Source organism: Pinisolibacter sp. DMC100, assembly GCF_056313705.1.
The window spans coordinates 1-109,176 of record NZ_JBQUZT010000002.1 but is presented as its reverse complement, the minus strand read 5'-3'; the positions used below and the strand labels follow the sequence as shown (position 1 = coordinate 109,176).

General features: G+C 65.3%; 113 protein-coding genes, 1 tRNA gene and 3 pseudogenes (1 of these 117 only partly in view). 50 read left to right on the top strand and 67 right to left on the bottom strand.

Features of this window, described 5'->3' with window-relative positions; genetic code table 11:
- Positions 1-447, bottom strand: the 5' portion of a protein-coding gene (gene thrS / locus ACT541_RS09475) for a threonine--tRNA ligase (protein ID WP_476136264.1). Its footprint begins 1,560 nt before the window's first position; 447 of the gene's 2,007 nt are visible here — the first part of the coding sequence; the start codon lies at positions 445-447; its stop codon lies beyond the left edge, outside the window.
- A gap of 76 nt (positions 448-523) precedes the next feature.
- Positions 524-847 carry a membrane protein insertion efficiency factor YidD gene (gene yidD / locus ACT541_RS09470; RefSeq protein WP_476136262.1) on the bottom strand — a complete coding sequence of 108 codons (324 nt, stop codon included), beginning with the start codon at positions 845-847 and terminating at the stop codon, positions 524-526.
- A 211-nt stretch (positions 848-1,058) separates the two neighbouring features.
- Between yidD and ACT541_RS09465 the strand changes: the two genes are divergently transcribed.
- From ACT541_RS09465 to ACT541_RS09450, 4 genes are all read left to right on the top strand, one after another.
- Positions 1,059-1,676 carry an HD domain-containing protein gene (locus tag ACT541_RS09465; protein ID WP_476136260.1) on the top strand — a complete coding sequence of 206 codons (618 nt, stop codon included), beginning with the start codon at positions 1,059-1,061 and terminating at the stop codon, positions 1,674-1,676.
- 187 nt (positions 1,677-1,863) lie between these two features.
- Positions 1,864-3,921 (top strand): DNA topoisomerase IV subunit B, encoded by a 2,058-nt coding sequence (parE, locus tag ACT541_RS09460; protein ID WP_476136258.1) that lies wholly within the window; start codon positions 1,864-1,866, stop codon positions 3,919-3,921.
- 73 nt (positions 3,922-3,994) lie between these two features.
- Positions 3,995-4,516 carry a phosphoribosyl-AMP cyclohydrolase gene (gene hisI, locus ACT541_RS09455; protein WP_476136257.1) on the top strand — a complete coding sequence of 174 codons (522 nt, stop codon included), beginning with the start codon at positions 3,995-3,997 and terminating at the stop codon, positions 4,514-4,516.
- Positions 4,517-4,814: 298 nt separating this feature from the next.
- Entirely contained in the window at positions 4,815-5,783 is a 969-nt protein-coding gene (locus tag ACT541_RS09450) for a patatin-like phospholipase family protein (RefSeq protein ID WP_476136255.1), read from the top strand.
- A gap of 7 nt (positions 5,784-5,790) precedes the next feature.
- Here the strand turns inward: ACT541_RS09450 and ACT541_RS09445 are convergent, their stop codons facing one another.
- The 3 genes from ACT541_RS09445 to ACT541_RS09435 form a co-directional block, all read right to left on the bottom strand.
- On the bottom strand, positions 5,791-6,357 hold the full coding sequence (locus ACT541_RS09445) for a hypothetical protein (RefSeq protein WP_476136253.1): 567 nt from the start codon (positions 6,355-6,357) through the stop codon (positions 5,791-5,793).
- Positions 6,358-6,502: 145 nt separating this feature from the next.
- Entirely contained in the window at positions 6,503-6,934 is a 432-nt protein-coding gene (locus tag ACT541_RS09440; RefSeq protein WP_476136252.1) for a CBS domain-containing protein, read from the bottom strand.
- A 184-nt stretch (positions 6,935-7,118) separates the two neighbouring features.
- Positions 7,119-7,829 carry a rhomboid family intramembrane serine protease gene (locus ACT541_RS09435; protein ID WP_476136250.1) on the bottom strand — a complete coding sequence of 237 codons (711 nt, stop codon included), beginning with the start codon at positions 7,827-7,829 and terminating at the stop codon, positions 7,119-7,121.
- Positions 7,830-8,165: 336 nt separating this feature from the next.
- Between ACT541_RS09435 and ACT541_RS09430 the strand changes: the two genes are divergently transcribed.
- Together ACT541_RS09430 and ACT541_RS09425 are read left to right on the top strand one after the other, a co-directional pair.
- On the top strand, positions 8,166-8,861 hold the full coding sequence (locus ACT541_RS09430) for a PAS domain-containing protein (RefSeq protein WP_476136248.1): 696 nt from the start codon (positions 8,166-8,168) through the stop codon (positions 8,859-8,861).
- Positions 8,862-8,953: 92 nt separating this feature from the next.
- Complete coding sequence (locus ACT541_RS09425) at positions 8,954-9,568, top strand: PilZ domain-containing protein (protein ID WP_476136247.1); 615 nt, start codon at positions 8,954-8,956, stop codon at positions 9,566-9,568.
- A 390-nt stretch (positions 9,569-9,958) separates the two neighbouring features.
- Here ACT541_RS09425 and ACT541_RS09420 read toward each other — a convergent pair whose 3' ends face one another.
- The 3 genes from ACT541_RS09420 to ACT541_RS09410 all read right to left on the bottom strand — a co-directional run bounded on the left by ACT541_RS09420 (position 9,959) and on the right by ACT541_RS09410 (position 12,483).
- Positions 9,959-10,486, bottom strand: a complete 528-nt coding sequence (locus ACT541_RS09420) for a gamma carbonic anhydrase family protein (RefSeq protein ID WP_476136245.1) — start codon at positions 10,484-10,486, stop codon at positions 9,959-9,961.
- An 83-nt stretch (positions 10,487-10,569) separates the two neighbouring features.
- The gene (locus ACT541_RS09415; protein WP_476136243.1) at positions 10,570-11,955 is read right to left on the bottom strand and encodes a methyl-accepting chemotaxis protein; all 1,386 of its coding nucleotides are present in this window, start codon (positions 11,953-11,955) and stop codon (positions 10,570-10,572) included.
- Between the two features lie 198 nt (positions 11,956-12,153).
- Positions 12,154-12,483: a DUF6949 family protein gene (locus tag ACT541_RS09410; RefSeq protein ID WP_476136240.1), complete on the bottom strand. Its 330-nt coding sequence runs from the start codon at positions 12,481-12,483 to the stop codon at positions 12,154-12,156.
- Between the two features lie 139 nt (positions 12,484-12,622).
- Between ACT541_RS09410 and ACT541_RS09405 the strand changes: the two genes are divergently transcribed.
- Positions 12,623-13,288: a hypothetical protein gene (locus tag ACT541_RS09405; RefSeq protein ID WP_476136238.1), complete on the top strand. Its 666-nt coding sequence runs from the start codon at positions 12,623-12,625 to the stop codon at positions 13,286-13,288.
- Between the two features lie 20 nt (positions 13,289-13,308).
- Here ACT541_RS09405 and ACT541_RS09400 read toward each other — a convergent pair whose 3' ends face one another.
- Positions 13,309-13,521 (bottom strand): DUF3126 family protein, encoded by a 213-nt coding sequence (locus tag ACT541_RS09400; RefSeq protein ID WP_476136237.1) that lies wholly within the window; start codon positions 13,519-13,521, stop codon positions 13,309-13,311.
- A 149-nt stretch (positions 13,522-13,670) separates the two neighbouring features.
- Positions 13,671-14,489 (bottom strand): serine O-acetyltransferase, encoded by an 819-nt coding sequence (gene cysE / locus ACT541_RS09395; RefSeq protein ID WP_476136235.1) that lies wholly within the window; start codon positions 14,487-14,489, stop codon positions 13,671-13,673.
- Positions 14,490-14,614: 125 nt separating this feature from the next.
- On the opposite strand from cysE, the gene ACT541_RS09390 reads away from it, so the two are divergent.
- Together ACT541_RS09390 and ACT541_RS09385 are read left to right on the top strand one after the other, a co-directional pair.
- Positions 14,615-15,436 carry an enoyl-CoA hydratase gene (locus tag ACT541_RS09390; RefSeq protein WP_476136233.1) on the top strand — a complete coding sequence of 274 codons (822 nt, stop codon included), beginning with the start codon at positions 14,615-14,617 and terminating at the stop codon, positions 15,434-15,436.
- A gap of 188 nt (positions 15,437-15,624) precedes the next feature.
- Positions 15,625-17,388: an ABC transporter ATP-binding protein gene (locus ACT541_RS09385; protein WP_476136231.1), complete on the top strand. Its 1,764-nt coding sequence runs from the start codon at positions 15,625-15,627 to the stop codon at positions 17,386-17,388.
- Between the two features lie 169 nt (positions 17,389-17,557).
- Here ACT541_RS09385 and ACT541_RS09380 read toward each other — a convergent pair whose 3' ends face one another.
- Positions 17,558-18,325, bottom strand: coding sequence for an alpha/beta fold hydrolase (locus ACT541_RS09380; protein WP_476136229.1), 768 nt, complete (start codon positions 18,323-18,325; stop codon positions 17,558-17,560).
- 209 nt (positions 18,326-18,534) lie between these two features.
- Here ACT541_RS09380 and ACT541_RS09375 point away from each other — a divergent pair, with 209 nt between their 5' ends.
- The 5 genes from ACT541_RS09375 (at position 18,535) to ACT541_RS09355 (ending at position 21,898) form a co-directional block, all read left to right on the top strand.
- Positions 18,535-18,786: a zinc-finger domain-containing protein gene (locus ACT541_RS09375; RefSeq protein ID WP_476136227.1), complete on the top strand. Its 252-nt coding sequence runs from the start codon at positions 18,535-18,537 to the stop codon at positions 18,784-18,786.
- 84 nt (positions 18,787-18,870) lie between these two features.
- Positions 18,871-20,061, top strand: coding sequence for an FAD-dependent monooxygenase (locus ACT541_RS09370; protein ID WP_476136226.1), 1,191 nt, complete (start codon positions 18,871-18,873; stop codon positions 20,059-20,061).
- 181 nt (positions 20,062-20,242) lie between these two features.
- Positions 20,243-20,965 carry a competence/damage-inducible protein A gene (locus ACT541_RS09365; RefSeq protein WP_476137511.1) on the top strand — a complete coding sequence of 241 codons (723 nt, stop codon included), beginning with the start codon at positions 20,243-20,245 and terminating at the stop codon, positions 20,963-20,965.
- Positions 20,966-20,969: 4 nt separating this feature from the next.
- Complete coding sequence (gene gpt / locus ACT541_RS09360) at positions 20,970-21,473, top strand: xanthine phosphoribosyltransferase (RefSeq protein WP_476136224.1); 504 nt, start codon at positions 20,970-20,972, stop codon at positions 21,471-21,473.
- Positions 21,474-21,544: 71 nt separating this feature from the next.
- Positions 21,545-21,898 carry a hypothetical protein gene (locus ACT541_RS09355; RefSeq protein WP_476136222.1) on the top strand — a complete coding sequence of 118 codons (354 nt, stop codon included), beginning with the start codon at positions 21,545-21,547 and terminating at the stop codon, positions 21,896-21,898.
- A gap of 92 nt (positions 21,899-21,990) precedes the next feature.
- Here ACT541_RS09355 and ACT541_RS09350 read toward each other — a convergent pair whose 3' ends face one another.
- The gene (locus ACT541_RS09350; protein ID WP_476136221.1) at positions 21,991-22,713 is read right to left on the bottom strand and encodes a nucleotide-binding protein; all 723 of its coding nucleotides are present in this window, start codon (positions 22,711-22,713) and stop codon (positions 21,991-21,993) included.
- 266 nt (positions 22,714-22,979) lie between these two features.
- Entirely contained in the window at positions 22,980-24,161 is a 1,182-nt protein-coding gene (locus ACT541_RS09345; protein WP_476136219.1) for a vWA domain-containing protein, read from the bottom strand.
- 234 nt (positions 24,162-24,395) lie between these two features.
- On the opposite strand from ACT541_RS09345, the gene ACT541_RS09340 reads away from it, so the two are divergent.
- Positions 24,396-24,480 (top strand) — tRNA-Leu (locus tag ACT541_RS09340).
- A 7-nt stretch (positions 24,481-24,487) separates the two neighbouring features.
- On the opposite strand, the gene ACT541_RS09335 is transcribed toward ACT541_RS09340, so the two are convergent.
- The 3 genes from ACT541_RS09335 to ACT541_RS09325 all read right to left on the bottom strand — a co-directional run bounded on the left by ACT541_RS09335 (position 24,488) and on the right by ACT541_RS09325 (position 26,293).
- Positions 24,488-25,096: a hypothetical protein gene (locus ACT541_RS09335; RefSeq protein WP_476136218.1), complete on the bottom strand. Its 609-nt coding sequence runs from the start codon at positions 25,094-25,096 to the stop codon at positions 24,488-24,490.
- A 97-nt stretch (positions 25,097-25,193) separates the two neighbouring features.
- Positions 25,194-25,907 carry an LrgB family protein gene (locus ACT541_RS09330; RefSeq protein WP_476136216.1) on the bottom strand — a complete coding sequence of 238 codons (714 nt, stop codon included), beginning with the start codon at positions 25,905-25,907 and terminating at the stop codon, positions 25,194-25,196.
- Positions 25,904-26,293, bottom strand: a complete 390-nt coding sequence (locus tag ACT541_RS09325; RefSeq protein ID WP_476136214.1) for a CidA/LrgA family protein — start codon at positions 26,291-26,293, stop codon at positions 25,904-25,906. The genes ACT541_RS09330 and ACT541_RS09325 overlap by 4 nt, the downstream gene beginning before the upstream one ends.
- 179 nt (positions 26,294-26,472) lie before the next feature.
- On the opposite strand from ACT541_RS09325, the gene ACT541_RS09320 reads away from it, so the two are divergent.
- From ACT541_RS09320 to ACT541_RS09285, 8 genes and pseudogenes are all read left to right on the top strand, one after another.
- A complete protein-coding gene (locus ACT541_RS09320) occupies positions 26,473-26,778 on the top strand; it encodes a monooxygenase (RefSeq protein WP_476136213.1) in 306 nt (101 codons plus the stop codon).
- Between the two features lie 10 nt (positions 26,779-26,788).
- Positions 26,789-27,673 (top strand): aldose 1-epimerase family protein, encoded by an 885-nt coding sequence (locus tag ACT541_RS09315; RefSeq protein WP_476136212.1) that lies wholly within the window; start codon positions 26,789-26,791, stop codon positions 27,671-27,673.
- Positions 27,674-27,806: 133 nt separating this feature from the next.
- The gene (locus tag ACT541_RS09310) at positions 27,807-28,142 is read left to right on the top strand and encodes a rhodanese-like domain-containing protein (RefSeq protein ID WP_476136210.1); all 336 of its coding nucleotides are present in this window, start codon (positions 27,807-27,809) and stop codon (positions 28,140-28,142) included.
- Between the two features lie 128 nt (positions 28,143-28,270).
- Positions 28,271-29,863 carry an ArnT family glycosyltransferase gene (locus ACT541_RS09305; RefSeq protein WP_476136209.1) on the top strand — a complete coding sequence of 531 codons (1,593 nt, stop codon included), beginning with the start codon at positions 28,271-28,273 and terminating at the stop codon, positions 29,861-29,863.
- A 21-nt stretch (positions 29,864-29,884) separates the two neighbouring features.
- Positions 29,885-30,592 carry a DNA/RNA nuclease SfsA gene (sfsA, locus tag ACT541_RS09300; protein WP_476136207.1) on the top strand — a complete coding sequence of 236 codons (708 nt, stop codon included), beginning with the start codon at positions 29,885-29,887 and terminating at the stop codon, positions 30,590-30,592.
- A gap of 105 nt (positions 30,593-30,697) precedes the next feature.
- Positions 30,698-31,525 carry a type I methionyl aminopeptidase gene (gene map / locus ACT541_RS09295; RefSeq protein ID WP_476136205.1) on the top strand — a complete coding sequence of 276 codons (828 nt, stop codon included), beginning with the start codon at positions 30,698-30,700 and terminating at the stop codon, positions 31,523-31,525.
- Positions 31,526-31,571: 46 nt separating this feature from the next.
- Positions 31,572-32,153: pseudogene (locus ACT541_RS09290) on the top strand (JAB domain-containing protein); the annotation flags it as partial.
- A gap of 188 nt (positions 32,154-32,341) precedes the next feature.
- The gene (locus ACT541_RS09285; RefSeq protein ID WP_217929363.1) at positions 32,342-33,580 is read left to right on the top strand and encodes a tyrosine-type recombinase/integrase; all 1,239 of its coding nucleotides are present in this window, start codon (positions 32,342-32,344) and stop codon (positions 33,578-33,580) included.
- A 152-nt stretch (positions 33,581-33,732) separates the two neighbouring features.
- On the opposite strand, the gene ACT541_RS09280 is transcribed toward ACT541_RS09285, so the two are convergent.
- Both ACT541_RS09280 and ACT541_RS09275 read right to left on the bottom strand, forming a co-directional pair.
- Entirely contained in the window at positions 33,733-34,479 is a 747-nt protein-coding gene (locus tag ACT541_RS09280) for a hypothetical protein (protein ID WP_476136203.1), read from the bottom strand.
- Positions 34,480-34,510: 31 nt separating this feature from the next.
- The gene (locus ACT541_RS09275; RefSeq protein WP_476136201.1) at positions 34,511-35,137 is read right to left on the bottom strand and encodes an NADPH-dependent F420 reductase; all 627 of its coding nucleotides are present in this window, start codon (positions 35,135-35,137) and stop codon (positions 34,511-34,513) included.
- Positions 35,138-35,240: 103 nt separating this feature from the next.
- Here ACT541_RS09275 and ACT541_RS09270 point away from each other — a divergent pair, with 103 nt between their 5' ends.
- Complete coding sequence (locus ACT541_RS09270) at positions 35,241-36,137, top strand: LysR family transcriptional regulator (protein ID WP_476136199.1); 897 nt, start codon at positions 35,241-35,243, stop codon at positions 36,135-36,137.
- Positions 36,138-36,195: 58 nt separating this feature from the next.
- Here ACT541_RS09270 and ACT541_RS09265 read toward each other — a convergent pair whose 3' ends face one another.
- The 4 genes from ACT541_RS09265 to ACT541_RS09250 all read right to left on the bottom strand — a co-directional run bounded on the left by ACT541_RS09265 (position 36,196) and on the right by ACT541_RS09250 (position 40,435).
- Entirely contained in the window at positions 36,196-37,209 is a 1,014-nt protein-coding gene (locus ACT541_RS09265; RefSeq protein WP_476136198.1) for a LysR family transcriptional regulator, read from the bottom strand.
- A gap of 73 nt (positions 37,210-37,282) precedes the next feature.
- Positions 37,283-38,113, bottom strand: coding sequence for a DUF3313 domain-containing protein (locus ACT541_RS09260; protein ID WP_476136196.1), 831 nt, complete (start codon positions 38,111-38,113; stop codon positions 37,283-37,285).
- 313 nt (positions 38,114-38,426) lie between these two features.
- The gene (locus tag ACT541_RS09255) at positions 38,427-39,764 is read right to left on the bottom strand and encodes a sensor histidine kinase (protein ID WP_476136194.1); all 1,338 of its coding nucleotides are present in this window, start codon (positions 39,762-39,764) and stop codon (positions 38,427-38,429) included.
- On the bottom strand, positions 39,764-40,435 hold the full coding sequence (locus ACT541_RS09250; protein ID WP_476136193.1) for a response regulator transcription factor: 672 nt from the start codon (positions 40,433-40,435) through the stop codon (positions 39,764-39,766). Before ACT541_RS09250 ends, ACT541_RS09255 begins: the two co-directional genes overlap by 1 nt.
- A gap of 225 nt (positions 40,436-40,660) precedes the next feature.
- Between ACT541_RS09250 and ACT541_RS09245 the strand changes: the two genes are divergently transcribed.
- The 3 genes from ACT541_RS09245 (at position 40,661) to ACT541_RS09235 (ending at position 46,055) form a co-directional block, all read left to right on the top strand.
- Positions 40,661-41,818: an efflux RND transporter periplasmic adaptor subunit gene (locus ACT541_RS09245; RefSeq protein WP_476136191.1), complete on the top strand. Its 1,158-nt coding sequence runs from the start codon at positions 40,661-40,663 to the stop codon at positions 41,816-41,818.
- Position 41,819: 1 nt separating this feature from the next.
- Positions 41,820-44,990, top strand: a complete 3,171-nt coding sequence (locus ACT541_RS09240) for an efflux RND transporter permease subunit (RefSeq protein ID WP_476136190.1) — start codon at positions 41,820-41,822, stop codon at positions 44,988-44,990.
- 234 nt (positions 44,991-45,224) lie between these two features.
- Positions 45,225-46,055: a MipA/OmpV family protein gene (locus tag ACT541_RS09235; protein WP_476136188.1), complete on the top strand. Its 831-nt coding sequence runs from the start codon at positions 45,225-45,227 to the stop codon at positions 46,053-46,055.
- Between the two features lie 554 nt (positions 46,056-46,609).
- On the opposite strand, the gene ACT541_RS09230 is transcribed toward ACT541_RS09235, so the two are convergent.
- The 14 genes from ACT541_RS09230 to ACT541_RS09165 all read right to left on the bottom strand — a co-directional run bounded on the left by ACT541_RS09230 (position 46,610) and on the right by ACT541_RS09165 (position 59,572).
- On the bottom strand, positions 46,610-47,917 hold the full coding sequence (locus ACT541_RS09230) for a type II toxin-antitoxin system HipA family toxin (RefSeq protein WP_476136187.1): 1,308 nt from the start codon (positions 47,915-47,917) through the stop codon (positions 46,610-46,612).
- A complete protein-coding gene (locus ACT541_RS09225; RefSeq protein ID WP_476136186.1) occupies positions 47,914-48,276 on the bottom strand; it encodes a helix-turn-helix domain-containing protein in 363 nt (120 codons plus the stop codon). Before ACT541_RS09225 ends, ACT541_RS09230 begins: the two co-directional genes overlap by 4 nt.
- A 446-nt stretch (positions 48,277-48,722) precedes the next feature.
- Entirely contained in the window at positions 48,723-48,941 is a 219-nt protein-coding gene (locus ACT541_RS09220) for a DUF2274 domain-containing protein (protein ID WP_476136184.1), read from the bottom strand.
- Entirely contained in the window at positions 48,938-50,155 is a 1,218-nt protein-coding gene (locus tag ACT541_RS09215) for a TraB/TrbI/VirB10 family type IV secretion system protein (protein ID WP_476136182.1), read from the bottom strand. Before ACT541_RS09215 ends, ACT541_RS09220 begins: the two co-directional genes overlap by 4 nt.
- Positions 50,152-51,228: a P-type conjugative transfer protein TrbG gene (gene trbG, locus ACT541_RS09210; protein ID WP_476136180.1), complete on the bottom strand. Its 1,077-nt coding sequence runs from the start codon at positions 51,226-51,228 to the stop codon at positions 50,152-50,154. The genes ACT541_RS09215 and trbG overlap by 4 nt, the downstream gene beginning before the upstream one ends.
- Positions 51,225-51,914: a conjugal transfer protein TrbF gene (gene trbF / locus ACT541_RS09205; protein ID WP_476136179.1), complete on the bottom strand. Its 690-nt coding sequence runs from the start codon at positions 51,912-51,914 to the stop codon at positions 51,225-51,227. Before trbF ends, trbG begins: the two co-directional genes overlap by 4 nt.
- Positions 51,914-53,203 carry a P-type conjugative transfer protein TrbL gene (trbL, locus tag ACT541_RS09200; RefSeq protein WP_476136177.1) on the bottom strand — a complete coding sequence of 430 codons (1,290 nt, stop codon included), beginning with the start codon at positions 53,201-53,203 and terminating at the stop codon, positions 51,914-51,916. The genes trbF and trbL overlap by 1 nt, the downstream gene beginning before the upstream one ends.
- Positions 53,204-53,212: 9 nt before the next feature.
- Positions 53,213-53,470 (bottom strand): putative entry exclusion protein TrbK-alt, encoded by a 258-nt coding sequence (gene trbK-alt, locus ACT541_RS09195; protein WP_217928149.1) that lies wholly within the window; start codon positions 53,468-53,470, stop codon positions 53,213-53,215.
- 10 nt (positions 53,471-53,480) lie between these two features.
- On the bottom strand, positions 53,481-54,239 hold the full coding sequence (gene trbJ / locus ACT541_RS09190) for a P-type conjugative transfer protein TrbJ (RefSeq protein ID WP_476136175.1): 759 nt from the start codon (positions 54,237-54,239) through the stop codon (positions 53,481-53,483).
- Positions 54,236-56,695, bottom strand: coding sequence for a conjugal transfer protein TrbE (gene trbE, locus ACT541_RS09185; protein WP_476136173.1), 2,460 nt, complete (start codon positions 56,693-56,695; stop codon positions 54,236-54,238). The genes trbJ and trbE overlap by 4 nt, the downstream gene beginning before the upstream one ends.
- 13 nt (positions 56,696-56,708) lie before the next feature.
- On the bottom strand, positions 56,709-56,984 hold the full coding sequence (locus tag ACT541_RS09180; RefSeq protein ID WP_476136171.1) for a VirB3 family type IV secretion system protein: 276 nt from the start codon (positions 56,982-56,984) through the stop codon (positions 56,709-56,711).
- Positions 56,984-57,316, bottom strand: coding sequence for a TrbC/VirB2 family type IV secretion system protein (locus ACT541_RS09175; RefSeq protein WP_476136169.1), 333 nt, complete (start codon positions 57,314-57,316; stop codon positions 56,984-56,986). The genes ACT541_RS09180 and ACT541_RS09175 overlap by 1 nt, the downstream gene beginning before the upstream one ends.
- Positions 57,313-58,326 carry a P-type conjugative transfer ATPase TrbB gene (gene trbB, locus ACT541_RS09170; RefSeq protein ID WP_476136168.1) on the bottom strand — a complete coding sequence of 338 codons (1,014 nt, stop codon included), beginning with the start codon at positions 58,324-58,326 and terminating at the stop codon, positions 57,313-57,315. The genes ACT541_RS09175 and trbB overlap by 4 nt, the downstream gene beginning before the upstream one ends.
- Before the next feature lie 628 nt (positions 58,327-58,954).
- Complete coding sequence (locus ACT541_RS09165) at positions 58,955-59,572, bottom strand: phospholipase D-like domain-containing protein (protein WP_476136166.1); 618 nt, start codon at positions 59,570-59,572, stop codon at positions 58,955-58,957.
- Between ACT541_RS09165 and ACT541_RS09160 the strand changes: the two genes are divergently transcribed.
- The 6 genes from ACT541_RS09160 (at position 59,565) to ACT541_RS09135 (ending at position 68,298) form a co-directional block, all read left to right on the top strand.
- Positions 59,565-59,723, top strand: coding sequence for a hypothetical protein (locus ACT541_RS09160; RefSeq protein ID WP_476136165.1), 159 nt, complete (start codon positions 59,565-59,567; stop codon positions 59,721-59,723). The genes ACT541_RS09165 and ACT541_RS09160 overlap by 8 nt on opposite strands.
- A 175-nt stretch (positions 59,724-59,898) precedes the next feature.
- Positions 59,899-60,552 (top strand): SH3 domain-containing protein, encoded by a 654-nt coding sequence (locus ACT541_RS09155; protein ID WP_476136164.1) that lies wholly within the window; start codon positions 59,899-59,901, stop codon positions 60,550-60,552.
- Positions 60,553-61,106: 554 nt separating this feature from the next.
- Positions 61,107-62,378 (top strand): phosphoribosyltransferase-like protein, encoded by a 1,272-nt coding sequence (locus tag ACT541_RS09150; RefSeq protein ID WP_476136162.1) that lies wholly within the window; start codon positions 61,107-61,109, stop codon positions 62,376-62,378.
- Between the two features lie 187 nt (positions 62,379-62,565).
- A complete protein-coding gene (locus tag ACT541_RS09145) occupies positions 62,566-63,723 on the top strand; it encodes a reverse transcriptase family protein (protein WP_476136160.1) in 1,158 nt (385 codons plus the stop codon).
- Between the two features lie 632 nt (positions 63,724-64,355).
- Entirely contained in the window at positions 64,356-66,314 is a 1,959-nt protein-coding gene (locus ACT541_RS09140) for an ATP-dependent nuclease (protein ID WP_476136158.1), read from the top strand.
- Between the two features lie 4 nt (positions 66,315-66,318).
- The gene (locus tag ACT541_RS09135) at positions 66,319-68,298 is read left to right on the top strand and encodes a UvrD-helicase domain-containing protein (RefSeq protein ID WP_476136157.1); all 1,980 of its coding nucleotides are present in this window, start codon (positions 66,319-66,321) and stop codon (positions 68,296-68,298) included.
- Positions 68,299-68,608: 310 nt separating this feature from the next.
- Here the strand turns inward: ACT541_RS09135 and ACT541_RS09130 are convergent, their stop codons facing one another.
- A complete protein-coding gene (locus tag ACT541_RS09130) occupies positions 68,609-69,508 on the bottom strand; it encodes a LysR substrate-binding domain-containing protein (protein ID WP_476136155.1) in 900 nt (299 codons plus the stop codon).
- A 165-nt stretch (positions 69,509-69,673) separates the two neighbouring features.
- Between ACT541_RS09130 and ACT541_RS09125 the strand changes: the two genes are divergently transcribed.
- From ACT541_RS09125 to ACT541_RS09115, 3 genes are read left to right on the top strand one after another with little or no spacing between them, the layout of a single operon-like run.
- Entirely contained in the window at positions 69,674-70,213 is a 540-nt protein-coding gene (locus ACT541_RS09125; RefSeq protein ID WP_476136153.1) for a sugar ABC transporter, read from the top strand.
- A 6-nt stretch (positions 70,214-70,219) separates the two neighbouring features.
- Positions 70,220-70,546: a hypothetical protein gene (locus ACT541_RS09120; protein WP_476136152.1), complete on the top strand. Its 327-nt coding sequence runs from the start codon at positions 70,220-70,222 to the stop codon at positions 70,544-70,546.
- Between the two features lie 22 nt (positions 70,547-70,568).
- Positions 70,569-71,408, top strand: a complete 840-nt coding sequence (locus ACT541_RS09115; protein WP_476136151.1) for an MBL fold metallo-hydrolase — start codon at positions 70,569-70,571, stop codon at positions 71,406-71,408.
- Positions 71,409-71,742: 334 nt separating this feature from the next.
- Here the strand turns inward: ACT541_RS09115 and ACT541_RS09110 are convergent, their stop codons facing one another.
- Positions 71,743-72,306, bottom strand: a complete 564-nt coding sequence (locus ACT541_RS09110) for a hypothetical protein (RefSeq protein WP_476136149.1) — start codon at positions 72,304-72,306, stop codon at positions 71,743-71,745.
- Positions 72,307-72,447: 141 nt separating this feature from the next.
- Between ACT541_RS09110 and ACT541_RS09105 the strand changes: the two genes are divergently transcribed.
- A complete protein-coding gene (locus tag ACT541_RS09105; protein WP_476136147.1) occupies positions 72,448-73,107 on the top strand; it encodes a hypothetical protein in 660 nt (219 codons plus the stop codon).
- Between the two features lie 212 nt (positions 73,108-73,319).
- Entirely contained in the window at positions 73,320-74,585 is a 1,266-nt protein-coding gene (locus ACT541_RS09100; protein ID WP_476136145.1) for a HEPN/Toprim-associated domain-containing protein, read from the top strand.
- A 406-nt stretch (positions 74,586-74,991) separates the two neighbouring features.
- On the opposite strand, the gene ACT541_RS09095 is transcribed toward ACT541_RS09100, so the two are convergent.
- From ACT541_RS09095 to ACT541_RS09085, 3 genes are all read right to left on the bottom strand, one after another.
- Entirely contained in the window at positions 74,992-75,471 is a 480-nt protein-coding gene (locus tag ACT541_RS09095; protein ID WP_476136144.1) for a ribbon-helix-helix domain-containing protein, read from the bottom strand.
- Positions 75,472-75,481: 10 nt separating this feature from the next.
- A complete protein-coding gene (locus tag ACT541_RS09090; protein ID WP_476136142.1) occupies positions 75,482-77,467 on the bottom strand; it encodes a conjugal transfer protein TraG in 1,986 nt (661 codons plus the stop codon).
- A 128-nt stretch (positions 77,468-77,595) separates the two neighbouring features.
- Complete coding sequence (locus ACT541_RS09085; protein ID WP_476136141.1) at positions 77,596-77,889, bottom strand: DNA -binding domain-containing protein; 294 nt, start codon at positions 77,887-77,889, stop codon at positions 77,596-77,598.
- A gap of 107 nt (positions 77,890-77,996) precedes the next feature.
- On the opposite strand from ACT541_RS09085, the gene ACT541_RS09080 reads away from it, so the two are divergent.
- Positions 77,997-78,239, top strand: coding sequence for a helix-turn-helix domain-containing protein (locus tag ACT541_RS09080; RefSeq protein ID WP_476136139.1), 243 nt, complete (start codon positions 77,997-77,999; stop codon positions 78,237-78,239).
- A gap of 139 nt (positions 78,240-78,378) precedes the next feature.
- Here ACT541_RS09080 and ACT541_RS09075 read toward each other — a convergent pair whose 3' ends face one another.
- The 8 genes from ACT541_RS09075 to ACT541_RS09040 all read right to left on the bottom strand — a co-directional run bounded on the left by ACT541_RS09075 (position 78,379) and on the right by ACT541_RS09040 (position 84,831).
- The gene (locus ACT541_RS09075) at positions 78,379-80,421 is read right to left on the bottom strand and encodes a DUF3363 domain-containing protein (protein WP_476136137.1); all 2,043 of its coding nucleotides are present in this window, start codon (positions 80,419-80,421) and stop codon (positions 78,379-78,381) included.
- A 292-nt stretch (positions 80,422-80,713) separates the two neighbouring features.
- Positions 80,714-81,553, bottom strand: a complete 840-nt coding sequence (locus tag ACT541_RS09070) for a lytic transglycosylase domain-containing protein (RefSeq protein ID WP_476136136.1) — start codon at positions 81,551-81,553, stop codon at positions 80,714-80,716.
- Positions 81,550-82,077, bottom strand: coding sequence for a S26 family signal peptidase (locus ACT541_RS09065; RefSeq protein WP_476136134.1), 528 nt, complete (start codon positions 82,075-82,077; stop codon positions 81,550-81,552). The genes ACT541_RS09070 and ACT541_RS09065 overlap by 4 nt, the downstream gene beginning before the upstream one ends.
- Complete coding sequence (locus ACT541_RS09060; protein WP_476136132.1) at positions 82,074-82,595, bottom strand: DUF2840 domain-containing protein; 522 nt, start codon at positions 82,593-82,595, stop codon at positions 82,074-82,076. Before ACT541_RS09060 ends, ACT541_RS09065 begins: the two co-directional genes overlap by 4 nt.
- Entirely contained in the window at positions 82,592-82,849 is a 258-nt protein-coding gene (locus tag ACT541_RS09055) for a hypothetical protein (RefSeq protein ID WP_476136130.1), read from the bottom strand. Before ACT541_RS09055 ends, ACT541_RS09060 begins: the two co-directional genes overlap by 4 nt.
- Entirely contained in the window at positions 82,846-83,484 is a 639-nt protein-coding gene (gene parA / locus ACT541_RS09050; RefSeq protein ID WP_476136128.1) for a ParA family partition ATPase, read from the bottom strand. The genes ACT541_RS09055 and parA overlap by 4 nt, the downstream gene beginning before the upstream one ends.
- The gene (locus ACT541_RS09045; RefSeq protein ID WP_476136126.1) at positions 83,481-84,560 is read right to left on the bottom strand and encodes a replication initiator protein A; all 1,080 of its coding nucleotides are present in this window, start codon (positions 84,558-84,560) and stop codon (positions 83,481-83,483) included. Before ACT541_RS09045 ends, parA begins: the two co-directional genes overlap by 4 nt.
- A gap of 1 nt (position 84,561) precedes the next feature.
- On the bottom strand, positions 84,562-84,831 hold the full coding sequence (locus ACT541_RS09040; RefSeq protein WP_217931003.1) for a helix-turn-helix transcriptional regulator: 270 nt from the start codon (positions 84,829-84,831) through the stop codon (positions 84,562-84,564).
- Positions 84,832-85,408: 577 nt separating this feature from the next.
- Between ACT541_RS09040 and ACT541_RS09035 the strand changes: the two genes are divergently transcribed.
- Together ACT541_RS09035 and ACT541_RS09030 are read left to right on the top strand one after the other, a co-directional pair.
- Positions 85,409-85,645, top strand: coding sequence for a hypothetical protein (locus tag ACT541_RS09035; protein ID WP_476136124.1), 237 nt, complete (start codon positions 85,409-85,411; stop codon positions 85,643-85,645).
- Between the two features lie 61 nt (positions 85,646-85,706).
- Positions 85,707-86,126: a Ros/MucR family transcriptional regulator gene (locus ACT541_RS09030; RefSeq protein ID WP_476136122.1), complete on the top strand. Its 420-nt coding sequence runs from the start codon at positions 85,707-85,709 to the stop codon at positions 86,124-86,126.
- Between the two features lie 70 nt (positions 86,127-86,196).
- Here ACT541_RS09030 and ACT541_RS09025 read toward each other — a convergent pair whose 3' ends face one another.
- The 3 genes from ACT541_RS09025 to ACT541_RS09015 all read right to left on the bottom strand — a co-directional run bounded on the left by ACT541_RS09025 (position 86,197) and on the right by ACT541_RS09015 (position 88,142).
- On the bottom strand, positions 86,197-86,841 hold the full coding sequence (locus tag ACT541_RS09025; RefSeq protein ID WP_476136120.1) for a DUF2285 domain-containing protein: 645 nt from the start codon (positions 86,839-86,841) through the stop codon (positions 86,197-86,199).
- Positions 86,771-86,992, bottom strand: coding sequence for a transcriptional regulator domain-containing protein (locus tag ACT541_RS09020; RefSeq protein ID WP_476136118.1), 222 nt, complete (start codon positions 86,990-86,992; stop codon positions 86,771-86,773). The genes ACT541_RS09025 and ACT541_RS09020 overlap by 71 nt, the downstream gene beginning before the upstream one ends.
- Before the next feature lie 229 nt (positions 86,993-87,221).
- A complete protein-coding gene (locus ACT541_RS09015; RefSeq protein ID WP_476136116.1) occupies positions 87,222-88,142 on the bottom strand; it encodes an ArdC family protein in 921 nt (306 codons plus the stop codon).
- A gap of 495 nt (positions 88,143-88,637) precedes the next feature.
- Here ACT541_RS09015 and ACT541_RS09010 point away from each other — a divergent pair, with 495 nt between their 5' ends.
- Positions 88,638-89,852, top strand: coding sequence for an MFS transporter (locus ACT541_RS09010; RefSeq protein WP_476136115.1), 1,215 nt, complete (start codon positions 88,638-88,640; stop codon positions 89,850-89,852).
- Between the two features lie 17 nt (positions 89,853-89,869).
- On the opposite strand, the gene ACT541_RS09005 is transcribed toward ACT541_RS09010, so the two are convergent.
- The 8 genes from ACT541_RS09005 to ACT541_RS08970 form a co-directional block, all read right to left on the bottom strand.
- Positions 89,870-90,169, bottom strand: coding sequence for a type II toxin-antitoxin system RelE/ParE family toxin (locus tag ACT541_RS09005; RefSeq protein ID WP_217930987.1), 300 nt, complete (start codon positions 90,167-90,169; stop codon positions 89,870-89,872).
- Positions 90,166-90,426 carry a type II toxin-antitoxin system ParD family antitoxin gene (locus ACT541_RS09000; protein WP_217930984.1) on the bottom strand — a complete coding sequence of 87 codons (261 nt, stop codon included), beginning with the start codon at positions 90,424-90,426 and terminating at the stop codon, positions 90,166-90,168. The genes ACT541_RS09005 and ACT541_RS09000 overlap by 4 nt, the downstream gene beginning before the upstream one ends.
- An 88-nt stretch (positions 90,427-90,514) precedes the next feature.
- Positions 90,515-90,859 carry a DUF2958 domain-containing protein gene (locus tag ACT541_RS08995; RefSeq protein ID WP_476136113.1) on the bottom strand — a complete coding sequence of 115 codons (345 nt, stop codon included), beginning with the start codon at positions 90,857-90,859 and terminating at the stop codon, positions 90,515-90,517.
- 62 nt (positions 90,860-90,921) lie between these two features.
- Complete coding sequence (locus ACT541_RS08990) at positions 90,922-91,230, bottom strand: DUF736 domain-containing protein (protein WP_217930972.1); 309 nt, start codon at positions 91,228-91,230, stop codon at positions 90,922-90,924.
- Positions 91,231-91,758: 528 nt separating this feature from the next.
- Complete coding sequence (locus ACT541_RS08985) at positions 91,759-93,765, bottom strand: ParB/RepB/Spo0J family partition protein (RefSeq protein WP_476136110.1); 2,007 nt, start codon at positions 93,763-93,765, stop codon at positions 91,759-91,761.
- A gap of 659 nt (positions 93,766-94,424) precedes the next feature.
- Entirely contained in the window at positions 94,425-95,342 is a 918-nt protein-coding gene (locus tag ACT541_RS08980; protein ID WP_476136108.1) for a plasmid partitioning protein RepB C-terminal domain-containing protein, read from the bottom strand.
- Complete coding sequence (locus ACT541_RS08975) at positions 95,339-96,238, bottom strand: plasmid partitioning protein RepB C-terminal domain-containing protein (protein WP_230488996.1); 900 nt, start codon at positions 96,236-96,238, stop codon at positions 95,339-95,341. The genes ACT541_RS08980 and ACT541_RS08975 overlap by 4 nt, the downstream gene beginning before the upstream one ends.
- Positions 96,235-97,728 carry a recombinase family protein gene (locus tag ACT541_RS08970; RefSeq protein WP_217931088.1) on the bottom strand — a complete coding sequence of 498 codons (1,494 nt, stop codon included), beginning with the start codon at positions 97,726-97,728 and terminating at the stop codon, positions 96,235-96,237. Before ACT541_RS08970 ends, ACT541_RS08975 begins: the two co-directional genes overlap by 4 nt.
- A gap of 337 nt (positions 97,729-98,065) precedes the next feature.
- Here ACT541_RS08970 and ACT541_RS08965 point away from each other — a divergent pair, with 337 nt between their 5' ends.
- Positions 98,066-98,623: a hypothetical protein gene (locus ACT541_RS08965; protein WP_217930959.1), complete on the top strand. Its 558-nt coding sequence runs from the start codon at positions 98,066-98,068 to the stop codon at positions 98,621-98,623.
- Positions 98,624-98,720: 97 nt separating this feature from the next.
- On the opposite strand, the gene ACT541_RS08960 is transcribed toward ACT541_RS08965, so the two are convergent.
- The 4 genes and pseudogenes from ACT541_RS08960 to ACT541_RS08945 form a co-directional block, all read right to left on the bottom strand.
- On the bottom strand, positions 98,721-98,936 hold the full coding sequence (locus ACT541_RS08960; RefSeq protein WP_476136106.1) for a hypothetical protein: 216 nt from the start codon (positions 98,934-98,936) through the stop codon (positions 98,721-98,723).
- A gap of 175 nt (positions 98,937-99,111) precedes the next feature.
- Positions 99,112-99,780: an HNH endonuclease gene (locus ACT541_RS08955; protein WP_476136104.1), complete on the bottom strand. Its 669-nt coding sequence runs from the start codon at positions 99,778-99,780 to the stop codon at positions 99,112-99,114.
- Positions 99,781-100,101: 321 nt separating this feature from the next.
- On the bottom strand, positions 100,102-101,310 hold the full coding sequence (locus tag ACT541_RS08950) for an AlbA family DNA-binding domain-containing protein (protein ID WP_217930939.1): 1,209 nt from the start codon (positions 101,308-101,310) through the stop codon (positions 100,102-100,104).
- 47 nt (positions 101,311-101,357) lie between these two features.
- Positions 101,358-101,579, bottom strand: a pseudogene (locus ACT541_RS08945) (DUF3363 domain-containing protein); the annotation flags it as partial.
- A gap of 16 nt (positions 101,580-101,595) precedes the next feature.
- Between ACT541_RS08945 and ACT541_RS08940 the strand changes: the two are divergent.
- The 3 genes and pseudogenes from ACT541_RS08940 to ACT541_RS08930 form a co-directional block, all read left to right on the top strand.
- Positions 101,596-101,778, top strand: a complete 183-nt coding sequence (locus tag ACT541_RS08940) for a hypothetical protein (RefSeq protein WP_217930937.1) — start codon at positions 101,596-101,598, stop codon at positions 101,776-101,778.
- Between the two features lie 390 nt (positions 101,779-102,168).
- The gene (locus tag ACT541_RS08935) at positions 102,169-102,399 is read left to right on the top strand and encodes a helix-turn-helix transcriptional regulator (RefSeq protein WP_476136101.1); all 231 of its coding nucleotides are present in this window, start codon (positions 102,169-102,171) and stop codon (positions 102,397-102,399) included.
- A 430-nt stretch (positions 102,400-102,829) separates the two neighbouring features.
- A pseudogene (locus tag ACT541_RS08930) lies at positions 102,830-103,000 on the top strand (JAB domain-containing protein); the annotation flags it as partial.
- Between the two features lie 62 nt (positions 103,001-103,062).
- On the opposite strand, the gene ACT541_RS08925 reads toward ACT541_RS08930, so the two are convergent.
- From ACT541_RS08925 to ACT541_RS08915, 3 genes are all read right to left on the bottom strand, one after another.
- On the bottom strand, positions 103,063-103,338 hold the full coding sequence (locus tag ACT541_RS08925) for a hypothetical protein (protein WP_476136100.1): 276 nt from the start codon (positions 103,336-103,338) through the stop codon (positions 103,063-103,065).
- A 120-nt stretch (positions 103,339-103,458) separates the two neighbouring features.
- On the bottom strand, positions 103,459-103,770 hold the full coding sequence (locus tag ACT541_RS08920; protein ID WP_476136098.1) for a hypothetical protein: 312 nt from the start codon (positions 103,768-103,770) through the stop codon (positions 103,459-103,461).
- A gap of 11 nt (positions 103,771-103,781) precedes the next feature.
- Positions 103,782-104,471, bottom strand: a complete 690-nt coding sequence (locus tag ACT541_RS08915) for an RNase A-like domain-containing protein (protein WP_476136096.1) — start codon at positions 104,469-104,471, stop codon at positions 103,782-103,784.
- A 323-nt stretch (positions 104,472-104,794) separates the two neighbouring features.
- Between ACT541_RS08915 and ACT541_RS08910 the strand changes: the two genes are divergently transcribed.
- The 4 genes from ACT541_RS08910 (at position 104,795) to ACT541_RS08895 (ending at position 109,017) form a co-directional block, all read left to right on the top strand.
- Entirely contained in the window at positions 104,795-106,273 is a 1,479-nt protein-coding gene (locus tag ACT541_RS08910; RefSeq protein WP_476136094.1) for a circularly permuted type 2 ATP-grasp protein, read from the top strand.
- Between the two features lie 72 nt (positions 106,274-106,345).
- Positions 106,346-107,290 (top strand): alpha-E domain-containing protein, encoded by a 945-nt coding sequence (locus tag ACT541_RS08905; RefSeq protein WP_476136093.1) that lies wholly within the window; start codon positions 106,346-106,348, stop codon positions 107,288-107,290.
- 44 nt (positions 107,291-107,334) lie between these two features.
- Positions 107,335-108,147, top strand: a complete 813-nt coding sequence (locus ACT541_RS08900) for a transglutaminase family protein (RefSeq protein ID WP_476136091.1) — start codon at positions 107,335-107,337, stop codon at positions 108,145-108,147.
- 126 nt (positions 108,148-108,273) lie between these two features.
- Complete coding sequence (locus tag ACT541_RS08895) at positions 108,274-109,017, top strand: proteasome-type protease (protein ID WP_476136089.1); 744 nt, start codon at positions 108,274-108,276, stop codon at positions 109,015-109,017.
- Positions 109,018-109,176: the final 159 nt, after the last annotated feature.

Here is a 109,176-nt window from a genome sequence, read left to right as displayed (position 1 = left end):
CTCGCGCGGCAGCACCTCCTTGGTGAAGGGGGCGTTGCGGGCGATGATCTCGCGCATCTTGGTTTCGATCGCCGGCAGATCGTCGACGGTGAAGGGCTTCGGCGCCCCCTGATCGTCGACCCGGTAGAAGTCGTAATAGAAGCCGTTCTCGATCGACGGGCCGATGGTCACCTGCGTGCCGGGGAAGAGCTCCTGCACCGCTTCGGCCATGACGTGCGCGGCATCGTGGCGGATCAGCTCGAGCGCCTCGGCGCGATCGTCCTTGGTGACGAAGCGCAGCGTCGCATCGCGGGAAATCGGGTCGGCGAGGTCGGTCTCGACGCCGTCGACGACCATCGCCAGGCACTTCTTGGCCAGCGACTTGGCGATCGATTCGGCGATCTGGAGGCCGGTGACGCCCGGCTCGAACTGGCGCGACGCGCCGTCGGGGAAGGTGATCGAGATCATGCTTCTTCTCTCCTCGAGGCTCACTCCCGGATACGAGCCCGGGTAAGCGAGGGGGTGGTACGATGGGACGCGGGCCTCAGAGCCGCGTCGTGATGTGACGGCCGGTCCAGCGGCCGTAGCGCCACGGTCTATACCAGCGGGATTCGGGCGGCAACACGGTCGGAACCGGGTCCCAGCCGTTCGGCCCCCAGGGGTGACATCTCAGGATCCGCGACAGCCCGATCCAGAACCCGGCCCACAGGCCGAAACGGGCGATCGCCTCCTCCGTGTATTCCGAACAGGTCGGAAAATAGCGGCAGGTGCGGCCCATGAAGGCCGAGAAGGTCAGCCGATAGGCCCGGACCATCAACCGCGCGATGAGCACGTGCGGCCGCCGCCACGACGCCGCGAGCGGCGGCAACGGCTCGGCCCTCGGCGACGCCCCCTCGCCCGCACCGGAGCCCTCCGCGGCGGCGGAGCGCTCGTCGGGGGCGGCGTATCGAAGTGGGATCCGGCAGAGGTGGCACATGCGACGTTCTGGCCTACGGGAAACGACGGTTGCGGAAAACGGCGGAACGGTTCATCATGTTGCACTGCACCATAACAAATTGTCGTTCGTCGAGACTTATCCCATGACGCCGTCGCCGACGAGCCCGGATCGCGCCGGGCGCCCTCTCACGCCGCTCGCGCGGCTGGCCCATGCCGCCCATTGGGCGGCGGCGGCCCACAAGGACCAGCAGCGCAAGGGCATCGACGCCGAGCCCTACGTCAACCACCTGCTCGAGGTGGCGGAGCTCGTCCTCCATGCCGACGAGCCCGGCGACGTCGAGGTGGCGATCGCCGCCCTCCTCCACGACACGGTCGAGGACGTCGGCGTCACCGAGGCCGATATCACCGCCGAGTTCGGCGCCCGCGTCGCGACGCTGGTGATGCACGTCACCGACGACAAGACGCAGTCCAAGGACGTGCGCAAGTGGCGGCAGATCCAGCACGCCCCCGGCCTGCCGCGCGACGCCAAGCTGATCAAGCTCGCCGACAAGACCTCCAACCTGCGCGCCCTCGTCCGCACGCCACCGAAGGGCTGGGACCTCGCCCGGCTCGCCGACTACGTCGCCTGGGCGGCGGCGGTCGTCGAGGCCTGCGGCCCGGTCGACGCCGGGCTGGAGAGCGTGTTCTGGCAGGCCCATGCGGTCGCCGCCGAGGCCTATCGCACCGAGCCGATCGCAGCGCCGGCCAGCCGCACGGCGTGACCGCGCCGCCGCCACGGCCGCGAAATCGCCGCGCGCCCGTGCTTTTCCGTGGACGGCATGTGGACGACCGCGTGAACGGGGCGTGAACAGAGTTTCCGGTGCGGCCCCCGCCGTGCCATGATGCCCGGTGATTCGGGGGGCGATCCGCCCCAAACCGACCGACACGACCCGACCGACAAGAGTGGACATGGCGAGCGACGATCTCTTCGGTGGTGCGGCCGCGCCCGCGGCGAAGCGCGAGACGGCGAGCGCGAAGGCGGTGGCCGTGAAGGCGGCGCTGTCGACCGCGGTCAAGCGCACGACGCCCGGCGAGAGCGACTACGACGCCTCCCACATCGAGGTACTCGAGGGTCTCGAGCCGGTCCGCCGTCGCCCCGGCATGTACATCGGCGGCACCGACGAGAAGGCGCTGCACCACCTCTTCGCGGAAGTCATCGACAACTCGATGGACGAGGCGGTGGCCGGCCACGCCACCTTCATCGAGGTCCGCCTCGACGCCGACGGCACGCTGACCATCGTCGACAACGGCCGCGGCATCCCGGTCGATCCGCACCCGAAGTTTCCGGGGAAATCCGCCCTCGAAGTCATCATGACCATGCTGCACTCGGGCGGCAAGTTCGACGGCAAGGCCTACGAGACCTCCGGCGGCCTGCACGGCGTCGGCGTCTCGGTGGTCAACGCGCTGTCGGAGCTGCTCGAGGTCGAGGTCGCCAAGAACCGCCACCTGTGGCGCCAGCGCTTCTCGCGCGGCCTGCCGCAGGGCGGTCTCGAGGACCTCGGCGAGGTGATGAACCGCCGCGGCACCACCGTGCGCTTCCGCCCCGATCCCCAGATCTTCGGCGAGGACGCCCGCTTCAAGGCCGAGCGGATCTTCCGCATGGCCCGCTCCAAGGCCTATCTCTTCGGCGGCGTCGAGATCCGCTGGTCCTGCGCGGCCGAATGTGTCTCGGCCGCCGATCCGGTGCCGGACAAGGCGGTCTTCCACTTCCCCGGCGGCCTCAAGGACTTCCTGCGCGAGCGCCTCGAGGGCGAGCGACTGGTGGTCGAGGACGTCTTCGCCGGCAAGACGGCGCAGACGAGCGGCCACGGCGCGGTCGAGTGGGCGGTCGCCTGGTTCGCCGGCGACGGCTTCGTCTCGTCCTACTGCAACACGGTTCCGACCCCCGAGGGCGGCACCCACGAGGCGGGCCTCCGCCTCGCCCTGCTGCGCGGGCTCAAGTCCTACGCCGATCTCGTCGGCAACAAGCGCGCGGCGCAGCTGACCACCGACGACGTGATGACGTCGGCCGGCGCCATGCTCTCGGTCTTCATCCGCGAACCCGAGTTCGTCGGCCAGACCAAGGACAAGCTGGCGACGGCGGAAGCCACCCGCATCGTCGACGGCGCCATCAAGGACGCCTTCGACCACTTCATCGCCGCCTCGCCGGCCAATGCCGCGAAACTGCTCGAATGGACCATCGAGCGCGCCGACGAGCGGCTGCGCCGGCGCCAGGAGAAGGAAGTCCAGCGCAAGACGGCGGTGCGGAAGCTGCGCCTGCCCGGCAAGCTCGCCGACTGTTCCAATTCGGCGGCGCAAGGCTCGGAACTCTTCATCGTCGAGGGCGACTCGGCCGGTGGCTCCGCCAAACAGGCGCGCAACCGCTCCAATCAGGCGGTGCTGCCGCTGCGCGGCAAGATCCTCAACGTCGCCTCGGCGACGCGCGACAAGCTCGCCGCCAACCAGCTCCTCTCCGATCTCGTCCAGGCGCTCGGCTGCGGCATGCGCGGGCACTATCGCGACGAGGACCTGCGCTACGACAAGATCATCGTCATGACCGATGCCGACGTCGACGGCGCCCACATCGCCTCGCTGCTCGTCACCTTCTTCTGGCGCGAGATGCCGAACCTCGTCAGGAACGGCCATCTCTATCTCGCGGTGCCGCCGCTCTATCGCATCACCCACGGCGCCAAGACCGCCTATGCCCGCGACGAGGCCCATCGCGACGAGCTGATGCGGACGATGTTCAAGGGCAAGAAGCCCGACATCGGCCGCTTCAAGGGTCTCGGCGAGATGATGCCCGGCCAGCTCAAGGAGACGACCATGGACCCGCGCTCGCGGACGCTCCTCAAGGTCGCCATCCTCGACGAGACCGAGGAGCCGACGGCGGATTCGGTCGAACGCCTGATGGGCAACAAGCCCGAGGCCCGCTTCGCCTTCATCCAGGAACGCGCGGCCTTCGCCGACGAGGCGGTGCTCGACATCTGATCGCGCGCCGCGGGCGACGCGGCGGCAGGAACGGCCGCTTGACCGCCCGCCCGCGCGCGCCTATCGACGATCCATGACCGAGAATGCCCCCTTCCCCGCGCCCTCCTCCGACGCCGATGCGCTCGAGATGGGCACGACGCTCTCCCCGCGCTTCGACGCCGCCGGCCTTGTCACCGCCGTGGTGGTCGACGCGATCGGCCGCGACGTGGTGATGCTCGCGCACATGAACGCCGAGGCACTGGCCAGGACGATCGAGACCGGTGTCGCCACCTACTGGAGCCGCTCGCGCCGGGCGCTCTGGGTCAAGGGCGAGACCTCCGGCAACCGTCAGCTGGTGAAGCGCCTGCGGGTCGACTGCGATCAGGACGCCGTCGTGCTCGAGGTCGAGGTCGAGGGCCACGGCGCCTCCTGCCACCGCGGCTTCCATTCCTGCTTCTACCGCGAGGTGCCGATCGGCCCGGCGGGCGGCCCCCTCGCCTTCGTCGAGGCGGCGCCGGCCTTCGACCCGACCGCGGTCTACGGCACCGCGTCCGGCCACGCTCCCCACCCGCCCGGCTGCGACTGCGGCGAGGACCACGGGACGAAGAAGGGCTGAACGGACGGAAAGCCGCCGGAAGGCACGGCGCCCCTTCCCTTCTCCCCATTGCACAACGCGGCCGAGCCGATTTCGACGCCGTGCGCGATGCATCGAGACGGCGTTCTTCGAACGCCTCCTCGGCATGAGGCGTTTGTTTTCGCAGAGACAATCTCCGACGCCTCATCCCGAGGAGCGCCGCAGGCGCGTCTCGAAGGATCACGCACGGCCTCGCCCCCAAGACCAAGGTCCGTCTTCATCATTCATTGATTCAAATCGATTAATCTCCATATCGAGAAGAGATCCGAAGGAGGATCACATGCTCGAAGGTGTGACGAGGCGTCTTTTCGGCACCAACGGCAACGACGGCGGCCCCGAGCCCCTGCCGCCGCCCCGGCGGCCGAAGATCGGTCTGGCGATCGGCGGCGGGGCGGCCCGCGGATGGGCGGCGATCGGCGTCGTCCGACGCTTGAGGGAGGCCGGCATCGTCCCCGACGTCGTCGCCGGCACCTCGATGGGCGCCGTGGTCGGGGCCTGCGACCTCGCCGGCCGCCTCGACACGCTGGAGGACTTCGCCACCCGTCTGACGCCGCGCCGCGTCTTCTCGCTGCTCGACGTCCATCTCGGCGGTTCGGGTCTGGTCGGCGGCGGACGGCTCGCCGATCTCCTGATCTCCCACATCGACGACATCCGCATCGAGGCACTGCCGCGCCCCTTCACCGCGGTGGCGACGGAACTGGCGACCGGTCACGAGATCTGGCTGTCGTCCGGCCGGCTGATCGACGCGCTGCGCGCCTCCTATGCCCTGCCCGGCATCTTCGAGCCGGTGCGCATCGGCAAACGCGTGCTGGTCGACGGCGCGCTGGTGAACCCGGTGCCGGTCTCGGTCTGCCGGGCGCTCGGCGCCGACGTGGTGATCGCCGCCAACCTGTCGACCGACACCTTCGCCCGCGGCACCGTCGTCCAGTCGCTGCCCGCCGACATGGCGACGCCGCTGCCCGAGCCGAACGAGAGCCTCGGCCAGAACCTCTTCCGCCGCATGTTCGGCGCCGGCGACGACAAGCCCGGCCTCACCGGCGTGATGATGCAGAGCTTCAACATCATCCAGGACCGCATCACCCGCTCGCGGCTGGCCGGCGATCCGCCCGACGTGATGATCGCGCCGCGGCTCGGCCACATCGGCCTGTTCGACTTCCACCGCGCCCGCGAGGCGATCGCCATCGGCGCCGCCGCCGCCGATCGCGCCCTCTCCGACATCGCCGCGATGACGGCCGAAGCGGCCCGCTGACCAGCGATCAAATTCCGAAATAGCAACGAAATAGATCACCCAACGAAATAATGGAAATAATGAACCATATAACAAAAAACACTATGCCAAACGGCGAGAACGCCCTCCTCGTCCCCTTCTCGTTTTGTCGAAACGTATTATCTATATAATCTAGGCCAATTTCATTAACGGAATTCAAAACACCAGCACGAAAGTCATCTTTCTTATCAATTCTAAATCTTAGCAAACCAATTTCCTGACCGGCTTCATGCTCCTTTCGCATGATTTTCATCTGCCACCAATCAACAGCTTTCGCCCTATGGTTGATAACCGATAAAAGCTTATTCATCCAAAAAACGCCGCCCAGAAGAAGCGCGAAGAACAAAGAGAATAATTCCAGCTTCTGGAAGATGGATGAAACAGATATTTGTACAGAAATGGTCGTCACGCCAGATGCGATGAACAATGCCTCAGACACAACAAGGAAATTTCGATAGTTTTGAAGCAAGGACTCTTGCCACTGAAGACCTGCCATCAGATAGCCTAGCAAGAACCGATCACCATCCACGGCGGATGGCTTTGCAGAGTCAACCATTGACGCCTCCATCATGAACCGAGGCGAAGTCTACGATGCACCGAACAACACCAAAAGGTGCAATCCGTCACATCATACTAAATGGTTGATTTGCCGCCGCCAGTCTCCTAGCGGCGGCAGAGTAGCCTTCAATTTGGCTTCCGCCTCACGCCGTGGCGATGTAGGCCCGCATCTCGGCCGCCTCGCGCTCGGCGAGCTCGATGCGCCGGGCCACCACGTCGCCGATCGAGACGACGCCGATGAGCCGGTCCTCGCGCACCACCGGCATGTGGCGGAAACGGCCGGTGGTCATCCGCGCCATCACCTGATCGGTGGTCTCGCTCTCCGAGCAGGTGACGACCTTGGTCGACATGTAGGCGTCCGCCGGCCGGTCGAGCGCCGCGGCGCCCTCGGTGGCCAGCGCCCGCACGATGTCGCGCTCCGACATGATGCCGGCGATCCGCCCGTGCGCGTCGATCAGCACCACGGCGCCGATCTTGTGCTCGGCGAGCGTCTCGCAGACCTCGCGCAGCGGCTGCTTCGGACCCATGGTGACGACCTGGCGCCCCTTGCGCGCCAGAATGGCTTGAACCGTCATGAATGTTCCTCCCGTGAACGGGTTCGCGATCGAACCGATTAGATCGATCTCCGGCGCCGCCCTCTGACGGGGCATGTGATCGGTTCGTCCGGAGGCATGCGGTCATGATGCTTCCACCCGCCCCCCCGTGCAAGGGGCAAGACCGCCGCCGCCCTACAATTCCCGGTAACGAAGTCGCGCGGCGTCATGACACGTCGACGGGGAGTCGCCGACGTCGCTCGAACAGCGAAAAACCGAGGAAACCCGCCAGAAAGCCGCCGAGATGGGCGCCCCAGGCGATGCCGCCGTCTGCGCCGATGATGCTCGCGCCGCCGAAGACCAGGACCAGATTGGCGATCACCAGTGCCGCGATGGAGCCGCGCACGCGCGGGTTGGCGAGCGATTCCACGATCCCCGGCGTCGGCATCCATGCCGGCCGGAAGACGAAGCGCAGCAGCGCGCCGAGGAGGCCCGTCGCCAGCCCCGACGCCCCCAGCATCGGTGCCTCCGAACCCCATTCGACGGCGAGATGGCCGAGCGCGCCCGCCACCGTCACCACCGCCGACAGGGCGAGGAAGCGCGCCGAACCGAGGCGTGCCAGCACCGCCCGCCCCAGCGCCGCGATCATCGCCACGTTGAGCAGGACATGCGCCCAGCCGTCGTGCAGCAGCGCATGGGTGAGGAGAGTCCACAGAACGGCCCCCTCGCCGCCCGGCCAGCCCGCGGGTTCGATCTCGCGCAGCGGCACGAAGGCGAAGGCATAGACCAGCCACTCGTCGAGCCGCGGATCGAGGAACGGCCGGATCGCCGTGATCGCGATCGGCACCAGCGCCATCACCACCAGCAGCCGCGGCAACAGGAAGACCGGTTCGCCCGCCGCTCCGCGCTCGAAACCTTCGCCGCCGTCGCTCGCCATGTCGTCTCCTCGCCGGATGCGGCCCGCCGATGCCCGGTTTCGCCCTTCGTCTCCGCCGATATGGGCCGCGCGCGCCCGCGCGGCAAGCGGCGTTTCGTTTCGGACCGGGCAAACCGGCACGACCTTCGCAAGTGTTGACGAGAAGTGAATGCGCAAGGCGCGTTTTCGTCCCGTTTCGGCACATCCGTCGTGCCGTATCGGGCACGGCGACGCGAGGAGCGCCGGGAAATCGGCCGTCGTCGGTCGGCGAACCGACGAGGGCCCCTTCGAGGCCACCCGTCCCGTCCTGGGGCAGGCGTCTCGATCGGGGACCGACGTGCCGACAGGGGGATTGCAATGAAGCATGCCGCCACGCGGGAACTCTACGACTATTGGCAGCGGTTGCGGGGCAGCCGGCCGGCACCCGACCGTACCGAGATCGAGCCCTCGGACATGCGTCGCATCCTCGGCGACACCTTCATCCTCGAGGCCGACCGCCGCGACGGCTACACCTTCCGCCTCGCCGGCACCCGCGTCTGCGCCCTCTTCGGCCGTGAGCTGAAGGGCCGCGACTTCCTCGACTTCTTCCAGGGCAAGGACCGCGAGGCGATCGCCACGCTGCTCGCCGCCGTGTCGCAGGACGCCGCCGCCGCCGTCTTCGGTTTCGAGGGACGCTCGGCCCACGACCGCACTCTGCCCTGCGAGGCCCTGCTCCTGCCGATCCGGCAGAAGGGCGAGGGCTTCACCCGCGTGCTCGGCTCGTTGGCGCCGATGAGCGATCCCTATTGGATCGGCATCCACCCGTTGATCGCGCAGAAACTGTCGAGCCTGCGCCTGATCTGGCCGGACGAGCGCCCGACCTTCCTGCTGCGCGGCGACCAGGTCGACCACGGCTCGGTCCGTCACGACGCCGTCGACTTCGTCGCACCCGCCCGAGGCGATCGTCCGCCGACCGTCTTCCGCCCGATGGTCCCTCCGCCGGTCTCGCTCGCCGGTGAACGCCGCGTCGGCCATCTCGTCGTCCTCGACGGCGGAAAGTCGATGAACGATTGACCCGAGGGCAGATATTGCTGCCCGAAGGCAACCCCCGGTTAACCACCCGAGCCTAAGGTCGTTGGCGAAACACGCTGTCGCCGAGGCCGCCCATGCGCTCCGTCAACCCTTCGATCCGTAGAGAGCCGGCTGCGGTCACCGACCGCCGCCGCCATCAGCGGGTCAAGGTGAACGTCCTCGGCCGCTGCATGCTCGAGGACCGCCGCGAATTCCCCTGCCAGGTGGTCGACATGTCGCCCGGCGGTGCCGCCGTGATGATCCCGGCGGTGGCGCGTCTGGGCGAGCGCGTCGTCGCCTATCTCGACCACATCGGTCGGGTCGAGGGCCGCGTCGCCCGCCTCATCGACGGCGGCTTCGCCATGACGCTGTCGATGACCGACCGCAAGCGCGACAAGCTCGCCAACCAGCTGACCTGGCTCGCCAACCGCCACATCCTCAACCTGCCCGAGGATCGTCGCCACGAGCGCTTCAGCCCGCGCAATCCCTTCTCCAAGCTGGTGCTGGCCGACGGCACCGAGCTGCGCTGCCGCATCATCGACGTCTCGCCGTCGGGCGCCGCCGTCCATCTCGACCAACGCGTCGAGGTCGGCACGCCGGTCATCCTCGGCGTCATGCGCGGCCGCGTCGTGCGCTCCTTCGACGAGGGCGTCGCGATCGAGTTCTCGATCGTCCACGAGGTCGAGACGCTCAGGACCTTCTTCTCCTGACGATTGCGCCGCCCGCGGCAGCACTTCGTTCACGAAGACCGCCGGAGACCTCGCGTCACCGGCGGTCTTCTCGTTTGTCACATGTCGACACAAGTCATTGAAGAACATGGAGAAGATCGGAGCGAACCGGCGTTGTCCGGCGATCCGTCGCATTTGAGGCGAATTCGTCGAAAAACCTCCGCCCGATCTTCAACCGGGCGCAAGACGGCCCTGTCATTCTCCCCCATGTCGAAGGAGACGAGCGGCCAAGAGCCCCGGCCCCGGAGACACGAGGAGAGGAAGAGTTTCCTAGCGCGGGTCCGGTCGCGTCCCCACCCTCCCCGTCCCCAGTCGATCGGGTCCGCAACGAACGGGCCGGCATCTCCCCGATGCCGGCCCGATTCGTATGTCTCACGCCTTCTCGAGCCCCGCGGCGAAACGGGCGGCGTTGCGCACGTAGCCCTCGGCCGACTTGCCGATCCGCGCCACCGCCTCGGCGTCGAGTGTACGGATCGCCTTGGCCGGCGCGCCGACGATCAGCGAATTGTCGGGATATTCCTTGCCCTCGGTGATCAGCGCCCCGGCGCCGACCAGCGAGTTGGCGCCGATCCTGGCGCCGTTGAGGATGGTCGCGCCCATGCCGATCAGCGTGTTGTCGCCGATGGTGCAGCCGTGCAGCGTCACCCGGTGGCCGATGGTGCAGTTCGCGCCGATGACCAGCGGATAGCCCATGTCGGTGTGCAGCACCGACTGGTCCTGGACGTTGGAGCCCTCGCCGATCTCGATCCACTCGTTGTCGCCGCGCAGCACCGCGCCGAACCAGACGCTCGCCCGCGACTTCAGCCGCACCCGACCGATCAGCTCGGACGACGGCGCCACCCAGGCCGTGCCGTCCGGCGCCAGTTCCGGGGTGATGCCGTCGAGCTTCCAAATCGTCATCTCACTCGCTCCTCGTCCGATCGCGACGGAGCGAGAGTGAGGCGCACGCGCGCCCCCCGCAAGCGGGAAAGACGGCGAAGCCGTCAGCGTCGGCGGGCGATCAGCCGGTCGAGTTCGGCGACGACGGCGCCCGAGGCCGCGTCCATCGCCGCATAGGCGGCGGCGGCTCCCTCGCGATCGCCGCGCAGCATCGCGTCGGCGACCCTGCGGCCGTTCTCGTGGACCGCCGCATGCGGTTTCTCCAGCGCGGCGAAGGCGGGGTGACGGCGGATGCTCTCGTCGACGACGGAGGCATACCACTTGCCGAGCCGGCACTCGCGGTGATCGCCGAGTTCGGTCGGCTTCAGCGTCTTGATGCCGACCATCACTTCCGCCAGCCGCTTCTTCCACAGGAAGTGGTCGGCCTTGGCGCGGTAGAGCACCATGTCGGGGATGTTGAAGCCGTCGGTCAGCTCGAACTGCTCGATCACCGTGCCCTCGCAATGGCCGATCGAGCGGTTGACGCCGTCGGCGTGGCCGCTCGCCTCGCGGGCGTGACGCTCGATGGCGTGGACGCCACCGGAGATCTCCTCGACCGCCGCCGACTGCTCGCCGAGCACCCCGGCGATGGCGTCCATCCGCCCGGCGCTCTCCGAGACCGAGCTGCGCAGCGCCTCGATGCGCTCGCGCGCCATGTCGGAGCGGCCGACGCTCTCGTCGACGAGACCGGCGACCTGCTCGATCGAGGCGGCGAGTTCGTGGACGTGCTCGTCGAGCCGGGCGATGCGCTGGCGGATGTCGTCGGTCGCCTTCTGGGTCTGGCCGGAGAGGTTCTTGACCTCCGAAGCGACGACTGCGAAGCCGCGCCCGGCTTCACCGGCGCGCGCCGCCTCGATGGTGGCGTTGAGGGCGAGGAGATTGGTCTGCTGCGCCAGCGCCTCGATCGTCGCCACGAAGGTCGAGATCTGGCCGGCGGCGGCGACCAGCTGTTCGGAGGCCGCGTTCATCCGGCCGAAACTGTCGCCGATCGAGCGCGAGGCGTCGGCCGCGGCCAGGCTCGCCGCGACGCCTTCCGACGAGGCGGCCGAGGCCTCGTGCATCGCCTGCGACACGGCGCCGGCATTGGCGGTGATCTGGCGGATCGACGCGGTCAGTTCCTCGACGCCGGCGGCCATCACGCTCGCCCGTTCGGCGGTGTCGCGCACCGATCCGGTGATCATGGCGGCGGCGGCCATCGCCTCGGAGGCGTTCATCGAATAGGCGACGGTGTTGGTCAGCATCGCGCCGTCGCGGGTGGCGACCGCCGCGTCGAGCATCCGCATCGCCTCGACCACCATCGGCGGCAACGTCACGGCGTCCGGCAGGGGCCGACGGGCGGCGACGGCGGCGAGCGCGGCCACGACCTCGGTCGGATCGATGCCGCGCGGGGTGTCCTCCCACGCCGGCTCGTTGCGAACGGGAGACTTGGTCATACGCGACAAGAGCGACATCTTATTCTGGTTTCCTTCCCCGGTGACGCGCGCCTTGATGGGCGAGACTGGTTGACGAATCGTTTCCAAATCGCCCGGAGATTTTAGTCGACTTTGTTTTTTGTCGCTCCGTCCCCGACGACGACGCGTCAGGCAAACGAAGAGAGCGGCCCGAGGGCCGCTCCGCATCGCATTCGAGATCGGAAATATTTGCAGGTCTCAGAGAAGACCGTTTCTCATGGCGAGCGCCAGCTGCACCACGACGATGCCCGAGCACAGGCTCCAGCCCGCCGCGATGGCCGTCGAGGCGACCAGCCAGCCGACCGGACGCTGCTCGATCATGCGGCCGCGAATGGCGTTGCGCATGATGATGAAGGGCCCGGTGAAGGCACACAGCACGATGTTGACCACGCCGCGCCAGAGGTTGCTCAACTCCACCGCGAAGCTGACCGGTCGATCGGTCACCAGGGTGTAGAACGAAGACAGGAGGCCGGCGGCGACGAAGCCGCAGGTGGTCGCATAGGCCGCGATCGCCAACTCGAACAACATGGTGCCTCGATACGCAGAGTTAACGCTTTATTAACGTCTACCACGCCCCTCTCGTTTCGTCGCCCCTCGTCTCGGGCTCGAGGCTCGCGACTTCGCATCAGGGTTAACTTGCGCACCGCCCGCCGGGACCGCTGCCGCGATGACGAGGACCACCTGGATCTCCGCCGCCGTCGCCGCCCTCCTCGCCGTGGGCCTCGCCCTGTGGCGCGCCGATCTCGGCCGCGAGACGACCGAGACCTCGCCCGAACCGATCGCCGTCACCGTCGCCGGCGTCACGCTGCACGTGCCGAAGAACGCCGTCCGCTTCCCCGCCCAGCGCCGCGCCGGCGTGCAGGAACGCCTCGACCTCGCGCTGCTGCCGCCGACCTGGACCGGCCGCACGGCCGCCGACGCCGAACGCTTCGACGCGCCCGCGGAGAGCTCCGACGTGGTCTGGGTGACGATCCGCCCGGCGGGCGAGACGCAGGATTCGGCCGAACGGCTGGCGACGGTCCATGCGCGCCTCTTCGTCGACGAGCCGCTCGCCGCCGATCCCGATCTCGGGCTCGTCGGACGCAAGTTGTCGCCGAAGGCCGGCTATGCGGGGGAGGAAGTGTGGTTCGAACCGGGCGCGGTGCGCCCCTTCGCGGTGCGCTGCTATCCGCTGGCGCCCGACGCGCCGCCGGTGACCTGCATCGGCGACGAGAAGCTCGGGCCGCTCCTGGTGGAGAAGCGGTTTGCGCGCGCGTCGCTGGGCCGCTGGCGCGAGATCCGCGACGGCCTCGCCGCCCGCCTCGCCGACTGGGGGCTCTCCCCCGATCGATGAGGCGCGACGGCGCCGTCGGATCAGCCTTCCAGGTCCATCTCGAGGATGGCCATCTGGAGGTTCCAGGAGATCTCGCCGTCTTCCTCGTCGCGATAGATCACCGCCACGAACTCGTCGCCGATGAAGACCTCGGCCGAGTCCTTCTTCTTCGGACGGGCGACGACCTTGATCGTGTCGAGTTCGAACTTGCCCCGAAGGTAGGTCTGCAGCTTGGCGAGTTCGGTCTTGTCCACGGTAGGGCTCCGATCGTGTTGGTGGGCCGCGCCCGACGCGGGCGGCGGCTCCGGGGGGCAGCTTTTGGCACGCGCCGCCGCCCCAGTCAAAGGGCTCCGCTGCCCGAAAGACGGGCGTCCGATCGCGAACGACGCGAGAGGCCGCCCGCTCAGTCGTCGGCGAGCATCTGATCCATCGCCCGCGCCGGCTCGGAGCAGGCGACCTCGCCGACCACGCGGGCCGGCACGCCGGCGACCGTGGTGCGCGGCGGCACCGGATGCAGCACCACCGAACCCGACGCGACCCGCGCGCAATGACCGACCACGATGTTGCCGAGCACCTTGGCGCCGGCGCCGAGCAGCACGCCGCGGCCGATCTTGGGGTGACGGTCGCCGGTCTCCTTGCCGGTGCCGCCGAGCGTCACGCCCTGGAGGATCGACACGTCGTCGTCGATCGTCGCCGTGGCGCCGATGACGATGCCGGTGGCGTGGTCGAAGAACAGGCCGCGGCCGAGCGGCACCTGCGGATGGATGTCGACCTGGAACACTTCCGACGACCGGCTCTGCAGATAGAGCGCGAACTCCTGCCGCCCCTTCGTCCACAGCCAGTGGGCGAGACGATGGGTCTGGATGGCGTGGAAGCCCTTGAAGTAGAGGATCGGCTCGATCAGCCGTTCGCAGGCCGGATCGCGGTCGAAGACCGCCTGCAGGTCGACACGGAAGATCTCGCCGATCTCGGGAGCATCGGCGAGCGCCTCCTCCCAGGTCTGGCGGATCAGCGCCTCCTTGACGGTCGGATGGCCGAGCCGTTCGGCGACGCGGTGGACGATCGCGTCCTCGAGCCGGGAATGGTTGAGCACCGTCTCCCAGGCGAAGCTCGCCAGAGCCGGTTCGCACGCCGCCATCGCTTCCGCCTCGGCGCGCACGCGCGTCCAGATCGGGTCGACGGAGGCGGCGCCCTGCGCCGGGATCATCTGGGTCTTGGCCATCACTTCGTCCTTCGGCGGGGGTCCGCGCGGGTCCCCGAACATAGTACTTCTCCCGTGAATATCCAATTGACGACGACGCGAGGCGGGCCGATAGCGGTCGTGCCCCTTTCCCGAGGAGACCCGCCATGACCGAGACCGCCCCCCTCCGCCAGCTGCCGTCGAGCGATGCCCGCATCCGCGTCGAGGTCGAGGGACCGATCGGCCGCATCGTCGTGGCCAACCCGGCGCGCCGCAACGCCGTCTCGCTCGACATGTGGAAGGCGATCCCCGGCGCGGTCGCGGCCCTGGTCGCCGACGAGGCGGTCCGGGTGATCGTGGTGCGCGGCGACGGCGACCTCGCCTTCGTCTCCGGCGCCGACATCTCCGAATTCGCCACCGTGCGGAAGGACGCGGCGTCGGCCCGCGCCTACGAGGCCTCGAACGCCGAGGCCTTCGCCGCGCTGCGCCATGCCGCGAAGCCGACCATCGCGATGATTCGCGGCTTCTGCCTCGGCGGCGGCATGGGGCTGGCGGTCGCCTGCGACCTCCGGATCGCCTCCGACGACGCCGTCTTCGGCATTCCCGCCGCCCGCCTCGGCGTCGGCTATCCGCCGGACTGTATCGCCGACGTCGTCGCCGCGGTCGGCCCGCAGCGCGCCAAGGAACTCTATTTCACCGCCCGCCGGCTGACCGCCGCCGAGGCACTGGCGATCGGCCTGGTCTCGGCGGTCCACCCGGTCGAGGCGTTGGAGAACGAGGCGACCGACCTCGCGACGACCATCGCCCGCAACGCGCCGCTGACCATCCGCGCCGCCAAGGCGGCGATCGACGCCGTGGTCGACGGCGCGCTCGCCGAACGCCGCGACAAGCTCGTCGCCCTGACCGACGCCTGCTTCGCCTCCGCCGACTTCGCCGAGGGCCGCACCGCCTTCCTCGACAAGCGCGAGGCGAAGTTCGAGGGCCGCTGAGCGGCGGACCGCCGCGCGGGCGCACCTTGACGCGACGTCGCCGCGCTTGCGTGATCTGTCGATTTTGTCCATTGAAGGCGCCTCGTCGTGTCGTTTCCTCACGACGCGACGAGGCGTGACACACGACACTGTGTCGATCGGAAACGACGACTGACGTCGCATCCACGATGCGTATCCCGGAGTTCAAGGTGTCCAAACCCACGATCGGCAGCGTCCTCAACGGCGAGACCGTCGAATTGATCCGGCGCCTCGCCGCCGATCAGGGCACGCGCCACCGCTGGTCCTACGCCTTCGCCTTCGTCTGCCTCGGCCTGATCGCCGTGACCACGGCGGCCTCGGCCTGGCTGATGCGCGACGTCGTCGACAAGATCTTCATGGAGAAGCAGGTCTGGGCGATCTGGATCCTGTCGGGCGCCGTCGTCGGCCTCTATCTGGTCAAGGGTTTCGCCACCTACGGCCAGATCGTGACGCTGTCGCGCATCGCCAATGCCGTCGTCGCCACCGTGCAGACGCGTCTGTTCGATCACCTGCTGCGCCAGTCGATGGCCGACTTCTCGAGCCAGCGCTCGGCCGAGGTCATCACCCGCCAGGGCTTCATCGCCAACTCCGCCGGCTCGGCGCTGAACCTCATCGTCACCTCCCTCGGGCGCGACCTGCTGTCGGTGATCGGTCTGGCGGTCGTCATGCTGATCCAGAACCCGCTGATGTCGCTCTCCGCCGTGGTGGTGATGCCCGGCGCGATCTGGGGCGTGCAGAAGCTCGTCCGCCGCGCCCGCACCATCATGCGCACGAGCTACAGCCAGTCCGTGGTGGTCACCGGCCTCAACCAGGAGACCGTCCACGGCATGAAGGTCGTCAAGGCCTTCGCCCTGGAAGACCACCAGCGCGCCCGCATGGGCGCCGCCGTCTCCGAGGTCCGCGCCCAGGCCGACAAGCTCGCCCGCGTCGCCGCCCGCACCGCGCCGCTGATGGACACGCTCGCCGGCTTCGCCGTCGCCGGCGTCATCCTCTACGGCGGCTGGCGCGTCATCGAGGCCGGCGAGACGCCCGGCACCTTCATGTCCTTCATCACCGCGCTGCTGCTCGCCTACGAGCCCGCCAAGCGGCTGGCGCGCATCCACGTCGACCTGTCGTCGCATCTGGTCGGCGTGAAGATGATGTACGACCTGCTCGCCGAGCCGACGCCCGAGGGCGAGGACGCCGATCGTCCGGCCCTGACCGTCACCGGCGGCCGCGTCGCCTTCGAGGACGTCTCCTTCGCCTATCGCCCCGACGAACCCGTGCTCCGCGGCCTGACGCTCGTCGCCGAAGCCGGCAGGACCACCGCGCTGGTCGGCCGTTCCGGCGGTGGCAAGTCGACCACCCTGTCGCTGCTGCTGCGCTTCTGGGACCCGACCGCCGGCCGCATCATCGTCGACGGCACCGACATCGCCACCGTCTCGCGCCGGTCGCTGCGCGGCGCCATCGCCTACGTCGGCCAGGACGTCTTCCTGTTCGAGGGCACGATCGGCGAGAACATCGCCCTCGGCCGCCCCGGCGCCACCACCGCCGACGTCGAGGCGGCGGCACGCGCCGCCTATGCCCACGATTTCGTCATGGCCTTCCCCGACGGCTACGCGACGCAGGTCGGCGAGAACGGCACCCAGCTCTCCGGCGGCCAGCGCCAGCGCATCGCCATCGCCCGCGCCATCCTCAAGGACGCGCCGATCCTGCTGCTCGACGAAGCCACCGCCGCGCTCGACACCGAGAGCGAACGCGCCATCCAGAAGGCGCTCGAGGACCTGTCGAAGGGCCGCACCACGCTGGTCATCGCCCATCGCCTGCAGACCATCGAGAAAGCCGACGCGATCTGTGTCGTCGAGGGCGGCCGGGTGGTCGAACGCGGCACCCACGACGAGCTGATCGCCGCCGCCGGCCGCTACGCCGCGCTCCACCGCGCCCACTTCGTCTGAGCCCTCGTCGGCTTCATGTCGAGGTGCTCGCGCCGGCGAGCCTCGAAACACGAAGCCTCGACGGGCCGTGCCACTCGGCCCTTCGCCCTTCGAGGCCCGACTGCGTCGGGCACCTCAGGATGAAGGGCCTCCGCATCGGGGATGCGCGACGTCGACGTTCGGACGCTTCTCAGCCCCGGTCGACCGCGGCGAGGAAGGCGAGGACGCCCTGCTTGTAGACCTTGTCGCCGACCGCCAGCATGTGGTCGCGATCCGGGATCGGCAGGTACTCCGCCCCCGGGATCAGCTCCGCCAGCGCCTCGGGCGAGCCGGCGACGTCGTCGCGCGTACCGACCGCGATCAGCACCGGCAGATCGAGCGCCATCAGCCCCGTCTTCTCGACCGGCTGGCGCGAGCCGCGCATGCAGGCGGCGAGCGCCAGGAGATCCGACCCGGTCTGCTTGGCGAAGGCGCGATAGGCGCGCGCCTTCGGGCTCGTCACGTCGGCGTCGTTCTCCGCCTCCAGCGCCTCGGCGATCGAGGTCTGGCCCTTCAGGCCCTCGACCATGGCGTAGGCGAGGCCGCCGAAGATCGCCGAGCGCAGCCGCTCGGGATGACGCACGGCGAGATGGCCGGTGATCCACGCCCCCATCGAGTAGCCCATGACATGGGCCCTTTCGATGCCGAGATGGTCCATCAGCCGGCGGACGTCCTCCGCCATGTGGGTGCCGGTGCCGTAGACCTCCGGGTCGTGCGGCCCTTCCGAGGCGCCGTGGGCGCGGTTGTCGATCGAGACGACGCGGTAGCCCGCCCCGGTCAGCGTGTCGACCCAGCCGGTCGACACCCAGTTGACCCGGGTGTTGGAGGCGAAACCGTGGACCAGCACGATCGGCGTCGCCTCGGCCGGACCGGTATCGAGATAGGCGATGCGGACGCCGTCGGACGAGAAGGACTGCATGGGCGGCACCGATCGGGCGGGGGAACGGGAGAGAGGCACGAGCTTCATGGGGTGCGAAGCTAACCGCCCCGGCCGGCGGCGAAAAGCCCCGATCGCCCGCGACGACGTGTGCCGCCCTCGAGGGCGCATATGCTCCTCATTTCCCACTACCCACGGCGCCGCGCGGTGGGTATGGTGCCGGCCTTCGGAAGAGAGCACGAGGATATTCCATGGCGGACGCCGCGGTTCCCCATTTCGCCAACGACGGTGGCATCGACAAGATCCGAATCGGTGCGCGCGAGTTCATGTGCGTCGGCGCCGAGCCGCCGTTCGACCACCCGCACGTCTATCTCGACATGGGTGGCGACGCCGAGAAACTCTGCCCGTGGTGCGGCACGCTCTACGTCTGGGACGAGAGCCTGAAGCCGACCCAGGCAGTGCCCGCCGAAGCCGAGTGGCACCCCGCCGCCGCCGCCGAATGACGCGGACGGGACGCCGCTTCGCGGCCCCCGCCACCGATCCGCAGGCCTCGCGCCCGCGGGATCGGAAGGAGAATCGGTGACACCATGTCTCGCCATGCGCTCATCGTGGCCGGAGGCGGCATCGGCGGTTTGACCGCCGCGCTCGCGTTGGCACGCGACGGTCATCGCGTGACCGTGCTCGAGCAGGCCACCGAACTCGCCGAGGTCGGGGCCGGCATCCAGCTCTCGCCCAACGCCTCGCGCATCCTGATCGATCTCGGCCTCGGCGACGCCCTCGGCCGATACGCGGTGACGCCCGACGACATCCGCATCTTCTCGACCCGCGCCGGCGGCGAGGTCGGCCGCACGCCGCTGGGCGACATTCCCTTCGAGCGCTGGGGCGCGCCCTTCTGGGTGATCCATCGCGCCGACCTGCTCGGCGTCCTCGCCGATGCCACGCGCCGCACGCCCGGCATCGAACTGGTGCTCGGCGCCCGCCTGCGCGACGTCTCCGCCGAGCCCGGCGAGATCTCGGTCCACGCCACCGTCGACGGCGAGGCCCGCGACTTCCGCGCCGACGGCCTGATCGGCGCCGACGGCGTGCGTTCGCGCGTCCGCGTCGGCGTGCGCGGCGGCCCGCCCGCCCGCTACACCGGCCGCACCGCCTATCGCGCCACCCTGCCGATCGACGCCGTGCCGGAAGAGGTCCGCCGCTCGACCGGCCTGTGGTTCTCGACCCGCGCCCACATCGTCCACTACCCGATCCGCGCCGGCCGCGAATGGAACATCGTGGCGATCGTCGAGGACGCCTGGCACGACGAGAGCTGGTCGGTGCCCGCCGACCGCCAGGAGGTCGCCCGCGTCTTCGGCCTCGCCAAGGACCGCTGGCCGCCGCTCGCCCGCAAGCTGCTGGCGACCCCCGCCAACTGGACCAAGTGGGCGCTCTGCGGCTTCGACGGCAATTTCGAATGGACGTCCGGCGCCGTGACGCTGCTCGGCGATGCGGCGCATGCCACCCTGCCCTTCGCCGCCCAGGGCGGCGGCATGGCGATCGAGGATGCCGAGGTGCTCGCCCGTGCGCTCGCCGGCGCGCCCAACGTCGCCGCCGCCTTCCGCGCCTACGAGTCGATCCGCAAGCCGCGCACCCGCGCCATCGTCGACCGGGCGGTGAAGAACGGCCGCATCTACCACATGCCCGACGGCCTCGCCTTCTTCCGCGACACCGCGCTGCGCCTCGGCCTCGGCGCCCGGCTGATCGATCGGATGGCCTGGATCTACGGCTGGCGACCCTCCTGAGGCCCGTCGCGGGCGCATCTGCGGTGGGCATCTCGGCGCCGCGCCTTGAGAGGGCGGCGGCTTCGCGCTATCGAAGCGGAAAGCGGCGAGCCCGAGACGGGAGAAGCGCGACACCGTGAGCGACATCGACACCTCCCCCGCCCCCACCTCCGGCGCCTCCGATCGCATCGTCACCGCCGCCATGCTGGTGATCGGCGACGAGATCCTGTCCGGCCGCACCAAGGACCGCAACGTCGGCTTTCTCGCCGACCGGCTGACCGAGATCGGCATCGATCTGCGCGAGGTCCGCATCGTCCCCGACGAGGAGGCGATGATCGTCGAGGCGGTGCGCGCGCTGTCGGCGCGCTGGAACCTCGTCTTCACCTCCGGCGGCATCGGCCCGACCCACGACGACATCACCGCGGATGCCGTCGCCGCCGCCTTCGAGGTCGCCATCGACCACGACCCGCGCGCCGTCGCCATCCTCGAGCAGCGTTCGCGCGAACGCGGCTTCGTCGTCAACGAGGCACGCCTGCGCATGGCGCGCATGCCGGCGGGCTCGACCCTGATCGAGGTCGACAACGGCATGCCGGGCTTCGTCATCGGCAACGTCCACGTCATGGCGGGCGTGCCGTCCGTCTTCGAGGCGATGGTCGGCGCCGTCGTCTCGCGCCTTTCCGGCGGCCGCCCGATGCTGTCGGAGAGCGTCGACGCCGGTGTCGGCGAAGGCCTCATCGCCACTCCGCTCGGCGCCATCCAGAAGGCGCACCCCTCGACGGTCATCGGCTCGTACCCCTACGAGCGCGACGGCCGCTTCGCCACCAACGTCGTCGTCCGTTCGCGTGACCCGGAGGCGCTCGCCGCCGCCGTCGCCGCCGTCGAGGCGATGCTCGCCGACGTCCGTTCCACCTCACCTCGGAGATGAACCCATGTCGGGTCCGCAGCCGAAAGTCTTCCCCGTTTCCTGGGACCAGTTCCACCGCGACGCCCGCGCCCTGACGTGGCGCCTCAGCGGATCGGGTCCGTTCTCGGCGATCGTCGCCATCACCCGCGGCGGCCTCGTGCCGGCGGCGATCGTCGCGCGCGAGCTCGACATCCGCCTGATCGAGACGATCTGCGTGGCGAGCTACCACGACTACACGACGCAGGGCGAGCTCAAGGTGATGAAGGGCGTCGCCGAGGACCTGACCGCCAAGGCCGGCGGCAACGGCAAGGGCATCCTGATCGTCGACGACCTCGTCGACACCGGCAAGACCGCCCGCGTGGTGCGCGAGATGCTGCCGGAGGCGCATTTCGCCACCGTCTACGCCAAACCGCAGGGCCGCCCTCTGGTCGACACTTTCATCACGGAAGTGTCGCAGGACACTTGGATCTATTTCCCCTGGGACATGGGCCTCACCTTCCAGCCCCCGATTCGCGAGGGCGGTGCCTGAGGCTCCGCTCTCCTCGATCGCAGCGGCGCACCCGAAAGCGCCCCTACCCCGACAACGAAAGGCGACAGCCCGTGAACGATCACACCAACGACAACGACAACGCCGACATGGAAAGCTGGGACGACGAGCAGGAAGCCCATGCCGAGGCCATCCGCGAGATGGTCCTCGACTATCTCGACGAGAACGACGTCGACGAGGGCACCGCCGTCTTCGGCCTGATCGAGATCGCGCTGTCGATCGCCATGTCGGGCTACGTCATGTCGACCGAGAAGCCCTCGGCCGGCGGCCTGCAGATGGAACTCGACCGTCTCGCCAAGGACATTTCCGACCTCGTCCGCGAGGCCAAGAAGTCGGCCAAGACCTTCGTCGAGGAGACGCTGGCCGCCCTCGAGGAAGCCGACGAGACCCCGCGCGGCGACGCCTGAGCGCCACCGCTCGCGTCGCCACCGGCGATGAAAAACAAGACCCCGGCGGATGTTCCGCCGGGGTCTTCATGTTTCGGTCGAGATCGTGGGTCTCAGAGGCCGAGGCGATCGAGCTGCGTCATGGCGAGCAGCAGCCAGCGGCGCACGTAGGCGCGCAGCGTGTAGGAGTTGGCGGCGTCGGAGCCGTCGGCGTTCTTGTTCTCGACGTAGTCGCGGAAGGTCGCCGAGGTGTCGTCGACGGCCTGATAGGCCATCGGGTCGAGCGGCGGGATCTCGATCTCGACACCGCCGCCGGCGAGGAACTCCTCGCGGGTGCGGCTGGCGTCCCAGCGCGCCATCGAGGCGCCCGAGGCGACGTTGCGCACCGCCACGTGGGTGGCGCCGGAGAAGCGCTTCAGCGTCTCGTCGATCTCGGCGACCGACTCGACCGACGAGCCGATCACGTGCAGGAAGACCAGCCGATAGGCACCCTCGCGCGCGTCGCGGAAGATGTGGAGATCTTCCATCAGCGTCAGCACGTCGAAGAAGGTGCCGGCGCGCAGGTCGAGCACCAGAACGGTGCCCTCGCGGGCCTCGGCGAGCGTGTCGAAGATGCGGGCCTGATCGGCGACCTTGGCGGTGTCCACCACCTCGGTGACCTTGGGATAGAAGCGGGCGAGCGAACCGGCCGGGAACTCGGCGTCGAAGGCGGCATGCTGGCGCTTGGTGTCGGCGAGCCAGTGGCAGAGCAACCGCGCCGTGGTGGTCTTGCCGACACCGCCCTTCTGCGCGGCGACGATCACCAGGGTCGGTTTGATCACGGGTTGCTTCGCCATGGCTTCATGTCCCTTCAGGCCGGTTGCCGGCTCCGCCCCCGCGAAGCCCCGTCGCGTCGCGGCCGAGGCCGCGAATCCCCCAATATGCATTTCGTCCGCATCATAATGCGGCGCGACGATAAGGCACGAAGGTTCTCGCCGAGGTCAAGGCTCCAATTGCCGCGTTTTTCACGCGTGGTGAACGTCGAAGACGAACGAGCGCCGGACAGATCTTCGGTCCGACGCTCGCCGATGACGCAGAGGAAGGCGCGACGCAACTCGCCGCGTCAGCGGGTCTGTTCGCGCAGGAGATTCTCGACCACCCGATCGAACCCGTCCTTGCCGGCCGGCATCTTCATCTTCTCGGCGGCGATGGCGGCGTCGCGCTTGGCGACGAGGGCGCCGAGATCGCTCTGCAGGCGCTTGCGTTCGGCGACCTTGGCCTCGACCGCCACCTTCAGCTCGGCCGCCGAGAGCTTCTGCAGCTCCTCCGGCAGATCCTTGCGATCGACCTTCTCCGGCTCGGCGCGGGCGGCCAGCACGTCGGCGACGAGATCACCCTCGCCGGTCACGACCTTGGCCCGTTCGGCCTCCGACTTGGCGCGGATGTTGTAGCTCGCCATGTCCGAGGCTGCGGGCGCCGGCGCGGCGGCGGCGCGCATCGCCTTTTCCTTGACGTCGGCCTGCCGACGCTGCGAGCCGTAGGGCACGATCGTCCTGTTGAGGCGGATCTGGATCTGGAGGATCTCGTCGTCCCAGGGCGTGTGGATCTGCACCACGCCGCCCGACTGCGGGATCTGCACGTAGTGCCCCTTGCCGAGCTGGGCGATGGTCTTCCAGGCGAGTTCGGTGTCGGACGCGTTGCCGCACTGGAGCGCGTCGACGACGATCTCCTTGTCGGCGGCGATCTTCAGCGTGTCGGTGAAGGGCACGTCCTGCGGATAGTCCATGTGGGGCGGCGCGTCGCCGACCAGGAAGATCAGCCGGCGGGTGTCCTTGCCCTCGGTCCAGGCGAGCTTGTTCACCGCCACGGCGAGCGCCTCGTTGACCGATTCCGGCCAGTCGCCGCCGCCCTGGGCGCGATACTCGAGGAGCTTGCCGTAGACGGCGGAAATGTCGGTGGAGAGGTCCCACTTGTCGGTGACGTAGACGTCGCCGCGGTCGCGGTAGCCGACGAGGCCGAGGCGGATCTCGGCGTTCGGATGCTGCTTGCGCACCTCGTCGGCGATCGCCCAGACCTTGCGCTTGGCGCCGTCGATCAGCTCGCCCATCGAGCCCGTCGTGTCGAGCACGAAGGCGATCTCGATGCGCTTGGGCGCGGCGATGTCGGCCGCCGAGGTGCCGGCGACGCGGCCCGGCTCGGTGGTGACGGCGGCGCCCTGCGGCACGGTCTCCTGTCCGACGGAGGCATTGGTGATGGCGATGACGAGCGCGGTCGCGAGGCCGGACGCCAGGATGAGCCTGTTCATGGTGATCTCCCCACCCGCACCGTCGCCCGCACCGCGATCCCCACGATCACGGCCGCTCCGGAAGGGCCGAGACGAAGGCTCGTCCCCGATCGTGCCCGCCCCTCGGCGGGACCGTGGCGGAATTTCGTCCTTTGCGGACCCTTGTCGTGGCGGAGGGATCGATCGTCGCGGGGCGTGGAGAACACGATGAGGCGCTTGATCGGCCGCCCGCGTGTCGCTACCGGTGAAGGCGGAGCGGGCGTGGCGAAACCGGTAGACGCACGAGACTTAAAATCTTGCGCCGCAAGGCGTGCGGGTTCGAGTCCCGCCGCCCGCACCATGTCGCCTCACGGCACCAGCTTCGCGCAGGTCTTGCCGCCGACCGTCGGGGCGCCGGAGAGCGACAGCGACACCGGCGCGACCAGCGCGTAACCCGCCGCGCAGCTCGCCCCGCCCGAGCCCGGACGGTGGGTGCGGTACTGGCTGTTCACCCCGGCATAGGGTTTGACCCAGCCACCGACCTCCCAGTTGAGACCCGCGTTGACGAACGGCCCCTGCGCGCCGACCGCCAGCACCGGCCGCCAGTCGACCGCCTTGAAGCCGACGCCCGCCTCGCCCTGGACGTATTCGCCGCCGGCGATGCCCATGACGCGGACGGTCGGCTTGTAGAAGTTGAGCAGGCTCACCGGCACCGCGACGTCGGCCTTGGCACCGACCACCGTGCCGGCCGGATTGGTGCGGGTGCGCCGCACGCCGACGACCAGTTCCGGGTTGAAGTCGGCGAAGTTCCACTGCACCCCGACCGTCACCGCCGTCTCGACGTTGGCCGGCCCCGACGTCGCGATCGCCGGCGCGGCACACAGATAGTCGAGGCCGCAGGTGCCCGCCGCCTCGGCCGCCGTCGCCGCGAGCCCGGCCGACACGACCGCGGTCGCCACGAAAAGTCGATGACGCATCCGATCCATCCCTCGCGCCCATCCTTCGCCGTGCCGGCCGGACGAGCATTCCCCGAGGGGAGCGTAGCGAAAGATGGTTTCCCGTTTCTCTCCGCCGTCAGCGCAGCAGCGTCATCAGCAGCGGCACCAGGATCGCCGTCACCACCGCGTTGAGCCCCATGGCGATGCCGGCGAAGACGCCGGCGATCGGGTGGACGGTGAAGGCCCGTGCCGTGCCGATGCCGTGCGAGGCCAGCCCGACCGAGAAGCCGCGCGCCGCCCAGTCGCGGATGCGGAGCGCATTCATCGTCGGCGTCACCATGATCGCCCCGAGGATGCCGGTGATGATGACGAGACCGGCGGTCAACGACGGCAGACCGCCGACCGTCTCCGAGATCGCCATGGCGACCGGCGCCGTCACCGACTTCGGCGCCAGCGACGCCACCACCTGCCCCGGCGCGCCGAGCACCCGTGCCACACCGACCGCGGAGAGGATCGCCACGATCGACCCGACCACCAACGCCGCCGCCATCGGCACGATCTCGCGCACCACGACCGCCCGGTTGCGCCACAAGGGCACGCCGAGTGCCACCGTCGCCGGACCCAGCAGGAAGTGGACGAACTGCGCGCCGTCGAAATAGGTGCGGTAGGGCGTGCCCGTCAGCTTCAGCAGCGCGCCGATGGCGACGAGCGACACCAGCACCGGATTGACCAGCGGATGACGGCCGCACGCCAGCGCGACGTGGTCGGCGGCGAGGAAGACGACGACCGTCACCGACAGCCAGAACAGCGGCGAAGCCGACAGATAGACCCAGAGCGCCACGCCGTTCATGCCTCGGTCTCCTCTTCGGCGCGCCCCTGCAGACGCTTCACCAGCCGGAAGGTCGCCACCGTCGCCAGCATCGCCAGCGCGGTGGAGACGACGATCGAGGCGACGATCGGCAGCCCCTCCGCCTCGATCAGATCGAGATACTGCACCACGCCGACGCCGGCCGGCACGAAGAGGATGGAGAGCGAGGCGAGCAGCCCGTCGGCGGCACGCTCCAGCGGCCGGCCGTGTTCCAGCGGATCGGGCCGATCGGTCTTCGACCACAGCGCCAGCGCGGCGACCAGCAGCGCCATGCCGAGCACCGGTCCCGGCACCGGCAGGCCGAGCGCACGCGACACCACCTCGCCTACGAGCTGGAGCGACAACAGGACGGCGAAACCTTGGATCACGGCGACCTCCGCACGGGCCGTTGAAGAGCGGCGCGGAGATTGCCCGAGGCGCTTCGCCCGGTCGAGTGCCCCGAAACGGGAAGCGGCGTCCCGGAAATGGCGGATCTCGGCCCTCGCGACGCGGGCTTTTCAGGCTCCCCCGACGGCGTCACAATGCCCCCCTCGCCCCGGAGTGCCCCATGATCCTGACGATCGTCCGTTTCCGCCTGCCCCATCCCGTGACGCTCGAGGAGGCGGCCCGCCGCTTCGCCCTGTCGGCGCCGAAGTACCTCGGCCTGCACGGGCTGATCCGCAAGCACTACGTCCGCTCCGACGACGGCTGCACCGTCGGCGGCGTCTACGTCTGGAAGGACCGCGCCGCCGCCGAGGACTGCTATGCCGGCGACTGGGGCGACCGCGTCCGCGTGCTCTACGGCGTCGAGCCGGAGATCGAGTGGTACGAGAGCCCGGTCGGCGTCGACAACGTCACCCACACGCTGATCTGAGGGCCGATCCTTGTCCGAGAACGCCGCCGACACCGTCACCATCGCCTCGGCCGATCTCGAGGCCGAAATCGCCCTCCTCGGCGCCGAACTCGTCCGCCTCGACACCGCGGCCGGCGAGAGCCTGCTGTGGAACGGCGATCCAGCCTTCTGGGCGGGTCGCGCGCCGCTGCTCTTTCCCATCGTCGGCACACTCGCGGGCGGACACTTCCGCCACGGCGGCCGCGACTACACCCTCCCCCGCCACGGCTTCGCCCGCCGCGCGCGCTTCGGCGTCGTCGATCGCTACGCCGGCGCGGTGACCCTGCGGCTCGAGGCGAGCGACGAGACCCGCGCCGTCTGGCCCTTCGCCTTCCGCCTCGACGTCACCCATGCGCTCGACGGCGCACGGCTGACCACCACCGCGGCGGTGACCAACCTCTCCGACGAGGCGATGCCGACGAGCTTCGGCTTCCATCCCGCCTTCCGCCGGCCGCTGCCCGGCGCCGGCCCGGCGGCCGACCACGTCGTCCGCTTCGAGCGCCCCGAGCCCGCCCCCGTCCGCCGCCTCGACGGCGACGGCCTCGTCGACCCCGTCCCGCGCCCGACCCCGGTGTTGGGCGATCGGCTCGCCATCGACGATGCGCTCTTCGTCGAGGACGCGCTGATCTTCGATCTGCTCGAGAGCCGAAGCCTGACCTTCGGCACCGACGCCGCCCGCCTCGCCGTCGCCTTCGACGGCATGCCGCATCTCGGCCTGTGGTCGAAACCCGGGGCGCCCTTCCTCTGCATCGAACCGTGGCAGGGCCATTCCGACCCGGCGGGCTTCGCCGGCACGCTCGCCGAGAAGCCCGGCACGGTGGCGATCCTCCCCGGCGAGACCCGCCGCTTCGCCATGTCGGTCGCGCTCGAACGCTGAGCGGTCGGCGTCTTGCCGGACGATCCGAATGCCCCATCTCCGTCTCGCAGTTGCGAAGCAGCGTCGGCCGGTATATGTGAACACCCTCATATATTCGGCTGCGCGACCGGCGCGTCCCAAGGAGTGAGAGCCCATGTTCGGCCTGTTCGGCAGTTCTTCCATCAAGACCGTGACCCCGCAGGAAGCCCACGAGCTGGCGTCGGCCGGCAAGGCCCTGCTCGTCGACGTGCGCGAGCCCAACGAATGGGCCGCCGGCCACGTGCCCGGCGCCCATCACGCGCCGCTGTCGCGCTTCGCCGAGGCGGCCCCGGCGATCCCGACCGACAAGCCGGTGATCTTCTACTGCGCCATGGGTGGCCGTTCGGCCCAGGCGGTGCAGCTCGCCAAGCGTCTCGGACTGCCGCACGACACCCACATGGGCGGCGGCATCGGCGCCTGGCGCATGCACGGACTGCCCGTCGGCCACTGATCGCCCGCCCCTCTGGTCCCCGGCCGCGCCGGCTTCGACGATCGACCGCTTCGCCTTTCCCGAAAACCGGTTCCCACTTTTCGGGGCGAAGCGGTATGAAAGGCGCGACCCGAGATCGAGGAAGGCCGATGTCCGACCAGCGCCCAACGAGTTCCGACGCCGCGACGGCGAACCTCGTCGCGGCGCTTCTCGTCGGCGGCACGCTGGCGCGGCTCATTCTGGCGATCGTCGTCGAGCCCGGGCTCGACGAGGCCTATGCGCTGGCGGTCGCCAATCTCCGGCAGCTGTCGTGGTTCGACCACCCGCCGATGACCTTCTGGTGGGTCGCGGCGATGCGTTGGGCGGCTGCGCCGCTCTTCGGCCCCGACGTGCCGGCCGTCGTCACGCGCCTCCCCTTCGTCGCCGCCTTCACCGTCACCAGCTGGGCGCTCTTCGACCTGACGCGACGGCTCTACGGTGCCCGCGCCGGGCTCTGGGCGCTCGTCGCGCTGACCCTCGCGCCCTTCTTCATGGTCTCGGCCGGCTCGTGGATGGTGCCCGACGGGCCGCTCGTCCTCGGCCTGGCGCTGGCCGCCCGGCAACTGGCGATCCTGCTCTTCGACCCCCCCGAGCCCGCCCGCGCCCGCCGCCTGTGGCTCGGCCTCGGCCTGGCGCTCGGCTTCGCCGGCCTCGCGAAATACCACGCCGTCCTTTTCGCGCTGGCCGCCTTCGCCTTCGCCGTGGCGACGCCGCATCGCCGGCTGCTCGCGAGCCCCTGGCCCTGGCTCGCCGTCCTCGTGGCACTCGTGACCGTCTCGCCGGTGGTGATCTGGAACGCCGCCAACGACTGGGTCTCCTTCGCCTTCCAGGCCGGGCGACGCGGCGGCGGCGGTCCCTCGTGGATCGGCTTCGGCCGCGCGCTCGCCGGCCAGATCGGCTATCTCGCACCCTGGACGGCCGTCGCCGCCCTCGTCGCCGCCGGATCGGCGCTGCGGTCGGAGGCCCGCCGCGACGGACCTGCCGCCTTCCTCGTCGCCCTCGCCGTCCTGCCGATCGCGATCTTCACCGCCGTGCCGCTCTTCGGCGGCGACAGCCTGCCCCATTGGCAGATGCCGGGCTGGCTCTTCCTCCTGCCGCTCCTCGGCCGCTGGATCGCCCGCGCGGAAGGTGCCGGCCCCGCCGCCGTGCCGCTGTGGGCCGGCCGGTTCGCGACGCTCGCCGCCGTGCTTCTGGCCCTCGCGGCCGTCGTGGTCGGCGCCCTGCGCCTCCTGCCGCCGAGCCCGGAGACCGTCGCTCGCTTCCGCCTCGAGAAGCCGCTCGCGGAAGCCACCTCCTGGACCGGGCTGGCGCAGGCGCTCGAGGCACGCGGCCTGCTTTCCCCCGATGCCGCCGGCCGCAAGCCGATCGTCGTCGCCTTCCGCTGGATCGAGGCCGCCCGCCTCGGCGAGGCACTCGGACCCCGCGCCGTCGTCTCGGTCTTCGACGACGACCCGCGCGGCTTCGCCTTCCTCGCCGACCCGGCCACCTTCGTCGGCCGCGACGTCGTGCTGATCGGCCGCCCCGACACCTTCGCCCGCGGCCTCGCCGAGAATGCCCCCCGCTTCGCCCGGATCGATGCCGAGCCGCCGATCCGCGTCGGCCTCGGCGGTCGCCCGCTGGTCGAGATCGACGTCGCCGTCGGCCGCAGCCTCGCGACGCCGCCCGTCCTGCCCTATCCGAAGCGCGGCGCGCCCGCCCGCTGACGCGACAGAAGAGATCCGCCCATGCGCTTCGCCGAGCCCCTCGCCGCCGCCCGTCTGGTGAAGCGCTACAAGCGCTTCCTCGCCGATTGCGTGATCGAGGCGACCGGCGAGACGGTGACGGCGCATTGCGCCAACTCCGGTTCGATGCTGTCGCTCGCCCGCCCCGGCGCCCGCGTCTGGCTGCGTCATTCCGACGACCCGAAGCGCAAGCTCGCCTGGAGCTTCGTGCTGGAGGAGACGGAGGCCGGCGGCTGCGTCTGCGTCGACACCTCGCTTCCCAACGCCCTCGTCGCCGAGGCGATCGCCGCGGGCGCCGTCCCCGGCCTCGAAGGCTTCGCGACGCTCCGCCGCGAGGTGAAATACGGCAGGAATTCCCGCATCGACATCCTGCTCGAGGACCCGGCGAAGGGCCGCGTCTGGGTCGAGGTGAAGAACACCACGCTGATGCGCACTCCGGGATTGGCGGCGTTCCCCGACGCGGTGACGACGCGCGGCGCCAAGCACCTCGACGAACTCGCCGCCCAGGTCGCTCTCGGCGATCGCGCCGTGATGGTCTATCTGGTGAACCGCCCCGACTGCACGCGCATGAGCCTCGCCGCCGACATCGACCCGGCCTATGCGGCGGGCTTCGAAGCCGCCCGCGCCGCCGGCGTCGAGGCGATCGCCCTCGCCGCGACGCCGACGCCGGAGGGCATTTCCGTCGGCGCGATCGTGCCTTTCGCCGTCTGACGCGCGCCCGCGATGCGAATTCCTTCTGGAAAGCGACGCGGAAGGCTATAAATAGGGGTAACGACGCGCGACCGCCGGCCGCGCCACTCTGTTTCCGGACGGTCCATGGTCTCCTACGTCGACGACGCCACCGCGCCCCTCAAGAACACGGGCGCCATCCGCCTCTATGGCCGCGAGAGCTTCCCGGCCCTGCGCAAGGCCGGCCAGTTCGCCGCCGAATGCCTCGACGCGGTCGCCGACCTCGCCCGCCCCGGCGTGACGACGCAGGAGATCGACGACTTCGTCTTCAAGTTCGCGGTCGATCGCGGCGCCTATCCGGCGACGCTGAACTATCGCGGCTACAACAAGTCGGTCTGCACCTCGATCAACCACGTGGTCTGCCACGGCATCCCCAACGACAAGCCGCTGCGCGACGGCGACATCGTCAACATCGACGTCACCTTCGTCGTCGACGGCTGGTATGGGGACTCGTCACGCATGTACCCGGTCGGCAAGGTCAATCGCGCCGCCGAACGCCTGATCGACGTCACCTACGAGAGCCTGCTGCGCGGCATCGCCGCGGTGAAGCCGGGCAAGACCACCGGCGACATCGGCCACGCCATCCAGACCTATGTGGAATCCGAGCGCTGCTCGGTGGTGCGCGACTTCTGCGGCCACGGCATCGGCCGGCTGTTCCACGACACGCCGAACATCCTGCACTACGGCGAGCCCGGCGAGGGCGTCGAGCTGAAGCCCGGCATGGTCTTCACCATCGAGCCGATGGTGAACCTCGGCCGCCCGCACGTGAAGGTGCTCGCCGACGGCTGGACCGCGGTGACGCGCGACCGCTCGCTCTCCGCCCAGTTCGAGCACATGCTCGGCGTCACCGACACCGGCTGCGAAGTCTTCACCTTCTCGCCGAAGGGACTTCACAAGCCCCCCTACCTCGTCTGAGGATACGCGCAGGACGGGAATCGCCCGTCCGACGCACGAGGGCGAGATGAGCGGTTTCGACGAGGTGTCGCGCGGCACGCCGGAGCCCGACGAGGGCGAGGCCGACCATCGCCACGGCCATCGCGAACGGCTGAAGGCACGTTTCCGCGACGCCGGCCCCGACGCCGTCGCCGACTACGAGTTGCTGGAGCTGCTGCTCTTCCGCTCGATCCCGCGCCGCGACGTCAAGGGGCTCGCCAAGGACCTGATCCGCCGTTTCGGCTCCTTCGCCGAAGTGCTCGGCGCGCCGGTCGAGCGCCTGCGCGAGGTGCCCGGCGTCGGCGAGGCGGTGGCGACCGACCTGAAACTGGTGCGCGCCGCAGGCCTCCGCATGATGAAGGGCGAGGTACGCAAGAAGACGGTGCTCGGCTCGTGGAGCCAGGTGATCGACTACTGCCGCTCCGCCATGGCCTTCGAGACGCGCGAGCAGTTCCGCATCCTCTTCCTCGACAAGAAGAACGGCCTCCTCGCCGACGAGGTGCAGCAGACCGGCACGGTCGACCACACCCCGGTCTACCCGCGCGAGATCGTCAAGCGGGCGCTGGAACTCTCGGCCTCGGCCATCATCCTGGTGCACAACCACCCCACTTGGGCTTTTTGATCACTCTCAATCACGCACCATCATACTGAAACACAACGCCTTTTAGACTTGTCGTAGAGTCGGTCATTGTGGCATATTGGGGGCGGTTTTAAGGGGATCAAGCTCCTTTTGGACCCCAGTCGCCGACCCCACGAACCCATCGCGCGACCCCACTTGGAAGCCGACGGAGAACCCCAATGCCGAGCCTTTCAGATGGAGAAATTCGCAAGGCACTAAAGCAGGTGGAAGCGACCGGTAGGCAGATCAGCCTCGTTGACGGCGAGGGCCACGGAACCGGACGCCTCGTCCTCGTGCTGAAGCCCATGCCCACCCGCGTGACCGCTGACTGGATGGCGCAGCAGTGGCGCGATGATAGGCGCCTCAAGAAAAAGCTCGGCTCATATCCGTCGATGACACTCAGCAAGGCGCGCGAGGTGTTCAACCGCGACTTCGCAGAGAGAATCCAGAAGGGCCGCAGCATCAAGATTGCTGGCGATACCCGACCAGGAACGGTTGCCGACCTCTTCGACGCGTATGTCGCCTACCTCAAGGACGGGGGAAAGCCGTCCTGGAAAGAGGCTGAAAAGGGCCTCAACAAAATCGCCGACACGCTCGGGCGCAACCGCCCGGCCCGCGACATCGAACCGGATGAGATCACGGAGATCATCCGCCCCATCTATGAGCGCGGCAAACGCTCAATGGCGGATCATGTACGCAGCTATATTCGATCTGCCTTTAGCTGGGGCCTGAAATCCGAACACGACTATCGCTCCACCGCCGCGCGTCGCTTCCGGCTGACCCTCAACCCTGCCGCAAGTATACCGACGGAACCTAAGACGATAGGAACACGCTGGCTGAGCGAAGAAGAGTTCGTTCGGCTCTACCGCTGGCTGGAGTGCCCCGACACTCCGGTTCATCCTTCCTACGCCCGCGCTGTCCAGATCATCATGCTGACCGGCCAGCGCGTCGAGGAGATCGCCCGCCTCCATGTCGATCAGTGGGACGCCAGGGAGCGGATCATTGACTGGACCAAGACCAAGAACCTTCAGCCGCACGCCGTACCGGTGCCGCCTCTTGCCGCGGAACTAATCGAGTCGATCATCCCGAACGAATACGGCTGGTTCTTCCCCTCCGCCAAAGATCCATCGAAGCCCGTCAGCCACGGCACACTCTATAGCTTCATCTGGCGTCAGCGAGATCGCGGGGTGATCCCCCACGCGACCAACCGCGATCTCCGTCGCACCTTCAAGACCTTGGCCGGTAAGGCCGGAGTTCCGAAGGATATCCGCGATCGTCTCCAAAACCACGCCTTGCAGGATGTCAGCTCGAAACATTACGACCGCTGGAACTACATGGTTGAGAAGCGCGGCGGCATGGCGAAATGGGATAAGTTCGTCCGCGCCATGCTCGCCAAAAAGCGACTGAAGGCAGCGTGAGCCTCCAGCGTCTCATGTCCGCTCCGCGCGCCCAATGCCAGTGAAGTTTGCCCATGATCTCGAGGCCTTCCATGGGCGAGACTGATCACCGTGCGTCCGGCACTGGCCCCCTACTCTCGAGCCGAACCAAGGGCGGAAGCCGCGGCAGCCGATCATGTCTCGGCCCGCGACACGCGAAGGTTCGAGAAGAACGCCTCCGTGCCGATGTCGACGAACAGCCCGATGGCCCCCTCGATCGGATCTGCCTTCGCCTCCGGGATCGACAGCACGACCCGTCCATCGGCCGACGCCGTGACGGATCGCCCGGCGATGTCCAGTCTCAGCGTCGCCCAGTTGTCCGGCCCGATGTCGGCGGCCGCCTCGTAGCGTCCGTCGGGATACTCCGCGCGCAACCGCTCGTAACGCCAGTCGGGATAGGCGAAATACTGCACCGCCCGCTGGCGGCGTGGTGCCGGCGGATTGGTCCTCAGGCCGTTCAGCGGCCGTAGATAGACCGCCTCAAACCGCGTGTCGCCCTCGCCGATACGATAGGCGAGCCCGGCGAAGCCGCGGGCGTAGTCCGGCGCGTGGGCGTTCAGACGGGCGAGAATATCGACGCAGACGGTGCCGTCCGTCAGAGCCACCGGCAACCGCACGAAGGTCGGCATGTCGATGTAGTGGATGCCGGGCCGCCCCTCGAGCGACACCTCGTCGGTCAACGACACCCGCAAGGCTCGTCGCCCTGCGACCACGGCAGGCGTCGCTCGCACGGACCTGAGCGTCGCTCCGGTGGGCAGATCGGCGAGATCGAAGCTCCAATGTTGTTGTTCAGTCCGCATTAACGCCCTTCCTTTGCAGTTCATTGCCAGACTTCGACCGCCCGAACAGTGGTTCGAGCAGCCGAAATCCGCATGGATCACGTCGGACGGCCCGTTCGGCGCGTTCGACCGATCAGAAGCTCACCCAAGCCGGAGCGACCGTCGGACCGCGGCCGAGGAAATAGCCGAAGGCGATGTTCATCATGCCGATCGGCTCGAGATAACGGGCATTGCCGAGCGGCCCGGCATCGACCGGCTCGAACCCGGCCGAGGCCGCCAGTTCCGTGACCTTCGCCTTGGCTGCCGCATCGTCGGCCGCAACGAAGACCTGAAGCGGCCGAGCGGCACGCGCCTCGCGCGGCAGCAACTGGGCGAAGACGGTGTTGAACGCCTTGACCACGACCGCCTTGCCGACGAGCGCCTGGATCTCTTCCGCCGCCGAGGTGGTGTGGCCGATGACGAGACCCGAGAAGTCGGGCTTCAGCGGATTACTGATGTCGACGACGACTTTGCCCGACAGGTCGCCCGCCTCCTTCAACGCCTCGGCCGCCGCACCATAAGGCAAGGCGAGGACGACGATGTCGGCGAGCTTGACGGCGGCGGCAATGCCGCCACCCTGCACCTGCGAACCGATCTCGGCCGCGAGCGCCGCCGCCTTTTCCGGCTGCCGAGCGCCGATGACGACCTGATGACCGGACGAGGCGAAGAGGCGAGCGAGGCCGGCGCCCATGTTCCCGGCTCCGATGACGGCGATGTTCATGACGAATGCTCCAATGTGTTCGTGTCGATAGCGCAACCGTAATTGCATGTGATTCATTCAAAAATGGGCGATAAATAGGATCACTAGAAACGGAGTGTTTCAAATGGATCGCCTCACCAGCATGGCCATCTTCGTCAAGACGGTGGACCTCGGCTCGTTTTCGGCCGCCGCCGATGCACTCGACATGTCGTCGCAACTGGTGGGCAAACACGTGCAGGTGCTGGAGAGCCATCTCGGTGTTCGCCTCCTCAACCGAACCACGCGGCGGCAGAGCCTGACGGAGATCGGCCGGGTCTTCTGCGAGCGCGCGCGCAACATCCTCGCCGAGGTCGAGGCCGCCGAGGCGCTCGCCGCCGAGACCCGCGTCACGCCGCGCGGCAAATTGCGCGTCAACGTACCGGTGACCTTCGGCGTCCATGCCTTGGCGCCGAACCTCACGGACTATCTCGACCGCTACCCCGAAGTTTCCGTCGACCTGGTCCTGTCCAACCGCTATGTCGACGTGATCGAGGAAGGCTACGATGTCGTCTTCCGTGTCGGAAAGCTGGTCGACAGCAGTCTCATCGCGCGACGCCTGCAGCCCTATCGCCTCGTACTCTGTGCCGCCCCCGCCTACCTCGCCCGCCGGTCGCCCCCGGCGACACCGATGGATCTGAGACACCACGTTTGCCTCGGCTTCAGTTTCGGCACGCTGAGCACGCATTGGGAACTCGATGGCCCGGACGGCCGCATCACGGTGCTGATCGATGGTCGCATCACGATGGACGACGGCGAGGCGCTGCTGTCCGCCGCTCTCGCCGGCCTCGGCGTGCTTCTGCAATCCTCGGAGATGGTCGAACCGTTGATCGCGGCGGGCAAACTCGTCCGCTTGTTGCCAGACTACGAGGCGCCCGCAAGACCGTTCCACCTGCTCTACGCCCCGGACCGCCGCCCGACGCCGAAGCTGCGCAGTTTCGTCGATTGGGTGATCGAACGGTTCGCCGATCCGCCGAAAAAGTGAATGTGCGACCGGGGATGTCGAAGCACTCGGAATGGAGCCGGGTCGGCTTCCGAAGGGGTCAAGCCGATCGTGCGGATCGGCTCATTGCGATGGCCATGTCGAGCAGATTCTTCAGTGCGGGATTACGATTGTGTGGTGACCAGACGGCGCTGAATCGAGCCTGTTCGACCTCGTCGGTGATCGGGCGAAATGCGATGCCGGAAACCGACATATGCTTGGCCGTCTCGCTGGCGGGAGCCACGCCTTCGCCGGCCGCGATCATGTGCATCAACGTATCTCGCTCCACGTCGCAGCGACGGATGTGGGGAGATTTTCCGCACTCGACGATTCGGCATACGACATGTTCGAAAAGCTGCGGGCCTGCTCCTCCGGTGCGGATCAGAAACGTATTCGGTGCGAGGTCCAGCCAAGAGACGCTTTCGTTGACCACCAACGGATGATCGGCCGGCAATGCGACCAGGAACGGTTCCGACCACAAGCGTTTCGAATGGCAATCGGGCGCATCGACGGGTTCGAGAACGAAGGCCACATCGAGCTTACCCTCCCGCACCAGAGAGATCGTTTGCGCCGAGGGACCTTCCACCACGATCTGCTCGACATCCGGATAGGTCTCTCTGAACCGGGCTCGCAGGTTTGCGAGGAAGCCGCCCGAGATGGACGAAATCAGACCGATGGCGAGATGGCCGACCACACCGGACGACGCCGCACCTGCGGTCTTGATGGCGAGGTCCAAATGCGCGATGCCGGCCGAAACCTCGACCACGAATTGCCGTCCGACTTCGGTGAGGCGAACACCCCGATGACGTCGTTCGAACAAGAGGATGCCGAGGGTCTCCTCCAGCGCCTTGATCCGGGCGCTCACGCTCGACTGCGTGACGCCGAGTGCATGGGCCGCATGGCGGAAGTTCAGATATTCGGCGACGACCAAGACCTGCATCAGAGAGACAAGGGAGATGCGCCCGCTCGAAGGAGCCGCTTTTCCAACCCGAACCTCCCGGCCAGATTTTTGAGCATACCGCCGCATCGCAACCGCCGCCAAGAAACACCAAGCGTCCAATCCGAAATTCAACATATGCCATACGATTCAATTCATTATATCGATCTCCGAATGTCGATTCCATCTCGTGAATGCCGATCGCCGTGCGCTACTGCGCGGGCGTTGCCGAGCGTTTGTCTGCCCATTCCGGCGGCGCGCCGACCTTGTCGGCGACGGCGCCCACGAGTCCGGGCGCGCGGCCGAACGCGTCGCAGGCCTCGTACTTGGGCTTTCCGCCGAACCACGATTGCAGACGCTGCCCCGATGGCAGCGACAGGTCCAAGCCCTCCGGCTCCTTGCCGATCTCAAGCATTCGTGAAAACTCGTCCCCGAACTTGACTGCGAGACCATAGGCGTCGCCGACCTCGGAAACCCGAGGGTTGTTCTGAAGCGAGTTGGCGCCGCGCGCCCAGACCATCGCCGCCCGTTGGACCCCGGCAACGTCCACGGCTTCCGCCTCGACGGCAAGCCCGCCCAATCCCACCGGGAGGCGCGGCACCCCGACGGGGAGGACCGCGCTGCTTCCGAGCGACACCGCCGTCGAGACGCCGGCCATGGTCTTGCTGGTGGGGACGATTTCGGTGACGACTGCCCGAACGGTCAAATCGGCGGTCCGGCCGGCGGGCAGCATCTGATACTTGTCGCTGAGGGCGATGCAGAGCGCGCGATCGATGGCATTGGCGACGAGAACCCGGTCCGCCTCCGTTTCGACGTGCGACGACGCACCGGATGAGAAAGCCGTCGGCACGATGCGGGCGGTCTTCATCGACGCCAAACCGGCACCATCGACGTAGGTGCGGGTTTTCGACAAGTTTCCTTTAGGCTCACCGAGCCTGTCGTATGACGACAGTGTGCCGCCTTCTGTCAAAGGCACCGAGGCACAGCCGGCGATCGCCAGTATCAAGGGCAGCACGGAGCCCAGAACTCTCAGCTGAATCATCGGCGGTTCACCCGACGACCAGCAGGAATGGGTCAATCGAAGGATTGCGGCTCATGTCTCTGGTCTCCATCGCGGGCGTTCTCGCGTTGGAGACTGCGGGGGAAGAATTGCCTCAACATTACGTCCTGCTCCGGACGGTCACTCAATCGGGATAGGAAGTCAACCGACAGCAGGAAGGATGGACTTCCCATCCGAAAATCACGATCAACGGCACCGTTTCACTCCACGGAAACAGGCCGGCGGCATTCGTGTCGACATAGATCCCCCCTGCCACGGCCGAGATGAAACTCGCCCAAAACCGCCTCTGCATGAGTTAGAGCCGAATCCTGACGGTTGTTCCGCTCGAGCCGCTTTCCATCGTGACCTCTCCACCGTGATTGGCGACGACCTGTCTCACCAGGCTCAAGCCGAGCCCTGCCCCCTCGCTTCGTGGAGCGACGCGATAGAACGGTTCGAACACCAGTTCGAGATGTTCGGCCGGAATGCCCGGCCCTTCATCGGCGACGGCGATCTCGCCGTCCGCCGCGACCGATACAGAGATCATTCCGGCGTTGCTGCCGTGATCGATCGCATTGCGGACCAGATTTCCGATGGCGCCGGAAAGGGCGAACCGGTTGCCCGGGCGCTCGAGCCTGTCCGGCTCGTTCGTGAACGCGATCTCGTATCCCGCCGCTATCGCGAGCGGTGCCAGGTCTGCGACCACGTTGCGCGCGACATCGACGAGATCGACTGTATCCTGACGGTCGGTTGCCTGATCGTTGCGTTCGAAGTCGAGAAGTTGCTCGGCGGTCGCACCCAGCCGAGCCACGTCACGCAACAGCCGTTCGCGGTCCGGTCCATCGGCCATGCCTTCGATGCGTGTCTGCATGATCGCAATCGGCGTGCGGAGTTCGTGGGCCGCATCGATCAGGAAGCGCTGGCGTTTCCGGAATTCGCGCTCGAGCCGATCGAGAACGCCGTTGAACGCCACCACGAGTGGAGCGATCTCCTTCGGGATGCCCTTGGTGCGGAGCCGCGTGTCCTGACGGCGCGGCTCGATCTCGGAGGCCTCTCGGGCGACTTCTCTCACGCCGGCGAGCCCACGACGCACGACCCGAGGAATGGTGAAGAACACCGACGGCAGCGAAATCGCCAGCAGGGGAACATAGATCGGGTAGAGCTTCCTGAGCATCGTCAGCATGTTGTCGGTGGTGTCGGTGTTTCCTCCGTACATCACCCGAACCTCGCCGAGAGACGTCTTGAAACCGTCGATGGACGCGGTCTCCTGCGTGTCCTTGGCCCCGCGTATGTCCGCATCCTTCATCAGCCGCACATATGGTGCCAAACCGGCATACTGCGTCGGTACTGCACCGTAGGTGACCACCTCGCCATCGGACGTCGCAGCGACGAACCAGAGCCGGTCGTTTTCCGTTTTGAACGCCTGGAGGCGTGGCATGTCGCCGACGACGATCCGGCCCCCGGGATCCCGCGTGAGGGCCTCGTCGAGCGCGGTGGCCAGTTTGTCTTCCAACGCCACGTTCGGCGACAGAATGACGGCTCCGTAAGCGGAGAGGCCGACGATCACCACGGTGACGACGGCGACGAAGACGAGGCTGAGTTGCCAGCTCAGTTTCCACCAGAGCGACGGGTTCGGGGTGTTCGTATCCGCCATCAGTTTTCCTTCAGGAGATAGCCGACGCCGCGGATGTTGTGAATCGTGACCCCGGCCCCGGCATCGAGCAGACGCTTGCGCAGCCTGGAGATGTGCGCATCGAGCGCATTCGACTGGATCTCTTCTTCGTAATTGTAGACCGCCGCTTCGAGGACCGAACGAAGAACGGTCCGACCTCGGCGCTTGGCCAGCGTCACCAGAACCAGTAGCTCGCGGCGCGGTAGCTCAAGAGGGGTCGCCCCGACGGCCACGCTCAGATGCAACGGGTCGATGACCATCCGCCCGGTGACGATCTGCGGTTCGATGAGTCCGGCGGGGCGTCGCAGGACGGCACGCAACCGGGCCAACAGTTCCTCGACCAGGAACGGTTTGCCGAGATAGTCGTCCGCGCCCGTGTCGAGGCCCGTGACCCGCTCGCTCGGTTCGTTGTGCGCCGTGAGGACGATGATCGGCGTCTCGATGCCGCTCCGCCTCAACTTCGGAATGAAATCCAGCCCCTCGCCGTCCGGCAGACGCCGATCGAGCAGGATGGCGTCATAGGTGTTCTGGCGCGTCAGTTCCGCCGCATCGGCGAGACACATCGTGTGATCGATCACGACGCCCTGCTTACCCAGCGCGGCAGACAGGGCTTCCGCCATCTCTTTTTCGTCCTCGACCAGTAGTATTCTCATGTCTCTCGCGCCCGTCCCTTGTTCTTCTTGTCGACCATAAGGGTTGCGGCAACATTGCGCGCCCCTGAAAACCTTCGGGTAATGCTGCTGCAACGGTCGAGCGCTACCGGTAGCGACAAATCGGTGCGCCGAGATGGCATTTCCTGCGCGAATGTCGCGGTTCGAGGAAAATCGTCTGCAGGCGCCCGGGCTTCCTGTCGATCGCGTGAAGAAGGACCGAGCCGCATGGCGCGCAAATGGGTGAAAGGGTTGATAGTCGGCACCTTTCTCGTCGGCGGACTCTCTACCGGCCTCGTTCATTTCGACCGGCGCGGCGGGACACTCGATGCGATTGCCGCAGGCCGTGTCCCCGGAGAAACCTCCGTGTCGGCAAACCGTGAGATCAAACCGCTCGAGCTGGCAACCGTCGAGGTCGTCACGGTGAAGCCGACTTCGATGACGGAACGGGTGCGTGCGAGCGGCGAATTGAAGCCGATCGACCGCGTCGTCCTCAGATCGAAGGCCGCCGGGACCGTCACGGAAGTGAACGCGCGCGCGGGCCAGCGGATCTCGGCCGGAGAGGTGCTGGTGAGATTCGCCGTCGAGGAATTGACGGCGAGTCTCGCACTACAGGACAGCAACCTCGACGGCGCCCAGGCAGAACTCCTCCGAGCCGAGCAGACACTCGATCGCGTCGAACTGCTCGTGCGCAAGAGCATCTTGCCGAGAGATCAGCTCGAGAAGGCTCGCAGTGATGCCACGAGTGCCCGGGCCAGAGTGCAGGGGCTCTCCGCACAGATCGACATCGCGAGAACCGCCTTGCGCAATGCCAAGATCACGGCGCCTTTCGACGGGATCGTCGCGAGCCGCGCCGTCGACCCCGGTACCGCGACCGCTTCCAACGCCGAGCTCATGACCGTCGTCGACACATCGGCACTGGAGGCCGAAGTGCTCGTCTCGACGCGGGACATATCCCGCCTCGAGACCGGCCAGACAGCAGAACTTCAAATCGACGGACGGGAAGACGGGCCGGTGATCGGAACCGTCGATCGGATCAATCCCGCCGCCAACGAGGGGTCGCGTTCCGTGGCCGTCCATGTGCGCCTGGACAATGCCGAGAGGCACCTGTGGGGTGGGATGTTCGCGACCGGCTCGATACTGGTCCGCGAACGCAAGGACATGTTCGTCCTTCCCGCGACGTCGCTGCGCGAGGATGACCGAGGGGCCTTCGTGCTCACGCTCCATGACGGCAGGCTCGTCCGCAAGGCGGTCACGATCAGGTCGCGCTGGCGCGGCGGCACCGAGGTCGAAGTCGGTGGCGTCAACGCCGGTGACGTCGTCGTCGCCTCCCCCCTTCCCGAAATGAAGCCCGGCGTGGCAGCCGTCGTTGCACAGGCGGACTGACATGTTCCTGACCCGCATCTCCGTCGGCTACCCGGTCTTCACCACCATGATGATGGTGACCCTGCTCGTGCTCGGCGTCTTTGCGTTCCAGCGGCTGGGCCTCGACCAATATCCCAATGTCGACGTTCCCATCGTCCTGGTGACGACGACCTATCCGGGAGCGACGCCGGAAACCGTCGAGACCGACGTCACCCGCCCGATCGAGAACGCACTCAACGCCATCAGTGGGCTCGATGAGGTCACCTCGACGTCCTATGAAGGCCGCTCCGTCGTCAGGGCGAGCTTCAAGCTGGAGGTGCATGGCCCGATTGCGGCGCAGGACGTGCGCGACAAGGTAGCGGCGCTCGAGGCGAGCTTTCCCGATGGCATCGACAAGCCGATCATCTCGCGCGTCAACCCCTCGGATCAGCCCATCCTCTCGATCGCCGTCGTGTCCGATTCTCTCGGCATCGCAGCCCTCACGACCATTGCCGACCAGCGTGTCGTCCGTCAGCTCACGACGGTATCCGGCGTCGGGCAGGCAACGCTGATCGGGGGACGGAAACGCCAGATCGACGTCGGAATCGACGAGATGCGGATGCGCGCGCTCGGTGTCGGAATCGACGAAGTCGCCAAGACCCTGCGCAACGGCAACGAGAACGTGCCGGTCGGCAGCGTCATCCGTCGCTTTTCGGAGAGCGTGATCCAGGTGCAGGGCGGGATCGACCGGCCCGAGGATCTTCTCGACGTCGTCGTCGCGCGGCGTGGCGGCGCTCCGGTCTACCTGCGTGATATCGCGATCGTTGCCGACGGCGCGGCGGACGCCGAAAGTCTCGCCATCTACAATGGCCGGGCGGCGCTCGCGATCGATATCGTCAAGGTGCAGGACGCGAACGTCGTGCAGGTGGTCGCCGACGTGCGGCAGCACCTGGATCGGCTCAATGCGGAACTCGCTTCCCAGAATATCCAGCTCCGCGTGATCTCCGATACATCCACCTCGATCCGAGAATCCGCCAACCAGGTCCAGGCGACACTGATCGAAGGGGCGGGACTGGCCATCGCCATCGTCTTCCTGTTTCTCAATTCGTGGCGTAGCACCGTCATTACCGGTCTGACGCTGCCCATCGCCATGCTCGGCACGCTCGCCGTCATCGGTTTCCTCGGCTTCACGCTCAACACGCTGAGCCTGCTCGCGCTGACGCTCTCCATCGGCATCCTGGTGGACGACGCGATCGTGGTGCGCGAGAACATCACGCGTCACCTTCACATGGGCAAATCCCATCTGCAGGCCGCTCTCGACGGCACGAACGAGATCGGGCTCGCGGTCATGGCGACGACGGCGACGATCGTCGCCGTCTTCCTGCCCGTCGCCTTCATGGACGGCATCGTCGGCCGCTTCTTCTACGAATTCGGCGTGACGGTCTCGGCTGCGGTCCTGATCTCGCTCTTCGTTGCCTTCACGCTCGATCCGATGTTGTCGAGCGTCTGGTATGACCCCGACGCCCATCCGGACGCCGAGCGCGGACCGATCGGTCGCCTCGTTGCGCGCGTCGATCACGGCTTCGATGCGCTCGCCGAGCGATACCGCCAGGTGATCGTCTGGTCCCTGCGCCACCGCCTCGTCACCCTGTCGGCGACGATCGCCGTGTTCCTGGCTAGCATCTTAATGATTCCCCTCGTCGGAACCGAGTTCGTCCCCAATGCCGACGAAGGCCGTCTTCAGATCAGAGTGACGACGCCGGTCGGCTCCTCACTCGACTACACCGCCGCGAAAGTCCGGCAGGTCGAAAACGCATTGCACGCCTTTCCTGAAGTCTCCACGCTCTATTCGACGATCAACACCGGCAATGCCATCGGCAAACACCGGGCCTCCGTTCTCATCACGCTCGTGCCGCTCGAGGCGCGTGTGCGCACGCCCATCGTCCTCGCCGATCCGATCCGCGAACGCCTCTCCGTCATACCGGGCATCGACATCGCCATCATCCAGATGGGCCTCGGCGCCGGCAGTAGCCCGATCCAGCTGAGCGTGCTCGGCGACGACATGGCGGTGTTGGAGAAGACCGCGACCGAACTCATCGCCGCCATGGGCCGAATCCCCGGTCTGGTCGACATCGCCTCCAGCTCCAAGGAGCCGACGTCCGTCCTGTCGGTGCGCCTGAAGCGTGAAGCGGCGAATGATCTGGGCATCGGCGTCTCGGACCTCACCGGCCTGCTCGCCCCGCTGGTCGGTGGCAAGAAGATCACCCGTTGGACCGACCCGCGCGGAGAAACCTACGACGTGGTCGTCCGTCTGCCGCACGAGCAGCGCTCCGACACGAGCGCGATCAGCGATCTCATGCTGACGACCGGACGCACGGATGCGAACGGCGGCCCCGTCATGGTTCGGCTCGACCAGGTCGCAAGTATGAGCGCGGTCCCGGCCGCTTCGGAAATCCGCCGCTTCGACACGCGCCGGGAGATCCTGGTTTCGGCGAACATATCCGGTCGGGCTCTCGGTGCGGTGACACGCGAACTGGAAGGGCTCGTCGCTCGACAGGGCCTGCCCGAGGGCTATCGAATTCGTTTCGGTGGCCAATCAGAGAACATGCAGAAGACCATGGGCCACATGGTCACGGCCCTCGCCATGGCAGTCGTCTTCATCTACATCGTGCTCGCCTCGCAATTCGGCAGCTTCGCGCAACCGCTGGCCATCATGATGGCCTTGCCGCTTTCTCTGGTCGGCGTCTTGCTCGGGTTGATCGTCAGTGGCAGCACGATCAACATCTTCTCGCTGATCGGCCTCATCATGCTGATGGGGCTCGTCACCAAGAACGGTATTCTGCTGGTCGACTTCACCAACAAGGAGCGCCAACGGGGTCTTCCTCTCGACGAGGCATTGATCAGCGCCGGCGTCATCCGCTTCCGCCCCATCGTCATGACGACGCTCGCGATGATCTTCGGCATGATTCCGCTCGGAATGGCGATCGGGGGTGGCGGGGCACAACGTGCACCCATGGCCCATGCCGTCATCGGCGGGCTCATCAGTTCGACGATTCTGACACTGGTCATCGTGCCCGTCATGCTGTCCTACATCGACAGTGTGACACGGCGTCTCGGTCGCTTCCTGCCGAAGGCGCCGATCGATGGCGGCGAGATCGCCAGTTCTCCGACGTTGCCGACGACCCGACCCGACCCCGACGGAGCCCAGGTCTGATTTTCACCCGAACGAAGAGGCGAGACGCCCGATCTGGTCGGCAAAGAGACGGCAAACGACAGTCAATCGAGGTCGGCTCGACGCGTAATGCTGTCGCAATCCTGGCCCCGCACAGTCCCCCGCAGTTGATGACTCCGGCGTCATCCCGGTCAGAACGAATTTGGGGATTTGCGAATGCAACCGTATCGACATCGTCAAGAAGGCGGCAGACTCCCGCACAGGGGAACGGTGCGGGTGAAGATCGTCGCCCTTGCAGCAGCGGCGCTGTTCGCCCCCGCCGCCGCCCGCGGCGCCGATATCGGCCTTGGTTTCGACAATGCTTCGACGCCTGCCGCCACGTCTGATCAAGCGCAACCCAGCCGCATAGACCGCGCATTCTCGGTTCTCCACGAGTGGAAGGTCGTCATCGGGGCGGCAGCCGTCGTCCTTCCGGAATACGAGGGATCGGACAAGTTCAGAGTTCTGCCGTTCCCCATCGTTTCCGCATCCTATGGCGACTGGGCTCACCTCGACACCAAGGGTCTCACGGTGGACCTGTACCGGCACAATGGATTTCGTATCGGCGTGAAAGCCGGATATGAATTCGGCCGCAAGGAGAGCGATTCCGACTACCTCAGAGGAATGGGTGATATCGGCGCCGGCGGTGTCGTCGGTGGGATCGTGAGTTACGAAACCGGGCCGCTCAAAGTCTATGCCGAAATCGACAAAACACTCGGCGGCAGCGATGGTCTCACCGGCACGCTGGGAGCATCCGCGTCGCACAGGTACGACCGCTTCGTCTTCTCGGCCGATGCATCCGCCACCTTCGCGGACGACAAATACATGGAAGCGTATTTCGGCGTGAATGCCGGCCAGTCGGCGCGTTCGGGTCTTCCCGAATACAAGGCGAAGGCGGGATTGAAGCGTGCCGATCTGAAGGCCTCCGTCACCTATCTGGTCACCGAGAATTGGTCGGTGACGGCGGCGGCGGGTGCGGGCCTTCTCATGGGAGATGCGAGGAACAGCCCGGTCGTCAGGGACAAGATCCAGCCCGTCGCAAGACTCGGTGTGGCATATCGGTTCTAGTGGAGCGCAAGAAGCCGCGGGGCAGCTTGCCTCGCGCTGCTGCGACACCCCCACGCTGCCTGCACGATCGCTCTCATCCTCTTCTCTGATCTCGTCCATTCTCTCTCGACGTCGTGACCCTCGGGACAGATACCCGCCGGACTGGACGCGGCCGGTAGTCTTCGGTGTAGCCCTTCGCGCACAGGTCTCGAAGATTGCACTCCAGATTGTGCTTGGAATGCTCGACCATGATTCTGTCGACTCCCGCACTCGCCCGCCGCCTCTGACGCAGGAACGCCCGCTCCAGAGCTTCGACGTCCACGCTGTCGATTGGTTCGGTTCTGTATCCCCGATGCAGATCAAGGCGAGGCATCGAAGTCACAACGGACTTCGACAATAGGGTGGGGCACGATCGGCGTCGATCGCGCCCCTTGTACGTCTCGAATTCTGTTGCCCTGTCAATGCACCATCCCGACGTCACGGCGAGATCCGGGCTTTGTGCCGACAACACTCGGCTGGTAAGTGCACCTCTCATGTCAGGGCAAGTCCGTAGGACGGCACTTTCCGACGTCACGTCAGTGGATCAAGATCTCCCGCCGCATCGCCCGATGAATGGTATTGGCGACGCTTTCGGGAATGCTCGCCTTCTCTGCGTAAGTCGGCCAGTCCTCCACCTGTTCGTGCATGTCCCGAATGATACCTTCCGCCCTCTTGGGCTTCATCCCGCAGAAAATGCCGAACTGAACGAGGTCGGAAAATTCGAAATTGTCGCGCTTCCCAGCGAGACTCATCTGGTGCTGGCTGGTCCAACCGCCATTCGGATTATAGGCGTAGCTGACGTCGAAAGCCGGCGACAGGCGCCACTCGCCCTTGCGATTCATGAGGAAGGCAATGTTCTTGACGTGATCGTCCTGATTGCGGACCAACACATTGAACACGGCGCGGCGGAATTGCTGCTCGACATCATAGGCGGGCAGCCCCAGCAGCCGGATCGTCTCCACGGCCTGTTCATAGGAATAGGCACCCGCCGCATTGAAATCGTAGTGGCGCAACGCCGCGAGCGACTGCATGTGCAGCTTCTGGCCGCTCGAGCTGCGATCGAAACGGCGGGTCATGAAATGCGCCCGCCCACCTTCCCGGTGAATGCGGCATTCGCTCATGTCGATGCCGGCCGCGACCGCCAGCAGATGGAAGCCGTATTCGATCAGCCCGAACCCTCGAGGGTCCGCCAGCTCTTTGTCGCGGTTGTTCGAGATGCCGTCGAATTTCATGAGCCAGTAGGTGAAACCTTCGCCGGCCTTGATCTGCCCGGAACGGAACTCTCCCGTTTGCGCGTTCCAGGCGAGAATGGCCTTCGCCCGTGCGCCGCCGGCCGAAGTTCCGACGCGCAGGATGTCCTCCAGTGTTTCGTGATCATCCTCGCCCTTCAGCACACCGGCGATCTGCGCCCGGCTGCTGAGGACATCATTGGCGAGCCTGGTCAGGGCATCGATCTCGAGGCGCCGCGATTTCCGTGCCCCCGCGAGAATAGTCGGATGGAACTCGAGCGCACCCATGCCGCGCGTACCGACGTAGCAGAGACGTTCGACCGGGTTGAAGCCGGAGGCCGATCGGCCCTGCGCCGCGAGCCAGACATCGATCAGCGCGTTGCCGAACTTGTCCGGCAGCGAGTCGGCGAGCATCCCGGGAAGACCCTTGAACGCGTCCCGGGGCAAACCGGGAAACACGTAGGGATCGCGGCTCAATGGCATCATGATCGGCGCCAGTTGAATGGCGCTGTCGGCGAAGTCCGGCATGTACTGAAAGACGGCGAGCTCCCGATCGGCCAACCAGCTCACGGCACCGATGTCTTTGCCCCACAGTCGGACGGTGGCGTCCGTCATTTCTCGTCCTCCTCGCCCCATGCCCAGTCCGTCGCCTTGGTCACGGCGCTGCGTCCGCGCGCGCGCTGGCGCTCATGGCCTTCTCGCCTTATGCGCTCGACCGGCCGAACGTCGGGATCTGGCAGGATGGTGCGCAAGTGATCCTCCATATCGAGCGCCATGAGCACGCGGATGAACGTATCGAGCGAGATGTTCTCCCCTGCCTCGAGACGTTTTATGCTCCGGACGGAAGCACCTGCCTCCTGGGCCAGATTGGCCTGCGTCAGATTTCGACTGAGGCGTATCCTTGCGATACGCGCACCGAGATCGCGCCGATGACCCTCGACGGTCACAAAAGCAGCATCATCATTAAGGGTCATATTTGTCACCATATCGGTACTCATCCATTTAAAGGGTATGATATGACCCTTTAAATGGCGTTTTCAATACCCTTCAGCAGAGGGCTACATATGGCCCCATAAATAGGAAATTTGAAGTTTACGTGCCAAATATGGCCCTATAAATCACTTTTTTCTTTCCATCGCGAAATCGGCAGCATTCGTCCGGAGAGGGTCCGGCACCGGAGCCGGCAGGATGCCCCCGATGGTCAGCCGATCCCCCGTGCAGGGCAACATGAAACGCTCCCACATCGACACGATCGGTCAGACTGGACCGACGGACGGGTGCCCCGTTTCGCGACCGTGGATTTTCACGAGAGCGGATCTGGTCACGATGGAGAGAGGGGTGTCAGGATCCCGACGATCAGACGCCCCGGGGGATGGAATTCGGTCACGACTTTCCGATGTTCATTCCGAACGCCCAGCGCTCACCGCCCCGCCTTCGATCTCCTGAACCCCCGATCCGTCGCCATGAACCGCTCGATCATCGGTGCGATCAACTTCGCCGGCTCGGGCGCCACCTGCCCGGTCTCTCGTGCGAGCGCCTCGGCATAGGCGACGAGATCACGGTGCACCGCAGCCGGCAGCTCGACCGTGAGCTTGACCGGTCTATCGTCGGAAAGTGCTCCGAGCTTCAACTTGGTCATGGCATCTGCCCTCCGTAAGGCGCCAACACGAGATCACGATTGACGATGACCCGGACCGGGAACCCCGGCCGGATCGTCAGGGTCGGCTGGATGTTGAGTTGACGCTGCACGACCTGCTGGCCGGTGTTGTTGATGCTGTCGGCGGCCCCGTTACGCACGGCCCGCACCAGATCGCTCTCGGTGCCCGACGAGCCGAGCTGGGTTCCGACCCCCAGCAGGGTCGAGAGCGCCGCAGCCTTGGCGAGATCCCACCAGTGATAGTCGACCTCGTCCTGGAGCCCGGAGAAGCCGGTTGCATCCGCTCCCTGCTGGCGCTCCAACACGATCGACTGACCGTCTGGGAGAAGCAGCCGGTTCCAGACCAGGAGGACACGGCTCTGCCCAAAGGCGACCTGGCTATCGTATTGACCGACGAGACGAGAGCCCTGCGGGATGAGCAGGAACCGGCCCGTCGGCGTGTCGTAGACGTTCTCGCTCACTTGGGCGGTGATCTGGCCGGGGAGGTCGGAGCGGATGCCGGTGATCAGCGCCGCCGGGATCACCGTCCCGGCCTGGACGACGTAGGGCGAGGCGACCGGAGCGAGTCTGTCGGCCGAGACGGTGCGACGATCGACGGTGCCGTTGACGAAGGCGAGCTGCCGCTCGGCCGCACTCGGCGTCGACGGCTGCGGCGCGAGACCGAGGGCCGCAAGATCCGGCGTCACCGGCTTCGCCGTTACGCTCTGGCTGGTGGAAGCCGAACCGGCAACCGGCTCCCGCATGACGTTGCGGGTCTCGGTCTGGGTGAAGAGCCGGCTGATGCGGGCCGCCTCGCTCTCCTGCGTGCGGCGTTGTTCCTCCTGGCTGACGCCGGGCACCGGCATCGGGTTGGGCAGCGGCTGTCCCCTGCCCTGAGCCTCGAGGATCGGCCGCCCGAGATCCCCCGGCAGCGCCGGGCCGAGCTTCGGAATGCCGGCATAGTCCTTCGGCAAGGTCGCGAGCCCGTCGGCCGGGGCGTGGTTGCCGGTGGCATAGAGCTCGTCGCCGCCCGAACGACCGCTGCGGCTCTGAAGCGCATAGACCAGCACGCCGGCGATCACCAAGGCCGAGACGCCGCCGAGCCCGATCAACACCTTGCGCGACAGACGCGTCACCCGCGACCGTTCCCCGCGTAGCCGCAGGTCCGGCGTGACGATACCGGCGCCGCCCCTGCCCTTGTCGTTGCTCCCCGTCATGACCGCGGTCTCCCATCGGTGCGGACGATGCGGACGCGCCGTTCGCTGTCCTTGTCGCCGAGGCGGAGTTCGGCGGCGGCGAAGAGGCGATCGACGACATAGTAGTTCTGGCGGGCACGGTAGTTGACGAGTTCCGAGCCGCCGCCGGCGCCGATCACGAAGAGCGGCGGCATCTCGCCCTGGCCGATGCCCGAGGGGAACTCGATGAAGACCTTGGAGCCGTCGTCGAAGGCGCGCAGCGGCCGCCACGGCGGCGTATCGCCCTCGATCTGGTAGCGGAAGTTCAGCTTCGAGACGTCGATCCCGGCCGCGACCGGCTGGACCGCCTGCGCCTCGGTGTTCTGACGGCGCAGAGCGACGAGCTGATCCTGTGGATAGGACCAGGAGACCGAGGCCATGTAGGCCTTCTCGGTCGAGCGGAGTTCGAGGTGATAGGTGCGGCGGTCGGTGTTGACGACGAGGTTGGTGGTGAGATCCGGCCGTGTCGGCTTCACCAGGATGTGGATCTGCTTCGACGTCCCCGTCCCGCTCTCGGTATCGCCGATGATCCAGCGCACCGTGTCGCCGGCGGCGACCGGTCCCGAGCCGACCAACTGCTCGCCCGCCTGAAGCGCGATGTCGGTGATCTGGCCGGTGGCGGCATAGACCTGATAGAGGGCGCCGGCGGTGAAGGGATAGACCTGGATCGCGTTGATGAAGCCGTTGCGGACCGGCTCGACCCGCGCCGCCGCATTGGCCTCGCTGACCCGGCTGGTCGGATCGGCCGCCTCCGGCGGGCTCTTGCCGCCTTTGACCGGCTTCATCTGACCGGGGAGCGGCAGCGGTTTGGGGAGCACCACCACCTCGACCGGCAGCGGCGGGTCGGCGGCGACGACCGCGGGTGCGGCATCGTCGTAGTCGATGTCGGGCGGAATGAACTTGTCGGAGGCACACCCGGCGAGCACGGATACGGACAGCAAGAGAACCGGCAATACGGCTCTGTGTCGATCCGTGGAACCGGATCTCCGGTTCTGCGGATCGGCGGCGATCAGGCGAGCCGGAAGGCCGGCTCCGTGGGATTGCGGCCGGGTCATTGTCCGAGCTCCTTCGACCAGTCGATGGCATTGACGTAGATGCCGAGGGGGTTCTTGCGCAGCCGATCGGCGTCGCGCGGCGGTTGGATCACGATCGACAGGATGGCGGTCCAGCGAGAGGTCTCAGCCAGCGCCCCATCGGCGTAGCGCCGCTCGACCCACGCGACCCGGAAACTCTCCGGCGAGGCACGAATGACGCTGGAGATGTCGACGGCGATCTGCGCCTTGCCGACCTTGGCGAAGGGATCACCGGCACGGGCCTGATCGTTGAGGGCGAGGGCACCGCGATCGGTGGTGAAGTCGTAGGCACGCAGCCAGTTCTGGCGCAGGATCACCGGGTCGGCGGGGATCGAGCGGACCTCTTCGACGAAGTGGGCGAGGTGCCAGGCAATTTGAGGATCGCTCGGGCGGAAGTCGGCGGTGGCGGCGGCGACACCACGAGCCTCACCGAGCCGATCGACCTCGACCACCCAGGGGACGACGGTGCCGCGCGCCGACTGCCAGACGAGGGCGCTTGCAAAGCCGGCAGCGAGCGCCAGACAGCCGAAGGCCATCAGTCGCCAGTTCTTCGCCTGGACGCGGGCCGAGCCGATGCGCTCGTCCCAGACCTGAGCGGCCTTCTGATAGGGAGTCTCCGGCACCGGTGTGGTGGCGTAGCGGACGGAGGGGCGTCGGAAGACGGACATCACGGCTCCTTCTGGGAGAGATCGACGGAGGCACCGCCGCCATGGGCGTCACCGGAGCGAACGGCATGGGTGACGGTGGCGGCGCCATGGTTCAGCGTCTGGGCGCGCTTCATACGCTTCGCCCAATCCGGTGTGCCGACGGCCCCGGACGAAGAGGGTGACGAGGCCACGCCGCCGTCGGCGCCCGCCCCCTCCCCACTCACCGCGTGGTGACCGGCCGCGAAGCTCGAGTGCAGACTGGCGGCGGCATGCCGCAGCGGCGCGGAGACTGCCGCAGCCCCCTGAGCGGCGGCGGTGGCGAGCACCCCGGCGGTGCCACCCGAGCGATAGGCGGCGGTCGCACCGCCGGCGAGCGTCGCACCGGTTTGCGCCGCTGCCGCAGTGCCGGCGCCGAGACCACGTACCGCCATGCCGGTGGCGGCACCTCCGGCGAGCGCCATGCCGCCGGCAGCGAGACCGGTGCCGACGGCGGCTCCCGCCCCGAGCTGCGGGCCACCGGAGATCAGCCCGTTGGCGATGCCGGGTCCGAAGATGCCGAGGCCGAGGAGGGACAGGGCGGCGAGGACGATCGCCATGGCGTCTTCGATGGTCGGCTGGCTACCGCCGAAGCCGGCGGTGAACTCGGAGAACAGGGTCGAGCCGATGCCGACGACGACGGCGAGCACCAGCACCTTGACGCCGGAGGCGACGACGTTGCCCAGCACCCGTTCGGCGAGGAAGGCGGTCTTACCGAAGAGGCCGAAGGGGATGAGGACGAAGCCGGCGAGCGTCGTCAGCTTGAACTCGATCAGGGTGACGAAGAGCTGGATGGCGAGAATGAAGAAGGCGAGGAGGACGAGCGCCCAGGCGAAGAGCAGCACGGTGATCTGCAGGAAGTTCTCGAAGAAGGCGACGTAGCCCATGAGGCCGGAGATCGCCTCGAGGATCGGCCGACCGGCATCGAGCCCGACCTGCGCCACCTTGCCCGGCCGCAGCAGATCGGCGGTCGAAAACCCGGTGCCCGACGCCTTCAGGCCGAGGCCGGCGAAGCTCTCGAAGACAATGCGGGCGAGACTGTTCCAGTTGCCGATCAACCAGGCGAAGACTCCGACGAAGAGGGTCTTGCGGACGAGGCGAGCGACGATGTCCTCGCCCTCGCCCCACGACCAGAACAGGGCGGCGAGCGTCACGTCGATGACCACCAGGGTCGAGGCGAGGAAGGCGACCTCACTTCCGAGGAGACCGAAGCCACTGTCGATGTAACGGGTGAAGACCTCGAGGAAACGATCGATGACGCCGGTGCCGCCCATGGTCCGCCCTCACTTCGATCCGAGGAAGTGACGACGGCTCTCGCCCCAGACGTCGAGGCAGGCGGCATCACGCGCGCCGGCCTCACCGAGATCGCGGCAGCGGGCGAGTTCGGCCTCGAACCGGTCGGAGGAGAGGCGCGCCGCGGGCGATCCCCTGCCCTCGCCGACCACTCGATCGGACCGGCCGCCGAACTCGATCGCCGCGACCGCGAGCGCCGAGACGACGAAGGCGAGAGCCGCAGCGCGGACGACGATCTTCGGATTCATCGCCGACGCCTCACTGATGGAACATCTGGGCGCTGCCGGCCTGGTAGCCGGCACCGGGGGCGAGGAAGCGGCTGCGCTGCTCGCGCGCCTGATCGGCGGCGGCGGCGCGCTCGGCCGCCTCGAGGCTCTGGGCTCGGGCCTGCGCCGTGACGACCGCTGTCAGATCGGTCAACTGCTGGGTCTGGAGCGCCAGGATCTGGTTGCCGGCCTGTGCCGCCTGGAGCGCGCCGGTCGCCCCCTGGCTCGCGGTCACCAGCGACGACATCTGCGTCTTATAGCTGTCGAGATTGCCGACGACGCCGACCTGCACCCGCATGGTGTCCTGGAGGCCGGCGACCGTCGTCTGCCAGCGCGCCTTGGCCGCATCGATCAAGGCCTGGTCGGAGGCCGAGGTCGACGCCGGGCCGTAAGTGGTGGAGAACGCCTTGTCGACGTCCTGGACGCTGTAGGCGATATTCTGCGCCTGGGTCAGAAGCTGCTGGGTGCGCTGCACCGACTGCTGGATCTGAGCGAGCGACGATGCCGGCAGGCTCGCTAGATTGCGGGCCTGGTTGATCAGCATCTGCGCCTCGTTCTGCAGCGAGGTGATCTGATTGTTGACCTCCTCGAGAGACCGGGCGGCGGTCAGGATGTTCTGGCTGTAGTTCCAGGGGTCGAACACCGTGATGGCCCGGACCGGCACCGACATCGACACCGACACCGCGATCGGAGCGGCGAGTGCGGTGGCGGCGAGGAGCGCGATGCGCGCGCGGGAGCGAATGCGGGTCATGACCGGACCTCCGTCGTGACGATGGGTTCGAGATTGGTGAGATCGGGGATGAGGTCGGCCGCCCAGGCGACGTCCTTCGCCCGGAGCCAGGCGTCGACGAAGCCGTCACGGCCGTGCTCGGCGAGAATGTCGGCGATCGCCGCCTGATCGGTCTTCGACGAGGCGGCGGCGAAGGCGAGCGCCACCTCGCCCAGTCCGAGTTCGAACAGGCGGTTGCCGCGCCGCGACTGGCAGTAGTAGTCACGCTTCGGCGTCGCCCGCGCGAGGATCTCGATCTGACGGTCGTTGAGGCCGAAGCGGCGATAGATCGCGGTGATCTGCGGCTCGATCGCCCGCTCATTCGGCAGCAGCAGCCGGGTCGAGCAGCTCTCGATGATGGCGGGAGCGATGGCGCTGGCGTCGATGTCGGAGAGCGACTGGGTGGCGAAGACGACGGAGGCGTTCTTCTTGCGCAGCGTCTTCAGCCATTCGCGGATCTGGCCGGCGAAGCCCTCGTTGTCGAGGGCGAGCCAACCCTCGTCGATGATGAGCAGTGTCGGCCGCCCGTCGAGGAGGCCTTCGATGCGGTGGAAGAGATAGGCGAGCACCGCCGGCGCCGCCCCGGTGCCGATCAGACCTTCGGTCTCGAAAGCCTGGACCGAGGCGCCTCCCAACCGTTCGGCTTCGGCGTCGAGCAGTCGGCCATAGGGCCCGCCGAGACAATAGGGTTGCAGGGCTCGCTTCAGCGCCGTCGACTGCAGCAGCACCGACAGGCCGGTGAGCGTGCGCTCGGCGATCGGCGCAGAGGCAAGCGAGGTCAACGCCGACCACAGGTGATCCTTCACCTCCGGAGTGATGGTCGTGCTCTCGCGCGCCAGGATCGCCCCGACCCATTCGGCCGCCCAGCCGCGCTCGGCGACGTCGTCGATGTGGGCGAGCGGCTGCAGCGCGACCGGCTCGTCGCCGGCCTCCGACAGAGCGCCGCCGAGATCGTGCCAGTCGCCGCCACAGGCGAGCGCCGTCGCCCGGATCGATCCACCGAAGTCGAAGGCGAAGATCTGGTTGCGGCGATAGCGCCGGAACTGTAGCGCCATCAGCGCGAGGAGCACCGATTTGCCGGCGCCGGTCGGTCCGACCACCAGGGTGTGACCGACGTCGCCGACATGGAGCGAGAAGCGGAACGGCGTCGCTCCCTCGGTGCGGCCGAAGAACAACGGCGGGGCGGAGAAGTGCGTGTCGCTCTCGGGTCCGGCCCAGACCGCCGAGAGCGGGATCATATGGGCGAGGTTGAGGGTCGAGACCGGCGGCTGGCGGACGTTGGCGTAAGGATGACCCGGGAGCGACCCGAGCCAGGCCTCGACCGCATTGACCGTCTCGACCATGCAGGTGAAGTCGCGGCCCTGGATCACCTTCTCGACGAGCCGAAGCTTCTCGTCGGCAACGCGCGGGTCGTCGTCGAAGACCGTTACCGTGGCGGTGACATAGGCCGCGCCGACCTGATCGGCGCCGAGCTCCTGCAGCGCCGCATCGGCGTCCGACGCCTTGTTGGCGGCGTCGGTGTCGACGAGAACCGAAGCCTCGTTGGTCATCACCTCCTTGAGGATCGCCGCGATCGACTTGCGCTTGGCGAACCACTGGCGGCGGATGCGGGTCATCAAGCGCACCGCATCGGTCTTGTCGAGCATGATCGCCCGCGTCGACCAGCGATAGGAAAAGGCGAGGCGATTGAGTTCGTCGAGGATGCCGGGCGTGGTCGCGGTCGGGAAGCCGACGATGGTGAGGACGCGCAGATGCGTCGATCCGAGCCGTGGTTCGAGCCCGCCGGTCAGCGGCTCGTCGGCGAGCAGCACATCGAGATGCATCGGGATCTCGGGAACGCGGACACTCTGACGCGTGGTCGAGACGCAGGCGTGCAGATAGGTGAGTGTCTCGCCGTCGTCGAGCCAGCCGACCTCGGGCATGAAGCCTTCGACCAGTTGCAGGACCCGTGTGGTGCGGTCGACGAAGCCGTGCAGCACCGCCTGCGCGTCGGCACCGGTCGAGCGGTCGCGCCCCTCGTAGAGGAAGCGTTCGGCCCGTGCCGCTTCTTCCGCCGGCGGCAGGAACAGGAAGGTCAGGTAGTAGCTCGACTCGTAATGTGCCCCCTCCTCCTCGAACTCGGCCTTGCGCTCGGCCTCGACCAGCGCCGAGGCGACATCGGGAAAGCGGCTCGCCGGATAGCTACCGGCGGGATGACGTTCGGCTTCGACGAAGATCGCCCAGCCGGAGCCGAGGCGACGCAGGGCGTTGTTGAGACGGCCGGCGACGCCGACCAGTTCGGCGGGAACCGCACTGTTGAGATCGGGTCCGCGGAACCGGGCGGTGCGCTGGAACGAACCGTCCTTGTTCAGCACCACGCCGGGGGCGACCAGCGCCGCCCAGGGCAGGAAGTCGGCGAGCGCGGTGCTGCGCCGGCGATACTCGGCGAGGTTCATCATGATGGTCGTCCCCTCAGATGCCGAGGTGGGTGGGGATGCGCAGATGGCGGCGCACCACGTCGACGAAGGCCGGGTCACGCTTCGCCGCCCAGACTGCGGCGGCGTGACCGACCGCCCACAGGACGAGGCCGACCAGCCACAGCCGCAGGCCGAGGGAGACGGCGGCGGCGAGAGTCCCGAGCAGGATCGCGACCGAGCGCGGCGCTCCACCAAGCAGGATCGGTTCGGTCAGCGAGCGGTGGACCGGCACGGTGAAGCCCGTGACAGCCATGTCGTTGGGATCGGCCATCAGACCAGCGCTCCACCGGCGAAGGAGAAAAACGACAGGAAGAAACTTGAGGCGGCGAAGGCGATCGACAGGCCGAAGACGATCTGGATCAGCCGGCGGAAGCCGCCGGAGGTGTCGCCGAAGGCGAGCGTCAGACCAGTCACCACGATGATGATCACGGCCATGATCTTGGCGACCGGTCCTTCGACCGACTGCAGGATCTTCTCCAGCGGCTGCTCCCACGGCATGCTCGAGCCGGAAGCCCAAGCCGAAGGCGCGAGAACGATGTTGAAGGCGACGAGGGCAGTACCGACGGCGAGGTGGCGGCGCAGAGCGGTGACACGACGGATCATGCGGGGTCTCCGTTGACGGGCATGGAGGGACGCGAGGAGGACGGCTCGACAGCGCCCGCGACGACGCGGTAGTCGCCGGTCACCGGATCGAGACCGGTGACCACGCCGAGTTCGACGAGGCGGCGCGCGGCACCACGGCCGGCGAGCACCGCGACGAGATCGATGGTCTCCGCGATGAGGGCGCGGGGGACGGTGACGACGGCTTCCTGGATCAGTTGCTCCAACCGCCGGAGCGCCCCGAGGGCCGATCCGGCATGGATGGTGCCGATGCCGCCGGCATGACCCGTCCCCCATGCCTTCAAGAGATCGAGAGCCTCGGCGCCGCGCACTTCGCCGATCGGGATACGGTCGGGGCGTAGGCGCAGCGATGAACGGACGAGATCGGAGAGTGAGGCGACGCCGTCCTTGGTCCGCAGCGCCACCAGATTGGGCGCCCGGCACTGGAGCTCGCGGGTGTCCTCGATCAGCACGACGCGATCGGAGGTGCCGGCGATCTCGGCGAGGAGCGCGTTGGTCAGCGTCGTCTTGCCGGTCGAGGTGCCACCGGCGACCAGAATGTTCTTCCTCGATACGACCGCCGCGCGGAGCACCTCGGCCTGAGGTGCGGTCACGATGCCGGCGGCGATGTAGTCGTCGAGGGTGAAGACGGCAACGGCCGGCTTGCGGATGGCGAAGGTCGGTGCCGCGACCACCGGCGGCAGCAGTCCCTCGAAGCGCTCGCCGGTCCCCGGCAGTTCCGCCGACACCCGCGGCGCCCCGGCGTGAACCTCGGCACCGACGTGATGGGCGACCAGCCGAACGATGCGTTCGCCATCGGCAGCCGAGAGCCGCTCACCGGTATCGGCGAGACCGGTCGACAGCCGGTCGATCCAGAGCCGCCCGTCGGGGTTGAGCATCACCTCGACGATCGACGGGTCGTCCAGGAACCCGGAGATGGCGGCCCCCAACGCCGTGCGCAACATGCGCACGCCGCGTTCCGCCGTCTCGGATCGTCGCTGGATGAGTGCCATGTCGTCCCCGTTCTCTGCGGGCCACAACCGGCGGCCCTGGATCGGGGATGATTAGAAGAGGCAGGAATTGGGGCAGAGCAACAACCGAAATGAGACCGGGGGCCACAGAGTAGAAATGGCGAGGATCGGCGGCTCTACTCTGGAGAAATCAGATCGGCAAAAGGAGCAAACGCCGGACGGCTACGCTCTCATCCGCTATGGAGTTCTTCATCGGAATCGACCCGAAGCGGAGATTCGAATCGACGGGCCTCCAATAGATCCGGCGCGGCGCGGCCGGCCTATCCGATCGGCAGGAGGGGCGCTGTTCTCGAGGACAACAAATCGAGCTCCGGAGCCGAGCGCTTTCACGACGCCTCTTTGCCGTCAACGCGAAAGTCCTGGTCTCGGCCGGTCCGAGACGACAAAGGTGTTCAGCGGGTTACATGCTCGGATCTCCGATCCGAGCGCCACAGTTTTGGTTGCTTCGCCCTGGCCGTGCTCGCCGCATGCAGCACATGTTTGTCGCCGAGGCCATCTCACGTGCGGCAGGTCCTTGGGGGCGTCACCCGAATGCCGATCGGGGTATCGGCTTTCCCGAACCAACAGCCTCGCGTCATTCCGGCGGAGTTCACGAGAATCTGCGCCGCTTTCACTCTGCCGCTGAAGCGGGTTTGGCTTCCGAGATCGGAACGGCCTTCTCCCACATGCGATCGAACGATGCTCGAAACCCCTCGACCAGTCGCGGGGCTCGCGTCACCACGAGATCGTTGTCCTGCTGCTTCAAGCCGCTCGCCGTGAGGTTCGCCGATCCCGATCGCAACAGTCGGCCGTCGACTGTGTAGGACTTCAGATGCATCAGTGGTCCCCGACGCTTCACGCGGATGTCGTCGGTCAACGGCCGCAGTCTCTCGAAATCCGACCTCTGCGATGGATCGAGTAGAATGCGCAGCGCCACACCACGCTCCTTCGCGTCGATCAGCGCCTCGATGATCGGGCGATCGGTCAGAATGAAGGCGGCGAGATCCACCGTGTCGCCGGCTTCGGCGATCAGATCGACATCGACGTGCTCGAGGTTTTCGACCGGCGCGTAATGGATCTCGAGCGCCTCCGCAGCGATGCCGACGCTCGGCATCAGCAGGGCAACGGCCACCCCGCCGGCGCGCAGGAAAGTTATCCCCGCATCCAGAAGGCGTGGCATCATCGATGACGAGGTAATGGAGAGCAAAGGCATGACGGAAAGATCCGAGTCGGCGGCGCGAATGATCACGGTGACATTGAAGGAACTCGTCCGCATCGCCGACGAGGGCGAGTTGCCGATGCTTTCCTACATGCTCGGCATGGCATTGATCGAAGCGCGAGCGCAAGGAGGAGGAGACGAGAGCCTTCCAGACAACGTCGTGCCCTTCGTCAAGAACTGACAAGCCCGGGCTCTCCCGTCTCCGAGCCGACCGACAACCACCGTAGCAGTGCATCCTGGGACGTTCACTGATGTAGTGCACAACATCTCGTCATACTATTTTGGTTGCGTTCGATGCTTGTGGGGTAGCCGGTCATGGCCAGACGTCGTGGAAGCGGAGGTGCCTCCTTCTCGGCTTGGCCGTTCTCGGTGGGCTGTTCGGTCTGGGAAAGGGCAGCGATCCGCCGAAGACATCTTTGCCAACGACGCCGGTGCAGACAGCTTACTCGCTGCAGCCGGTTTCGACCGAAGTCACTCCGACAGCGCCGCTCTACACCCCGGCGAGCACCGCCGCGACGAGTCCCGCCGAGCCGGCGCGCCTCGTCGTCTCGGGGCATGACGTTTCGTTGAGGAGTGGTCCAGGCCCGAAGACCAAGATCTTGGATCGCCTTCGTCAAGGAAGCGAGGTTTTGGAGTTGGAGCGCGAAACCGGCTGGGTCAAGGTTCGCCATCCCGTCACGGGCACCGACGGATGGGTGAAGGCGAGCCTCGTCCACTCGAAAGACCGCACAGCAGCGGAGGTGCCGCACGAAGCCCGCGAAGAGATCCGCCCACCCAAAGCCCCCATGGTGGCGACGTCGGTCATCGTCGCCCGTCTTCTCGCGGAGAGCCGCGCGAGCTATCCCGGAAATTGTGCCTGCCCCGACGACGTCGACAAACGTGGTCACCGGTGCGGAGCCAGAAGCGCCTATTCGCGCCCCGGCGAATATGCGCCTCTCTGCTATCCGCGCGACGTGACGGCGAAAATGATCGCCGAATACCGCAAGACACAAACGGCATCGGCTCAATAGGAGAAAGTACTCCTCCTGAGGTTGAGGCTGGGCTCGATTCACGGCCGCATCTCCAAGCTAGGAAACGTCGGCGTCCGGAAAATGCTGATTGAGCAGCCAGGTCGGCGAAGAACGCCCGCAGCGCCCCTGGGCGGTCTCCGAACGGGTCAGCGCGACCAGAGCCGCCACCGCTACGATCATTGCAACAGACCGGAAACTCGCAACATTGATAGAGGATCGTTTTGTGTCTAGGTGACGGCCTGCGACCCAAAGGGGACACTCGCTCACCGGCAGCGAGTAGGCAATCAGGGAGCCGAGCGCATGGCTCCTGCATTCCCGCCCGCGATCGGAGTGCAGCCTCACGATACTGTCGTCTTGTTGAGCGCGCTTCGATCGCTGGACGGAATTCAGGGGGTCTCTCGCGACTACCCCGTGAGGCTTCGGCCCAAAGATCGCGACCACCGGCCCTGCAAAAGGGTTGAACGCAAAAAAATGCCAGCCTGCAGCGCGCCCCGTTCCAGTGGAACGTTTCCCTTATCGCTTGAGCCAACAGGAAATTTCTGCTTCGATATATTATGCAGACGAGGGCGACTTTCATATCGGGTGAAGCAGTCAGGGGGTGGATCGGCCAGTTCGATCCGGCGGACCAAGCTGTCGCGGTCGAACTTCTTGAAGAGATCCGCTTCGTAAGCCAGGTCGAATTCGTCGAGCGCCTGCGCACGCTGATTCTGAGGCGTGGGCGCGCGGTTGAAGGAGCCATCGGGCTCTATGCAGAGCGCGAGCTGAACCACAGGGGCGGCAGCCCCCACCGGCTCTTCAAAGAAACTGAAGGCAAGGTTAAAAGGGCGTATGGTGCCGGGCCTGAAGCGGTCCGCCCTCTCAGGGCCTATGATCAGAATGTTGGCAGCGAAGGTATTGTCGCGCAGCTAATCTCGGAAGTCTGCCGCCAGTACCCGTCGAAATTTTTCTCTCACCCCGGTCCAGACCAGATACGCAAAAAAAGTATCCGGAGATTCGTCATCGTGACGGATTTTATCGGTAGCGGTAATCGCGTGCGTAGGTACTTGGGGGCTGCCTGGAAGGTACGATCTGTCAGAAGCTGGGTTTCTTCCAAGCAGGAGACCGGGCTGCGGATGGAGGTGGTTGCCTACTCCTCGACCCGTTCCGGACGCTGGTCGGTTGAGTCACACCGCTCCCAGCCAGAAGTTTATGTTGTTCGAATCTGCTCAACAATACACGACACGTACAACTGGCAAAAACGGCAACGTCTGACTAAACTTTGCCAGAAGTATGATCCAGCGGGTAAAGGTGGATTGGAGGCATTGGGATATGAAGGTGCCGGAGCGCTGGTCGCGTTTGCGCACGGAGTGCCCAACAACGCCCCCCGAATTCTCCATACCTCAGGGAAAAGCTGGATTCCCCTCTTTCCGGCACGGATCACCGCAGAGGTACGGCAGAATTTTCCAAACGACGAAAACGACCCATCTGTGATTGCGAACAAGCTGGTGGCGATGCGTCAGTTACGTCTGGCCAGAGTGACGTGGCTGAAGGGAATACGACCGCATTTGCGTGCAACGTTGTTGGTTTTGGCTGCACTGGCGCGCGCGCCTCGTGACTGTGAAACTTTGTCTTGCCGTACGGGACTTGCGATCGCTGATGTTGAAGATGCCGTTTGGCAGGCTTTTCGGATTGGCTGGATCGACGGCCACCGACGTCTAACTGATCGAGGGCACGCGGAATTGAGAAGCGCCCGTCAATTTGCCGCTCCTGAGAAAGCACTTCCGGAACCTCCTGAAATACCTTACTATCCAAAATCGCTGAGGGAACCAGTGCGAGTGTCTAGATGATGCCGGTAGCACCGGCGCCAACGGGTGACCTGCGGGTCATCTGTTTGTGGAGCGCAGATTCTGCGTCTTCGTGGACTAGCGTCCGCTCGAAGCTAAGGCATGCCGCGCGATGCCCGCCGCAAGCGGCGGTTCGGGGCGGTGTCTTGCTCATCGCGCGGCATGTCTCACCCCTTGGGTGTCAAAGTAGATGACTCACTGGAGCCCTCAGCAATATCGTGCAGAAGCACGGAGACAAGGTATTGATGCGGATGTGATCGCTCACGCTCTTGCGACGGCAGACGTCATTCAGGGCGTTCACCCGAATTTGCCACCAGTCTTCTCTTTAAGGCATCTCGCGCATCTTGCTGATGCTGATTATGGACTTCTCCGCAGCATTGCTTCACGTGTTCACGATGAGCCCTATCGCCTGTTCCGTATACGGAAGCGGCCTTCTTACGACGGTGAAGTGCGCTACCGTGTCATCGCTGTGCCCGATCCAGGATTAAAAAAGACGCAGCGGTGGATTGCCCAGAGCATCCTCTCCCACATTCGGCCACATCCTGCGAGCGTAGCCTTTTCCAAGGGCAATCGACTGGTAGATGCTGTTAAGCCCCATTGCGGAGCGCGCTGGATCGTAAAAATGGACGTCCGCAATTTCTTTGAATCGGTGACGGAGATATCCGTCTATAGGGTCTTCCATTCCTTAGGGTATCAGCCACTCGTCGCTCTGGAGATGGCGCGCATCTGTACGCGGCTTGGCTCGCAAACCCTTACTCGCAGGAAACCGCGCTGGCTCAGTCACCACCACTACGATAGCATCATCAGCTACAATGAAGCTCGACTTGGTCATCTGCCGCAGGGGGCTCCCACCAGTCCGATGCTGGCCAATCTTGCGGTGCAGGCATTCGATCAATCTATTGAGGAAGTGGCCCGGCATTTCGGCGTCATTTATACCCGGTATGCTGACGACCTCACATTTTCTACGGATGACAGGGGTTTTGACAGGGGCCGGTGCCGGTCGCTCATCGGTCAGACGAGCTATGTCATGGGGCGACACGGCTTCTCACCCAACGTCACGAAGACGTCGATACAGACGCCGGGCTCGCGCAAACTTGTGCTTGGTCTTCTGGTGGATGGCCAAGCCCCCCGGTTAACGCGTGAATTCAGGGAGAAGATGCGTCAGCATCTCTACTACCTCTCAGCCGAGGGCGCAGGTCCTTCCGCCCACGCTCGGCATCTGGGCTTTGCCGCCATCCGAGGGCTGAAAAATCATGTTTATGGTCTCGCCATGTTCGCTAGACAGATCGAACGCGCCTACGGCGAAGAATGTCTCGCAAGACTCAATGCGGTTGAATGGCCGGTTTAGGATGGGTTATGGAACAAATTGACGAATATTATTCGCCACGCCACTTTCTTAATTGATGAAAATACTTTCACCTGGCAATAGCCGAGAACGCTCCTGTGACCCGCGAACGGGTCTATTGCTACGAACCATATCACCAAATGCTATCCATCTGGCCATCAAATACACAACTCGCACTGAGCGGAGAGGTAGACAAGGCTGGCCATGGAATCCTACGCCAACTCGGCCTCCGGGCAGCAATCCCCGATCTGCTTGTCCACCTACCAGGTTACATGGAGCGCAACCATGCCATCATTGATGGTCAAGCCCGTCAGCGCAAGAACAGAAGGCATCAAGAAGGATATTGCTACCCTCTCGGAGCTTCGCATACGTGTCGGCTATCAAAGGGCAATCTATCTCTTTTGTGGCGGCATCGACATAGACGCGGTCGAGGCGATCGCTGATGATTACGAAAGATTGGCACCAATCGAGCTGTGGGATCATAAGGCGCCGGGGGAGAAAGCGGAACATATTTGTGATATTTTACGACAGTATCGACTGCTCTGTATTGGTAGATACTTCCAGAATCGATATAATCGCGCTCATCTCCGCTCGCTATCTGCGAGCAGAACTAGAAAACGGACAAGGAGGAGACGGTGTATATTTCCGAGATCTATGCGAACGGCTTTCGGTGTTTTGCGCCAGCCGCTCCGTTGCAACTTAAGCTCTCGCCGGGTCTCAATGTTCTCGTGGGTCCAAATGACTCTGGGAAGAGTGCAATTATAGACACCGCTCGTTACGTCCTTTGGACACGTGGTGATGACTACATCCGCCCGGATGAACATGACTTCCACGTCGGTGCCGATGGCGAGAGGGGTTGCGACTTCGTTGTACGATGTACTTTCGATGATCTGAGCGCGGACGAGGAAGCCCGCTTTCTGGAATGGTGCACCAACGAAAAGGGGAAGCTTCGTCTGCACGTCTGTATGCGGGGCGCTCGGCGTGTTTCTCCTGGCGGTGGCAGTATCATCTCAAGCCAGCATCGCGCCGGCGCCGAAGGCGAAGGCCTGCCGCTCGACGGTGAATTGCGCGAGTACCTGAAGGCCACCTATCTCAAGCCGTTGCGGGACGCCGAACGCGAGTTGCGAGCAGGGCGGCGGTCTCGGCTGTCGCGCATTCTGGGTGCGATGCCCACGATGGGAACTCAGAGCAAGCCAGCCACACCGGGCGCCAACGATACGCTTCACGATACGCTCGCCGCTGCAGACGCGGCGGTCCGGGGCAACTCTGCAGTCGGCAGCGTCGCCAGCAGCGTCAACACGGATTTCCTGGACAAGCTGTCTTTCGCGGACGACCGCCTCGTTGCGACGCTCGACCTTGGCGCAGGCGGGTCGTTCGACCAAATCCTCGAACGATTTGAACTCTACCTCAATGCTAAGGCAGGCGCCGAGCGCGTACAGCGCGGGCTCGGCTACAACAACCTTCTATTCATGGCGGCGGAGCTGCTGTTGCTCCAGTCGCATCCCGATCAGGTGCCGTTTCTGCTGATTGAGGAGCCGGAAGCGCATCTGCATCCCCAGCACCAAACGCTCTTCATGGAAGTGCTTGCGGCCCGTGTCGTCAAGCAACCTCCCGACAAGGGCGAGACCCGCCAGTTGGTTCAGGTCCTGCTCACCACCCATAGCCCGCAACTCGCGGCCGGTGCCGAGCTTGAGACCATGACGATGATCGTCGGTCACCGCGCCTTTCCGCTGGGCGCTGCCCATACCCGGCTCGAAACCGACGACTATGAATTCCTTCGTCGGTTTCTCGACGCGACCAAGGCCAACCTGTTCTTCGCCCGCGGTTTGATTGTGGTCGAGGGTGACGGCGAACACTTGTTGCTGCCGGCAATCGCTGAGAAGCTCAACCGTCCACTCAGCCGCCACGGCGTGTCGATCGTCAATGTCGGCCACCGTGGCCTGTTTCGCTACAGCCGGATTCTGCAGCGTAAGGCCGGGAACGCGATCCCGGTACCCGTGGCGCTGATCCCCGACAGGGACATCCCGCCACCCGAAGCGAAAGGCCTAGTCGGCGACCGCAAGACCGAGAACGAGCTGACCCAGGAAGAGATCGCTGCGCGGCTGAAGACACTGCGGCGCGACGTCGGAGATCCCGTCGACGCATTCATCGCCGATAGCTGGACACTTGAGTTCGATCTCGCGCTCAGGCCCGAGATTGCCGAGAGCGTACACCAGGCCGTCCAACTCGCTAAGACGAGCAGTCGTAAGCCTGAGTGGCTGGAGAAGATCGTGAAGAAGGCCAGCGAAACCTACGCAGGCTGGAAGGAGGCTGGACTCTCCACGACCGCGATCGCCGTCAAGATCTACCAGCCAGTCCATGACAAAGAGGTCTCCAAGGCCGAGGTCGCTGAGCAACTCGCCACCATATTGCGCAAGCGCACCGATACGCCGGAGCAGATGCGTGATCGGCTCCCGCCCTACCTGGTGCGCGCGATCGACTACGTGACGGGTGGCTATGTCCCGGGGACGCCGGCGGTTACCCCGGAGCCGGAAATCGAGGATGAAGAGAGCGGGGGCGCCGGGATGGAAGGCGCAGCAGCAGTGGAGGCGTAGCACCATGTTCGAGATCTTGCCGCTCACCCCCGAGCTGCTTGCCGAACTCGGCGACGAGCTGGGCGGCTGCGATTTCACTGATCCGAGTCAGACCGATTTCCTAGCGAAGGCCACGCCGTGCGACGTTCAGGCGGCGCCCGGCAATGGCAAAACGACGCTGCTCGCGGCCAAGCTCGCGCTGCTTTCGCGTAACTGGGCGGCCCGCAGACGAGGCGTCTGCGTCATCTCGCACACCAATGCGGCGCGGACCGAGGTCGAAGATTTGATCGCCCGTCACCCAACCGCGGCGCGGCTCATGGCCTATCCTCATTTCATTGGCACGGTCACTGCTTTCATCAATCAGTACCTCGCCTTACCCTACCTTCGGGGATTGGGCTGGACCATGCGCCAAATAGACGACGATGCCTTCGAGGCTGAGGCATTGCGGCGGTATCAGTCCTTCTGGGCACTAAAGAACCAAGCCAAACGTGCTGAAGCGACCGTAGAAAAGTGGGTAAGAAAGCTAAGCCTCGATCCGTCATTTGAATATAGAGAGATTGATCCCGATAGCCTTCCTGTATCGAAACAAAAGGGACAGCATGGGGCAGACACAAATTGCGGAAAAGCTTTGGCCAAACTGAAGGCCTCGATGGTCAAAGACGGTCTATATCGCTTTTCCGATATGACCGCACTCGCATGGCGCGCGCTCGCCGAAACCCCGGCTCTTGCTGAGCGGCTTCGCGATCGTTTCCCTCTTGTCATTCTGGACGAGGCGCAAGACACCCATGGCGGCCAGCTCCAACTGCTTGAACACGTCTTCAAGCAGGACGGGACAGCGTTCCAACGCCTTGGGGACAGCAATCAAACGCTCTATGAGGACGAAGGAACACCGCCAGCCTATTGGACACCGGGTCCCAGTTGTATCCCTCTCGATACGAGCCGCAGGTTCGGTGGCGAGATTGCAGGTTTTGCAAGCCGACTGACCATGCGCCAGGCTCAGACGATTGTGGGTCTGGGCACGCGGCCCGCATCGCGGGTGATGTTCCTGTTTGACGAGGTTTCGATCGGCGGGGTTCTCGGAGCCTTCGCAGAAGAAGCGCGAGCGCTGTGGGGCGACGATTGCAGCACGCGCGACATCTGGGCGGTCGCATCACGTCACAATCTGCCCGGCAAGAAAGGAGCTTGGCAGCCGAAGAGCCTTGTCAATTACCACCCCGCATATCGCAGTGAAGGTGGGTCGCACGGGAAGGCCAACCTTCTTTGCCGGCAGCTTCAGAAGGCTGCGGTTCATCATTCTGCATCACGCCCTCCCGCCGAGGTCAGCGAGATGCTCGCGATCGGCATTTCCGGCTTGGCGCGCGCCCATGGTTGGAGAGCAGCGAATGATCGTCCTATTGTCGCACACAACGTTTGGGCGGCACTATCGCACCGCGACCTCGCATTGCCCCGCACCGTACGTCGATTGCTGCGGGACCATGTGCTTGATGGTGCTGCGGTTTGGCAAGAGGCGGCGTGGTTAGCGTTCAGGGACGCTTTGCTACCCTTGTTCAGTCCGGTTCCCCTAGGTTCCGAGGGTGATATCGCGAATTTTTGCGCTTTCGTTTCTGAACAAGAGGTCGATCTTGTCGATCCCGATCGCCGCTCCACGAAGCAGGTGCAATTCGACGATCTCACGCTACGATTGGGATCAATTCATTCCGTTAAAGGCAAGAGCGTTGACGGGATTCTCATCGTCGAAAGTGAGGTGTGGAAAGGAAACAGCGCAGATGAAAAATGTTTCGATCTGCCAACTGTCCTTCCTCGCGCATTTGGCGTCACAAACGAACCCTTTAATGGTGTGAAGCTCACCGCCGCGACAAATGTCTTCGTGGGGGCAACCAGGCCGCGGGAATTGCTGGGTTTGGCGCTGCGCAAATCTGAAGCAATTCCCCTGATTGGACCCGCCACGAACCAGGGGTGGAAGCTTGTCGACCTGGTCGCTCAAGCAGCGGACCCAACGAAGTGAGTGCGGCAATGGCGCGGCTGATTCCGAAAAGTCCGTTCTCCAATCCAATTTCAATTGTCGCGGAGAGACACGCGACTAAGGAATCCGCTGGCCAACTTTGCTCGACAAGTTGGCTTCGACTAGTCTCCGTGGAAGAGAAGGTGACTTAGGCTGTCCACCTACAAACGGTTGCTCTTATACTCTAACTGCCGTCTTCCTTCAGCCCCGATCACGCCAGCAGTTGCCCGTCCCGAGACGGCGGCTTTCGGCGCGTTGCAGTCAATGACGGCTTGCGACCCGAAACGGAATGTGAAATCTCCGGCGACCGTCTTCAGCGCTTTGTATCGGGTAATCGGGCTTCATTGAGGAGCCACTCGGCAAACGCCTGAAGCGGCCCTTCGCTCGACCGCATCGCCTCCGGCATGACGAGGCAAAAGGTCTTGGAGATCGACGTTCCCTCCGGCCAGGGCGCGATCAACCGGCCATCGGCAATGTCCGCTTCGACATAGAGACGCGGCACCAGCGCGATCCCGAGGCCGGCGAGCGCGGCCTCGATCAGCATGGCGTGAAGATCGTAACGCGCGCCAATCGCCGGGTTGGTCAAGGTGACCCCGGTCTCTTCGGCATAGAGCCGCCAGGCGTCCGGGTTCTGGCGGCGATGGAGGCGCGGCAGTGCATCGAGGGCCGTCGCCGGGTCTCGCCCCGCGATCAGCGTGGGATGACAGACCGGCACCAGCACCTCGTGCAGCAGGCGGTGCGTCCGCATTCCCGTCCAGGCCGGATGCTCGAAATGGATGGCGGCGTCGAAGCCGCTGCCGGCGAGAACGAACGGTTCCATCCGCTCGGTGAGATGCACGGTGATGTTCGGATGCCGTTCCTGGAACCGCTTCAGGCGCGGGATGAGCCAGCGGGTGGCAAAGGTCGGCAGGGTGGCGATGTCGAGGCTCGCGCCGTCCTCCGGCTGGCCCATCAGATAGTGGCTGTCGCGTTCGAGCCGGTCGAGCGTTTCGCGAACCTGCGCCGCATAACGCTCGCCGTTCGGCCGGAGCCGCACGCGATTGCCGATCCGCTCGAACAGGGTGACACCGAGAAAGGCTTCGAGCCGGCCGATCTGGCGGCTGATCGCCCCTTCGGTCAGCGCCAGTTCGTCCGCCGCCCGCGCGAAGCTGCCGTGACGGGCCGCCGCCTCGAACGCCATGAGTGCGGAATGACTGGGAATCTTGCGGCGCATGGGCGTCTCCATGGTCGTCGCCGGGACGCAGTCCCTTCACCATGATGTTTGATCACTGAAGGATGACCATACATCGATATGTGACCGAAGATCGCACGGCTACCATGATCAAACATCAACGAAAGGCAAGCCGGTCACATCACGCGACCGGCCGAGGGCGATCCGATGATCTACACGGTGGAATGCAGCTTCGCCGATCCCGAGAGCGAAGCGGAGTGGAACGACTTCTACAGCCTGGACAAGCTGCCGGCGCTCGTCTCGGTGAGCGGCTTTCACACGTCGCAGCGGTTCAAGGCTCTGCGCGGTGGTTGCCCCGTCTATCTCGCCCTACACTCGATCGACGGCCTCGATGTCCTGACCGGCGAGGAATACCGCCGGAAGGGCGGCGGCAACTTCGCGCGCTGGCAACAGCACATCACCGACTGGCACCGAAACCTCTATGGCGGCGTCGAGCGTGCGCCGGCCATCGGAGAGGGCGAATATCTGGCGTCGAGCGCAAGAGGCCCCGAGGCTCTGATCCGGCTGGGCCTCACCCCCTACGCCATGCAGGCCGTCGCCATGGAGAAGGTCCCGGAATTCCGCTGGCTCGCCAAGGTGGAGCGCACCGGGATGCCCGACCTCGCGCATTCGCCGGAAGGTGTTCATTTCTATGCACCGATGACGGCGCAATTGACGAAGGACACTGCCTTCGACGAGGCACGGTAACGCCCGATGCCGAATGTCACGATCTACATCCCGGCAGGCGAGATGCCGTCGGACGAAACCCTCGCGGACCTCACGGTGCAATGCACCGAACTCTGCACGGGTATTCTCCGGGCCGCATTGGTGAACGTGCATGTCGTCTATGTCGCGGTTCGGCTCGGTCGCGGGCACCCGGCCTTCGCGGAGATCCAATATCGCCTCGAGCCCTTTCGGACGCCGCCGGTCATGGAGCGGTTCATGGAGGGGCTGGACGACGCCCTGAAACGCACAATCGGCCTCACCGCGCGCATCCGTTGCTTCGGCCATGCGGCGTCGAGCCTTCACGCGCGAAACTGAGCCGATGCCCGGAGAAAAAGCGATGTCCGATCTTGCATTCCCCAATCGACAGATCGGTGACCTGACCATCACTGCGATCAGTGACGGCTATCTGACCGCCAGCCTCGACTTCCTCTCGAATATCGACCCGGCCGATGCCTCGCGGATGCAGGAGAATGCGGGGATGAGGGATCCCGGTTCGATCCACATCAACTGCTACCTGGTGCGGGGCCGCGGTCGAACGGTCCTGATCGATGCGGGCGCGGGTGGGTTCAAGCAATGGGGCGGCCGGCTCAAGACCAATTTGCTCCTGGCCGGCGTCCGCCCTTCCGAGATCGACGCGATCCTGTTGACCCATGCCCATCCCGATCATGTCGGAGGACTGGTGAGCGCTTCGGGTGAAACCGTCTTCCCGAACGCCGAGCTCGTCGTCCACCGTCGGGAAGTCGCGTTCTGGCGCGACGACGGCAATCTGAGCCGCGCGCCCGAGCGTGCTCGCGGCAATTTCCACGTGGCGCGTCAGGCGTTCGACGGCTATCGCGACCGGCTGCGCACCTTCGAGGCCGGCGAAGTGCTTCCCGGCATGACGGCGGTGCCGCTTCCCGGCCACACCGATGGGCACACCGGCTACCGTCTCGAATCCGACGGTCGGAACCTGCTGGTCTGGGGAGACATCGTCCATTTCCCCCGAATTCAGATTCCGCGCCCGGATGTGACGATCGCCTTCGATCAGGATTCCCGGCTCGCCGCCGAAACACGAATGAGGCTACTCGACCTCGTCAGCTCGGATCGGCTGTTGATCGCCGGTATGCACCTGGGCGAACTCGGCTTTGCACACATCGAGCAAACGGGAGGAAGCTACGGCATCGCTTATGAGGAGTGAGTGTATCGCGCCCGCCATCTGGCCGGCGGGGCGAACTGTTCCTTTCGGCACGATGTGGGCGACGCCCCTCGACCCGAAGCGGACGCTCGAACCATCCGATTGGAACGGCAACTTTGCGCCCCATCCCAGTCATTCCTCCGTCCCTATGTCGCCCCCTATTGCGGCCGTTCGCGGAGACAATGTGCCGGCCGTGATCGTTCGCAACCGCGCTGCCGCCAAGCGCCTGAGCGAACAGCTCTCCAACATCCAGATGAGTTCAAATGCGTGCCGGACGCGACCCTGCCGGCCAGTATGATCTGCCAGGGTCTCCTCAAATGAGAGCGGCTGTCGCTGGCTAGAGCTGGCGCGGTCCGCTCGGCGTCATTGTCCAGATCGGTTGCCCCGGAAAGGCCGCGCGGACCGCATCCAGCAAAATCGGTGCAACTGCGATGGTTTCCTCCGGGCCATATGGTCCAGACACGACGAATTTCTGGCGGACCAAGATATTAGCCGGGTTGAGCACGAAAATGCCGATCGGCTTGGCGCCACGCACCCGCCATTCATTGTATGTACCCGGTGCGACCTTGTCGATCGACATATCGAAGGACGCACACGACAGCGCCTCGCCTAACGATTGATTGGTGCCTTCATCATCGTAGGCCCCGGCATCGCCGTGATAAACCCGCAGCACATCTGCGATGCTCCTAGGCTCCAGCATCACGCCGACCGACCCCGTCACATCCATCAGGTGGCCAGGCGTCAGGACCGAGCAGGACAAGGCCCATGGCTTCTGTTCCGCCAACACTTGCTGAAGGTCGGTCGGAAAGTCCAGGCCTTCGCGCATCACGGCATGGGCGGAGAAATGCACGATCAGCGCTTGCCGTGCGTCGAGTTTGGCCTGCAGCTCTGCGTAAGTCATGTCGCCCAGTCTCTATGATTGTCGCCGCACAAATCGTCCAGTCCCGTCGGGAATGCGGCCACCACGTTCATTGCCACTTCGTCGATTAGCATCCAACTTCATTTTTGATAATGTTCCTTCATCAAACGATAGGAGGGGTGCATGGCAGAAGACCCGATTGTCCCACCGGTAGCTTTCCCTCGACGGGCGATAGGCCGCGCGGTTGCGGAGGGCGTGGTAGAACTGATCCCGGGCGCGAGTCTTCTGACGAACATCTACGCGGTTACCCATCCCCGGATCCAAGACGTAGATCGGACGCGATGGGAGCGGGATATCAGCGCTCGCTCGAACGAGCACAACGAGACTCTGAAGCGGGTCGTTAGTGCATTCTTGAGAATGCAGGCCAATCACCAACAGGCGAATGCCGCCCAAAAATTGTCCTTCATTCGAGGAGGCATGATTACCACCCTCGAGGCCATTGCCCGTGATGGGCTCACTCCCGAGCTAGAAACCGAACTGCGACGTAAGTTCGAAAGCACTTCAGCGAATGTCGAGCAGCTTCTGGATGGGTTGGACGCAGCACTTTTTGCCATGAGCTCAGCTGGCGACAATAGTCAGTTCAGGGATATACTGTGGGAGGCGGTCTTCGGTTCATTCGGGAAGTCGACCATCCGCGACAGCATACAGCATCTGTTGGGGGCACGCAGTGATCCGATCGAGCATCAGAAGCTCATAGCGGGGGACATCTGCAACAACATCGATCATTTCAATGCAAGCTTGATGATGTTGAGTAACTACGCGACAAGCTCGGTTTCGTTGTGAAAAACATCGTCAAAGTTAGTAATGCGACCAATATGGGCAACCACAATCTTCAAGGTGCCTGCATCACAGCGTACTTAAAGAACGATTGCACGCTTCAGCGCGCTGCGACTACAGAAAAATACAGTTCAACGCGGACCGCGCAACTTAATGAACGTAGGTCGGACGATGTTACGGCGGATCAAGTCGAACTGTTCCAAATCTAGGTAATAGCCATGGGCACAATCATCTCCCTCGAAATCGCAGGCATCTCCTTGGGTGCCGCGAAAAACCACATGGGGATCGATCATGGCCACCTGTTTCAGGCCGGGGATCTCGCCAGGCGACGTTCCGATCAAATAGACTACACCTACTATGAAGACAACCCAGATGAGGTTCCTGACGACAGCGAAGAGGCCTTCTGTAGGCCGTTGTCCCGCGTCCTGCCGCGGCTCGATCTCCTAGGGTCAAGCATCGAAGTGGCGCGGGCGGAATACGACGCTTTAGTGGAGGAAGAACGCGGTTTTCGCGAAAATACTGGTGAGGGGGAAATCCATTTCCTCACCTTCGATCAATTTTGCGACTTTGCATGCCGGCGTCCACTAAGCGAGCTTAGGCATGATACGAACTTCAACGCTACGCAAGAGACCTTCCGTGATCGGTTTCCCGACGATCCGGCGCTGATAGCCAGACTCCCCAACCCCAAATGCGATGATCTGTTTTGGTCGGAGGGAAGCTATTTCGGCGCCACGACCTGTATCCTGAGCGCATATTCGATGATGCAGGTTTTCGCGAAGCTCGAAGCCAATCTTGATGCTGAAGTGGTGTGGCAGTTCGGGCCTATCGTCACATCGGGCTGGGTCGAACGAATCGCGTTTAAGGCAGGACCGAGCCGACGCGAAACCACGTTGATCGCCACCGAAGGGTCGTCGGACGCTTATCTGTTGAAGCATGCGTTGAAACTCAGGCGCCCTGATGTTGCGGATTTCTTTCGCTTCATTGACGTTACCGAGAGCCACCCATTCTCCGGCACGGGCAGCCTCAGAAAGTTCGCAGAGGGTCTGGTTCGGATCGATATACAGAACCGGGTTATCATCCTGTTGGACAACGACGCTGAAGGGGTGGACGCATATCGGAAGCTACAGACTATTCGTATGCCGTCCAATATGACGGCCGCCTTGCTTCCTGACCATGAGAGCCTCAAATCTGTCCTTGCGCGGGGGCCTGAGGGAACGGCGTTCAGCGACCTAAATGGTCGCGCGGCGGCCATCGAATGTTATCTAGATCTCAACCTACCAGATAGGCCACCGGCCATCGTCCTCTGGAGCAATTACAAGGCTGATATCGACGCTTGGCAAGGGGCGCTTGAATACAAGTCGACATACGCGGAGCGGTTCTTGGCGCTGACGCCGGAAACAGCGGCAGGCTACGACTTCCGCCGCATCGATGCCGTGCTCGACCATTTGGTGAGAGTGGCGATCGATTTGGTGCACGCCGATTGAAATTTGACATAGCCGGAAAAATGCCAGATTTCGGGTGGCTACGGCGGCAGGCCGAACGACGCCGGTGAGGTCGGCTGCGGAGCGGCAGCTATCTGCTCAGCGTCAGCCAAAACCGGCCAGTCCGCTCCCGGCCCCATTTCAGTCGCTCAAGCACAGCACGCGCAGCTTCCGCTTTCGGCGCGATACGGTCAGCAGCGGCCCGCGACCGATTTTGTTGAAAAACCGACCTTCGGCTCACCGAGAGCACTTCCGTAGAAATTCAGTTCATTCACGCTTTGCCGCAGGAACCTAAATCTACTAACAACACGACCTTGAAACATTGTTCTCAACAAAGACTGCCTTTCTGACTGGCGAGGAGTTATTCAACAAAATCGGCGCAATGTGGCCGCTCGTTGCCACTCCCACCTTACTCTGGACTACCAGGGAGCACGAATGCCTCGTCCGACCCGTCCATCTTCTGTGATTCCGCCACCCTCGCCCCACCGACATCACGCACCAACTCTTTGATGAACCGCTCGCCGGTGGCGAGCCGCCGCCCCAACGCCTCGACGAAACTCTCGAAACGCTCCAGTCCCTTCGCCCGGGCCGAAGCTTGAGCACTCTCAGGCAACGGTGGCGTGATCGTCAGCCAGAAGCGGATGAACAGCGCAACGGTCTCTCCGAGGACGGCGTGATCCCGATCGAGCGCCTCGATTTGGCGTGAAAGCCGATCCAGACGCCGAGCAAAGGCGGCTTCACGACGATCCGCAGAATCGGCTGACAGGAAGGACGCGACGGCGGCTTCGATCACCGCCGATTTCGAAATGTTGCGGCGGAGTGCCAGAGCTTCGACCCGTTTCAGGAGATCCGGCTCGAAATAGACGTTCATGCGGATCTTGGTCTGCATGGGAGGCACCTCACAGTTCGATGCCGTCGGCAGGATCGAGCGCCACCTGTCGCGCGACGAAGCGCATTCCCTGGCGCATCTGCCGCGCTCTCGCCGCATCGACATCGGGCTCGTCGTCGAGCATGTCGAACTCGTGATCCGACGGTGGTTCCAGAGGCACGATCTCTTCGTGCTCCGGGAGCTCGGGCTCGCGACGAACGCCGCCGTTGACGGGATCGATCTCGGCGACAACTCCGCCTGCGGTCACATGGTCGCCTCCTGCCGCAGCAATGACCCTGCCGTGCCAATCGTCTTCTGCCGGTGCCGTGAGTGCTGCCGCCCGTGCCGGCGGTGGCGCGATGCGCTCCATGAGACGCGGATCCTCGAAGTAGCGGACCTTCTTCGCCCGGACCGGATGGATGCCGGATACGAGCAGCAACTCGTCAGCAGGTGGAAGCTGCATCACCTCACCGGGTGTCAGCAGCGGCCGCGCCGTCTCCTGACGCGACACCATCAGGTGGCCGAGCCACGGCGCGAGGCGGTGTCCGGCGTAGTTGGTGGAGTCGCGCATTTCGGTGGCGGTGCCAAGGGCGTCGGACACACGCTTCGCTGTTCGTTCGTCGTTGGTGGCGAAGGCGACGCGGACGTGGCAGTTGTCGAGAATGGCGTTGTTCGGGCCGTAGGCCTTTTCGATCTGGTTGAGCGACTGGGCGATCAGGAAGCTCTTGATGCCGTAGCCCGCCATGAAGGCGAGCGCGCTCTCGAAGAAATCGAGCCGCCCGAGTGCGGGGAACTCGTCGAGCATCAGCAGCAGGCGATGTCGCTCGAGCACGGCGGTCAGCTCCTCGGTCAGTCGACGACCGACCTGATTGAGGATCAGGCGGATCAGCGGCTTGGTGCGGTTGATGTCGGACGGAGGAACGACGAGGTAGAGGCTGACGGGACGGCCCTCCGCCACCAGATCGGCGATACGCCAATCGCAGCGCGCCGTCACGGCGGCCACGACGGGATCACGATAGAGGCCGAGAAAGGACATGGCCGTCGACAGCACGCCGGAGCGCTCGTTCTCGGACTTGTTGAGCAGCTCACGCGCCGCCGAGGCGACGACCGGATGGACACCGCCGTCACCGAGATGCCGCGTGGTCATCAGGGTGCGCAGGGTCGCCTCGACCGGGCGCCTCGGATCGGACAGGAAGTTGGCGACGCCTGCGAGCGTCTTGTCGGGCTCGGCGTAGAGAACGTGCAGGATCGCGCCGACGAGCAGGGAGTGGCTGGTCTTCTCCCAATGGCTTCGGCGATCGAGCGCGCCCTCGGGGTCGACCAGGATGTCGGCGATGTTCTGGACGTCGCGGACTTCCTTCTCCCCGCGGCGCACCTCCAGCAAAGGGTTGTAGGCGGTCGAGCCGGCGTCGGTCGGATCAAACTTCAGAGCCCGGCCGAAGCGCGCGCGGAAGCCCGCCGTTAGCCCCCAGTTCTCACCCTTGATGTCGTGGACTATTACCGAGCCGGGCCAGGTCACCAGGGTCGGCACGACGAGACCAACGCCCTTGCCGGAGCGAGTCGGCGCGAAGCACAGAACATGCTCCGGTCCGTCGTGACGGAGGTAGCTCCCATCCAACCGGCCGAGCACCACGCCGTCGGGCGCGTTCAATCCGGCGGCCTCGATCTCTTCTCGTCCGGCCCAGCGCGCCGAGCCGTAGGTCTCGACGTTGCGCGCCTCCCGCGCGCGCAGGATCGACAGGGCAATGGCGGCGGCAATCGAGATGAAGCCACCGGAAGTCGCGATCGCCGCGCCTTCGAGGAAGATCGACGGCGCATAGGCGTCATAGAAGTACCACCACCAGAAGAAGGCCGGCGGCAGATAGAACGGCAGTCCTCCGAGCGTAAACCAGGAAGATCCGAGCTGCGGCTGGAATCCGAGCCGCCACGCCGTCCATTCGGTCGCCCCCCAGATCGTCACCGACACGATGAGGAAGACGACGGTGATCTGTCCCCAGAGGACACGGGTTCCCGACATGCTGGCTCCGATCGGCGAGAGGCGTGGAGCCAATCAGAGAATAGGCTGACTAAGGACGGGCAAGAGCAAAGCTGCGCGATCGCGCCAACGGATACCACGGCGCGCAAATCGGCGGGGTGACAGAGAAATCAAGATCGGCTCTTCGCTGCGGCACTCTGTTCCAAGAGGCGGCGATAGCCTTGCTTCGTCATCCAATGGGCGCGCGCGAGATGGGTTTCCCAGCACCGCCGGGTTCGCGCCTCGTCCACCGCCGGATCGCGATGAAGCACGATGCACGCGACCTCGGCCCAGTCGGCCCCAGCCGCTTCGGCATCGAGCAGCCGCAGGTAAGTGACGAGGCGGGCCTCGTCGTATCCGGTGAGGTCGGGAGCCGAGGGAGCTTCGTCGTCGACTTCGGGATCGAGTTCCAGCTTCAAACACATGAAGCACTCCCCTCCCCATCAACACGACAAGAGAAATCCTGAAATGGGATAATCCTGTTCCAGGATTACCGGAAAAGCTCACTGTCTACAACGGAGAGCTTCACCGGATGCCGAAGTCCCTGCGGTCGCCTCGGCAGGCGTTGCTCCAGGCACTGCTCATCGAAGCACGCAAGGGCAAGGGCCTGACGCAGGCCGACGTCGCCGGCGCGCTCGGAAAGCCCCAATCCTATGTCGCCAAATATGAGAACGGAGAGCGCCGACTGGATGTCGTCGAACTCATCGACATCACAATGGTTCTAAATATTTCGGTAGCAGACGTATTGTACAGACTGCAAATGTTACCACATTAGAACAGCAAATATGATCTTACTTATATTTACAACAATGCAGAATTCAAAATTTTTAGTTATTCAATAATCGATCACACCATTCACATAAAGAAGCGCGGACGTTTAGCGAGATCGAAGAGATCGCGAGCATCTCTCACCCTCAGATCCCCAACCCTCGCGTCTTGCCCAACTGCCAGGAGATCGACGTCCCCTGGACGATGCCCATTACCTCACGACCGAGACGGTCGTCGATCACCGGCCGCCAGGGCACCAGCGTGAATTCCCTGGCGTTCTCGACGAGAGCGTATCGACCACTCGCCAGTGAGACCGTCCGCCGGAAGGTCCCCTGCACTGTTTCGCCATCCACAGATGCCCGGAACGACACGGGTCGTTCGAAGGCGAGTTCGCGACCCACTCGTGCGACCTCACGGGTCTCCAGCGTCGCAAGCAGGTTGCGGCGATAGGCGATCTGGCCATCCGAGCGACGCAGGGCGTCGCCCTGCGCGATCAGACGCTCGCGGCGATGTTCCATCGCGCGGTCGACAACCTGTCCGAACCCGGAGGGAACGAGATCGGACGTATTGCGCCCGATCAGGCGGCGGTCGAGCCAGGTCGCGCCGTCCGCCGAGATCTGGGCTTCCAGATCGAGGGTCGAGAGCGTGCGGATCGTCGCCTGTCGACTCCGGGCGGCATCATCGGCGGCAGCCCGGCTCTCGAAGTCCTGCGGAATGCGCCAGTGATCGGCGTCGATCCGTTCGACGATGCCGGCGCGACGCAGGGCTTCGAGCCGGCGGACATGGGCTTCGACGAAACCCTCGGCATCCCCCCCGTGAACAGCCCCTTCGAAACGAGCCTGTTCGAGATGACGGCTCGGTTGATAGATCCCGCCCTCCACTGATGCGACGATGGTGCGATCGGCTGGTCGAGGACCGGCCTCTCGTGGCCCGACTTCGATGATCGCACCGATGGATATCTCTTCGAGGCGAGCGGGATCGAAGCCGGAGACATGATGGAGACGACCGTCGATGCCGTCGACGATCACGGCGACGCTGTCGCCGAGTTCGTCGGGCAGATGCTTGCCAAGAAGGCGGCCGATGATCGACGTCGACGGCACGTCATCGTGGATCCGGAAGCTCGCCGGATCGCGTTCCTCTCCTTCGACCCGCAGAGTTCGCTGCATCGTCGCGACGATGTCGCCGCGCTCACCCAGTTGGCGAAGAGTCGGCTCCAGGCGGTTGCTCAGGGACCAGATCCCTGGCGCCTGTTCGGTCGCGAGCCCCATGCGCCCGAGCTTCTTCAGTCGCCCGAGACGCGAGGCACGGTCCGCGATGTCCCGTTGGTCGGCCGGCGCGTGGCGAAGGTCGAGAAGCCCCTCCCGCACCTCTTCGATCAGGGCGCGATCGATCCGGGTGAAGCGATCCTGGTCGAGCTCGACCGTCAACTTCTGCTGTCGTTCGAGCTCGCTGACCGGCCCGAGTTCCAGGGTCACCAGCTCGCTCGCCCGCTCTCGGACGCCATGCGCAACGTAGGCGCCGTTGATGACCAGGTCCTCGCCCCGTTCGTCGCGTCCGTTGACGACGACATGGACGTGGGGATGGCCGGTGTTGAAATGGTTGACCGCCACCCAGTCGAGCCGGGTGCCGAGATCCTTCTCGACCTCGGCCATCAGGTCGCGTGTGAAGCCGGTAAGATCGTCGAGGGCGACCCCATCCTCGGGCGCGACGATGAAGCGGAACTGGTGGCGATCGTCTTGGCCACGCGCGAGGAAGGCATCACCGTCGGCGCGATCCTCGCTCGCCGCATAGAGCTGGCCGCGCTCGCCATCCCGCGAGGTGCCGTCGCGCTGGACGTAGCGCAGATGCGCCGCCGCGCGACCGCCCTGCCCGGCCACCCGGACGAAGCGCGCCTTGACCACCACCCGGCGCGCACTGGGCTTCCGATGGCTCCAACCGCGACCGAGATCGCAGGCCCGGACGAAGGCTGCTCCACGCCCACGGGCCACTCCGCGACCGGCCGCACCACCGAGCCTCGATGCAGGCGAGGCTACTCCCGAGCCGATCGATGACGAGGACGAGCCACCCATCCCGTTCCGCCGGGCGACCTTGCCGACCTTGGTGAAGAAGCTGGCCGTGGCCTTGCCGTCGCCACCACGCCCCACCCGGCCGGGCTTCGGTCGAAACCGATGTTCGTCGTCACGACTCACGGTCGCCACTCCCGTCCACACACGCAGAACCGACCGAACCCACGGAATGGTGCCGCCGAAAAGGCCACATTCGGTGGAGTTCCGGGAAGGAGCGGCACCATGGCTCGTTGCCGGCAGTGCCACTCCTTTCCTTCCAACCCATGTGCAGACAACGGTAATTCGCCGTGATGGGCCGGAACGGTGCCGCCGGCTTTTATCTTGCCCTCCCCCACCGGCCCTTCCTCCTTCACCTTTCGCGTGCTTTTCCCGAGGTTCGAGCTTTCGGTCTGCCCTCTGAGCAGACGGTTCGCGTTCAACGTCCAGGACCGGCCGGCGCGCGGGAAACGAAGAGCGAGGCCCTGGTCTCCGCCGCATTCGATCGACGTCCCACCGACGGTTCCGCAATCACGGCCCCCGCAGCGGATCGCTCGACCGATCGATCCTCGGCCGGCGGCCGATCGGCGTTCGGTCCGATGACGACACGACCGATGAACAACGGCGCCGTCGCCCAGGTCGACTCATCGGAACGGTTAGTAGTCGCGACATCGGTCGACACGGTTCCGACCAGCGGCAGGAGATGGGCGACGCGGATCTGCACCTCCGGCGGCAGCGGCCGACCGGTCTTCAGATGGTCGTCGTAGCGTCGAGACCCGACGATATAGGCGGCGAGAAACCCCTCCGCCCCGTAGCGATCAAAGAGCTCGCGCAAAAGGGCCGCTCCCGCCATGATGTTGTCGTCGGGGGGGTAGGGATCGTTGCCCAGATGGTAGCGGGCGCGCAGCTCGGCCCAGGTCTCCGGCGGGATCTGCATCAGCCCGATCGCCCCCTGCGGTGAGGTTGCACGGGCATCTCCACCGCTCGCGACCTCGATCACTGCTCGAATCCAAACAGCGGGGATTTCGAAGCGCTGAGCGGCGTCGCGGATCGCGCCTGCCAGAGGATCCGTTGCAGACGACGTGGTGATCGGACGATCGGCCGCTTGCGCCGCCGCGACGGCAGGAAGACAGATCGACGTGATCTGCAACGACGCCATGACGACGGCGCTGCGCAATACGGCGCCGGCAGCGCCAGCACCGACACGACAGGCGCTCTCCACTGTGGGGAGACGCCGCCGATCGGGAATATCGGTGGACGACGAGCCGTGTCGCATCATCGGTCGCACCCATCGCCGTGTTCTACGATCCACAGCGGATCGGCGCGACCGAGGATCATGCTCGTCGACGTCGGGCCGAAATAGCGGCCGTCCAGACTGTCGGCGACCTCGGCATTCATCAGGAAGATTTCGCCTTCGGCGAGGGTCCGGCATCCGCTCCAGATCGGGAGATCGTGCCCTCGATCGTCCTGCGACCGGGCCGCGCCGACCGAGACGCCGTCGACGGTGAGGTCGGCGCCGTCGCGGCACACGGTCTGCGACGTGAGCGCCCGTACGTGTTTGAGGAGCGGCACGCCCAACGGCAGACGACCGCTCTCGGCGAGGAAGCGCGCGACCCGATCGGGCGGTGTCATCGCGACCAGATCGCCGACGTGCAGTCGGTCGGTCGGCCGCAATGCGTAGAGACCGATCGGCGTACTGGCCGTGGCGTTCCACAGCAGCCGCGGCACCGGAGACGGGACGATCGAGGCGCCGATCCCGAGCACCGCGGCATAGGTCACCATCACGAAGCCGAAGCGCGTCACGGATCGATCCTCCGGCGTTTCAGCCAGGCGGCGTGCTGCTCGCGGGTGTAGATCCGTGGCTCCTCGCCGGCGACGATGCGATTGTGGACGTGACGCCAATAGTCGGGCATCACCTCGACCGCATCGATGCCGAGGGCTTCCACCGCATCGATCACGCCGAGCACCCGCTCGACCTTGGGCCAGCTATCGATCCGCAGCAGGATTTCGCCGCCCGGCCGCACGAAGGGCAGCGTCTGGTAATCTTCGCTCGCCGTGACCGTGCGCAGGATGTCGATGCGCGACAGGATGGTGCCGAAGTCGTTCGATGCCCAGCGGACGAAGGCGAAGACGGTGCCGGCGGCGAAGCTGGCGATGCGTCGGCGCCGGTCGAGCTTCAGGCTCTCGACCGGATCGCCGAAACGGATCCAGTGTTCGATACGGCCTTCGACCCAGGTCAGTTCGACATGGGTCAGATGTTCGCCCGCGCGATCGGGTGACGGCCATTCGGCCTTTGGAGAACGAATGTCGTTGTCGTTCATCGAGGCTCTCCTTCGATGTCGGGAAACTCCCGCGCGAGCAGGTCGCGCAGCATGTCGGCGACGGTGACGCCGCGCCGAAACGCCGTGACCTTGATGCGGCCGCGCAGATCGGGCGTGACGTCGATGGTGAGGCGGGCAGTGAAACCCGCCGACCGAACCGGCTCGTCCCGAGGCGCCGGCTCGGTGGTGCGGATCCAGGCATCGGCATCCCCCGGGCGGGCGGCGAAGCCGCGACCACGGCTCCGGTCGGTCATGGCGCGAGCCTCCCGATCTCCACGGCGAGTGCGGCGACCTCGCGCGCCGCCGGACCGGCCTCGTCGATCTCGAAGACGAGACGCCCGATCTGTGCCGCATCGGCATAGGCGACGCGTTGGCCGATGCGGGTGGCGAGCAGTGGCGGATCGCGATCGGCCAGCGTCTCGGCCGTCTCGCGCGCGATGATCGTCCGCGCGCCGCAGCGGTTCAGCAGGAAGCGGGCGCGCAGCTCGGGACGGAACACCCGCGCTTCTTCGATGAGCCTCAGCATCTCCGCCGAGGCCCAGCCGTCGAACGGCGACGGCGTGGCCGGGATGACGACGAGATCGGCGGCGAGCAACGCCGAGCGCATCAGCCCGGCGACGCGCGGCGGCCCGTCGATGACGACGTGATCGACGGTGCGGGCGAGCTCGGGAGCTTCGCGGTGGAGCGTGTCGCGGGCGAGCCCGACGACGCCGAAGAGCCGTGGCAGCCCTTCCCTCACCCGTTGCTCCGACCAGTCGAGCGACGACCCTTGCGGATCGGCGTCGATCAGGGTGACCCGCTGGCCCTGTCGAGCCCAGGCCCCGGCGAGATGGAGCGCCAGCGTCGTCTTGCCGACCCCGCCCTTCTGATTGAGGAACGCGACGATCATGGCGCACCTCGCCGCATGGTGCCGGCACCATGGGTGCGATGCTCGCGCGCAACAGAAGAAGAGTTAGACTCTCTGTTAGAGTCTGAGTTAGCAGCGCCGATCTGGTCGGCCGGCCAAGGGGTTGCGCTACTTTCCTGCGCCTGATGTGCCGATGGGGCTGCGCCCGATGTACCGATACCGCCTGCGCCCGATGTGCCGATGGGTTCCACAGGTCTATCCACAGGCACTGTGGACGAGTTCGTCGGGCGAATTCTCAGTCGCTCCGTCGCGCCGAGGCGCTCGATCGCGAGCCGGTAGCCCGGCAACGGCTGGCGTGATGCGATCCGGCGCAGATCGAGGGCGAAATCGGAAAGCCGCGCCAGGCTGCCCGACTTGGCGTGAAGATGGGCGACCTCGAAGAGCCAGCCCTGCGGTTGGCGGCCGGCATGTTTACGGGCGACCCGATAGAGCCAGCGCTCGATGCCACCGGTCAGTCGGAAGTAGGCCGGATCGATGGTGAGGACGAGCGCACGATCGAGGATGCTGCGGTAGAACCATTCCGGCAGGACGAATTCCATGCCCTCGACCCGCCCGGTCCGCGTCGCGATCTCCTCCCATTCGTTGATCCAGGAGAACTGCTGGCGTCGCCAATTTGGCCCGGTTCGGATCGTCGTGGCGACGACGGTCGACTGCAGGCGCGACAGAGCCGCCTTCAGCAACAGGTACTGCCTGTTGCCGGTCGATCGCCCGACCCCGCGCAGCAGCTGATAGGGGGTGAAGCGCACGAAGCGCGAGGTGCGCAACCCGCGGTTCTGCGCCTCGACCAGCTGGCTCGCCGCCCAGATCAGCACGTCGGCATCCCAGATCGTCGCCATCCCGTGCTCGGGCATGCCGAAGACCTGGACCTCAATGTCGGCGGTGGCATAGAGGATCGGCGTGGTACGCCGTGACTTCGACAGCGAGAAGAACGGCCGTTCCATCAGATCGCGCTGATCGCGGGGACGGGCGTCGCCGCCGATCACGACGAAGGGTACGAGCCGATTGCGTTCGCTGTCGCGCGATGCCGGCTCGGTTCCGGGTTTGCTGGAGAGCACCATTTCAGCGAGCTCCCCGTTCGGCCGGCGTCAACGGTCGCGCCGGGAAGACGCGCCGAGGCGTGTCGTCGGAGGTCGACCTGCGCGCGCCGATCGCCGTCCAGGCCTGCAGATCCTCGACGGCATAGACGACACGCCCGCCGATCTTCCGGTACATCGGGCCGGTACCATAGGTGCGGTGCTTCTCGAGGGTGCGGATCGAGATGCCGAGGAAACGCGCCGCTTCGGGCGTGCGCAGGAAACGTGGCGGCAGACCCGCCATCGGATCGGGCATGGAGACCTCCGGTTCGCCATTCGCGCAGTCGAGGGCGACCGCGCGTCCTGGCGAACCGTGGCGGAGAACAGGAGGGGACCGGCATGCCGGATATCGCCCCCTGCGATTCCGGCACTCCCTACGAAACGGCATGTGGATCCGGCGGCGGCTCTCTCCCCGGTACGCCCGAAGGTCCGACTCCGTGCGCCGCGTCGATGTACGATGAGAAAGCACGCCACCATGATCGACCGACCCGTCGAACCCCGGTGCGACGAACGGCGGCGGCGGTCTCGTCGACGAAACGATCGGCGCTGCGGTTTCTCCGCATCGGTGCGATTGCGCGCAGACCTCACACGCTCCGCGAGATCGCCATCTTTCTGCGAGAACCAAGGGTGTCGCGGGAGCGACACACGGGGCTCGGGCGGAAGACGGTCCCGGCAATCATTTTGGAGCCGCACCGGTTTCCGTCGAACGTGATCACGGAGTGGCAAGCGCCCCCCTTCGGGGCACGTGATGGACTCCATGCCCCCCCGAACCTCGAGATCCGAGCCGAAGCCGCTGCGCTCGTCCCATCCCCCTCGATGCAGGAAACCGACCGATGCCGCATTCCGGAAGCAACGAACTGGACGCCTTTCGGTTCTTGGACCAACCGTTCTGTCACAATCGCAATGTCGGCGTGGTCGAAGGACGGACGGTCATCGTGAACGTCCAATTCAGTGAGACCGACGACAACGGTGGCAATCCCCTTCGCGAAAGGGAATTCGATGCCTTCGTCGTGAGGGCCTTGAAGGAAGTCATCGCCAGGACCGAGCGTGGGGTCTCCGCGTCTCTGTGACCGAGGTCCGCCTTGGGGAAATTTGATAGACTGCCCTCGAATCCATGAGAGCCGGCGAAACATGACCGACCACCCCAACGACCTGTTCATCGATCTGACCGTCGGCATCGTCTCGGCCTACGTCGCACACAACACCCTGCCGGCATCGCGGCTGGCCGATCTGATCGCCGAGGTCCACGCAGCTCTCGGGAGGACCGTCTCCGGTCCGGCTCTGCAGCCGAAACCCGAGATCGTGGCACCGGCGGTGCAATTGCGGAAGTCGGTCACCCCGGACTTCATCGTCTGTCTCGAAGACGGCAAGAGGTTCAAATCGCTGAAACGCCACCTGCGCACCGCGCACGGCCTGAGCGCGGAATCCTATCGCGAGAAGTGGGGGCTACCGGCGGACTACCCGATGGTGGCAGCCAACTACTCCGAAGCCCGGTCGACCATGGCAAAGGCGATCGGGCTCGGTCGACCACGGGGGCGTCGCGCGGGTTGATTGCCCGGCGCCCACGCGTCTCATCGAGGCGACCCGAGCCGAGCAACGAAAGGTCGAACGCCGTCGTTTTCTATCGGGGGCCACCGCATCGTTTCACCGGATGGTGGAGCAACTGGAGATATCCGCCGCGCATCAGGCGCAAGGCATCGGCGACGAGACGGCGCGTGCGGTTCTTCAGCGGATCGATTTCCCAATCCCGCTTGGTCCGGCTGCGAAACGCGAACATCGCTTCGGCAATGGTGCGATAACTCGCCCCCGTCAACCGAGCGTCCAACGCCCGCAGCATCAGAATGTGCCGCTGCCGTGTCGTCTCGGGCAGAGGCCGTAACGATCCGCCCGGTGGCAGTCCGGCGAGAGCCCTCCAGAATCGGCGCGCCGCGTGAGCCCGCAGTTCGAACAAGGCATCGAGCGGCAGCACCACGACATATCCGGCACAGACTCGCGGTGGCAGTGCCTTCAGCCAGAATTGGTGATCGTTCCCACCGTGACGCCAGACCGCATGCCAGTCGTCACCGGCGTTTCGCAGATCGACACCCGGTAGATTCGACAGTTGGAGCGGCCTAACACCTCCCGCTTCGCTGGGCGGCGTAGGCTGGATCAGGATCGCCTCCGGCTGAAGGTCCGGCATCCAGAACAGCGAGGCTTCATCGGCCGGAACTCTCGGATCTACGGGGAAATCGAAGCCCCCAACGCCGAGAGAAGGCGTCGAGGACATCGTCTCTCGGGCGCGCCACATCGGCGTTGATCCGGACGAAATCCCACTGATAGTCTCGATCGCGGCGCAGATACTCCCATGCGAAGCCGGCAGGGGGAATGTCGCGGGCATGCGTGTAGGCCTCTGGCGAACGCCAGTCGATGTCCAGCATGGCACACTCCTGTTTCGAGTGGTGCGTGAGAAATACCCGCCCTGCCTGTAGATCTTCGGAAGAGCACTCGGCGACGTGAAGCCGGAAAGTTGCGATACCTCGATCGCCGAATCCGAACGCAGTCGCCCCGAAGTCGCGACGACTCCATCGAGAAACCGGCTTGCCGTCGATCCGTCTTTCAGGATCGGCGACAAGCCGGAAAGGCGACTTCGCGGGAATACAGGCCGCATCATGCGGCCCGCTCCTCGGCGAGCTTCGGCTGATGGCCATGCAGGAAGTCGACCGCCCGGCTGGCATGCGATGCGGCGGTGAAGACGAAGCGCTTGTCGTCTTTCAGGACTTTGATCCAGGACGCGATGTAGGCGGCGTGGTCGGAACGCGGTTCGGGGGTGAGCCCGAGGTCTGCGGCAAGAAAAGCCGCCCCGAGTTCGGCGACCAGTTCCTCACGGGCGTAACCCGCGTCGCCGAAGCGGGTGCGGCCGAAGTCACGGTCGAGGCGGGAGGGATGCCGGGTCCAGTGGACACATTCGTGTCCGAGGGTCGCATAGTAGGAGACGGGATCACGGAAGCTCTCGAAGAGCGGCATCTGCACGTGGTCGGAGCCGACCGCGTAATAGGCCTGGGCACCGCCGTGACGAATGTCTGCGCCGATGGCGGTGAAGAAGGCATCGGCACGGGCATCACGGGTGATCGGATCGAGAGGGTCGGTGGCCGGCGCGTGAAACCGATCGGGCAGCCCATCGATCTGGTCGACGCAGAAGACGGTGTAGGCCTTGAGGAAGGGGATCTCGCGCTCGACTTCGTCGCCGCGATCGTCGGTCTCGGTGCGGCGGATGCGATCGGCATAGACGACGGTGGAGCCGGTCTCGCCCTTCCTGACGTGACCACCGAGTTCGCGCGCCTGTCGGAAGGTCATCCAGGTCGGCGAGGAAAAGCCACACGCGACCGCTTCGGACCACAAGAGCAGGACGTTGATGCCGGAGTAAGGCTGACCGTTGTGGCGCAGCGGCCGAACGATGCGGCCTTGGGTGTTGCCCGCCGACCAGGGCCTGATCCAGGTCGGGACCCCGCTCTCGAGGTCGGCGAGAATGCGATCGGTGACGCGGGCGTGGATGTCGGAGCGGGCGGAGGCGTTGGTCTTCGGTGCCATGATCGGGATCTCCTTCGTCGTGACCGCCGGGAGTGGCTTCGTCACGGCGACCGAGAGGCCAGGGCGTCGGGGGACGGGCGCACCCGAAGGGCCGAAACGCCAGTGGAGGACGGCAACGCCGTTGCACCCGTCCCCGCCTCGGCCAGGATCGCCGCCCATCAGACGAGGCCTTCCCGAGCGGACACCGGGAGAGAGAGCGCTGGCCCGGAGGCACCGATCTGCCCGCTTGGCGCTCTCCCGCGCGAACGTGCATCTCAACGGACGCATTTCCGGGGGGGAAGACACGTCAGGCCCGGTACGGCTCACCTGCCGTCGTCGGGATCGGTGCCGAGCCGGCAGCCTCGGGCTCCACGTCACGTGGTGGCCGGACCGGCGAATGCCCGCCTTTGCCGAAACGCTTCCGCGGCTGCGTCTCAGGTGGCATGAAGGAGATCGTGAAGCTGTTCGAATCCGTCGTTCGGTGCCGACGCTCCGCGCATCGAGAAGGATCGGGCGATGGACCAGAAGACCCCGCACCGTTCGACCCATCGCCGCATCCCGGCCGGGATCTGGGCGCTCGGCTTCGTCTCGCTGCTGATGGACGTCTCCTCGGAGATGATCCATGCACTGTTGCCGATCTGGCTGGTCACCGGACTGGGCGCCTCGACATTGGCCGTGGGTCTGATCGAAGGCATCGCCGAAGCGACGGCGTCGATCACCAAGGTGTTCTCCGGCGCGATCTCCGACCGGCTCGGCAAACGCAAGCTCCTCGCCGCCATCGGCTACGGCATGGCGGCCTTCACCAAACCGGTGTTCCCGCTCGCCGGCTCGCTCGGCTGGATCGTCGCCGCCCGTTTCGTCGATCGCATCGGCAAGGGCATTCGGGGGGCCCCGCGCGATGCGCTCGTCGCCGACCTGAGCCCGCCCGAGCTGCGCGGCGCCAGCTTCGGGCTGCGCCAGACCCTCGACACGATCGGTGCCTTCCTCGGCCCCTTCCTCGCCATCGCCCTGATGGCGGCGAGCGGCGGCGACATCCGCCTGGTCTTCTGGGTGGCGGTGATCCCGGGGTTCCTGTCCTTCGCGCTGATCGTCTTTGCGGTGCGTGATCCTGAACCGTTGAAGGACGCCGAGGGCCGCCCACCACTGCGCTTCGCCGAGATGGCCACCCTCCCCTCCACCTTCTGGTGGGTCACCGGCCTTGCCACGGTCTTCACGCTCGCCCGCTTCTCCGACGCCTTTCTGATACTGCGCGCCCAATCGATCGGCCTGAGCCTGTTGCTGGTGCCGCTGATCATGGTGGTGATGAACGTCGCCTATGCGCTCTCCGCCTACCCGGTCGGGGTGCTCGCCGACCGTTTCGATCGGCGGATCATTCTGGCCACCGGCCTCGTGCTCCTCGTCGGCGCCGACCTCGTGCTCGGGCTCACCGGTTCGGCCGTCGGCCTGTGGATCGGCGCGGTTCTATGGGGACTGCACATGGGCTTCACCCAGGGGCTCTTCGCCACCCTGATCGCCGACACCGCGCCACCGGCTCTTCGCGGCACCGCCTTCGGTCTCTTCAATCTGGTGACCGGTGTCACCCTCTTCGTCGCCAGCCTGATCGCCGGCGCGCTGTGGCAGGCGATCGGCCCGACCGCCACTTTCCTCGCCGGTGCCGGCTTCGCCGTGGTGACGCTCGGCGGTCTGTGGAGTGTCGTGCCGAGGGCGACGATCGACGGATCGAGGCTCTGAAGCCGGATCAACCCGGATCATCCACCGGGGAACAGAATCGCTTCGTAGTCCATCGCCCCGGACAGCACGTGGAGCACCACGAGTGCTTCCGCCTCGACCCGATAGAAGATCAGATAGCGTCCGTGAACGGCACGGCGGACGCCCCTCGCCTCCCAACGAGGAACGAGACGATGTGCCGATGGTTGATCGACCAGAGTGAGGCAGTGAGCCTGCAACTCTCCGACGAATGAGAGGGCACGCGTCGGGCTGTCCTGCGCAATCCAATCGCCGATCCGGATCAGATCCCGTCGCGCTTCTTCGGTGAAGACCAACTTCATGGGCGAGGGTCATCCGACGATGCACCGTAACGGTGCTTCAGTTCGGCAAAGACGTCTTCGGCGGCGAGGACACGACCGGCATCGGCATCGGCGAGACCTCGCGCGAGTGCCGCGTCGAGAACGGCCAAACGTGTCTCGCGTTCGTCGAGCAGACGCACGCCCTCCCGCAGCACTTCGCTCTTGGAGTTGTAGCGGCCACTCTCGACGAGACGGTTCACCACCGCCTCGAGGTTACCGAGTTCGACACTGTGCGCCATGATCCGACCCTCCATCCGCATCAGGATCGCACCGTCGATAACAGTTATCAAGGCAGATCCCCCGACCCTTCGGCCGGGGGATCGTGGATCAGGCGGTGATCCGCCCCTTCCGCCGCGCCTCGTCGGCGTAGGTATCGAGCGTTTTGTCGGCGCGGAAGTGCAGATCTCGTTCGACCGGGAGCCCGAGCCGCCCTCGGACGGCGGCGAGTTCCGACAATCGGACATGGCCGAGTTCGGGGCAGCCTAGACCGAGGTCGCAGAGCCCGAAGGTGAGGTCGGGATCGTCGGGGTCGAGTTCGCTGAGGAGCCAGGTCGCTCCGGCGTCGGGGGTGAAGAGCTTCGCCACCGGTCGGGGATCGAAGGCGCCGGTGTCGCGGGACTTCGCCCCATTGGCGAGAAGCCGGTCGCGGAGGGTCTGGGGAATGAGGGTCATGAGGTCGTCTCCATTGGTTGGAGGAGGAGAGCGCCCCGCCGGGTGGCGGGGCGCCGATCGCCTCAGTCGCCGTTGCGGCGGGACCAGATGAGGGAGAAGCCGTCAGTGCCTTCGACCTCGACCAGCGAGGCGTAGATCGGGGCGGGAAAGCTCGGGTCGTCGAGCTTGACGGAGAGGTAGTCGCGGTTGTCGCGGGAGGTCTTCTTCCAGGCCGCGCCGAATTCGGTCTGGCCGGCGAAGATACGGTAGTCGGGGGCCTTGTCGCTGTCGCTCTCGGCCGGGGTGAACCGGGCCTTGACGTTGAGGGTGAGCGTCTTGACCGCGCCGGTGTATTCCGCGCCGGACTTCGTGAAGGTGCCGATGGTCGCCATTGTCGTGTTCCTCGTCTGGTCTCGGCCGCGCCCATCGCGGCCTCGATGGCGACGGGAAGGCCGGGGCCGAGCAGACCGCACCCTCCGGGCCGAAGCGTCAGCGGAGGACGGCGGACGACGACTTGTCTTGCGTCGCGAGGAATGCCGCGTCGAGCTCGCCCGACCGGCAGGGGAAGAGAAGTCGGCGATCGCCGTTGCGGAACATGCGAGAGGCCGGGAACCGGCCGTACCTCGGCCAGACACGAAAGACGAGAGGACGCCGTGGGCCGGGACCGATCACAGCAGAAGACAGACAATTCGACGATCGACAGAAACGATGAAACGAGGCAGAAGGATCGTCAAAGTCAGCGCTCCTTGCACATCGAGGCACCCTCCGGCCGGCATAGAGCGACGACGAGGCACACTCCTGCGTTCGCCGCCTCCGACTGAGGCGTTGCCGAAGACCTCCCCGTCTTCACCGCCACGCTCCACACGCACGAAAGCCGGTCGACCCTTGCGGATCGACCGGCACACGCTGTTCAACGGCGATCACTCGGCGGCGATCGTCAGATCCTCGGCGCGCTCCTCCGAGACGAAAGCATCGGTCGCTGCGTCGGCGGGGCTGTTCACCTCCACCTCGACCGGCGTGACGACCGGATGCCCCCTGGTCCGCAGCATCGGCGGCAACCAACCGATCGGACGCAACAGGCGTTCCGCTTCCGCAGCCATCTCCGTCTTCTTGAGGCCGATGATCCGTTCGGCTGCCGCGCGGCCGGCACCTTCCTCGACCGCCTCGACGATCCGCCCTTTGGTGACGCGCGAGAAGTAGCTCTCGGCGGTCGCCTCCCAGAAGCGCGTCATGTCGAGACCGAGCGCTTCCGCCAGACCATCGGCATGGGTGAGCGCGCACGGACGGCGATCCCACGGCAGGCGCAACGCGTTGACGGTGAGCCCGGCGCAATGGGCGAGGAGATCGAGCACCGCCGTCTCGTCGAGACCCATGACGAAGGACCAGAGATCGTTGACATCGGTAGGCAGGCGCGAAGCCCAGGCGCCATGCCGTGCGGCGATCCGCCGTTCGGTCGGGGTATCGCCGATGCTCGGAGCGTGACCCACGAGCCCCACCGTCTTCGGCTCGATCTCGAGCGCGGTGCCCGAGACGTAACGGAAGAAGGTCCGCGCAGCGAGTGCATGGACGACGGCGCGCAGGGCGATACGCGGGGCCTCGGTGAGCGCATCGCGAAGGGCGAGCGTGCGATGCGCCGAAAGTTCGGCCGTGAGCTTGTCGGAGAGCATCGCCAGCGCCGAGGCATCGTCCGGCTCTTCGTTCTCACCGTTGCTCGCGCCGGCGGATTCGCTCTCGTGAGCCGTGCCGGGAGCACCCTCCCCTTCTTCCTCCGCCTCGGCGGTGACTATCACCGGCTCGTCCTCCGCACGCACGAAGCCACGCTCGATCCGCACCGCACCATCCCACCCGAGCGAGACGAACGCCCCGGCGATCGACCGATCTTCCGCAGCGAACTCCGGCTGCGGCTGCAACGCCGTGATCTCGTCCTCGATCCGCTGCCATGCCGCTTCCGCTTCGTCGGAGAGTTCGCCGTCCGAGATCTCGGCGAACCGGGCCTTCTCGACCTCGAGTTCGGCGATCCGCGTCGCCGTCTCTTCGCTCGCCTCGAGCGTCCGGGGGTAGAGCCGAAGCAGTCCGGCGGCGAGGGCATGCGGATATTCCGGATCGACCTCGACCCACTTCCAACCCTCGGCCCGAACGCGCGCGCCCTCCTCGTCGAGCCGTGTGCGAACGAGCCTATCGAGCAGCGCCACATCGGCGAGCCAACCGCCGCTCGTCTCGTCGAAGAGATCGCGCACCACGACGCCTCCCGCCGCCTCATAGGCCTCGACGCCAACGAGCCGCACGCGCCGATCCCCAGCCGGAACATGCGCCGTCGTCAGGGCGCGACGGATGGCGTCCTTGCTCTTGTTCCAACCGAGCTCCGCCCACACCCGTTCCTGCGCGGCGTGATCGTCGGTGACCGCGAAGGCCATCAACTGATCGAGTGAGACCTCACCCTCGCGATAGAGCGCCATCAGCTTCCGTGACACCGCACCGAGCTTCATCCGTTGGCGCACCACGGTCGCACTCACGCCGAAGCGGGCGGCGATCGCCTCGACGCCCCTTCCCGCCTCGACGAGCCGGGCGAAGGCCTCGTACTGGTCGGCCGGGTGCATCGGTGCCTGGGTGATGTTCTCGGCGAGACTGACCTCCTCGCCGTCCTCCACGGCCACCACCTTGCACGGCACCGCGAAGGACTTCGGCAAACGCTTTTCCTTCACCAAGAGCTTCAACGCGGCGAGACGGCGACCGCCCGCCACCACTTCGAAACGGCTCGCCCCCTCCTCGTCGCCGCCGACCGGCCGCACCGTGAGGTTCTGCAAGAGCCCGTGCGCCGCGATCGAGGCGGCGAGTTCGTCGATCCGCGCGTCGCGGCCGGTCTTGCGCACGTTGGCGGCACTCGACACCAGCCGAGCGAGCGGGATCTCGATGAGCATCGTGGTCATGGTGGTCTCTCCTCGTGGTCCTCGGACACATGCGCGAGGTCCCCGCGCATGTGTCCCGGGGGCGCGTGAGCGCGCGGGGAGAGAGGGGGGCGAGTGTGGTCGCGCGGGACCGGGCTGCCGAGCCGAGCGGGACGGATCGAGGGGATCGGCGAGGTGTCCACGTTCGGGCGGCCTGCGAGCGAGCGGCCCTGTCCCGCTCAGCGACCGCACTCGCGGGGGAGAGCGGGGTCAGACCCCGTTCTCCCCGATCGGAAGGTCGGATCGATCGAGTGGAAGCCGCATCTTTCATTCGGATGCGTCGATCTCGTCATGCTCGGAGGAGGCACGAAGACACCGCGCTCAAGCGGAGCGAACATCCTGCCTTTGCGTAGGGCCGCACCGTCGCTGTCCCTTTCGAAGGTCGGGCGCCCGTCTACTGCCCATGAAAATGGAAACCCCGTTGCGGGGCAGGCGTGCCGAGATCCGCGATCCGGCTCGATCGACACGCCCGCTTCGAGACGCACCCGACGAACCGTCGAGTACGCGGCGGACCGAAACCTCGGTCGACCTGATGGGCTCCGGGCGGGGTCGCCGCCATCCCCATCGCCGCGCTCGATCCGCCTCACCGTGCGGCGTCTCCCGCGGTCCCCGCGTTTGTCGGGTCCGGGTCCCCATTGTCCTCACTCGGCGGCGGACTTGGCGTCGCCAAAACTCTCGATCCCGGCGATCGATTGGAATTCCGTCAGGTACTCCGGGCGATGCTGCGTCAACCAGCGAACGATCCGCCCATTGGCGAGCAATTTCCGCACATAGCCGCAGGTAACCATCAACTGGAGATTATCGAGGCCGTAGCTGTCCTCGACAGATTTAACCTGCGTCTGCAGACTCAAGAGCTCTCGTTCCATTCGAGCAATCTGATCAGCCGTGACACTATCTACATTTTTCTTACGGAGGACGACCAATAGCTTGGGAGGAGTGGTGGCCAGCAGAACCTTCGCAAATACGGCCGTATAATTGTTCTGGCCGATCATCAGCTCCGCGGCCTCGACCTGACGGATCGGTGCCATACGACGGAGCATGTCGAACACCGAGAACGGGCATGGACTGTCCTTCAGAAGATCGACGGCATCCGGACAGATCCCCTTCAGCATTCGTGCTCGCCGCCGGATCGAGACCGCATCCAGCCCGAGAGCCTCGGCGAGGCGTTCCTCCGGCACGCCGCGTTCGATCGCCCGGGTGATCATTCGGTGTTCCTGAACAGCCGCCAGCCGATTAATCCTCTTGTTGTAGGTGTAGGTCTCGTCGTCCGTCGACACGAGACACTCGACCTCCTGGATGCCGAGGTCCTTCAACGCCTCGACCCTGAGATGCCCGTCGAGCAGGAAATACCGACCTGGGTGTTTGGGGTCGGGCGCAACCGCCGGAGCTTCGACGAGGCCGATCGCCCGTACCGAGCCCAAGATCTGGGCATACTTCCGGCTCTCCTTCATTCCGGCGCGGAGGGTCTTGAGCGGCACCAGTTGGCTGATCGCCACGACGATGCTCTGCCGTTCGAACGACAGTTTGACGTCCCGCCCCTTGTCTTCGGCTTCGATCATCGGACCACCTCCCCGGGAATACGGGCCACCAGCGCGCGAGGCATGGTCGCCAGGTCCTCGGCACGCAGCAGCGTGCTGAACCCTTCATCGTTCAAAAGATCCTTGAGCGCTTCGATCATGAAGAGAAGCTTGGTCTGGGCAAAGTTCGAGCGCTTCACCAGGAGGCGCTGCTTGTCCGTCTCTCGCTGGTAGACGCGGACGAGATCAGCGGCCGTCACACGCCGTGGCGCGTTTCTCGGACCGAAGCCGTTGTCGGGAACTGTCTTGCTCCGCTTCAACCGTTGGTCGATCATTCGACGGACCGACGCCAATTTCTTGCCCTTGATCTTACCGGCCGCGTAGGCGTCGATGAGAATGTCCTGGGTCTCGGCATCCTCGGCGCGAGCAATATCGATCGCGAAGCTGATCGGGATGAGCCCCGTTTCCACCGCAGAGACCAGTCGCTCCTCACCGCGCTCCAGCAACACCACGATCATGTTGACCCAGCTCGGGGTGCAGCCGATCTTCCGCGCGATCTCGCCGTCACTATACCCGCGTTCGTGCAGGGCTCCGATCTCCTGCATAATGTCGATCGGGCGATGCTGCCGCCGAGCGATGTTCTCCACGAGGCTCATCACCAGACCGTCTCTCTCCGACACTTCGACGATGATTGCTGGGATCTCCGTCGCGCCCAACATGCGGAAGGCTTCCAGACGCCCCTCGCCGCAGATGAGTTCGTAGCGGACCGATCCCCCATTTCCCTTCCGGCTCACCGTGATCGGTCGCTTCAGGCCGACAACCCCGATGTTGTCGACGATCTCTCGGTGTTGCTTCTTGTTGCGCGCACGCGGATTCAGCACGTGGATGAGCGCGATCGGGATCATCTCGATAGTCTGGGACCGCAATGGTGAGGTCATGCTGCCTCCGTGATGCGCACCGGCATCGCCAAGTCGTAGAGGAGGTCGAGCGTCTCGAACCGGTAGGCATCGAGACCCAACCCATTGTCTTCGGCGAGGTTGAGCTTGCCTCCGCCGACGTCGAACCGGGGGAGCAGATAGAAGTCGAAGGGATGCCGGTTCTCGGCATCCATCCGTACCGCCACGGTGATGTCGGGCTGCAATCCGGCATCGAACCGAAGGCGCCACCGGAACCCGCCGGTCGGGAGTTGCCGGCAACGCGCGATCACCACGGACACCGCGAATTCGCCGTTGATCATGATCAGATCGGTGTCCGGTTGCCGCAACACGGTGGCGCCGACGCCATCGAGGCCGGCAACGATGGTCTCGACCACCTCGGGATGAAGGCGGCGCAGGGCGCGATTGATCTCGATGTATCGATAGTCTCGACGGGGGGCGTAGCCGACGAGGCTGTAGGCACGCAGCAAGCTGCCGAAGCGAGAGCCGTAGGCGCTACTCGACGGAAGCCCTTCTGCTTCGTCGATGACGAGGCCCGACAGCATCCCCTGCGTCTGGAGCAAGGCGTGGAGAGCTCGTAGCATTTCCTCGTCCGAAAGCCGAAACGACCGCGCCCGAATGATGGATTGGGCCGCGTCGAAGAGCGGCCGATCGATGATTGCCGGAAAGACCCCGTCGGCCCGGATCCACATCGACGGCTCATTGTGAACCCTCTTCTTCTTCAGCTTGAAGGACATGCGGTTCCAGACGTTGTTGCCGATGTACTTCTCGTTGATGAGGATCTGGTGGACGGTTCCACGTGACCAGGGGCGCCCGAGATCGGTCACCGCCCCCCGTGCATTCAGAGCGTCGGCAATCTGTCGCTCGGTTCGATCCGCAGTGACGAAGGTCCTATAGATCTCCGCGACCAGGGCGAGCTCCGCCTCCGGCCCCGGTCGCAGCACGACGCGATCGGTCTGGATGCTCTTCTGCTCACCACGCGTCAGCTCACCCTTGGTGGCGCCGGCCTGATCGATGAGCACCCGGCGCAGACCGAACCCCGCCTGTCCGCCTTGTCGGTAGCCGTGCTCGATCAAGCGACATTGACCGGCAAAGACCTTGGTCGACAATTCGCGACTGTATTCGCCGGCCATGGCCCGCTTGACGCTCTTGACGACCGTTGCGATCGGGCTGCCATCATTCTCGAACTGCTCGGCGCAATAGTGCACCGCAATGCCGGCGCGCTTGCAGATGTATTCGTAATAGGCGCTCTCGTCGGCATCCTGAAAGCGCCCCCAACGGCTGACGTCATAGACGAGAATGGCTTGGAAATCGGTACGGCCACTCGCGACATCATCGATCAGGAGTTTCAAGCCGTCACGACCTTCGATGCGAAGGCCACTTTTACCTTCATCGGCGTAGGTTCTGACAATGTCGATATCACGAGTGGCTGCATACTGACGGATGGCATCGGCCTGGTTCTCGGTCGAGTACTTCTGATGTTCCGTCGACATCCGGACATATTCGGCCGCCCGAACCCTGATCGTCGGGTCGCTCGTCTCATCTTCACGATGTCGGCTCCAATCCGCCACGACACGCCATCCCCAACCGGCTTGTATTCGAGGACGCCGACCGCGCAGCCCCGAACAGAACAAGGCGGTTCGGGCGAGGTCTGCCGTCTCCGCATCGACAGCAGTCTAGTTGTGGAGGGCCGGCAACATGTTGCCGAAAAGGGGCAGGATTCTACCGGGTCATGCGGCGGCGGTTCGGTCAGCGACCGACTTTGCCAACGCCGTCGCGAGGGCGCTGCAATCAGAGCTCGGAGATACCCACCGGGCCGTCAAGACGGTCATGAAATGGACAGGTGCCAGTGAGCGGGCCGCCAAGAATTGGCTCGAAGGCTCGGCCGGTCCGAGAGGGCATTATCTCATTCGCCTGATTGCAGAATCTGATCTCGTCTTCGAACTCGTCATCGATGCCGCCAATAGAACCGTCACAGGAGAAGTGCCTTCGATCGGAGGCAATGGGATCTCGAACGAGAAGGCCACGGCCGGCGGCAAGGACCCGGCACAAAGCCGACGAAGCTCGGGATCGGCCACCAGTCAGGAGGCACCGAGAGCCATGGACGGCATGTCCGATGTCCCTGGAAAAGTCCCTATAAATGACCCAGGAAATGACCCTGGAAACGTCGAGTGGCTCGGGATCTTGAACGATCGCCAACGGTGGTTCCTCGGCGAAATGGCCGTCCGCGATCGACTGCGTTTTACCGATATCGTCGTGCGCTGGGAGGTTGCAGCAAAGACCGCCAAGCGGGATATCGCCGGCCTACGAGCGACAGGCCTGATCGTCTTCGTCGGCTCGAGGAAAACAGGAAGATATATGGTCCGGCCGAGGCCTGGCGCCGCGTGAGCGGAGGCGACTGGCCCCGCTTCACTCAGCATGGCCATGCCATGGGGAACATTTCTCAGGACACCGCATCCCAGTGGGGCCATTCGAGCGGAATGCCTCAGGCAACCTTTGCGGTCCTCCCAATCCAATCGGCGAAAGCATCGAGGAAGGTTTTCATGAACGCCTCGGGCTTCGGATCGGCGAAACCGCCATCACGACCGAACATCTCACCGGCATGGCCGAGATAGGCCTCTGGCTGCTGGAGTGTCGGCACGTCGAGGAAGACCAGCGACTGGCGCAGATGGCGATTGGCGCCGAAGGCGCCGAGAGCCATTAATGTCGCCCCGAGTTCAAGCGGGGACAGACAGACGTTCCCCATATGGGGTCGATTAAGAGAGACGTATTTCAGGTTGATTCAACAAATACTTGTTATCGCGGTAGCGTTGAGCACAAATACAGAAGAACAACGAAGGAAAACCCAAATCTCTCGCGTTGGAAATTCATCAAATCTATTTAGATTGAAATTTCCTGAAGAACGCTTCTAGAGTCCCATTCTCGATTATTTCAAATATATACCGTTTACACTCTTCTTCGGATTTAAAGAATTTTTTCCCGGTCACTTGATTTACCGTCAGCCTAAAATTTTCTGATACTTTTTCGAGTGAAATATGTTGCCCCTTTTGCATGAGGCTTAAGAGCCCATCTTGGTTGCGTTTCCATCTTGAGGACGAAATAAAGCGACTTTCGCGTAAAGCATAACGCCTCTTTGAATCCATATAGTCGCTTGCTTCGGAGGTCTGTGTGAGATGATCGCAGCAGATCTCCCCAACCTCCATCGCAGGCCATTTTTCGTGCTGCACAAAAAATACGTAACGTATCTGCGTGCCGCATAAATCGCATTCGCCCGATAAATCCCCAAGATCGTCATCGCCGACACAGACCCATCCTTGGAAAGGGCGAACTATACCGTGTTCTGATGCATGACATCCTCGGCAGAGAGTCTCACAATACCCGTATGGGTATTCCCATGGCATCTTCCCTGGCAGATAAGTTCTGTGGTGAACTTGTAAGATCGCTCCTTGTAGCGGGCCGCGGCCACATCGACGGCAGACGCCGCCATCGAGTTCGATGACTTCATCTCGAAATTTCTGCCAATCTTTGCGGTAATAGTGACGCATCGCCATCGCCAAGCGAACAACGCATGTTGCTGAATGGTAGCATCAAGCTGCGCGCCCCTACAGGTCGTCGCGTCCCGAAAAAACGAAACACCTACATTTTTGTATTCCGGGTTTGCCCTCTAGGATCTCCTGCCGCAGCTTCGGCCCCTTGGCGAGCCGTCGGCCGAGAGCGGTGACGAAAGCGTCGTAGCGCGGCGGGTTGCGGACACAGCTCTTTCTCTATGGACGACATCCATCTATTCCGGCCCAGGGGCGGAAAAGGGCAAGCTGCTTCAGAGCATCGTACAAGTTCCGGATAGAAATACGGGCAAGGGGTGAACCTTAGCGGCGCACATATCGATCCGATCGATCGTAGTTTGGCGAACCATATTGGCCAAAGGCATTCCACATGAGATCAAAAAGGGGCCTGAGCTCAATCTCTGGCGCATTTTCTGCCCCCGCCGCGTCAATGGCAAGTTCGGGCAGCATGATGCTGTCGGAGCGGTGAGGATAGGCAATCCCGCCACGCCACTCGTCGATCGGTGCCGATACACCACGCACGCCAACAAGGCTCAAAAAAACTGTATAGGGCGCGGGGATAGATCGTCTTTTATACTCGCCGAGAATCTGGCAAAGGCCCCTGATCACCTCTTGTTCTATGCCGGTCAACGATATGTTGCGCTGACCGTCCTTGTTTCCTACACGCACGCCTGCCACGGCTTCAGCAATGCCATTGCGAAAGAGGGCCGAAAACGCACGGACGGTTTCGAAACGTTCCTCCGGTCCAGAATAGCTGATCAGACCATCAAGCGAGTACATCGAATTGGCGCCACTTCCCCCGCCGAGCGGCCATGGCCACATCGAACCACCTCGTTCGTCAAACGAAAGCTGAATGCCGTCCGTAAACGCCGTCCGGGGCACGACATGCATGATCAGCCGCGCCTCGCCCTCCTTGCCGACACTGAGCGGTCCTTCATTAACGGTTAGGGTTCCAAGGCGTTCAATCCGGAACCGCCTGATCCTTTCCTCTACCTCGGAAGCGAATAGGAAGGCACGGCGCAACTCCTCTACCGACATCGGGTGTTTTCCATTTTCGTCCCGGACGAAGAAGCGATAGTCCTTGGCGACAGTGACGCGATGGGGAGCGCTCCAACTCCGCGTGATTTTGATCACCACAACACCACGTGCGGCCTCGATTGAGACCCACTTGACCCTGAATTCAATAAGCGGTGGTTCGAGCGACGCGCGAATGGCCTCGCTGATCGCGCGAACCAACCCGTCGGGATCCGGCGCCTCAACGCCGCAAACGCTCGAAGCAATCCCGTTGCGTTCATCGACACCAATAAGCAGGTATCCGCCACGCGCATTGGCTATGGCGGAGACATCGGCGGCAAACTCTCGCCTATCATCGTCCTTGCGGCCATAGTGATCGCGCTTGAATTCAAGCTGCCTGCCTTCGGGGATTCCCTCGTCGACGAGCGCCTGGATATCCCTCAGTGAGATTTCGTCGAATTCTTTCGCAAACATCGAATCGCTCTTGGGATTTGGCATTCAGTTTGTCGTATCTGGGAACTCCCAATAATAACCGGTTGTCGCATCTACAACCCCAATCCCCGTCGGCGGCTAACACACCAGTCGATGCCGCCGTCGTCACGGGCGATACCGGAAACATGACGGCCGATCTGTTTTTCGAGGGAGGGCGTCCAGGGGACGAGCTGGAAGCCGAGACCGTCATCGATCATGGCGAAGCGGCCGGAGGCGAGCGTGAAGCGCTGACTGTAGGAACCTGCGACATAGTCGCCACTGCCCGCCCGATTGAACGACCGGCAGCGCGCGATGTTCAATCGACTCCTCGAAGGCTTCGACGGCAAGCTGACATTATCGAAATGGGCCAAGCTCACGAAGGTCTCGCCCGACACCGCCCTCCGCGACATCACCGACCTCGTCGCGTGCGATATCCTGATGAAGGATGAGGGGAGGAGGAAGCACAAGCTGCTCCCTGAAGTCGGTGCAGCCTGATTTCCGAGCCCTCGCCGCAGGTGGCGACCACAACCGCCGCCGCTATCCGATACTATGAAAAAGGCCCGCTTCGATCCTCTGCCCCTGGCAGATCTCGCACCGCGCGCGACAGGCCAACACACCGCAAGTTTAAGATGAAATCCAGCCCCTGCATCGGTCCGTCCTGTTTGCGGCCGGGAACCGCCTTCTCTCCTATACCAACAGAGAAGAGCTTCCCAAGACGACAGGTCGTACCGCATTTGTCTTCGTGACAAAGCAGGAGCCACCGGAGTTCGACAGGCCCCGCCATGATGAGGAGTGACGGCAACACGCGTATATTCGCTTTCACTCTGGACCGGTAGCACGCGATTGGTGAGACGGCGTCGACCAACGTTGTCAAAAGGAGGCAATATGGCGGAGAGTAAATATCTCACAACAGAGGAAGTGGCGGAGCGCTACCGAGGTGGAGTGTCCGTTGGTACACTCAGAAACTGGCGAGCAATGAAGATTGGCCCTTCATTCATAAAGATTGGCAAGGCCGTCCTCTATCCCATCAACGAGCTCGAAGCATGGGACAAGCAGAACAAGGTACAATGCCGTGCATCGAAGCATTTTTCAGCTTACACACCCGATAAGCAGTGATAATAACGATCACTCATCTCAGATATACACTATTTCCGATACCAGCTTCAATCGGAAATAAATTATATTATTAAACCGCTTAAAGGGAGACTCTTGTGGTTGTGGATCACCCTCCAGCCGTTTGCCTCATCGAGCAGACCGCCGAATGCGCAAGGGCAGCTGGCGGAATCGTCACCATCCAGATCCGCGACGGCATCACCATCACGTCGGAGGTAAAACGGAACGCCGATGACGGACCTCTATCCCGGCATCGGGCTTGAAGCCAGGAATCGGAAAAATGTCGTGACGTGCGGCAAAACGACTCGAAATGAGAGGGGGGGATCGACGGTGACAAACCGCAGGGGTCGGCAAAATCTCCGATCCCCAGAACCTACCCCAACCGAATCCACAACCACAGATAAACTATTGTTTTCAATCACTTAAGTGGACCATCATCCTGGTCCACAACCACCCGTCCGGCGACCCGACGCCCTCGACCGCCGACATCCAGATGACGCGTCAGATCGTCGACATCGCCAAGCCGCTCGGCATCCTCGTCCACGACCACGTCATCGTCGGCCGCGACGGACACGCGAGCCTGCGGGGGCTGCAGTTGATCTGAGGTCGTCGCGGTCCAGAATGAACCGAAGGTTGCAGCCCCGCAACCATGGGGAAGGCTCCGCCTCACCCCGGCATGCCGCCACCACCCGTCGCCACCCGCTCGGCGACGCGCTCGCGCATCAGGCGGAGGATGGAGCGGATGAACTCCGGGTCTTCCCAATCGTACTCGCATCTGAGCGACGACCACGCATCCGAGACCACCTCCGGCGGCGAGGCGATCAGAAAATCCAGCCATTCCAGCAGCGCCGGGCACTGGCTCTGAGGGACGATCTCGACGCCGAAGCGGGCACAATCCTCGACCGTGTGACCACCGGATTCGAGTGCATCCCGTAGAAGCACTCCGATGCTCGTTGAAAATAGGGAGGGATGTTCATCGAAACCTCCTCGCTCGCGGGATGCCGCGCGCAGCCGCATTCCGATACGGCAAGAACGACGGTCCGTGCGACTGCACTCCTCACCTCATGCGGGATCTCCTCCACGCCCCGTGGCGACGCGGTGGGCGGTTTTCTCGCGCATCAGGCGGAGGATGGAGCGGATGAACTCCGGGTCTTCCCAGTCGTACTCGCATCTGAGCGACGACCATGCATCGGAGACCACCTCCGGCGGAGAGGCGATCAGATGGTCCAGCCATTCCAGCAGCGCCGGGCACTGGCTCTGCGGCACGGAGGCTATCCCGAAGCCGACACAATCCTCGACCGTGTGACCACCATACTCGAGTGCACCCTGATAGAAGCACTCGCTGGCAAGCTGAAAATAGGGAGGGATTTTCATTTTGCACCTCATCAGTCGAAATTCATGGGATAGGCAGTATGGATTCGAAATCCGCGATTGCTTCCGGGATCGTGAATTAGGAAAATTCCAACTCCATATGTGTTTCTGTATTTAATCGAGCCGTTTCCGACATTCACTACCGCTTCCCTACCGGTAACACGACCGAAATTTACATAGATCGCCCTTGCAGGAACAGTTGCTGATGATACTCGAAAGACAGTTGGAGAGGCCATCCCAAGAGCTTCGTTGACGAGTTCATTGGCTCGATCTATCGATTCGAAAGTTCCCGCCCTGGCATCACCTCGCCGTTGCGAGATCTTGCTTGTCAGGTTGACCAAGGCCAACGCTGCCAACTCATTGTCAGACTTGCCGACATGCCGTTCGACGGGATGACCACCGATGATGTCCCCATCCCACCGCAGATCGATCGGCCCCCAGTCGAACGGCCCGGCCACCCGTATCCGTTCGTCCTTCGGCGCCGGATCGGCCTCGGCATTCGGATCGGTGATGCGGAACGTCGTCGAGCGGCCGATTTCCGCCCATCGTCCGAGCTCGTCGCGCGGCTGCGCCGGGTCGAAGTGCGCGCGCCGTTCGAGCGCGAGCAGGACACGGATGCCGGCGAGGATCACCCTATCGCCGGCGAGTTCGCAGCGCAGCGCGCGAACCCGTGTCTCGAGGTCTCGGGGGTCTTCCAGTCTCATGCGAATGGTCCTCGGTTGGAACCCGTCCGCATCATCATGACACGCGATTCAAACCCAGAAGACAACTTCTGATTTATCCGCACCTGCCTCCCCTCGCTGCCCCCTCTCCGCATCCGCCCCGTCGCGCCGCTGCCTCCTTTGCCGCCACGGCTGAAACCGGGAATTCCGCCCACAACTTGGGCATCGCGCCCCAAGCTTATGCAAAATCGGCCGAAATACGCATTTTCCTGCCGATGCAAGCTGCTTGCGCCTCTTTGCGAGGCAGCCGAATATGACTTCACCGTGGTGCTTCGGCACATGTCCGGAAAAGGAGACCAGACGGTATGGTGGCCTCGGCGTTCGACGAAATGTCCGCCTTCGGATCGGATATCCGATCCGGTTACGAGATCGTCGCCGGTTGGTTGAAGGACACGCCCCCCGACCTCCTGACGCAGCGCCAGCACGAGGCCGAACTGCTGTTCCGCCGTATCGGCATCACCTTCAACGTCTACGGCGACGCCGAGGGCGAGGAGCGCCTGATCCCCTTCGACATCGTGCCGCGCGTCATCACCCGACCCGAGTGGGACCGCCTCGCCGAGGGCCTCGAACAGCGCGTCACCGCGCTCAACATGTTCCTCAAGGACGTCTATTCGAAGGGCGAGGTGGTCAAGGCCGGCGTCATTCCGGAAGACCTCGTCTACCAGAACCCCTGCTACCGGCCCGAGATGCAGGGCATCCAGCTGCCGCACGACATCTGGGTGTCGATCGCCGGCATCGACCTCGTCCGCGTCGATCCCGACACGTTCTATGTGCTGGAAGACAACGCCCGCACCCCCTCCGGCGTCTCCTACATGCTGGAGAACCGCGAGGTGATGCTGCGCCTCTTCCCCGAACTGTGCTCGCGCCACCGCATCGCGCCGGTCGAGAACTATGCCGACGAGCTGCTCGCGACGATGAAGTCGATCGCGCCGCGCTCGGCCTCCGCCGACCCGACCGTCTGCCTGCTGACGCCCGGGCCGTTCAACTCGGCCTATTACGAGCACTCGTTCCTCGCCGACAAGCTCGGCGCCGAACTGGTCGAGGGCTCCGACCTCTATGTCCGCGAGAACGTCGTCTACATGCGCACGACCGAGGGTCCGAAGCGCGTCGACGTCATCTACCGCCGCATCGACGACGACTTCATCGACCCGCTCGCCTTCCGCCCGGATTCGATCCTCGGCGTGCCCGGCCTGATCTCGGCCTATCGCGCCGGCAACGTCACGCTGGCCAATGCGGTCGGCACCGGCGTCGCCGACGACAAGGCGGTCTATTCCTACATGCCGGAGATCATCAAGTTCTACACCGGCAGGGACGCCATCCTGAAGAACGTGCCGACCTGGCGCTGCCGCGAGCCGGAAGCGCTGAAATACGTCCTCGACCACCTGCCCGAACTGGTGGTGAAGGAGGTCGACGGCTCCGGCGGCTACGGCATGCTGGTCGGCCCGAAGGCCGACAAGGCCAAGATCGAGACCTTCCGCAAGAAGCTCCTCGCCCATCCCGAGAAGTTCATCGCCCAGCCGACGCTGGCGCTCTCGACCTGCCCGACCTTCGTCGACGAGGGCGTGGCGCCGCGCCACGTCGACCTGCGCCCCTACGTGCTGAACGGCGCCGACGGCGTGCGTCTGGTCCCCGGCGGCCTCACACGCGTCGCGCTGACCGAGGGATCGCTGGTGGTCAACTCGAGCCAGGGCGGCGGCACCAAGGACACCTGGGTGGTCGATCCGCTGCCCGATGCCCGCATGGCCCAGCAGCAACAGCAGCAGCAGGCGACCGCCCGCCGCTGATCCGCCCTCCTCCGGCGCGCGCAGCCCCGCGCCGACCACGGCCGCCTCCGGCCGATCTGCAGGACCGAACCGATGCTCAGCCGCACCGCCGACAGTCTCTTCTGGCTCTCCCGCTACATCGAGCGGGCCGAGAACACCGCGCGCATCATCGACGCCGCCTCGCGCCTCGCCACCCTGCCCTCGGGCTACGGCACCTCGACCAACGAGTGGGAATCGGCGCTCGCCGCGACCGGCTGTCTCGCCGCCTTCCACGACGTCTACGGCGAGGATCCGACGGCGGAAGCCGCGGTCGACTTCCTCGCCTTCTCGCCGCAGAACCCGTCGTCGATCAAGAGCTGCCTCGAGACCGCGCGCTTCAACGCCCGCGCCGTGCGCACCGCCCTGACCGCCGAGATGTGGGAGACGATCAACTCCGCCTGGCTCGAGCTGAAGGGCTACGGCCCCGGCGAACTGGACCTCGCCCAGCTCGCCGACTTCCTGCGCTTCGTCAAACGCACGTCGCTCGCCTTCGACGGCTCGGCCTATCGCACCATGCTCAGGAACGACGCCTACTGGTTCTCGCGCCTCGGCGTCTTCATCGAGCGCTCGGATGCGACGGCGCGGCTCCTCGACGTGAAGTATCACGTGCTGCTGCCGCCGGAGACCCTCGTCGGCGGCGGCGTCGACTATTTCCAGTGGTCGGCGGTGCTGCGCGCGGTCTCCGCCCAGACCTCCTATCACTGGGTCTATCGCCAGAGCCTGAAACCCTGGCTCGTCGCCGACCTGATGATCCTCAACACCCAGATGCCACGCTCGCTCGCCGCCTGTTACGAGAGCCTGACGCGCAATCTCGACCAGATCGCACAGGTCTACGGTCGCCAGGGCTCGTCCCAGCGCGCGGCGCGGGCGATCTACACCAAGCTGGTGGGCACGGACATCGACACGATCATCGCCGGCGGGCTACACGAGTTCCTGTCCGACTTCATCACCGAGAACAACCGCCTCGGCGGTCTGATCACGGAACAGTATCTGCTCTGACGGCGGCCGGCCCCGCGCCCCGCCTCCCACTCCGGTCCCGAGCCATGCGCCTCGCCATCGTCCACGAGACGGTCTACCGTTTCGACACCCCCGCCACCCGCGCCATCCAGACGCTGCGCCTGACGCCCCGCACCACCGAGGCGCAGCTGGTCGACAGCTGGCGCATCGACGTGTCGCAGGACTGCCGCCTGTCGCCGGTCGAGGACGCCTTCGGCAACCTCACCCATTCCTTCTCGATCGACGGACCGATCGACGAGCTGTCGATCGTCGCCTCGGGCGAGGTGGCGACCGAGGACACCGCCGGCGTCCTCCACGCCACGCGCGAGCGCCTGCCGCTCGCCGTCTTCCGCCGTGCCACCGACCGCACCCCGATCGAGGCGACCGTGCGCGACTTCGCCCGCACCGCACTCACCGAGAGCGGCGGCGATCCGCTGTCGGCGCTGCATCTGATCATGGGGCGGCTGCACGAATCGATCCCCTTCGAGCGCGCCGCCGCCTCGCGGGCGCCGCACGAGGTGCTGGCGGGCGGGCGGGCCGGTACCGAGGACATCGTCCATCTCTTCGCCGCCGCCGTGCGCGCCCTCGACATGCCGGCGCGCTGCGTCTCCGGCTGTCTCCACGACGAGGCCCTGCCCGAGCGCGACGCGCCGCACTATTGGATCGAGGCCCATCTCGGCAACGGTCTCGGCTGGGTCGGCTTCGACGCGATCGCCAACGCCTGCCCGACCGATCGCTGGGTCAGGCTCGCCGCCGGTCTCGACACGCTCGATGCCCAGCCGATCCGCGGCGTACGCACCCATTTCGGCGCCGAGACGACGACGACGCGGATCGCCGTGCGCGAGATCGCCCGCGCCTGAGGCGCGAAAGCCACGCGGCGTCGCACCGCGCGTCCGCACGGTTGCGCCGTTCCCGCCCCTTCCCTATGGTCGCCCGCGCGCCCGCCCGCGGCGCGACCCCAACGAGGATCCCCCGAGGGTGAAGCGATGACCTATTGCGTCGGAATTCTGGTCCGTGACGGCATGGTGATGATCGCGGACACGCGCACCAACGCCGGCCTCGACAACATCGCCACCTTCCGCAAGCTCAACGTCTTCGAACGGCCGGGCGACCGCATCGTGACGATCGCCACCGCCGGCAATCTCGCCATCTCCCAGTCGGTCATCTCGCTGGTGACCGAGGGGCTGGAGAACCCGGAGACCGGCGAGGTCGAGACCATCTGGACCCAGACGTCGATGTTCCGCTGTGCCCAGTTGCTCGGCCGCGCCATCCGCGAGGTCTGGCGCATCGACGGCAAGATGCTCGAGAGCAAGAACCTCGGCTTCGACGTCACCATGCTGCTCGGCGGCCAGATCGCCGGCGGGCGCCTGCGCCTCTTCATGGTCTATGCCGCCGGCAACTTCATCGAGGCGACGACCGACACGCCCTATCTGCAGATCGGCGAGCACAAGTACGGCAAGCCGATCCTCGATCGCGCCGTCAACTTCGACTACAGCCTGCAGGATGCGCTGAAGCTCGGCCTGATCTCGATGGATTCGACCATGCGCTCGAACCTCGGCGTCGGCATGCCGATCGATCTGGCGGTGATCCGCCGCGACGCCATCTGCGCCGAACTCAGCCACCGCATCGAACAGGGCGAGCCCTATTTCCACGACCTGCGCGAACGCTGGTCGGCCGCACTGCGCAAGGCCCATCAGGACATTCCGCGCCCGCCCTACGACGTCGCCTGACGCGCGCGGGTCCCGACAACGAAAGAGCCCCCGACGCGTCGCGCCGGGGGCTCTTGGTTTCGTGCGTTGCCGTTCGTCAGGCGGCGGCGGCGAAGTCGCGGACGAAGTCTTCGACCACCCGCTTCAGATCCACCGCCTGGCCCGACAGGCCGGTCGACA

What these genes read in the sequence shown, in the direction of transcription:
- ACT541_RS09465 (WP_476136260.1), top strand. Translation starts at nt 1,059, where the DNA reads ATGACGCCGTCGCCGACGAGCCCGGATCGCGCCGGGCGCCCTCTCACG.
- parE (WP_476136258.1), top strand. Translation starts at nt 1,864, where the DNA reads ATGGCGAGCGACGATCTCTTCGGTGGTGCGGCCGCGCCCGCGGCGAAG.
- hisI (WP_476136257.1), top strand. Translation starts at nt 3,995, where the DNA reads ATGACCGAGAATGCCCCCTTCCCCGCGCCCTCCTCCGACGCCGATGCG.
- ACT541_RS09450 (WP_476136255.1), top strand. Translation starts at nt 4,815, where the DNA reads ATGCTCGAAGGTGTGACGAGGCGTCTTTTCGGCACCAACGGCAACGAC.
- ACT541_RS09445 (WP_476136253.1), bottom strand. Translation starts at nt 6,357, where the DNA reads ATGGTTGACTCTGCAAAGCCATCCGCCGTGGATGGTGATCGGTTCTTG.
- ACT541_RS09440 (WP_476136252.1), bottom strand. Translation starts at nt 6,934, where the DNA reads ATGACGGTTCAAGCCATTCTGGCGCGCAAGGGGCGCCAGGTCGTCACC.
- ACT541_RS09435 (WP_476136250.1), bottom strand. Translation starts at nt 7,829, where the DNA reads ATGGCGAGCGACGGCGGCGAAGGTTTCGAGCGCGGAGCGGCGGGCGAA.
- ACT541_RS09430 (WP_476136248.1), top strand. Translation starts at nt 8,166, where the DNA reads ATGAAGCATGCCGCCACGCGGGAACTCTACGACTATTGGCAGCGGTTG.
- ACT541_RS09425 (WP_476136247.1), top strand. Translation starts at nt 8,954, where the DNA reads ATGCGCTCCGTCAACCCTTCGATCCGTAGAGAGCCGGCTGCGGTCACC.
- ACT541_RS09420 (WP_476136245.1), bottom strand. Translation starts at nt 10,486, where the DNA reads ATGACGATTTGGAAGCTCGACGGCATCACCCCGGAACTGGCGCCGGAC.
- ACT541_RS09415 (WP_476136243.1), bottom strand. Translation starts at nt 11,955, where the DNA reads ATGTCGCTCTTGTCGCGTATGACCAAGTCTCCCGTTCGCAACGAGCCG.
- ACT541_RS09410 (WP_476136240.1), bottom strand. Translation starts at nt 12,483, where the DNA reads ATGTTGTTCGAGTTGGCGATCGCGGCCTATGCGACCACCTGCGGCTTC.
- ACT541_RS09405 (WP_476136238.1), top strand. Translation starts at nt 12,623, where the DNA reads ATGACGAGGACCACCTGGATCTCCGCCGCCGTCGCCGCCCTCCTCGCC.
- cysE (WP_476136235.1), bottom strand. Translation starts at nt 14,489, where the DNA reads ATGGCCAAGACCCAGATGATCCCGGCGCAGGGCGCCGCCTCCGTCGAC.
- ACT541_RS09390 (WP_476136233.1), top strand. Translation starts at nt 14,615, where the DNA reads ATGACCGAGACCGCCCCCCTCCGCCAGCTGCCGTCGAGCGATGCCCGC.
- ACT541_RS09380 (WP_476136229.1), bottom strand. Translation starts at nt 18,325, where the DNA reads ATGCAGTCCTTCTCGTCCGACGGCGTCCGCATCGCCTATCTCGATACC.
- ACT541_RS09375 (WP_476136227.1), top strand. Translation starts at nt 18,535, where the DNA reads ATGGCGGACGCCGCGGTTCCCCATTTCGCCAACGACGGTGGCATCGAC.
- ACT541_RS09370 (WP_476136226.1), top strand. Translation starts at nt 18,871, where the DNA reads ATGTCTCGCCATGCGCTCATCGTGGCCGGAGGCGGCATCGGCGGTTTG.
- ACT541_RS09365 (WP_476137511.1), top strand. Translation starts at nt 20,243, where the DNA reads ATGCTGGTGATCGGCGACGAGATCCTGTCCGGCCGCACCAAGGACCGC.
- gpt (WP_476136224.1), top strand. Translation starts at nt 20,970, where the DNA reads ATGTCGGGTCCGCAGCCGAAAGTCTTCCCCGTTTCCTGGGACCAGTTC.
- ACT541_RS09350 (WP_476136221.1), bottom strand. Translation starts at nt 22,713, where the DNA reads ATGGCGAAGCAACCCGTGATCAAACCGACCCTGGTGATCGTCGCCGCG.
- ACT541_RS09345 (WP_476136219.1), bottom strand. Translation starts at nt 24,161, where the DNA reads ATGAACAGGCTCATCCTGGCGTCCGGCCTCGCGACCGCGCTCGTCATC.
- ACT541_RS09335 (WP_476136218.1), bottom strand. Translation starts at nt 25,096, where the DNA reads ATGCGTCATCGACTTTTCGTGGCGACCGCGGTCGTGTCGGCCGGGCTC.
- ACT541_RS09330 (WP_476136216.1), bottom strand. Translation starts at nt 25,907, where the DNA reads ATGAACGGCGTGGCGCTCTGGGTCTATCTGTCGGCTTCGCCGCTGTTC.
- ACT541_RS09320 (WP_476136213.1), top strand. Translation starts at nt 26,473, where the DNA reads ATGATCCTGACGATCGTCCGTTTCCGCCTGCCCCATCCCGTGACGCTC.
- ACT541_RS09310 (WP_476136210.1), top strand. Translation starts at nt 27,807, where the DNA reads ATGTTCGGCCTGTTCGGCAGTTCTTCCATCAAGACCGTGACCCCGCAG.
- ACT541_RS09305 (WP_476136209.1), top strand. Translation starts at nt 28,271, where the DNA reads ATGTCCGACCAGCGCCCAACGAGTTCCGACGCCGCGACGGCGAACCTC.
- sfsA (WP_476136207.1), top strand. Translation starts at nt 29,885, where the DNA reads ATGCGCTTCGCCGAGCCCCTCGCCGCCGCCCGTCTGGTGAAGCGCTAC.
- map (WP_476136205.1), top strand. Translation starts at nt 30,698, where the DNA reads ATGGTCTCCTACGTCGACGACGCCACCGCGCCCCTCAAGAACACGGGC.
- ACT541_RS09285 (WP_217929363.1), top strand. Translation starts at nt 32,342, where the DNA reads ATGCCGAGCCTTTCAGATGGAGAAATTCGCAAGGCACTAAAGCAGGTG.
- ACT541_RS09275 (WP_476136201.1), bottom strand. Translation starts at nt 35,137, where the DNA reads ATGAACATCGCCGTCATCGGAGCCGGGAACATGGGCGCCGGCCTCGCT.
- ACT541_RS09270 (WP_476136199.1), top strand. Translation starts at nt 35,241, where the DNA reads ATGGATCGCCTCACCAGCATGGCCATCTTCGTCAAGACGGTGGACCTC.
- ACT541_RS09265 (WP_476136198.1), bottom strand. Translation starts at nt 37,209, where the DNA reads ATGTTGAATTTCGGATTGGACGCTTGGTGTTTCTTGGCGGCGGTTGCG.
- ACT541_RS09260 (WP_476136196.1), bottom strand. Translation starts at nt 38,113, where the DNA reads ATGATTCAGCTGAGAGTTCTGGGCTCCGTGCTGCCCTTGATACTGGCG.
- ACT541_RS09255 (WP_476136194.1), bottom strand. Translation starts at nt 39,764, where the DNA reads ATGGCGGATACGAACACCCCGAACCCGTCGCTCTGGTGGAAACTGAGC.
- ACT541_RS09250 (WP_476136193.1), bottom strand. Translation starts at nt 40,435, where the DNA reads ATGAGAATACTACTGGTCGAGGACGAAAAAGAGATGGCGGAAGCCCTG.
- ACT541_RS09245 (WP_476136191.1), top strand. Translation starts at nt 40,661, where the DNA reads ATGGCGCGCAAATGGGTGAAAGGGTTGATAGTCGGCACCTTTCTCGTC.
- ACT541_RS09240 (WP_476136190.1), top strand. Translation starts at nt 41,820, where the DNA reads ATGTTCCTGACCCGCATCTCCGTCGGCTACCCGGTCTTCACCACCATG.
- ACT541_RS09230 (WP_476136187.1), bottom strand. Translation starts at nt 47,917, where the DNA reads ATGACGGACGCCACCGTCCGACTGTGGGGCAAAGACATCGGTGCCGTG.
- ACT541_RS09225 (WP_476136186.1), bottom strand. Translation starts at nt 48,276, where the DNA reads ATGACCCTTAATGATGATGCTGCTTTTGTGACCGTCGAGGGTCATCGG.
- ACT541_RS09220 (WP_476136184.1), bottom strand. Translation starts at nt 48,941, where the DNA reads ATGACCAAGTTGAAGCTCGGAGCACTTTCCGACGATAGACCGGTCAAG.
- ACT541_RS09215 (WP_476136182.1), bottom strand. Translation starts at nt 50,155, where the DNA reads ATGACGGGGAGCAACGACAAGGGCAGGGGCGGCGCCGGTATCGTCACG.
- trbG (WP_476136180.1), bottom strand. Translation starts at nt 51,228, where the DNA reads ATGACCCGGCCGCAATCCCACGGAGCCGGCCTTCCGGCTCGCCTGATC.
- trbF (WP_476136179.1), bottom strand. Translation starts at nt 51,914, where the DNA reads ATGTCCGTCTTCCGACGCCCCTCCGTCCGCTACGCCACCACACCGGTG.
- trbL (WP_476136177.1), bottom strand. Translation starts at nt 53,203, where the DNA reads ATGGGCGGCACCGGCGTCATCGATCGTTTCCTCGAGGTCTTCACCCGT.
- trbK-alt (WP_217928149.1), bottom strand. Translation starts at nt 53,470, where the DNA reads ATGAATCCGAAGATCGTCGTCCGCGCTGCGGCTCTCGCCTTCGTCGTC.
- trbJ (WP_476136175.1), bottom strand. Translation starts at nt 54,239, where the DNA reads ATGACCCGCATTCGCTCCCGCGCGCGCATCGCGCTCCTCGCCGCCACC.
- trbE (WP_476136173.1), bottom strand. Translation starts at nt 56,695, where the DNA reads ATGATGAACCTCGCCGAGTATCGCCGGCGCAGCACCGCGCTCGCCGAC.
- ACT541_RS09180 (WP_476136171.1), bottom strand. Translation starts at nt 56,984, where the DNA reads ATGGCCGATCCCAACGACATGGCTGTCACGGGCTTCACCGTGCCGGTC.
- ACT541_RS09175 (WP_476136169.1), bottom strand. Translation starts at nt 57,316, where the DNA reads ATGATCCGTCGTGTCACCGCTCTGCGCCGCCACCTCGCCGTCGGTACT.
- trbB (WP_476136168.1), bottom strand. Translation starts at nt 58,326, where the DNA reads ATGGCACTCATCCAGCGACGATCCGAGACGGCGGAACGCGGCGTGCGC.
- ACT541_RS09160 (WP_476136165.1), top strand. Translation starts at nt 59,565, where the DNA reads ATGATCACGGTGACATTGAAGGAACTCGTCCGCATCGCCGACGAGGGC.
- ACT541_RS09150 (WP_476136162.1), top strand. Translation starts at nt 61,107, where the DNA reads ATGCAGACGAGGGCGACTTTCATATCGGGTGAAGCAGTCAGGGGGTGG.
- ACT541_RS09145 (WP_476136160.1), top strand. Translation starts at nt 62,566, where the DNA reads ATGACTCACTGGAGCCCTCAGCAATATCGTGCAGAAGCACGGAGACAA.
- ACT541_RS09135 (WP_476136157.1), top strand. Translation starts at nt 66,319, where the DNA reads ATGTTCGAGATCTTGCCGCTCACCCCCGAGCTGCTTGCCGAACTCGGC.
- ACT541_RS09130 (WP_476136155.1), bottom strand. Translation starts at nt 69,508, where the DNA reads ATGCGCCGCAAGATTCCCAGTCATTCCGCACTCATGGCGTTCGAGGCG.
- ACT541_RS09125 (WP_476136153.1), top strand. Translation starts at nt 69,674, where the DNA reads ATGATCTACACGGTGGAATGCAGCTTCGCCGATCCCGAGAGCGAAGCG.
- ACT541_RS09120 (WP_476136152.1), top strand. Translation starts at nt 70,220, where the DNA reads ATGCCGAATGTCACGATCTACATCCCGGCAGGCGAGATGCCGTCGGAC.
- ACT541_RS09115 (WP_476136151.1), top strand. Translation starts at nt 70,569, where the DNA reads ATGTCCGATCTTGCATTCCCCAATCGACAGATCGGTGACCTGACCATC.
- ACT541_RS09110 (WP_476136149.1), bottom strand. Translation starts at nt 72,306, where the DNA reads ATGACTTACGCAGAGCTGCAGGCCAAACTCGACGCACGGCAAGCGCTG.
- ACT541_RS09105 (WP_476136147.1), top strand. Translation starts at nt 72,448, where the DNA reads ATGGCAGAAGACCCGATTGTCCCACCGGTAGCTTTCCCTCGACGGGCG.
- ACT541_RS09100 (WP_476136145.1), top strand. Translation starts at nt 73,320, where the DNA reads ATGGGCACAATCATCTCCCTCGAAATCGCAGGCATCTCCTTGGGTGCC.
- ACT541_RS09095 (WP_476136144.1), bottom strand. Translation starts at nt 75,471, where the DNA reads ATGCAGACCAAGATCCGCATGAACGTCTATTTCGAGCCGGATCTCCTG.
- ACT541_RS09090 (WP_476136142.1), bottom strand. Translation starts at nt 77,467, where the DNA reads ATGTCGGGAACCCGTGTCCTCTGGGGACAGATCACCGTCGTCTTCCTC.
- ACT541_RS09085 (WP_476136141.1), bottom strand. Translation starts at nt 77,889, where the DNA reads ATGTGTTTGAAGCTGGAACTCGATCCCGAAGTCGACGACGAAGCTCCC.
- ACT541_RS09080 (WP_476136139.1), top strand. Translation starts at nt 77,997, where the DNA reads ATGCCGAAGTCCCTGCGGTCGCCTCGGCAGGCGTTGCTCCAGGCACTG.
- ACT541_RS09070 (WP_476136136.1), bottom strand. Translation starts at nt 81,553, where the DNA reads ATGATGCGACACGGCTCGTCGTCCACCGATATTCCCGATCGGCGGCGT.
- ACT541_RS09060 (WP_476136132.1), bottom strand. Translation starts at nt 82,595, where the DNA reads ATGAACGACAACGACATTCGTTCTCCAAAGGCCGAATGGCCGTCACCC.
- ACT541_RS09055 (WP_476136130.1), bottom strand. Translation starts at nt 82,849, where the DNA reads ATGACCGACCGGAGCCGTGGTCGCGGCTTCGCCGCCCGCCCGGGGGAT.
- parA (WP_476136128.1), bottom strand. Translation starts at nt 83,484, where the DNA reads ATGATCGTCGCGTTCCTCAATCAGAAGGGCGGGGTCGGCAAGACGACG.
- ACT541_RS09045 (WP_476136126.1), bottom strand. Translation starts at nt 84,560, where the DNA reads ATGGTGCTCTCCAGCAAACCCGGAACCGAGCCGGCATCGCGCGACAGC.
- ACT541_RS09040 (WP_217931003.1), bottom strand. Translation starts at nt 84,831, where the DNA reads ATGCCCGATCCGATGGCGGGTCTGCCGCCACGTTTCCTGCGCACGCCC.
- ACT541_RS09035 (WP_476136124.1), top strand. Translation starts at nt 85,409, where the DNA reads ATGCCGCATTCCGGAAGCAACGAACTGGACGCCTTTCGGTTCTTGGAC.
- ACT541_RS09030 (WP_476136122.1), top strand. Translation starts at nt 85,707, where the DNA reads ATGACCGACCACCCCAACGACCTGTTCATCGATCTGACCGTCGGCATC.
- ACT541_RS09025 (WP_476136120.1), bottom strand. Translation starts at nt 86,841, where the DNA reads ATGTCCTCGACGCCTTCTCTCGGCGTTGGGGGCTTCGATTTCCCCGTA.
- ACT541_RS09020 (WP_476136118.1), bottom strand. Translation starts at nt 86,992, where the DNA reads ATGCTGGACATCGACTGGCGTTCGCCAGAGGCCTACACGCATGCCCGC.
- ACT541_RS09015 (WP_476136116.1), bottom strand. Translation starts at nt 88,142, where the DNA reads ATGGCACCGAAGACCAACGCCTCCGCCCGCTCCGACATCCACGCCCGC.
- ACT541_RS09010 (WP_476136115.1), top strand. Translation starts at nt 88,638, where the DNA reads ATGGACCAGAAGACCCCGCACCGTTCGACCCATCGCCGCATCCCGGCC.
- ACT541_RS09005 (WP_217930987.1), bottom strand. Translation starts at nt 90,169, where the DNA reads ATGAAGTTGGTCTTCACCGAAGAAGCGCGACGGGATCTGATCCGGATC.
- ACT541_RS09000 (WP_217930984.1), bottom strand. Translation starts at nt 90,426, where the DNA reads ATGGCGCACAGTGTCGAACTCGGTAACCTCGAGGCGGTGGTGAACCGT.
- ACT541_RS08995 (WP_476136113.1), bottom strand. Translation starts at nt 90,859, where the DNA reads ATGACCCTCATTCCCCAGACCCTCCGCGACCGGCTTCTCGCCAATGGG.
- ACT541_RS08990 (WP_217930972.1), bottom strand. Translation starts at nt 91,230, where the DNA reads ATGGCGACCATCGGCACCTTCACGAAGTCCGGCGCGGAATACACCGGC.
- ACT541_RS08985 (WP_476136110.1), bottom strand. Translation starts at nt 93,765, where the DNA reads ATGACCACGATGCTCATCGAGATCCCGCTCGCTCGGCTGGTGTCGAGT.
- ACT541_RS08980 (WP_476136108.1), bottom strand. Translation starts at nt 95,342, where the DNA reads ATGATCGAAGCCGAAGACAAGGGGCGGGACGTCAAACTGTCGTTCGAA.
- ACT541_RS08975 (WP_230488996.1), bottom strand. Translation starts at nt 96,238, where the DNA reads ATGACCTCACCATTGCGGTCCCAGACTATCGAGATGATCCCGATCGCG.
- ACT541_RS08970 (WP_217931088.1), bottom strand. Translation starts at nt 97,728, where the DNA reads ATGTCGACGGAACATCAGAAGTACTCGACCGAGAACCAGGCCGATGCC.
- ACT541_RS08965 (WP_217930959.1), top strand. Translation starts at nt 98,066, where the DNA reads ATGAAATGGACAGGTGCCAGTGAGCGGGCCGCCAAGAATTGGCTCGAA.
- ACT541_RS08960 (WP_476136106.1), bottom strand. Translation starts at nt 98,936, where the DNA reads ATGGCTCTCGGCGCCTTCGGCGCCAATCGCCATCTGCGCCAGTCGCTG.
- ACT541_RS08955 (WP_476136104.1), bottom strand. Translation starts at nt 99,780, where the DNA reads ATGCGTCACTATTACCGCAAAGATTGGCAGAAATTTCGAGATGAAGTC.
- ACT541_RS08950 (WP_217930939.1), bottom strand. Translation starts at nt 101,310, where the DNA reads ATGCCAAATCCCAAGAGCGATTCGATGTTTGCGAAAGAATTCGACGAA.
- ACT541_RS08940 (WP_217930937.1), top strand. Translation starts at nt 101,596, where the DNA reads ATGTTCAATCGACTCCTCGAAGGCTTCGACGGCAAGCTGACATTATCG.
- ACT541_RS08935 (WP_476136101.1), top strand. Translation starts at nt 102,169, where the DNA reads ATGGCGGAGAGTAAATATCTCACAACAGAGGAAGTGGCGGAGCGCTAC.
- ACT541_RS08920 (WP_476136098.1), bottom strand. Translation starts at nt 103,770, where the DNA reads ATGAAAATCCCTCCCTATTTTCAGCTTGCCAGCGAGTGCTTCTATCAG.
- ACT541_RS08915 (WP_476136096.1), bottom strand. Translation starts at nt 104,471, where the DNA reads ATGAGACTGGAAGACCCCCGAGACCTCGAGACACGGGTTCGCGCGCTG.
- ACT541_RS08910 (WP_476136094.1), top strand. Translation starts at nt 104,795, where the DNA reads ATGGTGGCCTCGGCGTTCGACGAAATGTCCGCCTTCGGATCGGATATC.
- ACT541_RS08905 (WP_476136093.1), top strand. Translation starts at nt 106,346, where the DNA reads ATGCTCAGCCGCACCGCCGACAGTCTCTTCTGGCTCTCCCGCTACATC.
- ACT541_RS08900 (WP_476136091.1), top strand. Translation starts at nt 107,335, where the DNA reads ATGCGCCTCGCCATCGTCCACGAGACGGTCTACCGTTTCGACACCCCC.
- ACT541_RS08895 (WP_476136089.1), top strand. Translation starts at nt 108,274, where the DNA reads ATGACCTATTGCGTCGGAATTCTGGTCCGTGACGGCATGGTGATGATC.